The sequence below is a fragment of the Streptomyces sp. NPDC006610 genome (genome assembly GCF_040611575.1).
Classification (GTDB): domain Bacteria; phylum Actinomycetota; class Actinomycetes; order Streptomycetales; family Streptomycetaceae; genus Streptomyces.
In genome coordinates this window covers 1-110,693 of sequence record NZ_JBEXOP010000016.1, presented here as the reverse complement: position 1 = coordinate 110,693, position 110,693 = coordinate 1, and the positions used below count along the sequence as shown (strand labels likewise).

Below are 110,693 nucleotides of genomic sequence, written 5' to 3'. Positions count from 1 at the left end.
ACTATCCCCGCCCTACCCCCGACTTGCCAAACCGTTTGTTCCCGTCACTCGGTGGGTTCGCCGTGCAGCCGGACGGTGCTGAGGATCTTCATGACGGTCTCCTTGGGCACCTCGCCGGTCACGCCCTTGGCGCCGTAGAAGTTCCACGACACGAAGTCGCCCTTGGAGTTCTTGAAGCCGAACGTCAGGGCCTTGCCGTCGCTCGCGCACTTGCCCTTCTGCGGAGTGTTCTCCGACTGGGCCCAGGCGATGCTGCCCTTGATGCCCGAGGCGGTCGTGTACTCCTTGGCCTCCTTGTCGAAGGTCAGGCTCTTCTTGTCGGGCTGCGTGTAGCCGCCGTACACCCACCACGGGACCGTGTTCACGGCGACCTCGTCGGTGTCCTTGGCGCCGTCCGCGCCCTTGGTGCCCACGGCGGCCAGCGCGGTGTCCTCGGTGCGGCCGTCCTTGTTGGAGTCGGTCGTGCACCACTTGGACTTGTAGTACGCCGGGGCCGACATGATGATCAGCGGCTTGGCGTCGTCCGACTTGTCGTCTTCGAAGCCGATGCTCAGGCCGGGCGACTGGACCTCCCAGTCGGCAGGCACGTCGAAGGCGACGCCGCGCTTGGGGTTGACGACGACCTTCCAGCCGTCGACGGTCGGCTTCTCGGTCTCGGTCCCGCGCGGGTTGTCGTCCGAACCGGACGCCGACGCGGCGGGCGAGGACGGGGCGGCGGGCGCCGACGGGGAGGCGCTGGTCTTCTTCTTCGGGCTCGCCGTGTCCTCCTCCTCGCCGCCGAGGACCAGGAAACCGGTGACGGCGGCGGTCAGGACCACGGCCGAGGCCGCCACGATGGCGACGACCTTCGTCCGGTTGCCGTCACCGCCGCCGGGCGCCGGCTGGGGCGGGCCCGCCGGGGCCGGGGTGTTCCACTGGGACTGCCCTGCGTAGGGGCCCGGCTGCTGGTAGGCGGGCTGTTGATAGCCGGGCTGCTGGTACGGATTCGGCTGCTGGTAACCCGGCTGCTGGTACGGGTTGGGCTGCCCTTGCGGGTTGTTCTGCGCTTGCGGGTTCTGCTCGCCCCCGGGCGGCTGCTGTCCTGGCCACATGCGCAGTAACCCTAGTGCCGCCAGGGACACGATTCGGTCACTGCCCCTTGTCAGGGACGTAGCAATCCGGCCGGAGGTCCGAGCGGGCGGACCCGTGCGGCCCTGGCCACAGTGGCTACTCGTGGGTAACCTTCCGGCATGAGCGCAGACCAGATGTCGATCGGCGAGTTGCTCGCCGCCACGGTGCCGATGGTGAGGACCCTGAACCTCGAGTACCTGGAGACCACTCCGGAGAAGGCCGTGCTGGCCCTGCCGGACCAGAGCGAGTACCGCAACCACGTCGGCGGGCCGCACGCCGGCGCGATGTTCACCCTCGGCGAGTCCGCGAGCGGCGCGATAGTCCTGGCCGCGTTCGGCGACCAGCTCTCGCGCGCCGTGCCGCTGCCGGTGCACGCCGAGATCGCGTTCAAGAAGATCGCCCTGGGTCCCGTGACCGCCACCGCGACCCTCGGCCGGCCCGCCGCCGAGGTCGTCGCCGAACTGGACGAGGGCAAGCGCCCGGAGTTCCCGGTGTCCGTCGCCATCCGGCGCGAGGACGGCGCGGTCACGACCGAGATGACGGTGGTCTGGACGCTGCGTCCCAACAGCTGAGAGGCGGATCACCGCCGGGGACCGGCGGTGCTGCCGGGTGCTTCCGGGCGTGCGCCGGCCTACGGGCGCACGCCCGCGCGCCGATGGGTTAAGCGGCTGCCCTCATCGGTCGGGGCAGGGACGCCGGGGTTCCCGGTCCCCGTCCTTCGCGCGCAGGGCGGGGAGGACGTCCGGGCAGCCGTCACTTCCCGTGCACGTCCCGGTGCTGCCCGGCCAGCGCCGCGTACATCGTGCCGTTGAGGGTGAGCCCCTCGCGCTCCTCGGCGCTCAGCTCCCGCCGCACCTTCGCCGGCACCCCCGCGACGAGCGAACCCGGCGGCACGCGCATCCCCTGTGGTACGAGCGCCTGCGCGGCGACCAGCGAACCCGCGCCGACGACCGCCCCGTTGAGCACCGTGGCGCCCATGCCGATGAGGCAGTCGTCCTCGACGGTCGCGCCGTGCACCACGGCGTTGTGCCCGATGGACACCCGCTCGCCGACCGTCACCGGAAAACCCGGGTCGGCGTGGAGCGTGCAGTTGTCCTGGACGTTGCTCCGCGCCCCCACGGAGATCCGCTCCACGTCGCCGCGCAGGACAGCCCCGTACCAGACGCTCGCGCCCGCTCCCAGGGTCACGTCCCCGATCACCGCGGCCGTCGGCGCGACGAACGCGTCCCCGGCGATCTCCGGCTCCCGGCCGCCGATGCCCGTGATCAACGCCCCGTCCGTCATGTTCCTCCGCCTCCCATGGTCGACACCGGCACCGTACGCCACCCGGTGGGGCGAAGATCACAGGCCTCCCGGCCCGTGGGCGGCCCCGCGCCGATTACCGTGAGCGGGTGCCGAAGCGCAAGAACACGTTCTCATCCTGGCGACGCCGCCTCACCCAGCGCGCCGTCCACGCGGGCTGGGCCTGGGCGCAGCGCACCGGCTCCGTCACCGCCGACCGGCCGGGGCGGTTCCGCTTCGGCGCGATGGGAACCGGTACCAGACTCGCCTTCCCCCTCGGCACCGTCTTCGGCGAGCCCTGGATCCGCCTCGGCGCCCACTGCATCGTCGGCGAACAGGTCACCCTGACGGCCGGCCTGATGCCCGGCCTCGACCTCGGCCCCGAGCCGATCCTGCGCATCGGCGACGGCGTCGTGCTCGGCCGCGGCAGCCACGTCATCGCCGACACCACCGTCACCATCGGCAGCGACTGCTACTTCGGGCCCTACGTCTACGTCACCTCCACCAACCACTCCTACGACGATCCGCACGAGCCCATCGGCAAGCAGTGGCCCCGCATGGAGCCGGTGGAGATCGGGCCCGGCTGCTGGATCGGCACCGGCGCGGTGATCCTGCCGGGCGCCCGGATCGGACGGAACGTCGTCGTGGCCGCCGGCGCGGTGGTACGCGGCACGGTGCCCGACCACGCCGTGGTCGCCGGGGCGCCCGCCCGCGTCGTACGGCGCTGGACCCCGGCCGATGGCTGGCAGCCGCCGCTGCGCACCCCCGCCCCGGTGCCGATACCGGACGGCGTCACGCCCGAGCAGCTCACCGCGCTCGCCGGCCTCGACGAGGAGACGGCGGCGGCGCTCGCGCGGCTGGAGGCCGACGCCGAGTCCTGATCCGGCCTGCCGCCGGCCCGCCCGCGCAGCGCTGGAGGCCGCTGGGCGAGCAGCAGGCATGCCCGTGCTTCCACCGGCCCGCGTACGCAGGGCCGAAGGAGACCGCCCGGCAGGCCGACGCCGATGCACCTGCCACCGGCACGCGCACGGAGGGCTGTTACCGTGCGGCCATGCGCTCACCCATCGGACACTTCGACCAGGCCGTCCCCGCCCCGGACCGCCTCGACGAACTGACCCGCCCGGTGGCCGACGCCGTACGGCACTGGCGCGGCAGCGTCCCCGCCGACCAGATCGTCTACGTGGACACCGACCCCCAGTGGGCCGACACCGCCGTCTTCGTCGAGCACTACGGCCGGGAACTGCTGGAGCAGTCCGCCAACTGCGTGGTCGTCGCGGGCAGGCGCGGCGGCGACACCACGCTGGCCGCGTGCGTCGTGCCGTCCACCACCCGCGTCGACGTCAACGGCGTGGTGCGCCGGCAACTGGGCGCGCGCAAGGCGTCGTTCGCCTCGATGGACACGGCCACCGGCGAGACCGGCATGGAGTACGGCGGCATCACTCCGATCGGCCTGCCCGAGGGCTGGCCGGTGCTGGTGGACTCTGCCGTCGTGGACCTGCCGTACGTCCTGGTGGGCAGCGGCCGGCGGCGGGGCAAGCTGCTGGTGCCCGGCAAGGCGTTCGCGGAGCTGCCCGGCGCGGTGGTGCTGGACGGCCTGGGCGTCGCCTGACGGATCAGGCGGGCGCCCGGTGGTGGGCCAGCGCCAGATGGGGGTCCGGCTCGCCCGGGACCGGCGCGGGATCGGCGTGCACCAGGGCCGCGGTGAGGCGGGGCACGGCGTGCAGCAGGGCGTGCTCGGCCTCGACCGCGATCGCGTGCGCCCGGCGTACGGTCGCCTCCCCGTCCACGACGAGGGCCACCTCCGCGCGCAGCCGGTGCCCGATCCAGCGCAGCCTCAGCTCGCCCACCCCGCGCACCCCCGGCACCTCGCGCAGGGCCCGCTCCGCCCGGTCCACCAGCGCCGGGTCCACGGCGTCCAGCACCCGCCGCAGCACCTCGCGCGCCGCGTCGCGCAGCACCAGCACGATCGCCGCCGTGATCGCCAGGCCGACGACCGGGTCGGCGAGCCGCCAGCCCAGCGCGGAGCCGCCGGCGCCGAGCAGCACCGCGAGGGAGGTGAAGCCGTCCGTCCGCGCGTGCAGCCCGTCCGCTACCAGCGCCGCCGAGCCGATCGAACGGCCGACCCGGATGCGGTAGCGGGCCACCCACTCGTTGCCCGCGAATCCGACCAGGGCGGCCAGGAAGACGGCCGGGACGTGCTCCACCGGACGCGGGTCGAGCAGCCGCGCGAACGCCGTCCATCCGGCGAAGACGGCGGACGCCGCGATCGTCAGCACGATCACGAGACCCGCGAGGTCCTCGGCGCGCCCGTAGCCGTAGGTGAAGCGGCGGTCGGCCGCGCGGCGGCCGAGGACGAAGGCGATCGCCAGCGGTACGGCGGTGAGCGCGTCCGCCGTGTTGTGCACCGTGTCGCCGAGCAGCGCCACCGAACCCGACCACGCCACCACGACCGCCTGTGCCAGTGCCGTCGCCCCGAGCACGGCCAGGGACACCCACAGCGCCCGCATGCCGCGCGCGGAGGACTCCAGGGCGGAGTCGACCCGGTTGGCGGCGTCGTGGGAGTGGGGGGTGAGCAGGTGCGTGAGGCGGTGGCGGAGGCGGGGCTCGGGGTCGTGGCCTTGGCCGTGGTGGCCGTGGTCATGGGTGTGATGGCCGTGATGGTCCTGGTGCATGCGGGGGTCGCTCATGTCCGTCTCCTTCCGGCCGCGCGCACGCGGTGGACGTACCCGGGGAGCGGCATCATCATGTGCGTATGAGCGCACGCATGCACCTGTCACCTGCGCATGATGCGCAGCCGCACCCGTCCGGCGAGGAGCGGTTCGCGCTCGCCGCGGACCTGCTCGCTCTGCTCGGCGACCGGACCCGGCTGACGCTGCTGCACGCCCTCAGCGCCGGGGAGGCCGATGTCACGACGCTCACCGGCAGTTGCGGGGGCGCGGCCCGGCCGGCGGTCAGCCAGCATCTGGCGCGGCTGCGGCTCGCGGGACTCGTGGACACCCGCAAGGAGGGCCGCCGGGTGGTCTACTCCCTGCGCGACGGCCCCGTCCGCCGGCTCGTGGACGAGGCGCTGGGCATCGCCGACCACGGGCTCCGTGACGGCCCGCCGCACGACTGACCGCGCGGTCAGGCATGCGGGTGCCGAGGTACAGCTCGGCGAACGCCGCCGCGGCGGCGGGGGAGTCGAAGACGCGGCGCAGCTTCGCTCGTGCCGTGCCCGCCCGGAACGGGTCGCCCTAAGCGGCCCCGTGGAACACCTCGGACGGCCAGTGCGAGAACTCCTGGTAGTCCCGGACGCGTGCCAGGCAGGCCGCCGGGTAGCGACGGACGCCGCCCGCAGGACGTTGCCGAGCGCCAGCCCGGCGGGTCCGACGCCCACGACGACGGCCGGGACGATGCGGTCGGGGCGGAGGAGCCGGCGTGCGGCGGGGTGGGGGAGGTCACGCGGAGATCATGGGGGCGGGCGGTGTGGCGGGGCAGGGGCGCGGGCGCCCCTGCCTCCGCCGGACCTGCCGGATCGGTGCCGGAGCCGGGTCCCGACCCGTCGTCCGGGCGGGCCGCCTCTCGCGGTCAGCCCGCGACAGCCGGCGGATGGACGGCGCCTCGCTGGAGGCGGAGCTGGCCGATCTCCGCGACGTTCTTCATCAGTTCGGCGTTCACCCAGGCGATCATGTGCGCGAGGGTGTGCCGGGGGTCGTTCTGCCACGGGAACGGGGCGGTCGAGTCCAGGTCGGCATCGGTCAGCCGGTCCAGGGCCGCCAGCCAGTCCGCGCGCAGGCCCCGCAGCCACTCGACGGCCGGCTCGCCCGCACCCGGCCAGACCACCTCGCCCCGCTCGCGGGGCGCTCTGCCCCCGGCATGGTCGATGGCCACGCCCCACCACCAGCCGATGTGCCAACTCAGCCAGCCGATGGTCGGTACGGGAACGGGGTCGGGCTCGCTCTCGGCCCAGTCCGGAATCCACGTTCCGTCCTCGGCCCGGCGTACGGTCCAGCAGTTCGCGACGGGCTCCCACAGGAAGTCGTCGGGTTCGAGCCTGTCCAGGTGGTACTCGAACAGCGACCAGGTCAGGTCGAACTGCCAGCGGAGCAGGCCGAGCGCGGAGGGCGGCACAGGTTCGTTTCGGGGATCGGACACCGGCCGACCTTCGCACACGTCGACGCCGTGGGGAATCGAATTGTTCGCCGGCATACGGACCGGACGGCGCCGGCGGTCCTGAGCCGGGGCGCGGTGTCGGAACGCGCTCAGCCCAGGCGCGGGATCTCGATCGCGGGGCAGCGGTCCATGACCATGTCCAGGCCGGCCGTGCGGGTCCGGTCGTAGGCCGCCTCGTCGACGACGCCGAGCTGGAACCAGACCGCCCTGGCGCCCTTGGCCACCGCCTCGTCGGCGATGCCCCCGGCGAGGTCGCTGTTGACGAAGACGTCGACCACGTCCACGTCGAAGGGGATGTCCGCGAGGGAGGCGTAGCCCTGTTCGCCGTGCACCGCCTCCGCCTTGGGGTGGACGGGCACGATCCGCTTGCCGAAGCGCTGGAGCGTGCGGGCGACGCCGTACGCCGCGCGGTCCTGGTTGGCCGACAGACCCACCACGGCCCATGTGTCGCCCAGCTCCGTGAGGATCCTGCGGACCGCCGCGTCGTCGCCGTACACCATGAGCACTCCTCGCGCCTCGTCGCCCTGCGGCCGGTCGGCGCCGGCCGTCGACCGTACAACGGGCGGACGCCCGCACGGATTCCCGTCCGTGCCGGTTGTCCTGTGTGCAAGGGGAGGCAGGGCGTGGATTTCCGGTCCCCGTCGTCTGCCCTGCCTGCAACGGGGAGCCCGCATGGTTTCCGGGCCCGTGCCCGTCCGCCCTGCGCGCCGGCGCCGGTCCGCCTACGCTCGCCTTGTGCTGCGCATCATCGACGCCCGGACCGGCGAACCGGTCGCCCCCTACGCCGCCCGGCGGGCGCCCACCCGTGTGGAGGCCCATGTGCCGGGCGCCGATCTCACGGGCCTGCGGGTGCTGCTGGCCGCCGACGTCCTCGTCCGCGCCCTCGAACTCGGCGGCACTCCGGTGTGGTGCGTGCTCTCCGGTGCGGACCGTGCGCAGGAGCTGCGCGCCGCCGCCGCGTCCCTCGGCATCCGCCCCTTCGAGGACCGCCGCGGCGCGGACGCAGGGCCGGTGGAGCGGCAGGTCGTGCATGTGGCGGCGGAGGGGCACGGCACGCCGGACGGGGTGAGGCTGGCGGTGGCGGCCGTGGAGCCGCCCGGGATCGTGCCGGGGCCGGACCCGGCCGCCCTGCGGCTGGCCTTGCTGTCCGGGTCGAGAACCGTGCCGCTGCGGCTCGACGGGACCGCCGTCGCCGAGGCCGGCGACACCCTCGCCCGCTGGCGGAGTGCGGTCGCCGCGTGGGCGCGGCAGCCGTCGAGGCCGGTCCCCGAAGACGTCCGCGCGCGGCTCGCGGACGCCTGGGAGGACGACCTGGACGTCCCCGCGGTCCTGGACGTCCTGCGCGAAGTGGAGAGCCGCGCGGACCTGCCGGACGGCGCGCGGTTCGAGACGTACGCCTACGCCGACCGGCTGCTCGGTCTCGAACTCGTGCGCGACGTGGGAGCGTCGGGGTGACGCCGCGCGCGGGAGCGGGTCCGCTGCGCCGGCTGGTGGTGCTGCGGCACGCCAAGTCCGCCTGGCCGCCGGGCGTCCCCGACCACGAGCGCCCGCTCGCGCCCCGCGGCCTGCGCGACGCCCCGGCCGCCGGGCGCGCGCTCGCCGACGCCGACTGCCTGCCCGACCTCGCCCTGTGCTCCACCGCCGTACGCGCCCGGCGGACCTGGGAGCTGGCGTCCGCGCAGTGGGGCGCCCCGCCGCCCGTACGGCACGACCGGCGGCTGTACGGGGCCGACGCGGACGCCCTGCTCGAGGCCGTGCACGAGGCGCCCCCGGAGGCGGGGACGCTGCTCCTGGTCGGGCACAACCCGGGCCTTGAGGACCTGGTGCTCACGCTCGCCGGAGACGGTCTGGACGACGCGCTGGAACGGGTCCGGGTGAAGTTCCCGACCGCGGCCGTCGCCGTGCTCGCCTGGCACGGCACGACCTGGCGGGACCTCACGCCCGGCACGGCACTGCTGACGGCGATGACCGCGGCGCGCGGCGAGAAGCGGCGGTAGCGCGCCCCGGGGCGGCCGTGGCCGGTCGCGGCGCACGCGCGGGTGGCCGCATGGGCGGGAGGCGGAAGGGGCCGTGGCCGGTCGCGGCGCGCGCGTGCGGTACGGGCGGCCGACGGTGAGGCGGCGTGGTCGTCACGGCCGCAGGGCGCGCGCGCGTGCGAAGCGGCGGCCGGTCGTCGGGAGCAGGGCCCGGCCGCCGGGCGGGAGGGCACGCGCGCGTGCGGCATAGGCTGTCCCGATGCAGGACGAGTACCGCACCGTCGCCCGCGCGGGCGTGCACGAGACCGAGATCAATCGCTCGCGCTTCCTGTGCGCCCTCGCCCCCGCGGCCACCGAACGGGAGGCCCAGGAGTTCATCGCGGCCGTGCGCAAGGAGCACGCCGACGCCACCCACAACTGCTGGGCGTACGTCATCGGCGCCGACGCCGGCATCCAGAAGGCGAACGACGACGGGGAACCGGGCGGCACCGCGGGCCTCCCCATGCTCCAGATGCTGCTGCGCCGCGACATGCGGTACGTCGTCGCCGTCGTCACCCGGTACTACGGCGGGGTCAAGCTCGGCGCCGGCGGCCTGATCCGGGCGTACGGCGGAGCGGTCGGGGAGGCACTGGACAGCGTCGGCACCCTCACCCGCCGCCGGTTCCGGCTGGCCACGGTGACCGTCGACCACCAGCGCGCCGGCAAGATCCAGAACGACCTCCGGGCGACCGGCCGCGCGGTGCGGGACGTGCGCTACGGGGAGGCGGTCACGATCGAGATCGGGCTGCCGGACGCCGACGTGGACGCCTTCCGCGGCTGGCTCGCCGACGCCACCGCGGGCACGGCCGGCTTCGAGCTGGGCGGCGAGGCGTACGGGGACGTGTGACCTGCACCGCATCAAAACACGGCGACAAAAGGGTACTTGTCATAGCTGGCGCCATATGTCCGTAATATGCGGCCGGTTGGCGGGCGTCGCGGGGTGACGCGGGAGTAACCGCCCGGGTTGTCGGACCCGGCTGTTAGTTTCGGGAATCATGAGATTGCTGCACACGTCCGACTGGCACCTCGGCCGGGCCTTCCACCGGGTGAGCATGCTCGGCGCCCAGGCCGAGTTCATCGGCCGCCTCGTCGCCACCGTGCGGGAGCGCGACGTGGACGCCGTGGTCGTGTCCGGAGACGTGTACGACCGGGCGGTGCCGCCGCTGGCCGCGGTCGAGCTGTTCGACGACGCCCTGCACCGGCTCGCCGACCTCGGCGTGCCGACGGTGATGATCTCCGGGAACCACGACTCGGCCCGCCGCCTCGGCGTCGGCGCCGGGCTGATCCGCCGCGCGGGCATCCACCTGCGCACCGACCCCTCCCACTGCGGTACGCCCGTCGTCCTCTCCGACGAGCACGGCGACGTGGCCTTCTATGGGCTGCCGTATCTCGAACCCGCCCTGGTGAGGGACGAACTGGGGGTGGAGAAGGCGGGGCACGAGGCAGTGCTCGCCGCCGCCATGGACCGGGTCCGCGCCGACCTCGCCACCCGTCCCGGGGGCACGCGGTCCGTCGTCCTCGCCCACGCCTTCGTCACGGGCGGCCAGGCCAGCGACAGCGAGCGGGACATCACCGTCGGCGGAGTGGCCGCCGTCCCGGCCGCCGTGTTCGACGGGGTGGACTACGCCGCCCTCGGGCATCTGCACGGCTGCCAGACCATCACCGACCGCGTGCGCTACTCCGGCTCCCCGCTCGCCTACTCCTTCTCGGAGGCCGGCCACCGCAAGAGCATGTGGCTCGTCGACCTCGACGCCGACGGAACCGTCACCGCCGAGCGCGTCGACTGCCCGGTACCGCGCCCGCTGGCCCGCATCCGCGGCACCCTGGAACAGCTCCTCGCCGACCCGGGCCTCACCCGGCACGAGCAGTCGTGGGTCGAGGCCACCCTCACCGACCCGGTGCGCCCGGCCGAGCCCATGGCCCGCCTCACCGTGCGCTTCCCGCACGCCCTCAGCCTCGTCTTCGACCCCGACCGGGCCCCCGACGAGCCCGGCGTGTCCTACGCCCGCCGCCTCGCCGGCCGCAGCGACCAGCAGATCGCCGAGGACTTCGTCGCCCATGTGCGCGGCGCCGGCCCCGACGAGCACGAACGGACCGTGCTGCGCGACGCCTTCGACGCCGTGCGCGCCGAGCGGACCCTCACGGAGGTGGCGCGGTGAGGCTGCACCGGCTCGACATCACCGCCTTCGGACCCTTCGGCGGCACTCAGGGCGTCGACTTCGACGCCCTGTCCGCGGCCGGCCTCTTCCTGCTGCACGGACCGACCGGCGCCGGCAAGACGTCCGTCCTGGACGCCGTCTGCTACGCGCTGTACGGCGCCGTACCGGGCGCCCGCCAGAGCGGGCAGGGCATCACCCTGCGCAGCGACCACGCCCCACCCGGCACCCGCACCTCCGTCACCCTCGACCTCACCGTCGCCGGCCGCCGGCTGGAGATCACCCGCCGGCCCCCCTGGGAGCGCGCCAAGAAGCGCGGCAAGGGCACGACGCTCGACAAGGCCGAGACCTGGCTGCGCGAGCACGACCCCGTCACCGGCGCCTGGAAGGACCTCAGCCGCTCCCACCAGGAGATCGGCGAGGAGATCACCCAGCTGCTCGGCATGAGCCGCGAGCAGTTCTGCCAGGTCGTCCTGCTGCCCCAGGGCGACTTCGCCCGCTTCCTGCGCGCCGACGCCGAGGCCCGGGGCAGACTGCTCGGCCGGCTGTTCGACACCCAGCGCTTCGCCGACGTCGAGAAGCGCCTCGTCGAACGCCGCCGCGCCGCCGAAGCCGGGGTGCGCGACGCCGACGCGGCGCTGCTCGCCGAGGCGCACCGCATGCAGCAGGCCGCCGGCGACGCCATGGAGCTGCCCGAGCTGGCGCCCGGCGACCCGGGCCTGGCCGACGCCGTCCTCGGCGCCGCTGCCGTCGCCCGCAGCACCGCACGCGAGCAGCTCGACATCGCCCGCTGCCGCCTCGCCGCCGCAGAGGCCGCCCGCGCCGCCGCCGGCCACACCCTGGACGACGTCCGTGAAGTCGCCCGCCTCCAGCGCAGGTTCGCCGACGCCACCGAGCGGGCCCGGCTGCTGCAGGCACGGTCCGACGCCCACCACGCGGACCGGCAGCGCATGGAACACGCCCGCAAGGCCGAGGCCGTGGCGCCCGCGCTGGAGCTGCGCGAGGCCGCCGAAACCGAACACCGGCGGGCGGTCGCGGCCGACGCACGCGCGCGTGCCGCGCTGCCCGACGCCCTCGCCGAGGCCGAGGCGGCGGGGCTCACTGCCGCCGCGCGCCGCACCGCCGAGGAACTGGGCGGCCTCGCATCCGCCCGCCGCGCCGAGCGGCGCCTCGCCGAACTCCGCGCCGAACGCGCCGACCTGGACCGTCAGGAACGCGCCGACGCGGAGCTGCTGGAGGAGGCCGAGGTATGGCTCGACGGTTGGGAGGCCGTACGCGGCGCCCTCCAGGAGCGCGTCGACGCCGCCCAGGAGGCCGCCTCGCAGGCCGAGCAGCTCGCCGTGCGCCGCGAACCCGTCCAGCGGCGGCTCGACGCCGCGCGGCTGCGTGACCGGCTGGCCCGCGACACCGAGGCCGCCCAGCGCACCGCACTCGCCTCCGCCGAGACCGCCCTGCGCGCCCGCACCCACTGGCTGGACCTCAAGGAACAGCGCCTGAGCGGCATCGCCGCCGAACTCGCCGCGAACCTCCGGGACGGCGAGCCCTGCGCCGTCTGCGGGGCCACCGCACACCCCGCCCCCGCGCGGAAGGTCGCCGGACACGTCGACCGCGCCGCCGAGGAAGAGGCCCTGGCCGCCTACCAGCGCGCCGACGAGGCACGCGCCGAGGACGAACGGCGACTGGGCCTCGTACGCGAGGCGCTGGCCGCCGCTGCCGCCGAGTCGGGCGACACGCCCACCGACCGGCTCGCCCAGGAGACCGAGGAACTGGAGCGGCAGTACGCGCGCGCCCGCCGGGACGCCTCCGGGCTGCACGCCGCCCACGAGGAACTGCGCCGGGCCGAGCAGGAGTACGAGCGGCGGATCGCCGACCGGCAGCGGGCCGCCGTCGGCACCGCCTCCCGGCTGGCACGCCGGGAGGCCCTGGAGCGTGAACACACCTCCCTGGAGGCAGAGTTGACGCTTGCACGCGGCGCCGCGGCCAGTGTGGCCGAGCGCGCCGCCGAACTGGAGTCGCGGGCCGCACGGCTCACCGAGGCCGCCGAGGCCGCCCGCGCCGCCGAGGACACCGCGCAGCGGCTCAAGGACGCCGACGCCCGGCTCGCCGACGCCGCCTACCGCGCCGGCTTCGACACCCCCGCGAGCGCCGCCGCCGCGCTGCTGGACGACGCCGCCCACCGCGAGCTGCAACGACGGCTGGACGCCTGGCAGGCCGACGAGGCCGCCGTACGCGCCGTGCTCGCCGAAGAGGACGCCGCTGCCGCCGCCCGCCGGCCCGCCGCCGACCCGGACGCGGCGGAGCGCGCCGCCGCCGAGGCGGACCGGCGGGTGCGCGCCGCCGCCTCCGCGTGCGACGCCGCCGCCCGGCGCTGCGCCGAACTCGACCGGCTCTCCGCCCGCGCGGCCGCCGCCGTGCGCCGGCTCGGGCCACTGCGCGAGGAGTACGACCGGGTGTCCCGGATGGCCGGGCTCGCGGCCGGCACCTCCGCCGACAACGAGCGCCGGATGCGCCTGGAGGCGTACGTCCTCGCCGCCCGCCTGGAACAGGTCGCCGCCGCCGCGACCGCGCGGCTGCTGCGGATGTCGTCCGGCCGCTACACCCTCGTTCACTCCGACGACCGGTCCGGACGCGGGCGCAGCGGCCTCGGCCTGCACGTCGTCGACGCGTGGACCGGACGCGAGCGGGACACGGCGACCCTGTCGGGCGGCGAGACCTTCTTCGCCTCCCTCGCCCTCGCCCTCGGCCTCGCCGACGTCGTCACCGACGAGGCGGGCGGCGTCCGCCTCGACACCCTCTTCATCGACGAGGGCTTCGGCAGCCTGGACGACCAGACGCTGGACGAGGTCCTGGACGTGCTCGACTCCCTGCGCGAGCGTGACCGCAGCGTCGGCATCGTCAGCCACGTCGGCGATCTGCGCCGCCGCATCCACGCCCAACTCGAGGTCGTCAAGGGCAGATCGGGGTCGACACTGCGGCAGCGCGGCACCGGTCAGCGGCCGAGCGGACGCCCCGGCAGCGGCGAGGAGTAGACGACGCTGGTGGTCACCGAGCCCAGCGCGGCGATCTTCCCCGAGACCTCCTCCAGATGGCGCATCGAGCGCGTGGCGACCTTGATGACGAAACAGTCGTCGCCCGTGACGTGATGCGCCTCCAGGATCTCGGGCGTCACCGCGACGAGGTCGTGGAACGGCTTGTAGTTGCCGGTCGGATAGCGCAGCCGCACGAAGGCCAGGACCGGCAGGCCGAGGCGCTCCGGGTCGACCACCGCCGCGTAGCCCTTGATGATCCCCGCCTCCTCCAGGCGGCGCACCCGCTCGGTGACCGCGCTCGCGGACATCGAGACGGCCCGGGCCAGTTCGGCGAAACTGGCCCGTCCCTCCCGCTGCAGGACGTCGAGAATGCGCCAGTCGGTGGCGTCCGGGGAATACGCGGTCATCCCCGAGAGATAACAGGGAAATCCCCGGTCGAGCAAGCAGAACGCCGGGGATCGCGGCTTCAAGGGCCGGGACGGCCGCCGTACCTTTCTGGCATGACCTCCACCACCAGCGTGAACCCCGTCCTGCGCGTCGCCCCCGCCCTCCCCGCCGACGCCGCCGCCCACTTCCGGGCGAGCCTCGCCTTCCACGCCGACGTCTCCGATGTCGCCGCCGCCCTCTCGGCCGGCGGCGACCCCGGGTTCGTCCTCCTCGACTCCCGCTCCACCGAGGCCTGGGACCAGGGCCACGTCCCCGGCGCCGTCCATCTGCCGACCGCGCTCGTCCCGGAGCGGGCGGAGCGGCTCCTCGACCGGTCCGTGCCCGTCGTCACCTACTGCTGGGGCCCCGGCTGCAACGGCGCGACCCGCGCCGCCCTCGCGCTCGCCGAACTCGGCTACCGCGTCAAGGAGATGCTCGGCGGTTTCGAGTACTGGGTGCGCGAGGGCTTCGCGTACGAGACGTGGCAGGGCACGGAGCGCCGTCCCGCCGATCCGCTCACCGCGCCCGCCGGGGCCGACTGCGGCTGCTGAACGGGCCGTTGGGAGGGCCGTCGGGAGCGGCTCGACGGGTCGCCGGGGAGCGGCTCACAGCGCCGACAGCTCGTCCACCAGGTCGTCCAGGCCGAGGGAACCCTGCGACAGGGCCGCCATGTGCCAGGCCTTGAGGTCGAAGGCGTCGCCGTGCCGCCTGCGCGCGTTCTCCCGGCCCAGCAGCCACGCCCGCTCGCCCAGCTTGTAGCCGATCGCCTGACCGGGAATCGTCAGATAGCGGGTCATCTCGCTCTCGACGAAGTCCGCGGGCCGGCTGGTGTGCGCGCCGAAGAACTCCTGTGCCAGCTTCGGGGTCCAGCGCTCTCCCGGCCGGAACGGCGAGTCCGCGGGGATCTCCAGCTCCAGGTGCATGCCGATGTCCACGATGACCCGCAGCGCGCGCATCATCTGCGCGTCGAGATAGCCCAGCCGCTCCTCCGCGTCGGCGAGGAAGCCCAGCTCGTCCATCAGACGCTCCGCGTACAGCGCCCAGCCCTCGGCGTTGGCGCTGACCATGCCGACGGTGGCCTGGTACCGGGAGAGGCTCTCGGCGACGTGCACCCACTGGGCGAGCTGGAGGTGGTGGCCCGGCACGCCCTCGTGGTACCACGTCGACACCAGGTCGTAGACCGGGAACCGGGTCGCGCCCATCGTCGGCAGCCAGGTGCGGCCGGGACGCGAGAAGTCCTCCGAGGGACCGGTGTAGTACGGCGCCGCCGCGCTGCCGGCCGGGGCGATGCACGACTCCACCCGCCGCACCCGCTCGGCGAGTTCGAAGTGCGTGCCGTCCAGCGCCTCCACCGCCCGGTCCATCAGGTCCTGCAGCCACTGCCGGACCTCGTCGACGCCCTCGATGTGCCGGCCGTGCCCGTCGAGGTGGGCGAGCGCCTCCCACGGCGTCCCGGCGCCGGGCAGGATCTTCTCGGCCTCCTGCCGCATCTCGGCGTGCAGCCGGTGGAACTCCGACCAGCCGTACGCGTAGGCCTCGTCCATGTCGAGGTCGGTGCCGTTGTAATACCGCGCCCAGCGGGCGTACCGCTCGCGGCCCACCGTGTCCGGGGCGCCCTCGATCGCCGGGGCGTACGTGCCGCGCAGCCAGTCGCGCAGCTCCGCCACGGCCGCGGTGGCCGCACGGGCGGCGTCGTCCAGCTCCGGCCGCAGCGCCCCGGGGCCGGCGGACGCGAACTCCTCGAACCAGCCGCGACCCGCGCCGTCGGACTCCGTCCACTCGCCGAGCTGCCCGATGAGCGCGGCCGTCGGCCGGGGCGCCCCGTACAGCTCGCGCTCCAGCCCCAGCGCCAGGGACGCGCGGTAGCCGGCCAGCGCCGCCGGCACCGCCCGCAGCCGGGTCGCCACGGCGGCCCAGTCCTCGTCCGTCGCCGTCGGCGTCACGGTGAACACCTCACGCACATGGTGCACGGGCATACCGAGGTTGCCGACCGCGCGCAGCCCCTCGCCGGCGTCGTGCACGGCGAGTTCGGCGGTGAGCCGCTCGCGCAGCAGGCGCGCGCACCGGCGCTCGGCGTCACTGTCCGCGCCGGGCCGCCGCTCGGCCTCGGCCAGCCGAGCGAGGGTGCGGCGCGCCAGCTCCGCCACCGCCTCCTGCCCCTCGGGCGAGAGGTCGGGCAGGCGGCTCGAACTCTCCTTCACACCCAGGTACGTTCCGGTGATCGGGTCGAGGGCGACGAGGTCGTCGACGTAGGCGTCGGCGATCTCACGGGGCAGCGGGTTCTCGGTCTCTGACATGCGGACCATCCTCGTACGAGGGCCCGCCGGGCGTCATCCGGATTGAGCCGGGACCGACGGTCCGCTCCCCGGCGGCAGCAGCGGGCCGCAGTCCCACTGCTGGAAGATCAGCCGGGTCTCCACCCGGGCCACCTCCCGCCGTGCCGTGAACTCGTCCAGGACCAGTCGCTGCAAGTCCGTCATGTCGGCGACCGCGACATGGACGAGATAGTCGTCCGGCCCGGTCAGATGGAAGACGGTCCGCGACTCCGGCAGCGCCCGGATCCGCTCCACGAACGGCCCCACCAGCTCCCGCCGGTGCGGCCTGACCTGCACCGACAGCAACGCCTCCAGCCCGCGGCCGAGTTTGGCCGGATCCAGGCGCAGCTGATGCCCCAGGATCACGCCCGCCCGCCGCAACCGCGTCACCCGGTCCAGACACGTCGACGGCGCGACGCCGACGTGCGCCGCGAGCTCCCGGTAGGTCGTCCGGGAGTCGTTCTGCAACAGGCGCAGCAGATGCAGGTCCACCGGATCCAGTACGACAGATTCCGCCATCGGCCGAACGTAGCACGGGATGGGACCCCCATAACCCGCGCGGTGTTCACGCTTCGCCGCATGGACTCACGCAGGCACGCCGACGACGACACACCCCTCGTACCGAGAGCGCTGGCCACCGAGGCCGTGCACGCGGGCCGCGACGACCTCGCCGCCCTCGGACTGCACGCCCCGCCCATCGACCTGTCCACCACCTATCCCAGCCGCGACAGCCGCGACGAGGCCGCCCGGATCGACGCCTTCGCCGCCACCGGCGCCGAACCGGACGGACCGCCCATCTACAGTCGGCTCGGCAACCCCACCGTCGCCCGCTTCGAGACGGCCCTCGCCCGGCTGGAGGGCACCGAGGCGGCCGTCGCCTTCGCCAGCGGCATGGCCGCCCTGAGCGCGGTCCTCCTCGTCCGCTCCTCGCTCGGGCTGCGCCACGTCGTGGCGGTACGGCCGCTGTACGGCTGCAGCGACCATCTGCTCACCGCCGGCCTCCTCGGCTCGGAGGTGACCTGGACCGACCCGGCGGGCGTCGCGGACGCCCTGCGCCCCGACACCGGGCTGGTCATGGTCGAGACCCCGGCCAACCCGACGCTCGCCGAGATCGATCTGCCCGCCGTCGCCCACTCCTGCGGCTCCGTCCCGCTGCTGGTGGACAACACCTTCGCCACACCCGTCCTGCAGCGGCCGGCGGGGATGGGGGCGCGGCTGGTGCTGCACAGCGCCACCAAGTACCTCGGCGGGCACGGGGACGTGATGGGCGGAGTCGTCGCCTGCGACGAGGAGTTCGCGGGCCGGCTGCGGCAGGTGCGGTTCGCCACCGGCGGGGTGCTGCATCCGCTTGCCGGGTATCTGCTGCTGCGGGGCCTGGCGACCCTGCCGGTGCGGGTGCGGGCCGCGTCGGCGACCGCCGTCGAACTGGCCCGCCGCCTCGCCGCCGACCCGCGCGTCGCCCGTGTCCACTATCCGCGCATCGGCGGTGCGATGATCGCCTTCGAGGTGCACGGCGACCCGCACGCCGTCATCGGCGGCGTCCGCCTCGTCACGCCCGCCGTCAGCCTCGGCAGCGTCGACACCCTCATCCAGCACCCGGCGTCCATCAGCCACCGCATCGTCGACGCCGACGACCGGCGGGGCGCGGGCGTGAGCGACCGGCTGCTGCGGCTGTCGGTGGGCCTGGAGGACGTCGAGGACCTGTGGGCCGACCTGGACGGGGCGCTCGGCGGACGGCCGACCGGGTCGACGGGCCGGTACGACGGGGAGACGGCAGCCGTGTGAGCGACGGCTCGGCGCAGGAACGGGCGCGACAGCCGTGGTCCGGACGTCGTCGGTCGCGGTCCGCTCCCGGTCTCGGCAGCGCGGCCGGGAACGGACCGCGGCTCCGTTCCCGGCCGCTCGGTGGCCCTGCTCCGCATCGGCGGGAGCAGGACGCGCGCCTCTTCGATCGGCCGGGGCGGCGACCGGAGCGCCACGACGGGCCGACGGCGGTGAGGGCGGGGGCCGCGTCGGCACCTGCGCGGCGGCAGCCGTGGGAGGCGTGCGGGGCCGGCGCCATGGCCGGCCGGGCCGGTTCCCGAAGGCGGAGGCCCTGTGTCCGGGCGGAACGGCCTCACGCCGGCCGCCCGGACGCGGTCGCGTCGCCTCAGTCCCGGCTGACCGGCAGGCCGAACCGCTGCTGGTCGTACGGCAGACCCGAGCCGACCGCCGTCGTGTCCAGCCGGGCCGTGATCACCAGGGTGCCCTCCTCGATCTGGTAGTCGAGGGGCAGCCCCAGCCCCCGCATGGCCGCGACCATGCCGGTGTTGGACGCCTGCGTCACCGCGTACACACCGGCGCAGTTCGCCTCGACGGCCATCGCGACCAGCCGGCGCAGCAGTTCGCTGCCGATGCCGCGCCGCTGCCACTCGTCCTCGACGAGCAGCGCGACCTCCGTCTCGTCGCCGTCCCACAGCAGATGACCGAGCCCGACGATGCGACCCGAGGCGGTCTGCACCGCGAGCGTCCGGCCGTGGCGCGGGCTGAGCAGGTGGTCGAGGTAGCGGTCCGCGTCGCCGACGGGTCCGTGGTAGCGCATCGACAGGGTCCGCTCCGAGCAGCGCTCGTGCATCTCCTTCGCCGCCTCCAGGTCGCCGGTGTCGGCCCGCCGCACGGTGATGGCGTTGCCCTGCGGCAGCGTCAGCACGTCCTGGCTGCGCGGAATGCGCGGCCCGAGGCGGGCGTCCAGCTCGACCAGGGCCCGGGCCCGCGCGAACTCGGTCGGCGTGAACGGGAGATAGGGGCGCTCGACCGTGATGACGCCGCCCTCCGGCGCCCGCAGCCGGATCACGGTGTCCTCCAGGACGCCCTCCACCGGTACGCCCTCCGTGGGCTCGCCGCTGCGGCCCGGTGCGGCGGGCAGCGAGCGGATGGTGCACCGGCCCAGCAACTGGCGCAACGCCAGCGGCAGTTCCGCGGCGTCCAGCGCGGTGCGGGTGGCGAGGCCCAGGATGCGGGTGGGGGCGTCGACCAGATCGTGGGCGTCGGCCCGCTCGATCCAGGTCCCCGTGCCGCCCGCCTGCGCGACCGCCCGGGTGATGTCGGAGGCGGCGAGGTCACCGGGCGCCCGCAGCAGGAACTCGTCCACCGTGCCCCGGCCCAGCGGGTGCGTCTGCAGGCTGAGAATGTCGACCCGGCGCCCGGCCAGGGCCGTGCACAGCGCCGCCAGCGAGCCCGGTTCGTCCTTCACCGTCGTCCGCATCCGCCACAGCGCGCCGTCCCCGGACCGCTCGGGCTGCGCGGACCGCCCGGCCTGCTCCTCGGCGGAGGGCGGCCGGGCGTCGGTATCACTCGTCGGCGGTGCGTGGCCGTGGCGGCGTGCCCACCACACGTGGAAGGCGGCCGTGGCCAGCAGGACGGCCGCGGAGACGATCAGCAGCGCCGGACCGTCGGGCCCGTGCCCGATCATGTTGGCCACGGCGTCGGCCACCGCCACGGCGGTGAACAGCGCGGCGAGTTCCACCACGTCCCGTCGCCAGTGGTGCACTGGGCGCCCGTTCCTGGCGCGCCTCACATCAGACAGTTCTCGACTCATGCAGCCACTGTGAAGGAAGGGTGTTGCGCGATCACGAACGCTCTGTGACCGATGGGTAAAGCATACTTTCCGCACCATTTATTGCTCTTTCTACAACTGTGGTGCGGACCGCCCGGGTACACGGCGTCGTTGATCAGCGCGTCAGGCCGCGACCTCCTCGACCAGCGCGACATGCAGCCGACGGGCCTGCGTCACCAGGCGTGACGAGCCGCGCCGGGCCGCCGCCCGGGCGAGATGCGGCAGTTCACCGCGGGCCCCGGACCGCTCGGCGCACTCCGCCGCCACCGCCAGCAGATCGCCCAGCCCGCGGGCCGGCGCGGCCGGCTCTCCGGTGGCGAGGTCCGCGAGGAGCACGGGCAGCGCCTGCCGGAGAACCGTCCATACCGTGGCATTCGCTCCGGTGGCCGCGGCCGTGCGCACCGACTCCGCGAGCCGCAGCGGCTTCACCGCCCCGCGGCGGACCAGTTGACCGAGGTCCGCGCCCAGCAGGTTGGCGTCCAACTGCCCGCGCGCGGCGAGCACCAGCAGCGCGTCCACGGCGGCGAGCCGGTCCTCCGGATGCCGGGCTCCGAGCCCGTACGCCACCCCGAGGTGGACGGCGTCGCCCGCCCCGCCGCCGGACTCGGCGAGCAGGGGCAGTACGGCGGCCGCGCCCCGGCCGTCGTCCACGGCGACGGACGACAGGTCGCGCAGCAGCCGGGCCGCCACCCACTCGCGCCGCTCCGGGAGCAGTGCCAGCCAGTGACCATGCACCAGGTTGTTCCAGTGGGGGCAGTACCGCCCGTCCCCGAAGGAGCCGAGAGGCCCGCCCAGCGACCGGAACTCCTCCGGGAACCCCTCCCGCAGCTCCGGCACTTCACCCAGCTCGACCAGCACACGCGAGCCGAACGTCCGCCGGCCGGACGCGGGCGCGGCGGGCGGCCCGGAAGCGAGCCACGCGGCGAGACGCGCCCCCTCCGCAGTGCCGAGGCTGGCCGCGCGCCGGGCCGCCGCACCGGCCGCGTCCCGGTCCTCCCGTCGCACCCGCAGCAGCGCCTGCGCGAAGTCCGCGGCCGACACCCGGGCGCCCAGGCGCCGGTAGGCGTCGAGCCGGTCCACCAGCTCGTCCGGCTCCAGCAGCCCCGTGCTCCAGGTCGGGGTGGAGAGCAGGAAGGGCAGCGGATCGGTGTGTATCCGGTACGCCACCTCCCACAGACGGTGCTCGAAGGCCCGGGCGAGGGCGCCGTGCACGCGGTCGCGGCCGGACGTGCCGGTCCGGACGCGTGCGTGCAGGGCGGCGGTGGGGACCTGGCCGCACAGGGTGGCCAGCAGCATGTCCAGGGCGTCGTCCGCGCCGAGCACGGCATGCCGGTCGGAGCCGAACCGGGCCTGGGCGTACACCGGGTCGGTGCTGTGCCACCAGCGGCGGGCGAGGACCGGCTCCAGGGCCTCGAGCAGCGCCTCCCGGTCCCGGTGGGCGTGCCGCACCAGACCGTCCAGCGCCCGCTCGAAACCCGCGACGCCCGGCTCGGACGCCAGGGCCGCGCCCACCTCCTCGGCGACCTCGACGGCCGTCTCCGGCGCGGGCGCCAAACGCATCGGCTCCGGCACCGGCGGCAGGATCTCCTCGTACGCCGCCACGTCGGCGCCCGGAGCCGCGATGCCCAGCGCGCCGGCCGCACGCGAGCGCAGGGCGGGAATCAACTGCCCGGCCGACACCGCCAGTTCCTCGCGCGCGTCCGGCGAGCGGAGCGTGCCCGCGTGCCGCTCCACCAGCTTGAGCGCCCGCTCCTGCACGTCGGAGTCCTCGTGCCCGAAGGCCTGCGCCACCGCGGGCAGCAGTTCGTCGGCCGAGGACGCGTCGCGCGCCAGCACCTTGCCGAGCAGCACCAGCTGCGCCCGGACGAGCTTCTTCTCCGTGCGGAACAGCACCGCGCCGGACAACTCCGCGAGCCGGGCGGCGGGCAGCTCGCCGTCCAGGGCCAAGGCCGCGAGGACGGACTGGGCGTGCGCGGCCACCGGGGACGCCGCCGCGGCGGCCAGCGCCAGCCAGTCGGCCGTCCGCTCCCGCTCCTCGGCCCGGGTCGGTGCCAGAGACTTCAGCAGCCGCAGGAACACCCGCTGGTCCGCCGTCGTCCCGCCGCGCAGCAGCTTCGCCACGCACGCGTCGACCGTGGCGGCGCGGTCCAGCGCCCCGTCCGCCGTGAGCAGCGCCAGAGCTCCGGTCCAGCTGTTCGGACCGGAGCCGTCCGCCCACTGCAACCGCCCGCCGATGTCGTCCGTCTCGAAGAGCGCCGCGACCATGGTGCGCAGGTGCGGGTCCCGCCGCAGCCGTTCGTGCAGCGAACCGCCGTGCTGCCAGGTGCCGATGTGGTGGTCCACCCAGCCCCGGACATAGGCGTCCGTCGTCGGCACCGGGCAGCCGGAGAGCCGGACCAGCCCCGCCATCAGCTCGTACGGCACACCCGAGGCAGCGGGACGCTGCGCCAGCCGGTGCGTCACCTCCCCGAGCCAGCCGGGCTCGCGGTCCCCGAGCACGTGCAGCAGCACGCCGGGGGAGACCCGCGACCAGCGCATGTCGGCGGCGGCGATCCAGGTCGCCACGCCCGCCGCGCCGGTCTGGCAGGCCGCCCCCGCCGCGTGCAGCGCGGGATGGGCGCGCCGGGACGCCGCGTCCCAGGGCGCCGCCCGCAGCTCCTTGCGCAGCGCCCGCAATTCCGGGAAACAGGCGCGCCGTTCGGCGTCCGTCATCCCCTCGAGCAGCCCCACCGCCTCGGCCGTACGGCCCGCCCGGACCGCCGCCATCAGCTCAGCACTCATCGCACACCCCCGTCGACCCGAACCCCGGCCTGCTCCACGGCGGATCCCCGCCGCACCATGCGCACCGCCAGCGCGTGCTTGCACGGCCCGCGCCCACCCCGGTATCTCGCCCACCACGGGCAACTGCACGACAGCGCCCCCGAGGCGTCGCGCACCCGGTGGACGTGCCCGTCCTCCGCCGTCACCGTCGCCACCGCGCCGTCCAGGGCCACCGCCCCGGCCGCCACCAGCGCACGCGCGGAACGCAGCCGCGGATTGTGCCGCTCCACCCGTTCGGCGTCGTAGGGCAGCTCCCGGTGGAAGTAGGCCGCCTCCGCCACGTCGTACCCGACACGCCCCGACGTGCCCAGCCGCACCAGCGCCGCCCGCACCCGCTCCGCGCTCAGGCCCGACGCCGCGGCCAGGTCGGCGGCGTCCACGCGCGGCTCCCACGCCAGCAGCACCGAGACCAGCTCCGCGTCCTCGGCGGCCTCGCCGGCGGTGAGCGGGTCCAGCACCCCGCCCTCGCCGGAGAACCCGCGGGAGGCGTCCGGGGACAGCGTCAGCGTGAGCCGCATCCCGGGCAGCACGGCCTCCCACGCGGCGGCCGTGGCCGGGGCGCCGCCCGTCACCGCCGGCCCGTAGACCCGCAGGGCGGTCGCATGGCGCAGCACCCGCTGGAGCGCGGCCAGCCGCTCCGGGCCGGGCAGGCACACCGCGCCCGGCACCGCCCGCGTCGTCGGCCGCAGCCCGCCGCGCACCGGTACGACCCACTGCGCGCCGCCCGACGCTCCGCGCGCCCCGCCGCGGGGCAGCGCCCGCAGGAACCGCACCGCCTCGGCGGCCGGCAGCTCGGCCCGCAGGTCGAAGCCGGCCGCGATCACCTGGGCCTCGGCGAAGCCGCGCAGCCAGCGGTCGGGCAGCGGCACCCTCTTCTCCACCACCGGCCCGTCCACCGTGGTCACCGCCAGCTCGTCCGGGCCCACCCGCATGTGCAGCGGATCGGCGGGGCCGGTCCGCGAAAGCGCCTCCCGCAGCGGGTTGTTGACGTCGACGTTGGTCGTGCCGTGCCCCACCTCGCCGCCGTCGAGACCCGCCTCGAGCACGTCCAGGCGCGCGTACACCCCGCCGCAGCCGGAGAAGGACTCGAAGCGCAGCCGATCGCCGTTGCCCGTGACGACCGGATCGAGCGAAGCGCGCAACTGGCGCTGGTAGTAGCGCGCTGCGGCGACGTCCGCCACCGCGAGCAGCGCCGCCGAAGCGACCTGCGGGGACGTCAGAAAGCCCGCGAAGAACTGCGGGTGGTCCCGCACGCCGGACGGGGTGGCGCCCCGGGAGGTCTCCAGTCCGAGGCGGCGTCCGTCGGCCGCGGACTCCAGCACGGAGGGTCGTCGATAGGCCACGGCCTGTACGGATCGCGTCATGGGAAAACCGTAGAGGCGACCACTGACAGTCGGTCTGACCTGCGAAAACCCGGCTTGCGCGGGCGAGTTGGCAGGCGCAGGGCCGCGCCGCGCACCGCGGGATGACGACGGTGCGCGGCACGGTCTTCGAGAGTACGGGACCTACTGCCCGACCAGACCCGGCTGCAGCACCTTCGTGAACAGCGCCGTGCCGTCCTGCTCGCGCAGACGCACCGTCAGCTCGGCGGTGTCGCCGTCGATGTCGACCTCGCCGAAGAACTGGTAACCCTCGGCCGGGGAGACGTTCGCCCGCGGCGGCGCCTTCACGAAGACGCGCTCCGGGCCGAAGGTGCCGTCCAGGGCGTTCGCCGGGAAGGAGCCGGCGTTCAGCGGGCCGGAGACGAACTCCCAGAACGGCTCGAAGTCCGTGAACGCGGCCCTCGACGGCTGGTAGTGCTGCGCCGACGTGTAATGGACGTCGGCCGTCAGCCAGACGGTGCCCGTGATCCGCCGGTGCTTGATGAACCGCAGCAGCTCGGCGATCTGCAGCTCACGGCCCAGCGGCGCGCCCGGGTCGCCCTGCGCCACCGCCTCGAAGTGCGGCCGGCCCTCGCCCGAGTCCGGCACCACGAGGCCGAGCGGCATGTCGGAGGCGAGCACCTTCCACACCGCCCGGGACCGGGACAGCTCCTTCTTCAGCCATTCGAGCTGCTCACGGCCGAGGATGCCCTGCGGGTCGGCCGTCTGGTCGTCGGTGGAGTTGGCGTTGCGGTAGGTGCGCATGTCCAGGACGAACACGTCGAGCAGCGGGCCCTGGCGCAGCACGCGGTGGACGCGGCCCTCCTCGGCGCCGGGCCGCAGCGTGGAGATCGGGTAGTACTCGGCGAACGCCCGCCGGGCGCGCTCCACCAGCGTGTCCACGCTCTTGACGGTGTAACGGGCGTCGGACTGGGAGATCGTCTGGCCCGGGTACCAGTTGTTGCGGACCTCGTGGTCGTCCCACTGGACGATGGAGGGCACCTGGGCGTTGAACCGGCGCAGGTTCTCGTCCAGCAGGTTGTAGCGGAAGTTGCCGCGGAACTCCGCCAGCGTCTCGGCGACCTTTGCCTTCTCCTGCGTGGTGACGTTGCGGTAGACGCCGCCGTCGGGCAGGGCGGCGGTGGCGGCCAGCGGACCGTCGGCGTAGACGGTGTCGCCGCTGAACAGGAAGAAGTCGGGGTCGAGGCCGGCCATGGCGTCGAAGATGCGGTAGCCGCCGATGTCCGGGTTGATGCCCCAGCCCTGGCCCGCGAGGTCGCCGGACCAGACGAAGCGCACGCCGTCGCGGCGGTTCACCGGCACGGTGCGGAAGGTGCCGGTCACGGGTTCGCCGGTGCGGCGCGGGTCGTCCGGATCGGCGAGCAGCACGCGGTAGTGGATCTGCTCGCCGGGCGGCAGTCCGCGCAGCCGGGTGGTGCCGGTGAAGTCGGTGTCCGCGCCGAGCAGCGGGCCGTGCAGGCGGCGGGGGTTGCGGAACGACTCCGTCGCGGACGTCTCCACGATCATCCGCGCGGGCCGGTCCGACCGCACCCACACCAGCCCGGAGTTCGCGGTGACGTCGCCCGTCTGCACCCCCCACCCGGCGTTGGGCCGCCCCGACAGGGCGAGGGCCGGGGCGCCCCCGAGACCGACGGGCAGGGTGAGCGCGGCGGACGCGGCGAGGGAGCCCCGCAGCACACTGCGGCGACCAGGGAAGGGACGGTGTGACATGGGCGCGCCTCCAGGACGGGGAAGGATCCGGCCAATTGCGATGCCATGACTACTGGGACGCCGCAGCGCCCGCGCAAACCGGAAGTGAACAACGGCCCCAGGGCGGTGGGCCCCGGTCGCGGTCCGGCCCCGTTCGCCCCGGCCCTGCTGCCGTCCCGGTGCGGCATCATCGCCTGCCCTGCTGCCCTGCTGCCCTGCTGCCCTGCTGCCCTGCCGCCGTGTCCGGCCCGGCTCGTCCGCGTCCCTGTCGCAGAGGCGGCACGGCCACCCGTCCGCGCGGGCGCGCGATCCCGGGCCGGACCACCGAGGGGCGTCCGCAACACGGATTCACGGCGGCCGGCGGTACCCCGGCGCGCACGCCGCCCCCGATCAGAGTGCGCGCCACGCGCAAGGGGCCGCCGCGCACCCGCCCACCTCCGTACCCGTCACCTGCTCCCGTCGAATGGAGCCCCTCGCCGGGGCTCGGCTGGCCGGACGCGGCACGGACCTTGTCGACACTCGCTACCGGCGGGTAGCTCCCCGCGGTGGGGATGCCCGGCCGCGTCCGGTGGCGTGAGTCCACGTGTGTCCGTGCGTGTCCGGCATAAGGGATTGGTCTTGACCAAGGGTGAGGGTCGCCCTATGGTCGCAGATAAGTGCAACAACCTTTAATAAACAAGGGCGCTGAAACGCCGGCGGAACACGGCGATTGCGGAGGACAGGGTGGGGACCACGCAGCTCGAATCGGTGCCGGAGCCCAAGTACTGGCATCTCAAGACCGTGCTCACGGAGGCACTGGACTCCGAGTTCTCCGTCGGCGAGATCCTGCCCAACGAACGCGACCTCGCGGCCCGCTTCGGCGTCGCCCGAGCGACGCTGCGCCAGGCCCTGGAGCAGCTGGAACTGGAGGGCAGGCTGCAGCGCCGCCGCGGCGTCGGCACGACCGTCGCCCCGCCGCGCGTGGGCGTTGCCGTCGGCTCCGAGCAGCACGCCTGGCCCGGCGCGCCCGGGGACGCCTGGCAGCCCGTCGACTGCACGGTCGCGGCGCCGCCCTCGCCCGTCGCCGCGGCCCTGGAGACCGGCCGGGACCGGCCGGTGCACACGGTGCGCCGCACCCGCACGACCCACGGCCAGCCCGTCGCCGCCGAGCTGCTCTACGTGCCCGAGTCCTCGGTGCCCGCCCTCTCCGCCATCGACGCCCCCTCCGGACCGGCACGCGCGCGTGCCGTCCTGCGCGAACTGCAGCGGCTGGAGCTGGAGGGCCGGGACAGCGCGGTGGAGCTGGGCTCGGCCCGCGCCGACGACGCCAAGGAACTCGACCGGCTCCCCGGCGCTCCCGTCCTCGTCGTCACCACCCGCTTCCTCGCCGAGGGCCGCACCGCGGCGCTCTCCGTCGCCACCTACCGCGCCGACACCTGCCGGCTCACCTTCGGCGACTTTGGCGGCGTGGAGATCCACCAGGATCCGCAGCCCCGCGCCTCCTGATCCCGGCGCCCCGGCACGCGCTCCCGGACGATCCGCCGGGGCACGCGCCGCCCGCTACCGGCGCGCGGTCGGGCCCTCCACCGCGAACAGCTGTTCCTCCACGTGGTCCAGCGCCAGCCGAAGCGCTCCCGTCGCGACGGCCGCCTCGCCGAGCAGGGACAGCGTCACCTTCGGCGGACGCAGACAGTAGCGCGCGAGCTCGCGACGCAGCGGGTCCAGTACGCCGTCCAGTCCCGCGGCCCAGCCTCCTATGACGACCAGCTCGGGGTCCAGCGCCAGCGCCAGCGCGGCCACGTCGTGCACCAGTCGCTGAATGAACCGGTCCACGGCCGCGCGGGCCCGCTGATCGCCCTGACGGGCCTGCGCGAACACGTCGGCGACCGCCTGCTCGTCCAGCGGATGCAGCGGCTCGTCCGTGGTCGACAGCAGCGTCTCCGGCGTGGCCTCGCGGCCCAGCAGGTGCAGCGCGCCGATCTCCCCGGCCGCTCCGCCGTAGCCCCGGTGCAGCCGTCCGCCGATCAGCGAACCGGCGCCCGGGCTCAGCCCCGCCAGCACGAACACCACGTCGTCCGACTCGGTAGCGGCCCCCTTCCAGTGCTCGGCGACCGCCGCCGCGTTGGCGTCGTTCTCCACCAGCACCGGGCACTTGAAGGAGCGGCTCAGCCGTTCGCCCAGCCGCAGCCCCGTCCACCCCGGCAACGCCGTGCTCAGCCGCACGGTGCCGTCCGCCTCGACGATCCCCGGCGTGCCGACGCCCACCGCCCGCAGGCTGCCGCGGGAGACACCGGCCCGGCGCAGCAGCTCGGCCACCGCGGTGCGCAGCCGCTCCAGCCGCTCGTCGGCGTGCACGGTCTCGTCCACGTCCTTGGCCTGCGCGCCCACGACCCGTCCGTCGAGGTCGGACAGGAGCGCTGCGACGCGGTGCACCCCGATCTCCAGCCCGAGCAGATGACCGGCCTCCGCCCGGAACCGGAACCGCCGGGCCGGGCGCCCCTGCCGCCGTGCGGCGCCCTCCTCGGCCGCCTTCTCCACAACGAGGCCCGCCTCTATCAGCCCTTCGACCACGCCCTCGACGGTCGGCCGGGACAGTCCCGTCACCCGGGTGATCTCGGTCAGCGTCGCGCAGTCCGTGGCACGCAGCGCGTGCAGCACCACCGCGGAGTTGATCCTTCGCAGCAGCGAGGGATCCCCGCCGGTCAGCCGCCCCAACGTCCGTCCTCCCAGCTCGTGCGCGTGTTGGGCGGATCGTACTCGCCACGGCGGAGCCCGGCGAACGCCCCACCGCGGCTGAGCCCGGCGCCACGGGCCCCGACTCGTACGCCACGACGACCGCCTGCGTCCGATCACGCGCACCCGGCTTCGCCGGCACCGCGCTGACGTGCGACTTCACCGTCTCGGCGCCGACGACCAGCTCCCCGGCGATCTCCGCGTTCGACCAACCCCGCGCCATCGGCCGCAGCGTCCGCGCCTCCCGCTCCGTCAGCGCGGCCTCCGCCGGCCTCACCCGTGCCCCCCCGCTTCCCGCCGCCGTCGCCGTACTCCGCGGCCGGGAACAGCAGCGACTCGACCCCCGGCCACCAGCCGCACCGCGTGCACGATCTCGGCGGGCCGGGCCCGCTTCGACGCGAACCCGCTCGCTCCCGCCCGCAGCGCCTCGTACGCGTACTCGTCGTTCTCGGACGTCGTCACCACGAGGATCCTCGGCGGCTCGGCCACCGTGCTCGTCGCCGAAGCCTCGCCGGCGCTGGCGAGCACGGGGCCGGGCGAGGCGCCGGCCGGGCCCAGGGCGGGGGAGCGGGCACACGGCGTGGTGGGCTGCGCCCTCTACTTCACGCCGGCACTCTTCGCGGCCGGGCTCACGGCGCCGCTGCGCAGCGGGATCGCGGCGCTCGGCGTCCTGGTGCCGTTCGTCCTGATCGTGTCGTTCGCCGTGGGCGACCTCGCGGCGGCCTGACCGACCATCTCCCGGACGGGGCCGGACAGATGGACCTGCACCGGTCCTGGGACGGCTCCCCGGGCCCGCGGACCGGTTCCCGGCGTGAGTGCCCTGTGGGCGGCGGTCGCGCCGGCAGCCGGTGCGTGGCGGCTGCACCGCGGTGACGCCTGACGCGACGCCAATTGTCAGTGGCGCCCGCTTTACTGGACGCATGAACATCGTGCGGTGCCTGGACACGATCGACCGGCTGTGCTCCCGTCCCTTTCCCGCGGAGCACGGCTGGTCGGACGTCGGCCGAGGAGGGCCGGGCTACTTCATCACGGAGTTAGGGCCGGACGCCGCGGACTTGACGGCGGACGACGTCGAGGCGTGCCGGGAGGCGATGGCCGAGCGGCTGAACGAGCGCTGGGGCGGGGCCCCTTCCTGGGCCACGCTGACCCTCCGGGTGCGCGGCGAACGCGGCGACGACATACCGGAGCCGTGGGCGACGCTCGGCGCGCAGGTGGACGAGGCGTACCTGTGGCAGGCGGCCGGCACCGGCCGCTGGGTGGCCGTCGGCGTCGTCGCCCGCGCCGGGACGGAGGCCGGCAGTCTGCTCGCGGTGGTCACGGAGACGGACCCGCCGTGATCTCTCAGTCCGTTCCGCCGCTGTCCCCCGCGCTCTGTGCCGCCTCCCGCAGCCGGGCGAACTCCTCCGCCATCGTCTGCGCGGTCCAGTGCGCGTTGAGTCCGCTCGGGTTCGGCAGGACCCACACCCGGGTGTCACCGATCCTGCGCGCCTGCGGTCCCACCCGGGCCTTGGGATCGTCGAAGGCCGCCCGGTAGGCGGTCACCCCGACCACCGCGAGCCAGCGGGGGCGCAGCCGTGCCACCTTCAGGGCCAGCAGCCGCCCGCCCTCGCGGTACTCCTCGGCCGTCAGCTCGTCGGCCCGGGCGGACGCCCGCGCCACCACGTTGGTGATGCCGAGCCCGTACGACAGCAGCTCTTGCTGCTCGGACGGTTTCAGCTGCCGCGGCGTGAAGCCCGACAGGTGCAGCACCGGCCAGAAGCGGTTGCCGGGCCGGGCGAAGTGGTGGCCCGTGGCCGCGGTCATCAGGCCGGGGTTGATGCCGCAGAAGAGGACCTTGAGGCCGTCCGCGGTCACGTCCGGGACGAGCCGGTCGCGGGCGGCCTCGAGTTCCTCGCGGGTGAAGCGGGTCAGAGGATCGCCCCCGGGGTGTAGCCGGCGGCCCGGGGGTGCTGCTTGACGATCTCCTCGATGCGGCCGACGACGACGCCGACCTGGCCGGCCGCGGCGCCGGTGAAGGAGAGCTTGTCGGCCATCAGCTCGTCGAGCTGCGCGCGGTCGAGCGGGATGCGCTCGTCGGCGGCCAGCCTGTCGAGGAGCTCGTTGCGCTCGGCGCCCTGCTCGCGCATGGCGAGGGCGCAGGCGACGGCGTTCTCCTTGATCGCCTCGTGGGCGACCTCGCGGCCGACGCCCGCCCGCACCGACGCCATCAGCACCTTGGTCGTCGCCAGGAACGGCAGATAGCGGTCCAGCTCGCGGGCCACGACCGCCGGGAAGGCGCCGAACTCGTCCAGCACCGTCAGGAAGGTCTCCAGCAGTCCGTCCAGCGCGAAGAACGCGTCCGGCAGCGCCACCCGGCGCACCACCGAGCAGGAGACGTCGCCCTCGTTCCACTGGTCGCCCGCCAGCTCGCCGGTCATCGAGGCGTAGCCGCGCAGGATGACCATCAGGCCGTTGACGCGCTCGCAGGAGCGGGTGTTCATCTTGTGCGGCATGGCCGAGGAGCCGACCTGACCGGGCTTGAAGCCCTCGGTGACCAGCTCGTGCCCGGCCATCAGCCGGATCGTCCTCGCCAGCGAGGAGGGCGCCGCCGCCAGCTGCACCAGCGCGGTGACGACCTCGTAGTCGAGGGAGCGCGGGTACACCTGGCCGACCGAGGTGAAGGCCTGGGAGAAGCCGAGGTGCCCGGCGATCCGGTCCTCCAGCTCCGCGAGCTTCGCGGCGTCGCCGCCGAGCAGGTCCAGCATGTCCTGGGCGGTGCCGACCGGGCCCTTGATGCCGCGCAGCGGGTAACGGCCGAGCAGTTCCTCGATCCGGCCGTGGGCGACGAGCAGCTCGTCGGCGGCGGTCGCGAACCGCTTGCCGAGGGTGGTGGCCTGCGCGGCCACGTTGTGCGAACGGCCGGCCACGACCAGCTCGCCGTACTCGCCGGCCAGCTTGCCCAGCCGGGCCAGCACGGCCACGGTGCGGTCCCGCATCAGCTCCAGCGAGAGCCGGATCTGGAGCTGCTCGACGTTCTCGGTGAGGTCGCGGGACGTCATGCCCTTGTGGACCTGCTCGTGCCCGGCGAGGTCGTTGAACTCCTCGATGCGGGCCTTGACGTCGTGCCGCGTGACCTTCTCGCGCTCCGCGATCGAGGCCAGGTCGACCTGGTCGAGGACGCGCTCGTAGTCGGCGATCGCCGCGTCCGGCACCTCGATGCCGAGGTCCTTCTGGGCCCGCAGCACGGCGAGCCAGAGCCGGCGCTCCAGCCTCACCTTCTCCTCGGGGGACCAGAGCACGGCGAGCTCGGCGGAGGCGTAGCGTCCGGCGAGGACGTTCGGGATGCGGGGCTTGGCGGGAGCGGAAGTCACGTGTACGGAGTGTACTGGCGGTTCGTGCAGGCCAGCGCCACCGGGGTCTTCGTGGGAAGCTACGAGAGCGCTGCCGGCGCTCCGGCGGGACCGTCGTCCCCGCGCACCCCGGCGCTCCGCCGGGATCGCCCTCCCGGCGTCCCCGCCGGACCGTCTTCCTACGCCCGCGGCCCCTCGTACGGCACGTACGGCAGCAGCTCGGGCCGCTTCGCCGGGCGCCCGTCGCCCGCGGAGCGGCCGGTCAGGCGGCGGCCGATCCACGGCAGCAGGTGCCGCCTGGCGAACCGCGCGTCGGCGATGCGCCGGGCGACCCACCTCGGCGGCACCGTCGCCGGCAGCGGCGTGCGCCAGTCGGTGTCCGCGGGGTCGTAGCCGAGCGCCTGCCACACGGCCTCCGCCACCCGGCGGTGGCCCTCGGACGTCAGGTGCAGCCGGTCCACGTCCCACATTCGCGGGTCGGCCAGCGACGGGGCGCCGTAGAGGTCCACGACCAGCGCGCCGTGGCGTGCCGCCAGGTCGTCGACGCAGGCGAACAGCTCCTCCATGCGCGGCCGGAACCGCTCCAGCACCGGCCCCTGCCGGCCGGGGCTGCGCATCAGGACGAGCCGCTCGCAATGGGGGGCGAGCTTCTCGACGGCCTCGGTCAGCAGGTCCCGCACCCGCACCATGTCGCACTTGGGCCGCAGGGTGTCGTTCAGGCCGCCGACCAGGGTGATCACGTCGGCGCCCATCGCGGCGGCCACGTCCACCTGTTCGTCGACGATCTGTCCGATCAGCTTTCCCCGTACGGCGAGGTTGGCGTACCGGAAGCCGGGACTGTGCGCGGCCATCCGGGCCGCGAGGAGGTCGGCCCACCCCCGGTAGGTGCCGTCCGGCAGCAGGTCCGACATGCCCTCGGTGAACGAGTCGCCGAGGGCGACCAGGCTGCCGTACGAGGGGGTGGTGGGAGAGGGGTTCGTCTGCATGGCGTCAGCGATGGTAACGCGCGCCCATACCCGGCGGTCGGTCGCCCTCTCCCGGCCACGGCCGCCGGCTCAGGCCCGCTGGCCGAACAGCTCCCGCAGCACGTCCTCCATCGTCACCAGCCCCGCCAGCCGCCCGTCGGCGCCGAGCACGGCCGCCAGATGGGTCCGGCTGCCGCGCATGGCGGTGAGCACGTCGTCCAGCGGCGTGGACTCCCGCACGCGCGCGATGGGCCGCATGTCGCGCAGCCGGAACGGCACGTCGCGCGGCGAGGCGTCCAGGGCGTCCTTCACGTGCAGATAGCCGACGATCCGGCGCCCCTCGTCCACGACCGGGAACCGGGAGAACCCGGACGCGGCCGACAGCCCCTCCAACTGCTCGGGAGTGACGCCCACGCGCGCGTAAACGACGCGTTCCAGCGGCAGCACCACGTCGCGCACGGGACGGCGCCCCAGCTCCAGGGCGTCGTGCAGCCGCTCCCGCGCCCGCTCGTCGATCAGCCCGGCCTCGCCCGCGTCCTTGACGATCTCGGCCAGCTCCGCGTCCGAGAAGGTCGCCGTGACCTCGTCCTTGGTCTCGATGCGCAGCAGCTTCAGCAGACCGTTGGCGAAGGCGTTGATGGTGAAGATCACCGGCCGCAGCGCCCGCGAAAGCGCCACCAGCGGCGGGCCGAGCAGCAGCGCGCTGCGCACCGGCTCGGCGAGCGCGATGTTCTTCGGCACCATCTCGCCGAGCAGCATGTGCAGATAGGTGGCCAGCGAGAGCGCGATCACGAACGACACCGCGTGCCCGGCGCCGCTCGGCACGCCCATGGCGTGGAACGCCGGCTCCAGCAGATGCGCGATCGCCGGCTCCGCGACCACGCCGAGCACCAGGGTGCACAGGGTGATGCCGAGCTGGGCCGCGGCCATCAGCGCGGACACGTGCTCCAGCCCCCACAGCACGCTCTTGGCGCGCCGGTCGCCCTGCTCGGCGTACGGCTCGATCTGTGAGCGCCTGACCGAGATCAGCGCGAACTCGGCGCCGACGAAGAAGGCGTTGACGACGAGCGTCGCCAGACCGATCAGCAGCTGTACGGCGGTCATGCCTGCGCCTCCTGCGCGTCGTCGAGGGGCGCGTGCAGCAGCACGCGCGCGGCCCGTCGCCCGGCGGCGTCCAGCACTTCCAGCCGCCAGCCGCCGACCTGGACGGTGTCGCCGACGGCCGGGATGCGGCCGAGTTCGGTGGCGACGAGGCCGGCGAGCGTCTCGTACGGTCCCTCGGGCGGACGCAGGCCGACGCGCGCGAGCTGGTCGATGCGGGCGGCGCCGTCGGCGGAGTACAGGGCGTGGCCGTTCTCGTCGGTGCCGGCCGGGGCGAGGTCGGGCGTCTCGTGCGGGTCGTGCTCGTCGCGGACCTCGCCGACGACCTCCTCGACGATGTCCTCCAGGGTCGCGACGCCGGCCGTGCCGCCGTACTCGTCGATGACCACGGCCATCGTCCGCTTGCCGGACAGCCGGTCCAGCAGCCGGTCGACGGTGAGCGACTCGGGCACCAGCAGGGGCTCGCGCATCAGCTCGGAGACGGGCACGCGCATCCGGCGCTCCGCGGGCACCGCCAGCACGTCCTTGACGTGCGCGGTGCCGACCACGGAGTCGAGGCTGCCGCGGTAGACCGGGAACCGGGACAGCCCGGTCGCGCGGGTGGCGTTCGCCACGTCCTCGCAGGTGGCCTGCGCGTCCAGGGCCACGACCTGCACCCGCGGCGTCATCACGTTCTCGGCGGTCAGGTCCGCGAGGTTCAGCGTCCGCACGAACAGCTCGGCCGTGTCGGGCTCCAGGGCGCCCTCGCGGGCGGAGTGCCGGGCCAGCGCGGCCAGTTCCTGCGGCCCGCGCGCGGACGCCAGTTCCTCGGCGGGCTCGATGCCGAAGCGGCGCACCAGGCGGTTGGCCGTGTTGTTCAGATGCGTGATGAACGGCCGGAACGCCGTGCTGAACCAGCGCTGGGCGTTGCCGACCCGCTTGGCCACCGCCAGCGGGGAGGAGATCGCCCAGTTCTTGGGCACCAGCTCGCCGACGACCATCAGGAACACCGTGGAAAGGGCCGTGCCCAGCACCAGGGCGACCGAGGAGGCCGTGGAGCTGCCGACGCCGACGGCCCGCAGCGGGCTCGCGATCAACCGCGCGATGGACGGCTCGGCGAGCATGCCGACGACCAGGTTGGTCACGGTGATGCCGAGCTGCGCGCCGGACAGCTGGAAGGTGAGGTTCCGGACGGCCTTCAGCGCGCCGGCGGCGCCGCGCTCGCCGCGCTCGGCGGCGCGCTCCAGCTCCCGGCGCTCGACCGTGGTCAGGGAGAACTCCGCGGCGACGAAGGCGCCGCAGGCGAGGGAGAGCAGGATCGCCACCAGCAGGAGGAGCACTTCGGTCATCGGTTCACCCCCGTCCCATCGTCCGGCAGGGTGGGGAGGATCGCACGATGTCTGCTACTGGGAGGCTCGCCCATGGGCGGACGCTCACACCTTTCATGGAGGACCGAGTGGTCCGACAAGAGTAAAGGACCGGCAAAGACGGATGAAACCGGGTTCACCCGCCGCCGGATCCGGTCAGCGGCTTCACCCAGCGCCGCCACTGCTCCTGTGCCGTATACCCCGCCGCGCGCCAGGCATGATGGGCGGTCTCGTTGCGGGTGAGCACCATCGCGTCCGAGCGGCGTCCGCCCAGCGCCGTGAACCTCTCCTCGGCCGCCCGCAGCAGCGCCGTACCGACGCCCTGCCGCCGGCGCCCGGGGGCCACCGCGAGCCGGTAAAGATGGCAGCGCCAGCCGTCGTAGCCCGCGATCACCGTGCCGACCAGCTCGCCCTGCGACTCCGCCAGCAGCAGCGCGCCCGGGTCGCGGGCGATCAGCCGCTCGACGCCGTCGCGGTCGTCGCTGATGCTCCTCCCCTCGGCGGAGGTCTTCCAGAAGGCCAGCACGGCATCGAGGTCGTCGGGCTCCGCGGCCCGTATCCGCAGGTCGTTCATGCGGCGATCCCACCACGGCGGGCCGACGGGGGCGGGACATTCCGTCATGCGGACGCCGGGCGGGCCGCCTCGTCCGAGGACGGCCGTTGCGGCGCGGGGCGCGGCAGCGGCACGCGGCGGGGCGCCGACGGCTGTCCGGAGCTCGCGGGCGCCCGGCAGGTCCCGGTGGCGAGCCCGCGGTGCGGAGCGCCGGCGCCGGGACGGGGCGCCGCCCCTCGCCCGTGGCGGCCTGACGCGCGCCGCGCCCGCCGTGTCGGCTCTGCGTGCCGCATGGACACTCACTCGTGGGCGATCGCCGCCAGCACGTTCATCCGCGACGCCCGCAGCGCGGGAAGCAGAGCCGCCACCACGCCGACCACCGCCGAGCCGATCACCACCGCGACGATCGTGCCCCACGGGACCGCGAAGGCCGTCATGCCCTGAAGGGCCAGCACCTGCTGGGTGCACACGCCCCACACCAGGCCCAGTGCCAGCCCCAGGACGGCGCCGAACACCGCGATGACGACCGACTCGAGACGGATCATCCGCCGCAGTTGGCGCCGGGCGAGTCCGATGGCCCGCAGCAGGCCGATCTCGCGGGTGCGCTCCACGACGGACAGGGCGAGGGTGTTGACCACGCCGAGGACCGCGATGACGATCGCCAGCCCGAGGAGCGCGTACACGAGGTACAGCAGCACCGCGATCTGGTCGTGCACGAGCTGCTTGTAGTCGGCCAGGTCGCGCACCTGGAGCTGCGGATAGGCGTCCAGTGTGGCCTCCAGGCCCGCGCGCAGGGCGTCGTCGGACGTGCCCGGGGCGGCGTTGACGTACAGCGCGGACTCCTGCCCGCCCGGCGCGTACCGGTCCAGCGTGCCCAGCCCGAAGTAGAGGCCGCCCTGTATGCCGAACCCCTCGGCGGTCTCCTGGTCGGTCAGCGCGGCCACCGTCAGCCGGGCCGTCCGGCCGCCCTGGAACTCGACCGGGACCACGCTGCCGACGCGCACCCCGTGGTCCTCGGCGAAGTCCCGGTCCATGGCCAGACGGCCGGTGGCCAGAGCGGCGGCGCTGTCGCCCCGCGCATAGGTGATGTTGGCGACCTCGTCCAGGCGCCGGTCGTACGCGGCGGCCGTCGTCTCGACCCGGTCGCCGTCCGGGAGCCGCACCGCGACGGGCGCGAACCGGCCGCGCACGACCAGACCCACGCCCTCGGTGTCCCGGACCCGGTCGGTGACCTCGCGCGGGAACGGCACGAAGTTGGTGTTCTGGATCACGAAGTCGGCGCCCAGCGTCCGGTCGATCTGCCGGTCGAACGACTCGGTCATCGAGGCGCTCGCCACGGACATCCCGCCGACCAGAGCCAAGCCCACCATCAGCGCCGCCGCGGTCGCGCCGGTACGGCGGGGATTGCGCAGGGCGTTGCGCTGGCTCATCCGCCCCACGGGGCCGTACAGCGTCGGGAACGCCCCGCCCAGCACCTGGATCACCGGGCGGACCAGCAGCGGCCCGGCGATCACCGTCGCGATCAGCGTCAGCACCACGCCGAGGCCCAGCAGCGACGCCGCCGACGCGGTCCGCGACGACACCGCGCAGCCCGCCAGCGCCGCCGCGCCGGCCGCCCCGACGACCGCGCCGACCACGGCGCGCACCCGCAGCGGCCGGCCGGTCCCGGCGACCTCCGCGTCCGACAGCGCCGCCATCGGCGAGACCCCGGCCGCGCGCCGGGCGGGCAGGTACGCGGCGACGAAGGTGACGCCGACTCCGACGACGTAGGCCGTGACGGGGGTGATCCAGCCGATGACCATCTCGTCGGTCCGGATGTTCATGCCGAGCAGGCCCATCAACTCGATCAGCCCGGCCGCGAGCCCGATGCCGGCGGCCAGCCCCAGCGTGGAGCCGACCAGGCCGAGCAGCAGCGCCTCGGTGAGCACCGAGCGGCGCACCTGACGCCGGTCCGCGCCGAGGGCCCGCAGCAGCCCGAGTTCGCGGGTGCGCTGCGCGATCAGCATGGAGAAGGTGTTGACGATCAGGAAGATCCCCACCAGCACGGCGACGCCGGCGAAACCGAGCATGACGTACTTGATGACGTCGAGGAATCCGCCGAGCTGCTCCACGTCCGACTGGGCCTGCTCGTCGGCCGTGCGCAGGTCGTAGCGGCCGGCGTCGCCGAGGGCCGCCGCGACGCGCCGCTTCAGGGTGGCGTCGTCCACGCCCTCGGCCGCGTCGACGGTGATGGCGGTGGCCGCGTCCGGATCGCCCAGCAGCCCGGTCCGGGCGGCCGGCGGGTCGAGGAAGAGCAGCGCGCTGCCGGGGTTGGTGGTGGTGAACGTGACGATGCCGACGACCTCGACCGGGAACGAGCCGGGCGCGGCGATCACCGTCAGGGTGTCGCCGATCCGCACGTCCGCGCGGTCGGCGGTCTGGGAGTCGAGCAGCGCCTCGCCCGTGCCGCGCGGGGCCCGGCCGGAGGTCAGCTCGACGGGGCTGCGGTCGGTCGGCTGCCAGGCGGTGCCGATGGTGGGTGCGCCGGTCGTCGGGCTGACGGCCTCGTTCTCGTCGTCCACGACGGTGAGGGTGTCGACCTCGGCCTCCGCGCGGGCGGCGGCCACCCCGTCCACGCGGGCGATCCGCTCGGCGAGCGCGGCGGGCAGGGTGGCCGTCGCCCCCGAGGGCACCTGCTCGCCGAGGGTCTGCTCGGGGCTGACGGTGACGTCGGCGGCCGTCGAGGCGAAGAGCCGGTCGAAGGTGCGGCCGACGGTGTCGGAGAAGATCAGGCTGCCCGCGACGAACGCCACCGAGAGGATCACGGCCAGCGCCGACAGCAGCAGCCGCCCCTTGTGGGCGAGGAAACTGCGCAGGGTCGCCCTGAGCACGGTTTCAGCCTTCCCGGCCGACGGCCTCGCCGGGCGTTTGACCGGCTGCCCCACCGCCCCCGCCGCGCGCCTCGCCGGCCGCCGCGCCGGGCGCCCCGGCGAGGCCGTCCGGCCGGAGGCGGATCACGTCGAACCGCTTCATCCGCTCCAGCACCGCCTCCGCCGTCGGCCGCTCCATCTCGTCCACGATCCGCCCGTCCCCGAGGAAGAGCACCACGTCGGAGTGGGCGGCGGCGCCCGGGTCGTGGGTGACCATGACGACGGTCTGTCCCAGGTCGTCCACGGCCTCCCGCAGAAAGCCGAGCACCTCCAGGCCGGCGCGCGAGTCCAGGTTGCCGGTCGGCTCGTCGGCGAAGATCAGCTCCGGCCGGGAGGCGAGCGCACGGGCGCAGGCGACGCGCTGCTGCTGACCGCCCGACAGCTGCGACGGCCGGTGCCGCAGCCGGTCGCGCAGGCCGAGGGTGTCGACGACCCGGTCCAGCCACTCCCGGTCCGGTGCGCGGCCGGCGATGTCCATCGGCAGTGTGATGTTCTCCAGCGCGTTCAGCGTCGGGATCAGATTGAACGACTGGAACATGAACCCGATCCGGTCCCGCCGCAGCCGCGTCAGCTCGCGCTCCTTCAGCCCCGTGATCTCCGTCCCGCCGAGCCACACCCGACCCGACGAGACGGTGTCGAGCCCGGCCAGGCAGTGCATCAGCGTGGACTTCCCGGAGCCCGACGGCCCCATGACGGCGGTGAAGCGCCCGCGCGCGATGTCCACGTCCACCGCGTCCAGGGCGAGCACGGCGGTCTCGCCCGAGCCGTACGCCTTCGTCAGCCCGCGCGCGGCGGCCGCCACCCCGTCGGACGGGGCGAGACCGGGGGCGTGCTCCGCAGCGGAAGTGGACAAGACTGCCTCCTTGGTCACCGGGACGGGAGCCGTACGGCTCGCGGACGTCCGAGTTCCTCGCCGTGGCCGAGCGTAATGTGATCCGCGGCACACACGGAATCCCATCGCCGCATGCGTGCACCCCCGCACGCGCCCATCCCTGCCGCGCGACCCCCGCACGCGCGGTTTCCCTCCCGGTTGCGCCACCGGACGCCTTGCCCCGCTAGCACCCCGGCGCTAGCTTCGAGGTATGGCGAGAACCCAGCTGAACGTCCGCGTCGACGAGGGCACCGCACGCGCGGCCCGCGAGCGCGCCCTGGCCCGCGGCATGAGCGTCAACCGCTACATCGAGGAACTGGTCCGGCAGGACGCCGGCGAGGCGGGCCACACCTTCGTGGAGGCGGCGGCGGACTTCATGCGGCAGTACGAGAAGGTGTTCGCCGAGGAGGCCGGCGAGAGCCGCCGCTGATCCGTGAGCGACCTGCGCATCGACCTCGCCTGGCTGCTCATGCTCGCCGAGCAGCGCACGCCGGGAGACCCCCGGGTCACCGACTGGGGCGCCCTCGTCGCAGCCGTGGCGCGCCACCGGGCCGAGATATTCGACGTCCCCGTCTACGACACCCCGCACGCCCGCGCGGCGGCGCTCCTCCAGCTCCTGGTCCACGTCCCCGCGCTGGAGTGCTCCAACGCCCTGTACGCCTCCGCCGTCGCGTACGCCTACCTGGTCGCCAGCGGCTTCAGCGTGACCACCTCGCCCGAACGGGTGCGCGACCTGGCGCGCCTGGTCAAGAGCGGGGAGGCCACGGTGCACGAGATCGCCGCGGAACTGCGCCGCTGGACCGGCGAACCGGACACCCCCTAGTCCTCCGGCCGCCAGGCGGTGCCCAGAACGCAGTACGAGGCGGGCAGTACCGGACCGTTCTCCGGCAGGAGCAGCCGGCGGTAGGGGCCCAGGACGAAGCCGGCGGCCCGGAGCGCGGCGACCGGGTCGCGGGACAGGTGGCAGCCGCCGTTCAGCAACGGCCACACCGTGCGGTCCAGCCCCCGCTGGGTGAAGACCGCCACCGGCCCGCCGCCCCGGCCGTGCTCGAAGAACCGCACCTGACCGCCCGGCCGCAGCACCCGCCGCGCCTCGGCCAGCGCGCACGGCACGTCCCGCACGCTGCACAGCACCAGCGACAGCACCACCGCGTCGAAGCCCTCGCTCTTGACCGGCAGCCGCTCCGCCGCGCCCGGCACCACGTCCACCGGCACCCCGGACCGCAGCGCCGACTCCCGCGCCGACTGCCGTAGCCGCCGCTCCGGCTCGATCGCGACGACCTCCGCCACCGCGCGCGGATAGTGCGCGAAGTTCAGCCCGTTGCCCGCGCCGACCTCCAGCACCCGCCCGGACAGCCCGGAGAGCAGCCGGCCGCGCACGCGGGCCAGGCCCAGCCGGGTCTCGGCCGCGACGCTGACCCGGGCGTAGTAGCGGGCGAACAGCGGGTGGTGCACGGGGTCCCGCGCGACCTTGCGGGCGCCGGTGGACCGTAGCGGCATGGAGACCTCCCCGACAGGACGGGCCGTACCGCGATTGTTCCCCGCGGACGCTTCGTGCACCCCCGCGCGCGGCTCACGCCGGGAAGTCGCGCACCTCCTCGCAGACGCCGCGGTGGTTGTTCACGTCGGTGTGCGAGACGCGGCCGTCGTCCCTTCGGGGGCGACACGCCGACCCGGCGTGCCCGTGGCATGAGCCGGGGCCGTGACGGGCCCGGCCCATGGCTCGCACGCGCCATGGACGCGCCCCGTCCAGGGCGTTGCGGCCGCCGCGAAGGGGCCGGTCCCCGGACGGTGCCCGCCCCGGCCGGCCTCTTCGCACGTCCTATCGCGGAGCGGCCCGCACCTGGAACGCCTCCGCGTCCCACGTCCCGTCCAGCCGGGGCGCGAGCCAGTTCGGCGCCGTCCTCCTGAAGGCGGCCGGGGGCAGGGCCGCGGCGTTCGCCGGGAGGGCGCCGAGCAGAGGGGCCGCGGCCACCTGGGGGAGGTCCGTCACGTTGCAGCGGGAGGCCAGGTCCGGGTCGGACGGCCAGCTGCCGATGACGACGCCGAGCAGGTCCAGGCGCCGGGCGCGCAGTTCGCGGGCCGTCAGCTCCGTGGTGTTCAGGGTGCCGAGGCCTGCGGACGCCACCAGCAGGACGGGCGCCGACAGCAGCTCGGCCGCGTCGGCCAGCGTGCCGCCCGCCGGGTCGAGGCGGACCAGCAGCCCGCCCGCGCCCTCGACCAGCACCAGGTCGTGCTCGGTGGCCAGCTTGGCCGCCGCCTCGGCCACGTCCTGCGGATGCACCGGCGCCCGGCCCGCCCGCCGCGCCGCGGTGCCCGGCGCCAACGGGTCGGGATAGCGCGCCAGCTCCCGCGCGGTGACGGCGCCGGCGAGCCGCGCGACCTCCTCGGCGTCCCCGCGCTCATCCTGCCGTACGCCCGTCTGCGCGGCCTTGAGCACGGCCACCGAGCGCCCCGCCGCCAGCGCCGCGGCGGCGACGGCGGCGGTGGCGACCGTCTTGCCGACCTCCGTGCCCGTCCCCGTGATCACCAGTACCGGCATGTCATCCCTCCCGCGCCGCGGCGCACACCGCGCGCCCGATCCGTGCCAGGTCGGCGTCGTCCGTGACATACGGCGGCATCGTGTACACGAGGTCGCGGAACGGTCGCAGCCACACGCCCTCCCGCACCGCCGCCCGTGTGGCCGCCGCCATGTCCACCGGGTGGTCGAGCTGGACGACGCCGATTCCGCCCAGCACCCGTACGTCCCGCACGCCCGCCAGTTTCGCGGCCGGGGCGAGCCCTTCCCGCAGGCCGGCCTCCAGGCGCTTGACCTCCGCCTGCCAGTCCTGGCCCAGCAGCAGGCCGATGGACGCGCACGCCACCGCGGCCGCCAGCGGATTGCCCATGAAGGTCGGCCCGTGCGCGAGTACCGGCACCTCGCCGCGCGAGATCCCGTCGGCCACCCGCGCGGTGCACAACGTCGCCGCCATCGTCAGGTAACCGCCGGTCAGCGCCTTGCCCACGCACATCACGTCCGGCGAGACCGCCGCGTGCTCCGCCGCGAACAGCGCGCCGGTGCGGCCGAAGCCGGTCGCGATCTCGTCGAACACCAGCAGCACGTCGTGCGCGTCGCACGCCTCGCGCAGCACCCGCAGATACGCGGGGGAGTGGAACCGCATCCCGCCCGCACCCTGCACCACCGGCTCCACGACCACCGCGGCCAGCTCGGCGGCGTGCCGCGCGATCGCCGTGCGCAGCTGCTCGGCGTACGCCTCGTCGTACTCGGCCGGCGGCGCGTCCGTGAACACCTGGCGCGGCAGCACCCCGGTCCACAGCCCGTGCATGCCGCCCTCGGGGTCGCACACCGACATCGGCTGCCAGGTGTCCCCGTGGTAGCCGCCGCGCCAGGTCAGCAGCCGGTGCTTCTCGCCCCGCCCGAGCGAACGCCAGTACTGGAGGCACATCTTGACCGCGACCTCGACCGACACCGATCCGGAGTCGGCGAGGAAGACGTGTTCCAGACCCTCGGGCGACAGGTCGACGAGCAGCTGTGCGAGCCGCACGGCGGGCTCGTGGGTGAGCCCGCCGAACATCACATGGCTCATCCGGTCCAGCTGCTCGCGCGCCGCGGCGTTGAGCACCGGGTGGTTGTAGCCGTGGATCGCCGACCACCAGGACGACATGCCGTCCACCAGCTCGCCGCCATCGTCGGCCAGCCGGAGCCGCACCCCGCTCGCCGACTCCACGACGAGCGGGTCGACCCGGCCGGGCATCGGACCGTACGGATGCCAGACGTGCCGCCGGTCCAGTTCCAGCAGCTCGGGCACGGACAGGTCAGGCATTGGGCGCGAGGTCCGTTCCCGCGCCCCGGCGGCGCACGGCGACGAGGTCGGTGCGCGGCTCGGCGGCCCGCGGCGCGGCAGCCGTACCGCAGACGCTCTCGTGCGAGCCGCAGCCGCCGCCCTCTGCGCCCGCGCCGGACCCACAGCCCGCCCCGGCGGCCCGCGCCCGGTGTTCCGGCAGCGTCACCTGGTCGGCGCCCTCCACCTCGAACCCGGCGTCCGCGATCATCTCCAGGTCGGCCTTGCCGGCCTGCCCCTCGCTGGTGAGGTAGTCGCCGAGGAAGATGGAGTTGGCCAGGTGCAGCGCGAGCGGCTGCATCGTGCGCAGATGAACCTCCCGGCCGCCCGCGATCCGCACCTCGATGTCCGGGCACACGAACCGCACCATCGCGAGGATCCGCAGACAGCGCTGCGGGGTGAGGTGCCACTCCTTGGCGAGCGGGGTGCCCTCGAAGGGGATCAGGAAGTTCACCGGCACCGAGTCCGGGTCCAGCTCCCGCAGCGCGAACACCACGTCGACCAGGTCCTCGTCGCTCTCGCCCATGCCGGCGATCAGGCCCGAGCAGGCGGACAGCCCGGCCTGGTGCGCCTTGCGCACGGTGTCCACCCGGTCGGCGTAGGTGTGGGTGGTCGTGATGTCCGCGTACGTGGCCTCGGAGGTGTTGAGGTTGTGGTTGTACGCGTCCGCGCCCGCCTCACGCAGCCGCTCGGCCTGACCCTCGGAGAGCAGGCCGAGGCAGGCGCACACCTCGACGCCCTCGTTCTGCTCCTTGATCGTCCTGATCGTCTCGGAGACCCGGTCCACGTCCCGGTCGGTCGGGCCGCGCCCGCTGGCGACCAGGCAGACCCGCTTGGCGCCCCCGGCGAGCCCCGCGGCGGCGGCCTCGGAGGCCTCGCCGGGCTTGAGCCAGGTGTACTTGAGGATGCCGGCCGTGGAACCGAGCCGCTGGGAGCAGTACGAGCAGTCCTCGGGACACAGGCCCGACTTCAGGTTCACCAGGTAGTTCAGCTTCACCCGGCGGCCGAACCAGTGGCGGCGCACCTTGCCGGCCGCGGCCACCACGTCGAGCACGTCGTCATCGGAAGTGGCGAGGACGGCGAGTGCTTCCTCGCGGGTCGGCAGCTCGCGCCGAAGCCCCTTGTCCACCAGCGTGTTCAGCAGGTCCATGAGAGGCGATCCTGTCCTAAGAGTGCCCCCCGGGCCAAGGAGAGTTCGCACAACGCGGGCCATTCGGTGTGTGTGCCTTGCCACACACTGACCTGTGGACAGTCCCGTTAGTGTCTGTTCATTGCCTACAAATTCCCGGAGGAGCCATGGCGTTCGGCTGGATCGACGACCAGGCGGCCGCGCGCCGCCGCGCCGGACTCGTCCGGACCCTGCGTCCCCGGCCCGCCGGCTCGCCGCTGCTGGACCTGGCGAGCAACGACTACCTGGGCCTCGCCCACCATCCCGAGGTGGTCGAGGGCGCCGCGCGGGCCGCCCGGACCTGGGGCGGCGGGTCGACCGGCTCCCGGCTGGTCACCGGCACCACCGAACTGCACACCGAACTCGAGCGCGAACTGGCCGCCTTCTGCGGTTTCGAGGCCGCCCTCGTCTTCTCCTCCGGCTACGCGGCCAACCTCGCCGCGGTCACCGCGCTCGCCCCGCACGGGTCGCTGATCGTCTCCGACGCGGGCAACCACGCCTCGCTGATCGACGGCTGCCGGCTGGCCCGCGGCGCCACGCAGGTCGTCGCGCACGCCGACCCGGAGGCGGTGCGCAAGGCGCTCGGCACGCACGACGGGCCCGCCGTCGCGGTGTCCGACACGGTGTTCTCGGTCGACGGCGACGCGGCCCCGCTCGCCGGCCTCGCCGAGGCGTGCCGGGCGCACGGGGCCGGGCTGGTCGTCGACGACGCCCACGGCCTCGGCGTGCTCGGCGACGGCGGTCGGGGCGCCCCGTACGCGGCGGGGCTCGCGGGCGCGGACGACGTCGTCGTGACGGTCACCCTGTCCAAGTCGCTCGGCAGCCAGGGCGGGGCGGTGCTCGGCCCGGGCCGGGTGATCGACCACCTGGTCAACACGGCCCGGACCTTCATCTTCGACACGGGTCTCGCCCCGGCGGCGGCGGGCGCGGCGCTGGCGGCGCTGCGTCTGCTGCGGGGCGAGCCGGAGCGGGCGGCACGTGCCCGCGCGGTGGCGGCGCACCTGCACGCCCGGCTGACGGAGCTGGGACTCGAGGCGGTGCGGCCGGACGCCGCCGTGGTGTCCGTGCGCGCACCGTCCCCGGAGAGCGCCGTGCGGTGGGCCGCCGACTGCCGGGAGGCGGGACTGGCCGTGGGCTGCTTCAGGCCTCCTTCCGTGCCCGACGGCATCTCCCGGATCCGGCTGACGGCCCGCGCGGACCTCTCCGGGGATCGGATCGAACGCGCTGTACGGGTCATCGGCGCGACGCGACCATGAGTCGGCGTACCACGGTCGCGCACCGCGCCGGGGGGAACGGGCGGGGGATCAGAGGGTGGCCGTGAAACCCGCCCAGCTCTCGGGGGAGAAGAGCAGCGCGGGTCCTTCCGGGTCCTTGGAGTCGCGCACGGCGAGCAGCCCGGACCAGGGGCCGCTCGACGGGCGCGCAGTCTCGACGCAGTTGTTCGCCCCGGTGCTGTAGCTGCTGCGCAGCCACAGCACGGGATGGAGTCGGGTGCTGGAAGGAAGGGTCCGAGGCAGTGCGGTCATGGTGCCTCCTTACGCGCCGGCAATATCCCGGCGATGTAATCCAACGAGTCCTCGGGCGAAAGGGCGTGGATCTGCAGCGTGCTGAAGGCCTCCGTGTAGGCCTCCAGGTCTTCTTTCCGTTCGAGATAGAGGCTACTCGTCAAGTGGTCAAGAACAACCACGTCCAGATCAGAAGTGCTCGCAAACGAGAAGATAACAAAAGGTCCGGTGATCCCGATGTGCGCACCGGCCGCAAACGGCAGTACTTGTAGACGGACTTGGGGAAGTCGGGCCGCCTGCAGGAGCCGTTCCAGCTGACGGGCCATGACCTGCGGACCGCCGACCTCGCGCCGCAGCACCGCCTCGTCCAGTACGGCGCTCAGCTCCAGCGGCGGCTCGCAGCGCAGCACGTCCTGCCGGGCCAGCCGTACCTCCACGAGGGCGTCGAGACGGTCCTCCGACAGCCCTTCGACGGCGGCCCGCGTCACCGCGCGGGCGTACTCCGGGGTCTGCAGGAGGCCCGGCACCACCGAGGTCTCCAGCGTGCGCATGGCCGTGGCCTGGGACTCCAGGCTGATGAAGTCGCGGTACGTGGGCGGCAGCACCCCGCGGTAGGCGTGCCACCAGTGATCCCTGCCGTGCGCCCGGCCGGAGCCCGCCAGCATCAGCAGCACCTCGCGCAACTGCGGATCCGTCACGCCGTAGGCGTCCAGCAGCAGTCTCAGATCGGCCGGTTTCACCCCGCTCTGGCCGGTCTCGATCCGGCTCACCTTCGACTGGTGCCAGCCCACCAGGTGGGCCGCCTCACCGCTCGTGAGCCCCGCGCGGGCGCGCAGTTCGCGTAATTCTGCGCCCAGTTTCCGGCGGCGTACCGCGGGACCGTGTTGCATGGGCAACTCCTTACTCCTTCCGAGTCGCCCAAAAACGCTCTGCCGTCGCAGAGTTCACCGCTTCGAGCGACAGATATATGCATTACTCGGTGGATCGCCACCGTGACCGGCGCGGTGATGGCAGTCTGGCGGACAAGCACCAGTCCGGGACCGTACTCGAACCATCCGCTCCGTGCCGGACTCCGGTCCCGCGGGAAAGGGGCGACGTCGCCATGGCAGACCGTCTGGAAGCATCCGTCACTCTGCCGAGCGAGCCCGCCTCGGTCTCGGCCGCCCGCGCCTACGTGGTCGGCACGCTGGCGGAATGGGGTCTGTCGCCGGACACGGACGCGGCCGACACCGTGCGGCTCATCGTCTCCGAACTCGCCACCAACGCCGTACAGCACACCTTCGGGCTGTCACCCACCTTCCGGGTGGACATCGAACTGGCCCGTGACGAACACCTGCGCATCGGGGTGACCGACAGCCACCCGAGATTCCCGAAACGGCTGCCGGCGGCGGTGCAGCAGGACAACGGACGCGGCCTGGCCATCATCCGCTGCCTGACCGCCGAGCACGGCGGCCGCCTGCGGGTGCGCCCGACGCGGGAGGGCGGCAAGACGGTGGCGATCGAGATCCCGTGGACGACGACACCGCCCCGTGCGTTGCCGACGGCGGGGCAGCAGGGGTCGTAGCGGGGCCTTGGGCCGCGAGCGCCCGGCGGGGCGTGGTGGGGAGGGTGCGTCCCTGGGGAACGGGCCTCGCCCGTCACCGGGGGCGGGTGCGTCCGGCGGAGGGGAACTCCGAGCCAGGGCCCGTGGGGGCGCGGCGACGGGTCTGCCTGCGAGCGGGGCGGGCGGACGCGTCCGGCGGCGGCCCGGGGCTGCCGGGCCGTGCCGACCGCACCCGCGCGGGGGAGCCGTGCCGTCTCGGGCGCCGAGCGGTCTTGGTGGGCATCGCCTCACGAGAGGTGCGGGCAGACGGGCGTCGCAGGAGCCGCGCGGCGGAGGCGGGCGCGTACTGCGCGCACCGGACGGACGAATCCGCGCGGGTCACCCGTGGTGGTCGGCTCTCTCCATGTGCCGCAGGCCCGCCCGCGTGGCCGCGGAGCGGGCGTCGTTCCGTCCGAGGCGAGCCCGTGGGCAGGCGAGCCCGTGGGCACGGCCCCGGCGCCCCGGGGCCCTTGCCCGGGCTCCGGGGCGGGGCCGGGCGGTGGCGGCCCGGTCGGGGCCCGCCACCGCCCGGCGGGTCAGGCCACTCGGCCGTACCACACGCTCTTCGTCCAGATCTTCTGCAGACGCACCACGTCCCCCGTCTTCGGGGCGTGCCAGATCTTGCCCTTACCGGCGTAGATGCCCACGTGGTAGACGTACGAGCCCGAGTGGAAGAACACCAGGTCGCCGGCCTTGCGGCTGCGGGCCGGGATGTGGCGGGTCTTGTTGTACTGCTGCGCCGCGGTGCGCGGCAGCTTCTTGCCCGCCTTCTTGTACGAGTACAGCGTCAGCCCCGAGCAGTCGAACCGGCGCGGCCCGGTGGCCCCGTACCGGTACGGGGCGCCCTTCTTCGAGGCCGCCACCTGGAGGGCCTTCGTCGCCGGCGTGGCGGCGGCGGCCTCCGAGGCGACCCCCGGGACCACCACGGAGCCGCCCATCGCGGCCAGTGTGAGCGCCGAGGCCGTTCCGGCGCGTGCCATGAGCGACGGGACACGATTGAGCGCGGTCATGCGCAACCCTTCGTCAGCCGCCTGTGAAGGATGACCTGTCGGATTCGGGCTGGCGAAGTTGCCCGGCCGCGCTGGCGCGGCTTCACCCCAAGGGCTGCTCGGAACCTGGGTCCCGGCGGCCCGTCTTGCTCGGGTCCTCCACTCCTGCCGATCCACTCCTGTCGACCGGTCATCCGGGCGGCGGCAGGACTCGGCGTCCGCCCGGATCGCCCCGCCGCGGTGGCGGGGGCTTGTCGTCAGTCACGGATCTTGACTCACGGATGTCCGAAAAACCCAGTGGAACCGGGACTTTGTGGTCTTACTCTCACTCACCCGTTCGGGTGGACAGTCTGGTGTGCGAACGTCTGTCAAGACCGCCACGCACCCCCGGACCAGCGGTGGAACACTCGATTCCGCCCCGAAAGCACGTCCGTTGCGCAACCGGAGACGTTCCGAAAAAGGGCCCGCGAATACTCCGGTCGGGGGTAACCCTTTCGGTCCGTTTCAACTCCCGCCCGCACGGGCGCTCATGACGGCCCGGACGACGCGGTCCGGTCCGGCGGTGCGTCACCTGTCGGAGCGTGAAGTCCGGTCAGCCCGGGCAGGCCGGGGCACCCCGGGCGAGCCGGGGCGGCGCCGGTCGCGCCCGCGCTCGGTTAACGCGCCGGAAACCCGTGCCGATTAGCCTGCCCCCTCACGCCACCAGGCAACTTGCCCGATGGCCGCGGCAACCGGGACCCGCACGGCGCCCGGAGCGAGGATGTGAGGTGGGACGTTGCAACTGACCCCGCACGAGCAGGAGAGGCTGCTGATCCACGTCGCGGCCGACGTGGCCGCCAAGCGCCGGGCGCGCGGACTTCGGCTCAACCACCCCGAGGCCGTCGCCCTCATCACCTCGCACATCCTCGAGGGCGCGCGCGACGGCCGCACCGTCGCCGAACTCATGGCGTCCGGACGCCGGCTGCTCACCCGTGACGACGTCATGGAGGGCGTGCCCGAGATGATCCACGACGTCCAGGTCGAGGCGACGTTCCCCGACGGCACCAAGCTCGTCACCGTCCACGACCCGATCGTCTGAGGGGGAGCGCCCGATGATTCCCGGAGAGATCCTGTTCGCCGACGGGCCGATTGCGTACAACGAGGGCCGCGAGGTCACCCGGACGACCGTCCTCAACGCCGCCGACCGGCCCGTCCAGGTCGGCTCCCATTACCACTTCGCCGAGGCCAACCCCGGTCTGGAGTTCGACCGCGCCGCCGCGCGCGGCAAGCGGCTGAACGTCGCCGCCGGCACCGCCGTCCGCTTCGAGCCCGGCATCCCCGTCGAGGTGGAACTCGTCCCGCTGGCCGGCGCCCGGATCGTGCCCGGACTGCGCGGGGAGACCGGAGGGGCCCTCGATGCCTGAGATCTCGCGTGCCGCGTACGCCGACCTGTTCGGCCCGACCACCGGCGACCGCCTCCGGCTCGCCGACACCGACCTGCTGATCGAGATCGAGGAGGACCGCTGCGGCGGTCCCGGCCGGGCCGGCGACGAGGCGGTGTTCGGCGGCGGCAAGGTCATCCGCGAGTCCATGGGCCAGTCGCGGGCCACACGCGCGGACGGCGCCCCGGACACCGTGATCACCGGGGCCGTGATCGTCGACCACTGGGGCGTCGTCAAGGCCGACGTCGGCATCCGCGACGGGCGGATCACCGGCATCGGCAAGGCGGGCAACCCCGACACCATGGACGGGGTCCACCCCGAACTGGTCATCGGCCCCGAGACGGAGGTCGTCGCGGGCAACGGACGCATCCTCACCGCGGGAGCCGTCGACGCGCACGTGCACTTCATCTGCCCGCAGATCGCCGACGAGGCCCTCGCCTCCGGCGTCACGACCCTCGTCGGCGGCGGCACCGGCCCCGCCGAGGGCTCGAAGGCGACCACCGTCACCCCCGGCCCCTGGCACCTCGCCCGGATGCTGGAGGCGATGGAGGCGTACCCGCTCAACATCGGCCTCCTCGGCAAGGGCAACACCGTCTCCCACGAGGCGATGCTCTCCCAGATCCGCGGCGGCGCGCTGGGCCTGAAGCTGCACGAGGACTGGGGCTCCACCCCGGCCGTCATCGACGCCGCCCTCACCGTCGCCGAGCGGACCGGCATCCAGGTCGCCATCCACACGGACACCCTGAACGAGGCCGGTTTCGTCGGCGACACGCTCGCCGCCATCGCCGGACGCGGCATCCACGCGTACCACACCGAGGGCGCGGGCGGCGGTCACGCGCCCGACATCATGACCGTCGTCTCCGAACCGCACGTCCTGCCGAGCTCCACGAACCCGACGCGGCCCTTCACCGTCAACACCGCCGAGGAACACCTCGACATGCTGATGGTCTGTCACCACCTCAACCCGGCCGTCCCCGAGGACCTCGCGTTCGCCGAGTCGCGCATCCGGCCCTCCACCATCGGCGCCGAGGACATCCTGCACGACCTGGGCGCGATCTCGATCATCTCCTCCGACTCCCAGGCCATGGGCCGGGTCGGCGAGGTGATTTTGCGGACCTGGCAGACCGCCCATGTGATGAAGCGCCGGCGCGGTGCGCTGCCCGGCGACGGCCGCGCCGACAACCACCGCGTACGTCGCTATGTCGCCAAGTACACGATCAACCCGGCGCTCGCGCAGGGCCTCGCCCACGAGATCGGCTCGGTGGAGAGCGGCAAGCTCGCCGACCTGGTGCTGTGGGAGCCGGCGTTCTTCGGCGTCAAGCCGCTCCTGGTCGTCAAGGGCGGGCAGATCGCGTACGCGCAGATGGGCGACGCCAACGCCTCCATCCCGACGCCCCAGCCGATCCTGCCCCGGCCGATGTACGGGGCGATCGGGCGGGCCCCGGCCGCGAACTCGTTCAACTTCGTCGCGCCGCCGGCCCTGGAGGACGGGCTGCCGGAGCGGCTCGCGCTCGGCAAGCGGTTCGTCGCCATCGAGTCGACCCGCGGCGTGACCAAGGCCGACATGCGCGAGAACGACGCCCGGCCCGAGGTGCGCGTCGACCCCGACAGCTTCGCCGTGCACATCGACGGCGAACTGGTCGAGGCCACCCCGGCGGCCGAACTGCCCATGGCCCAGCGCTACTTCCTCTTCTGAGAGGCCGGCCGATGTCACGCGCAGCACTGCTCGTCCTGGCCGACGGCCGTTTCCCCGCCGGAGGACACGCGCACTCCGGCGGGGCCGAGGCCGCGGTGCGGGCGGGGCGGATCACGGACGCCGCGAGCCTGGAGGAGTTCTGCCGGGGACGGCTCCACACCGCCGGATTGGTGGCAGCCGCCCTCGCCGCCTCCGCCGCGCTCGGCGCCGACCCCGTGCGCCTCGACGCGGTGGCGGACGCGCGGACGCCGTCACCGGCGCTGCGGACCGCCGCGCGCAGGCTGGGCCGGCAGCTGCTGCGGGCCGCCCGGGCCACCTGGCCGTCGCCCGAACTGAATCTCCTCGCACGGGAGTTCCCCAAGGGAGCCCACCAGCCGGTGGTGCTCGGCCTCACCGCGCGCGCGGCGGGGCTCGGCCCTCTGGACGCGGCCCACTGCGCGGCGTACGAGAGCGTCGGCGGCCCGGCGACCGCGACCGTGCGGCTGCTGAGCCTCGACCCGTTCGACGCGACGGCGGTGCTGGCCCGGCTGGCGCCCGAGCTGGACCGGATCGCCGACCGGGCCGTGGAGGCGGCCCGCCAGGTGCCCGCCCACGGGACCGACGCCCTGCCCGCCGCCTCCGCCCCGCTCCTGGAGATCGCCGCCGAAGCGCACGCCGCCTGGCCCGTACGCCTGTTCGCCTCCTGACCCGCACCCCACCCCCACGGCAAGGAGCCGCCGCCATGCACCTCGACCACACCCACCACGGCCCCGCCGCCGTCGGCGCCGACGCCCGCCGCCCCGACGGCAGCCGCCGCGCCCTGCGCATCGGCCTCGGCGGCCCCGTCGGCTCCGGCAAGACCGCCACCGTCGCCGCCCTGTGCCGAGCCCTGCGCGACGAACTGTCCCTCGCCGTCGTCACCAACGACATCTACACCCGCGAGGACGCCGAGTTCCTGCTGCGCGAGGCCGTGCTGCCGCCCGAGCGGATCACCGCCGTCGAGACCGGGGCCTGCCCGCACACCGCGATCCGCGACGACATCTCCGCCAACCTCGAAGCCGTCGAGGACCTGGAGGACGAGGTGGGCCCGCTCGACCTGATCCTGGTCGAGTCCGGCGGCGACAACCTCACCGCCACCTTCTCCAGGGGCCTGGTCGACGCGCAGGTCTTCGTGATCGACGTCGCGGGCGGCGACGACATCCCGCGCAAGGGCGGCCCCGGCGTCACCACCGCCGACCTGCTCGTCGTCAACAAGACCGACCTCGCCCCGTACGTCGGCTCCGACCTCGCCCGGATGGCGGCCGACGCCGAGGTGCAGCGGGCCGGACTGCCGGTCGTCTTCCAGTCCCTGCGCGGCGAGGCCGGGGTCGAAGAGGTCGCCGGCTGGGTGCGGGAGCGACTCGCCGTGTGGACGGCGTGAGCGCGGACGGCGTGGGGGTGGACGGCGTGACCCCGGTCGGCGGGGTCCGGGCCGCCGCGCGGATACACGCCCGCGGCGACGGACGCGGCGGCACCGCCCTGCCCGTGCTGGAGGGCGAGGGCCCGCTCGCGCCCCGCCGCACCCGGGGCGGGGCGGGCGAGGCCCGGGTGACGCTGGTCGGTGCGATGAGCGGGCCCCTCGGCGGCGACCGTTTCACCGTCGAGGCCGAAGTCGGAGAGGGCGCCCGGCTGCGGGTCGGCTCGGCCGCCGCCACCATCGCCCTGCCCGGCCAGACGAAGGGACCCGCCCGCTACGACGTCCGGCTCACCGTTGCCGACGGGGGTGAACTGCTGTGGCTGCCCGAACAGTTGATCTCCGCGCGGGGCAGCGAGCTGTACGTCCGCACCCACGCCGACCTCGCCCCGGGCGCCCGGCTGGTGCTGCGCGAGGAACAGGTGCTCGGGCGGGCCGGCGAGGAACCCGGCCGGCTCACCAGCCGCCTTCGCCTGCGCATCGGCGGACGGACCGTCCTCGACCAGGAACTGGCCTGCGGGCCGGGAGCGCCGGGCGGCTGGGACGGCCCCGCCGGACTGGCCGGCCACCGGGCGATGGGGCAACTTCTCGTCGCTCGCCCCGAGTTCACGGACCGGCCGGCGAAAGCACGGATGCTGGGCGACACGGCCGCCGTGGTCCCGCTCGCCGGCCCCGCCGCACTCGTCACCGGCGTCGCCCCGGACGCCCTGCGTCTGCGCCGCCTGCTGGACGAGGCGCTGGCCCGGATCGACGTGACGCGTCCGTGACGGGTCGGCGTTGCCGCGGGCGCGTGGCCCCCTGCGCCTGCGCCGCCTGCTGGACGAGGCGCCGGCCGGCCTCGGCCGACGCGACCGCGACGGGTCAGCGCCGCGGCAGCCGCGGGAACCTGCGCTCGCCCTCCGCCTTCGCCGCGGCCTGCTCGGCCTTGACGACGGCCGCGTACTGGTCGACGTACTCCTGCCCGGACAGCGACAGGATGGCGTACATGATCTCGTCGGTGACGGCGCGCAGGATCGCCTTCTCGTTCTCCATCCCGGCGTAGCGGGAGAAGTCCAGGGGCTCGCCGAAGCGGATGGCCACCGGGCGGATCCGGGGGAGCTTCCGGCCGGGCGGCTGGGCCTCGAAGGTGCCGATCATCGCGCACGGCACCACCGGCGCCCCCGCCTTCAGCGCCATCACGGCGACCCCGACCTTGCCCTTGTAGAGGCGGCCGTCGTGCGAGCGCGTCCCCTCGGGATAGATGCCGAGCAGTTCTCCCTTGCCCAGCACACCGAGCCCTTCGCGGACCGCCGCCTGTCCCGCCTCCTTGCCGGAGCGGTCCACCGGGATCTGCCCCGCGCTGCGGAAGAACGCGGCCGTCAGCCGGCCCTTGAGACCCGGGCCGGTGAAGTACTCGGCCTTCGCCAGGAACGTGATCCGCCGCTTGAGGATCGCGGGCATCAGGAAGTGGTCCGAGAACGACAGGTGGTTGCCGGCGACGATCGCCGCGCCCGTCGTCGGCACGTGCTCCAGGCCCTCGATGCGGGGCCGGAACACCAGCCGCAGCAGCGGTCCGAGAAGCACGTACTTGAGCAGGTGGTAGAACAAGGGCTGGCTCCTCAACTCCGGTGGTCGGAGTGTATGTGCGGGCGGGTCCGGAAGGAACCGGACGTGGCTGCGGGGGTCGCCCAACACCCCTGTCACGCGGCGTCCGTGAGCGACTGCTCCGCCCAGATGATCTTCCCCTCGGGGACGAAACGGGTCCCCCAGCGCTGGGTGAACTGCGAGACCAGCAGCAGCCCACGACCGCCCTCGTCGGTGGTGCGCGGATGGCGCAGGTGCGGGGCGGTGGCCCCGCCGTCGAAGACCTCGCAGATCAGGGCGTGCGCCCGGATCAGCCGCAGCCGGATCGGACCGGCCGCGTGCCGGATGGCGTTGGTGACCAGTTCGCTGACGACCAGCTCCGTGGTGAACGCCAGTTCCCCGAACCCCCACTCCTCCAGCTGCCGCACGGCCGTCTTGCGGGCCTCGGCGACCAGGGCCGGGTCGGCGGGCAGGTCCCAGTCCGCGACCTGGTCGTCGCCGAGGAGGCCGGTGCGCGCCAGCAGCAGGGCCACGTCGTCGTGCGGCCGCTCGGGGACCAGCGCGTCGACCACGGCACGGCAGCGCCGGTCCAGGGAGGGCTCGGGCCGCTCCAGCGCGCGGCGCAGGCGCTCCCGACCGGCCCGCGGGGACCAGGAGCCCTCGTCGCGGGCCATCAGGCCGTCGGTGTGCAGGGCGAGCGTGCTGCCCGGGGCGAGGGCGACCTCGACCGACTCGAACGGCGGCCCGCCCACGCCCAGCGGCGGACCCGGCGGGACATCCACGAACGTGACCGTTCCGTCCGGGAGGACGACGGCCGGGGCCGGATGCCCCGCCGAGGCCAGCGTGCACTGCCCGTCGACCGGGTCGTACACCGCGTACACGCAACCGGTGCCGACGGCGGGCGCCGTCACCGCCTCACCCACCTCGCAGGCCAGGCCGTCCACCCCGGACACCTCCTCGCGAGAGGACCGCGCGACCAGATCGTCCAGATGGGCCAGCACCTCCTCCGGCGGCAGATCCAACGCCGCCAGCGTCCGTACGGCCGTCCGCAGCTGCCCCATCGCGGCGGCGGCGGCGATGCCGTGGCCCGCCACCTCGCCCACCACCAGGGCGACCCGCGCGCCGGACAGCGGGATCAGGTCGTACCAGTCGCCGCCCAGGCCGGTCAGCTCGTCGGCCGGCCGGTAGTACGCCGTCACCTCCACCGCCTCCTGCTCGGGCAGCCGGTGCGGGAGCAGGCTGCGCTGGAGCACCAGGGCGGCGTTGCGCTCGCGCGTGTAGCGGCGGGCGTTGTCCACGCAGACCGCCGCCCGGGACACCAGGTCCTCCGCCAGGCTCAGGTCGTCCTCGCCGAACGGCTCCTGGCCGAGGCGCCGGAAGAACGAGGTGACGCCGAGGGTCACGCCCCGGGCCCGCACCGGCACGATCATCACGCTGTGCAGGCCCAGCTCCAGGAAGATCGGCGTCCGGCCGCCGCGCGCGTGCCCGGCCCACGCCTCGCCGAGCGGATCCAGCCGCTCCTCGCGCCAGGCACGGCCCGTGCGCAGGCAGCGCACCGGGGGCGAGCCCGCCGGGTACGCGACCACCTCGCCGATGCCGACGACGGCCACCGGCACCCTGTCGGCCGCGGAGCGGTGGCCGGCCCGGCGCAGCGGCACCGTGTCGGCGTCCCCGAGCGGCCCCTCGGAGGGCTCCGCCCCGCGCAGCACCGACTCCAGCAGGTCCACGGTCACGAGGTCGGCGAGCCCCGGCACGGCGACGTCGGCCAGTTCCTGGGCGGTCCGGGTGAGGTCGAGGGTGCGGCCGATGGACTCTCCGGCGCGGTCGAGGAGGGCGAGCCGCTGCCGGGCGCGGTGCCGCTCGGTGATGTCCACGACCGTGCAGTACACGCCCATGGGGTGGCCGTGTCCGTCGTCCAGGCGGGTGAACGACATCATGTGCGCCGACTGGCGCAGCGGCGCGGAGCGGACCCGGCCGACGTGCTCGTAGCCCACCACCGGCTCACCCGTCTCCAGCACGCGCCGCATCAGCGTCTCGATGGCCTCGGCGTCCATGCCGGGCTGGACGTCGGCGAGCCGCAGGCCCAGGCGGCGGTCCGGGGGGCCGCCGCCGAACTGGGCGAGGGCCGCGTTCGACCAGACGAAGCGCAGGTCCGTGTCGAGGATCGCGATGCCGATGGGGGAGTGGGCGATCATCTGCTCCAGGACGCCGCGGCTCATGTCCCAGCCGGGCGTGTCCGCCGACTCGGACGCCAGCACCAGCCACCGTGAGGGGCCCCGGGCCTCATCCGCCGCGGTGATCCGCACCATCACCCGGACCTGCGTGCCGTCGTGCCGTCGCGCGATGAGCAGCCCCGACCAGCCGCCCTCCCGCCGGCACCGTTCCAGCAGCGCGGGGGCGCGCGCGGCGTCCTCGCCGCCGAGCAGGTCGGCGAGGTCGCGGCCCACGGCGTCGGAGGCCGCGTGGCCGAGCAGCCGCTGCGCGTCCCGGGTCCAGCCGGTCACGACGCCCCGCGCGTCCAGCAGCAGGGGCGCGGCGTCCGCCACGTCGATCCGGCGGTGGTCGCCGTCACGGTCCTCGTCAGTGCCCACGGCAGACCTCTCTGTCGCTGAGTGGCCCACGACCATCTGCCCCCATCTTCACCCTTCTCCCACCGCCCCGCCGGACCGGGCGCGAAGGGCCGGGCCCCGACCGGGGCCGAGACGCCCGCGCGACCGCGGCGGGAGCGGCCGACGGGAGGGAGGGGCGCGACCCGGGGGCCGGGCTCGGCGCCTGCCGCGGTACGGGCCGCCACGGGGCCCGGGAGCGCGCGACGGTGTGCGGGCGCCACGGGGTGGCCCCGGCCCCCGGGGGCGCAGGGGCGGCGGTTCCGGCGGCCGGTCGCCGGATGCGCCCCGTGCGGCGCGGGCACGATTCTGGCCGCACCGACGTGGGCTTCGGCCGTGGAGCCCGCACCGGCCGGCCGCGTCCTGCCGAGGACCCGGCCGGCACGGCATCGGCACGGCACCGGGCCTGGCCGCCGGCCGGCGCTCTCACGCGCCGGCCGTCACCACCCGCTCCAGCACCCCGAGCGCCGACCGCAGCTCCTCCGCCGTGATCGTCAGGGGCGGCGCCAGCCGGATGGTGGAGCCGTGGGTGTCCTTGGCCAGGACGCCCTCGCGCATCAGACGCTCGCCGATCTCGCGGCCCGTGCCGAGGGCGGGGTCGATGTCCACGCCCGCCCACAGCCCCCGTGCGCGGAAGCCGACGACGCCCTTGCCGACCAGGGAGGACAGGCCGTCCCGCAGAATCTCCCCGAGGTCGCCCGCCCGGCGCTGGAACTCGCCCGTCTCCAGCAGCTCGACCACCGCCGTGCCGACCGCCGCCGCCAGCGGGTTGCCGCCGAAGGTGGAGCCGTGCTCCCCGGGCCGCAGCACGCCCAGCACCTCCCGGCGTCCGACCACCGCGGACACCGGCACGATGCCGCCACCGAGCGCCTTGCCGAGCAGCACCAGGTCCGGCACGACCGACTCGTGCTCGACGGCGAGCGTGCGGCCCGTGCGGCCGAGCCCGGACTGGATCTCGTCGGCGACGAACAGGCAGCCCGCACGGCGGGTCAGCTCCCGCACCCCCGCCAGATAGCCGTCGTCCGGGACGATCACCCCGGCCTCGCCCTGGATCGGCTCGATCAGCACCGCCGCCGTCGTCCCGTCTACCGCCGCCTCCAGCGCGGCCAGGTCGTTGTACGGCACGACCCGGAAGCCCGGCGTGAACGGGCCGAAGCCCGCGCGGGCGGTCTCGTCGGTGGAGAAGCCGACGATCGTCGTCGTGCGGCCGTGGAAGTTGTCCGCAGCGACCACGATCGTGGCCCGGTCCGCGGGAACGCCCTTCACGTCGTAGGCCCACTTGCGGGCCACCTTGATGCCGCTCTCCACCGCCTCCGCGCCGGTGTTCATCGGCAGCACCATGTCCTGCCCGGTCAGCCGCGCGAGCCGCTCGGCGAAGCCGGCGAGCCGGTCGTTGTGGAACGCGCGGGACGTCAGGGTCAGCCGGTCCAGCTGACGGTGCGCGGCCTCGACCAGCGCGGGGTGCCGGTGCCCGAAGTTGAGGGCCGAGTAGCCGGCCAGCATGTCGAGGTAGCGCCGGCCCTCGACGTCCTCGACCCACGCGCCCTCCGCGCGGGCGACGACCACGGGCAGCGGGTGGTAGTTGTGCGCCAGGACCGGTTCCTCGGCGCGGATCAGATCGGCGGACGAACGCGTACGGGCGGGAGCGGTCATGAGCGGATCTCCTGGGTGCAGCACTTGATGCCGCCGCCTGCCTTGCGGAACTCCGACAGGTCGACGGGGACGGGGACGTAACCGCGGCGCGCGAGCTTCTCGGCCAGCGAGCCGGCCTGAGCCGAGAGGAACACGTGGCGTCCGTCGGACACCGAGTTGAGCCCGAAGGCCAGCGCCTCCTCGCGGGTGGCGAGCACCGCGTCCGGGTACAGCCGCGCCAGCACCTCGCGGCTGCCGGGCGAGAAGGCGTCCGGGTAGTAGGCGATGTTCTCCCCGGGCCCGTCGTCCAGCACGAACAGCGCGGTGTCCAGGTGGTAGAAGTACGGGTCCACCAGGGTCAGCCCGATCACCGGCACGCCGAAGAACTCCTGCACCTCGCGATGGGCCGCGACCGTCGTCCGGAAGCCGGTGCCCGCCAGCACGAACGAGCCCGCGGGGATCAGATCGCCCTCGCCCTCGCACACCGACTCGGGACGGTGCACGGCGAAGCCCGCCGCCTTGAACCACTTGTCGTAGTGCACGGACTCCGGGCGCCGCTCCGGTGCGTGGAACAGGGAGCCGAAGACCCGGCCCCCCACCACGACCGCCGCGTTCGCGGCGAAGACCATGTCGGGCAGCCCGGCCACCGGCTCCACGGTCTCGACCGTGTGGCCGTGGGCCCGGTAGGCGCGGACCAGCGACCGCCACTGCTCCTGCGCGAGATCGACGTCCACCCGGACGTCGGGATGCATCCAGGGATTGATCGCGTACCGCACGGCGAAGTGTCCGGGTTCGCAGACGAGGAAGCGCCGTGGGCGCGGGACACGTGTTTCGGGCACAGAGGGGTTCCTCCGCTTCCAACGGTGTCGACTCGGGGTTGACACCACGGTAGGAAGCGCCGCACACGGCCGACAAGGAACGAGAGCTGCGCGTTCACGCAGCGATGCTGCGTTTCTTCGGCCTTCAGCGCACGGTCGGTGCGTCCCTGGGCCCCTCCTCGGGCGCCGGCTGGCTCGCGCCCGCCTCCGGGCTCTCCGGTATCAGATGGGACAGCACCATCACACTGATCGTCTTGCGGATGAACGGCTCCGTCCGGATCCGCTCCAGCACCTCCTCGAAGTGCTCCACGTCCCGCGCCCGCACATGCAGCAGCGCGTCCGCGCCCCCGGTCACCGTCATCGCCGCGGTGATCTCGGGATGGTTGCGCACCACCTCCGCCAGCCGCCGGGGCGGCGCCGCGCCCTCGCAGTACACCTCGACGTACGCCTCCGTGCGCCAGCCCAGCGCGGACGGCCGCACCGTCGCCGTGAACCCGGTGATCACACCCGTCTCGCGCAGCCGGTCCACCCGCCGCTTCACCGCCGTCGCGGACAGCCCGACCGCCGCGCCGATCTCCGCGAAACTGGTCCTGGCGTTCGCCATGAGCGCGGTGACGATCTTCCGGTCGAGCTCGTCGAAGGGCGCCGGCCTGCTGTTCATGCGGGCACTGTATCCATCCGGATACGTCCCCGTTCGCCCGTGTGCAGGCGCGAGGATGGCCCTTAGACTCCACGTTCATGTTGCGCGCCCTGGCTGTCGACGACGAACGCCCCTCGCTGGAGGAACTGGTGTACCTGCTGAACGCGGACCCGCGGATCGGCAGCGCCGAGGGGGCCGGAGACGCGACCGAGGCACTGCGCCGGATCAACCGCGCGCTGGAGAGCGGACCGGACGGGCCGGAGGCCATCGACGTCGTCTTCCTCGACATCCAGATGCCCGGCCTGGACGGACTGGACCTGGCCCGGCTGCTGACCGGGTTCGCCCGCCCGCCGCTGGTCGTCTTCGTCACCGCCCACGAGGACTTCGCCGTCCAGGCCTTCGACCTGAAGGCCGTCGACTACGTGCTCAAGCCCGTCCGCAAGGAACGCCTCGCCGAGGCCGTGCGCCGGGCCGCCGAACGGCGCGGCGCCGCCCCCGGGATCCCCGTGCACGAGCCCGACCCCGACCACATCCCCGTCGAACTCGGCGGCGTCACCCGCTTCGTCGCCGTCGACGACATCACCCACGTCGAGGCCCAGGGCGACTACGCCCGGCTGCACACCGGCAAGGGCAGCCACCTCGTGCGCATCCCGCTGTCCACGCTGGAGGACCGCTGGCGCGCCCGCGGCTTCGTCCGCATCCACCGCCGCCATCTGGTCGCCCTGCGCCACATCGGCGAGCTCCGTCTCGACGCCGGCACCGTCAGCGTCCTGATCGGTTCCGAGGAACTCCAGGTCAGCCGCCGTCACGCACGCGAACTGCGCGACCTGCTGATGCGCCGCACCACGAGCTAGGACACCCGCGCATGCCCCAGGAACCCACCGAACGCCGGGTCGTCGTCACCGGACCGCGCCGCCGCCCCCGCGGAGCCTTCGGCTACTACCGCCCGCGCACCGAAATCGACGAGCAGACCACCCTCGGCCACGCCTACGTCCGCTCCCTGATGCGCACCCAGCTGCGCGCCGCGTTCACCGTGGTCGGCGTGCTGGTGCTGCTGGTCGGCCCGCTGCCCCTGCTCTTCGCGGTCACCCCGGACGCCCGCCGCCTGGAGTGGACGGTGCTCGGCTTCGGCCTGTACGCGCCCCTCGTGCTGCTCGCCCGCTGGTACGTCGGCCGGGCCGAGCGCAACGAACGCGACTTCGTCCGCCTCGTGGAAGACCGCTGACCGCGCCGCCCGGGACCGAGGACCAGCCGTGAACTCCGCATACGCCGTCCCCGCCGTCGCCCTCGTCGTCGTCGCCACCGTCCTCGTCGGCGCCTTCGGCCTGCGCATCTCCCGCACGACCTCCGACTTCTACGTCGCCTCCCGCACCGTCGGCCCCCGGCTGAACGCCGCCGCGATCAGCGGCGAGTACCTCTCCGCCGCCTCCTTCCTCGGCATCGCCGGACTGGTCCTCGTCCAAGGCCCCGACATGCTCTGGTACCCGGTCGGCTACACGGCCGGCTACCTGGTCCTGCTGGTGTTCGTCGCCGCACCGCTGCGCCGCTCCGGCGCCTACACCCTGCCCGACTTCGCCGAGGCCCGGCTCGCCTCCCCGGCGGTGCGGCGGCTCGCGGGCGCCTTCGTGCTGGGCGTCGGCTGGCTGTACCTGCTGCCCCAGCTCCAGGGCGCGGGACTGACACTGGCGGTGCTGACCGGCGCGCCCGACCCGCTCGGCGGGATCATCGTCGCCGTCGTCGTCGCCGCGATCGTCGCCGCCGGCGGCATGCGCAGCATCACGTTCGTGCAGGCCTTCCAGTACTGGCTCAAACTCACCGCCCTCCTGGTCCCCGCCCTCTTCCTGATCGTCTCCTGGCAGGGCGACGGCGCTCCGCGCGACGCCTTCGACGAACCGGCCGCCTTCCGCGAGCAGCGCGTCGTGCGCATCGACGACACCGTCGACCTGAAACTCGACAGCCCCCTGACGGTGACGGTGCACGGCACGGTCGACGGCCGCCCCCACACCGACGAACGCCTCCGACTGCCCGCCGGCACCCACCGCATCGAGCGGAACACACGGCTGACCTTCGACCGGGGCACCCCCGTCCCGGCGGCCGAGTCGCGCACCGACGCCCTGTCGCCCTCACGGGCCGAGAGCACCACCGAACGCCCGCTGTACGCCACGTACGGGCTGATCCTCGCCACGTTCCTCGGCACCATGGGACTGCCCCACGTCGTCGTCCGCTTCTACACCAGCCCGCACGGCGTCGCCGCCCGCCGCACGACCGTCGCCGTGCTCGCCCTGATCGGCGGCTTCTACCTGCTGCCGCCGGTCTACGGCGCCCTCGGCCGGCTCTACGCCCCCGAACTCACCCTCACCGGGGACGCCGACGCCGCCGTGCTGCTGCTGCCGGGCCGCATGATCGGCGGCGTCGGCGGCGACCTGCTCGGGGCGCTGGTGGCGGGCGGCGCGTTCGCCGCGTTCCTGTCCACGGCGTCGGGGCTGACCATGGCGGTGGCGGGCGTGCTCACCCAGGACGTGCTGCCCTCCCGCGGCGTACGGCACTTCCGGCTCGGCACCGCGCTGGCCATGGCGGCCCCGCTCGCGGTGAGCACCCTGGTCGGCGGACTGCCCATCGCCGACGCGGTCGGGCTCGCCTTCTCCGTGTCCGCGTCGTCCTTCTGCCCGCTGCTGGTGCTCGGGATCTGGTGGCGCCGGCTGACCCCGCCGGGCGCCGCCGCGGGCATGGTGATCGGCGGCGGCTCGGCCTTCCTGGCGGTCGCCGCGACCATGGCGGGCTTCCCCGGCGAGGGCCCGTCGCACGCCCTGCTGGCCTGGCCCGCGCTGTGGTCGGTGCCGCTCGGCTTCCTCACCATGATCCTGGTCTCGCTCGCGACCCCGGGGCGGGTGCCGGCCGGCACGGCGGCGATCCTGGCCCGTTTCCACCTGCCCGAGGAACTGCGCACGGAGGTGAAGCCTTGAGCGGTTTCCTGGCCGGCCTGTGCGTCGCCGCACTGCCGCTGCTGGCCGCCGGCTTCTGGCTGGGACGGCGCACCGCCCGGCCCCCGGAGACCATCGGCGAGCTGGGCACTCCCGTCGAGCACGCCACCTTCCAGACCCTGCACACCGCCTCCCTCGCCGCGCCCCCGCTGCGCGCCGGCCTCACCGAGGAGACCGCCCGCAAGTCGGCCCGCAGACTGCGCACGCTGCTCGGCACCGACGCCCTGTGCCTGACCGACGACACCCATGTGCTGGCCTGGGACGGCGTCGGCGCCCACCACCGCGAGGAGATCATGCAACGGCTGGCCGGCCCGCTGGAGACCGGCCGCGGCGAGGCGTTCCGGCTCACCTGCGACGCCGCCGACTGCGCGCTGCGCTGGGCCGTCGTCGCTCCGCTCACCGTCGACGACCGGGTGCACGGGGCGCTCGTCGCCTGCGCGCCCCGCGAGTCGGCCGTCCTCGTCCGGGCCGCCGGCGAGGTCGCCCGCTGGGTCTCCGTCCAACTGGAGCTCGCCGACCTCGACCAGTCCCGCACCCGTCTCATCGAGGCCGAGATCAAGGCCCTGCGGGCCCAGATCTCCCCGCACTTCATCTTCAACTCGCTCGCGGTGATCGCCTCGTTCGTGCGCACCGACCCCGAGCGCGCCCGCGAGCTGCTGCTGGAGTTCGCCGACTTCACCCGCTACTCGTTCCGCCGGCACGGCGACTTCACCACCCTCGCCGACGAACTGCACGCCATCGACCACTACCTGGCGCTGGTGCGGGCACGCTTCGGGGAGCGGCTCTCGGTCACCCTGCAGATCGCCCCCGAGGTGCTGCCGGTCGCCCTCCCCTTCCTGTGCCTGCAGCCGCTCGTCGAGAACGCCGTGAAGCACGGCATAGAAGGGCGGACCGACACCTGCCGCATCAGCATCACCGCGCAGGACGCGGGCGCCGAGGCGCTCGTCGTGATCGAGGACGACGGCGTCGGCATGGACCCCGAGCTGCTGCGCCGCATCCTCGCCGGGGAGGTCGGCCCGTCCGGCGGCATCGGCCTGTCCAACGTCGACGACCGGCTCCGCCAGGTCTACGGCGACGACTACGGGCTGGTCATCGAGACGGCCGTCGGCGCGGGCATGAAGGTCACCGCCCGGCTGCCGAAGTACCAGCCCGGCGTCCACTCGGGGGCGCGCCTCACCCGGGAGTGAGGCGCGCGCGGCAGAGGGTCAGGGGGTGGTGTGCGTGGCGACCATGCCGAGCGTGATCAGCCCCAGCACGATCCAGCCGAACCACAGCCAGCCGTTGCTGCCGAGCGCCACCGTGTAGGCGGTCACCACGACGAGTCCGCCGACGGTGAGCACCCCCATCGTCTTCGTCGAGCCGTCCGTGGATCCGGGCATCGCGACACCCTCCTCGTGGTCCGTTCCCTCCATGGTGCCCCCGTTGCGCCTTCACACCACGCACACGGCGAAATCCGCACCGATTTCCGGAACGGCCGCGCCTACCGGCCGCGGGCGTCGAGGGAGGCCAGGTAGGCGTTGTAGGCCTGCAGCTCCTTGTCGCCGTCGCGGTCGGCGGCCCGGTCCTTGCGGCGGGCCTGCCGCTGCTCGGAGGCGTACCACTGGAACAGCAGGGCGATCAGCACCAGGACGGACGGGATCTCGCTGAACGCCCAGGCGATGCCGCCGGCGGCGTTCTGGTCGGAGAGCGCGTCGATGCCGAGGGAGGCGGGCGGGTCGGCGTACGTGTCGACCATGGGCGTCGAGCCCATCATCAGCGCGATCCCGAAGAACGCGTGGAACGGCATCCCCGCGAACAGCTCCAGCATCCGCATCAGATACCCCGGCCGGTGCGGGCCCGGGTCCACGCCCATGATCGGCCAGAAGAACACCACTCCCACCATGAGGAAGTGGACCATCATCGCGGCGTGCCCCGGCCGGGACCCCATCAGGAAGTCGAACAGCGGCGTGAAGTAGAGCCCGTAGAGGCTGGCGATGAACATGGGGATCGTGAACGCCGGATGGGTGACGACCCGCATGTAGCGGCTGTGCAGGAGGGCCAGCAGCAGCTCCCTGGGACCCTTGCGGCCCCGCGCCGCCGGGGGCAGCGCGCGCAGCGCCAGGGTGATGGGGGCGCCGAGCAGGATCAGGATCGGCGACAGCATGCTGATCACCATGTGCTGCACCATGTGCACGCTGAACATGACCATGCCGTAGTCGTTCAGCGCGGTGCACATCATCAGCCCGATGCTCACCACGCCGGCGCCGAACGCCACGGTCCGCCCCACCGGCCACTTGTCCCCGCGCCGCGCCAGCCGGACCACACCCCAGCCGTACAGGGCGAGCCCCGCCAGGCAGGCGACGAGGAAGAACAGGTCCGGCGACCATGCGAGCCCTCGCCCCAGCGTGAACGGCGGAAGATCCACCGACATGCCATGCCCGCTGTGCTCCATCGGCCGGCTCCTGTTTCGTGGGGGTTGGGCGTTAAGTCCGTACCAGACTAGAACCGCCCCCGGCGACGTACGTCACCGGGGGCGGCCACGGCCCGTGCACCCGCACGCGCCGGACGACTACAGCACGCACTCCGCTTCCGCGTAGCGCTCCGCCGGCACGGTCTTCAGCGTCTCGACCGCCTCCGCCAGCGGCACCATCACGATGTCCGTCCCCCGCAGCGCGGTCATCTGCCCGAACTCGCCCCGGTGCACCGCCTCCACCGCGTGCCATCCGAACCGCGTCGCCAGCACCCTGTCGTACGCCGTCGGCGTGCCGCCGCGCTGGACGTGCCCGAGGATGACCGGCCGGGCCTCCTTGCCGAGCCGCTGCTCCAGCTCGATCGACAGCTGCCGCGCGATGCCGGCGAACCGCTCGTGGCCGTAGACGTCCTTGCCGCCCTCGTCGAACGACATGGTGCCGGGCTTCGGCTTGGCGCCCTCGGCCGCGACGACGATCGCGAACCGCTTGCCGGCCTCGAACCGCTCGCCGACCCGGGCGGTCAGCTCCTCGATGTCGAAGGGCCGCTCGGGCACCACGATGGCGTGGGCGCCGGCGGCCATGCCGGACTGGAGGGCGATCCAGCCGGTGTGCCGGCCCATGACCTCCACGATCAGCACCCGCTGGTGCGACTCGGCGGTGGTCTTCAGCCGGTCCAGCGCCTCCGTGGCGACGGTCACCGCGGTGTCGAAGCCGAACGTCACGTCGGTGACGGCGATGTCGTTGTCGATGGTCTTCGGCACGCCCACGATCGGCAGACCGCCGTCCGACAGCAGCCGGGCCGCCTTCAGCGTGCCCTCGCCGCCGATCGGGATGATCGCGTCGAGCCCCAGTTCCCGCACATGCCCCTTGGCCCGTTCGACACCGTCGCGCAGATGCTCCGGGCGGACCCGGGAGGAGCCGAGGATCGTGCCGCCGCGGGCGAGGATGCCGCCCACCGCGTCCAGGTCGAGCTTGAGGTAGTCGCACTCCAGGAGGCCCTTCCAGCCGTCCCGGAAACCGATGACCTCGTCGCCCCGGTCGGCGACGGCGCGGTGCACGACGGACCGGATGACGGCGTTCAGGCCGGGGCAGTCGCCGCCGGACGTGAGGACACCAATGCGCATAGCCCGAAATACCTTCTCGAAAAGGGCCGGGGCCGGACCGCCCTGTCCGGCTCGATCCCCGCCACCCTAGCGGCAGCGGGGGTCGCCGCCGAACCATGCGTCCGCCTGCTGGACGACCCCGCTCACCTGTGCGGATGCCCCATCAGACGGGCCCTGCGCAAAGGGCTACGCGGGCTGCTGCGCCGCCGAGATGCGCTCGTCGCGCAGCGCCTCGTACCAGCGGTCGTCGGTGGGCGGCAGCGCGTTCACGTCGAGCGCCAGCTTCAGCAGCAGGTCGGCGATGAGCGGGTTGCGGGCGAGCACCGGGCCGTGCATGTAGGTGCCGAACACGGTGTCGTTGTACGCGCCCTCCGTGCCGTCCCCGGTGCCGTTGCCGTTGCCGAACCGCACCCGGGCGAGCGGGCGGGCGGTGGGGCCCAGATGCGTGACGCCCTGGTGGTTCTCGAAGCCGGTCAGCGGGGGCAGGCCGAGCCGCGGGTCGATGTCGCCCAGCACGTCGCCGACGCACCGGTCGCCCTCGCCGCGCACCGAGACCACGTCCAGCAGGCCGAGGCCGGGCTCGCGCTGGCCGAGGTCGTTGATGAACTCGTGGCCGAGGATCTGGTAGCCGGCGCAGACCGAGAAGACGATCGCGCCGTTCTCCACGGCCCGGTACAGGCCGCCGTCGCGGCGCAGCCGCTCGGCCGCGAGCCGCTGCGGACGGTCCTCGCCGCCGCCGATCAGGTAGATGTCGCCGGAGGTGGGGATCGGCTGGTCGCTGCGCACGTCGATGCGGGCCACGTCCAGGCCGCGCTGCCGGGCCCGCCGCTCCACGACGAGGACGTTGCCCTGGTCGCCGTAGGTGCTCAGCAGGTCGGGGTAGATCCAGACGACCCGCAGGCTGTTGTCGCTCATGAAGTGCTCGTCCTTCGTGGTCAGTTGCCGACGCGGCGGCGCAGGTCCTGGAACGCGGTGTAGTTCGCGATGACCTCGATCCGGCCCGGCGGGGCCAGCTGCACGGCCTGGTCGAGGTTCTCGCACACCTGGAAGTGCTGGTCGGCGACCTCCAGGCGCACCGCGAGGTCCAGCTTGCGGTCGCCGACGACGAAGATCGGGTGGCCGGTCAGACGGGTGTAGTCGACGTCCCACAGCCACGAGGTGTCCGTGCCGTCGGCGCTGCGCGCGTTGACGGAGAGGATCACCGGGGTCGGCGGCGGGTCGATGAGCGAGAACGTCTCCAGCCAGCCCGCGGGGTTCTTGGCGAGCAGCAGCCGCAGGTCGCGCTGCATGAACTGCACCACGTCGTAGCGTCCGGCGACCGCCTGCACCTGGTACATCCGCTCCAGGGCGACCTGCGGCGGCACGCCGAAGACGGCCGCGACGGCGGCGGAGGAGGCGGCGTTGGCCTTGTTGGCGCGGCCCGGCAGCTGGAGGTGGATCGGCCAGGCGGAGCCGTGCGGGTCCAGGACGTGGTCGCCGGACAGCGCCCAGCTCGGCGTCGGCCGGCGGAAGCCGCACTGGCCGCAGAACCAGTCGTCGCCGGGGCGCTGCATCACGCCGCCGCAGGACGGGCAGGACCAGGCGTCGTCCTTCCACATCTGCCCGGCGGCGACCCAGATGACGTTGGGGGAGGACGAGGCGGCCCACACCACCAGCGGGTCGTCCGCGTTGGCGACGATCACCGCCTTGGAGCCGGCCAGGCCCTCGCGCCAGTTCTCCGCGAGCATCCGCGTCTCGGCGGCCCGGTCGAGCTGGTCGCGGGAGAGGTTGAGCAGGGCGATGCACTTGGGATCGGTGTCCCGGGCGACCCCCGCGAGGTACTTCTCGTCGACCTCGATGACCCCGAACTTCGCGTCCGAGCCGCCCGCGAGCGCCGAGGTGATGCCGGCCGGCATGTTGGCGCCGAGCGCGTTGGAGACCACCGGCCCGGCGGCGCGCAGGGCCTCGGCGATGAGCCGGGTCGTAGTGGTCTTGCCGTTGGTCGCCGAGACCAGGACGACGTCCAGGTTCTGGGCGAGCCGGGCGAGAAGGTCGGGGTCGAGTTTGAGGGCCACCCGGCCACCGATCACCGAACCGCTGCCGCGTCCCGCGGCACGCGATGCCGCAGCGACCGCCTTGCCCGCGGTCACGGCCAGCTTGGCCCGCGGCGTGAGCGGGTCCGAGTTGCCTGCCATCAGTTCTCGATCCTCCTTGCGTACGCGCCGCGCCACAGCAATCGGCAGCGTGGTGTCGCCCCAGCCTATCGAGCTTCATTCACCTGCCCGAATCCCGGCACCGTCACGATTGCGCGCGGTGTGCGCGCCGGCGAGGCCCGTACCCTTGCCGCCATGCGACACGGCTCCATCCCGGGCGCCCGGGGGCGGGTGCGGCCCCTCACCCTGTTCGGCGACCCCGTCCTGCACGCCCCCTGCGCCGAGGTCACCGACTTCGGCCCCGAACTCTCCGGCCTCGTCGAGGACTTGTTCGCCACGATGTACGCGGCTCGGGGCGTCGGCCTGGCCGCCAACCAGATCGGCGAGTCGCTGCGCGTCTTCGTCTACGACTGCCCGGACGACGAGGAGGTCCGGCATCTGGGCCATGTGGTGAACCCGCGCCTGGTCGAGACCGACGGACTGGTGCTGCGCGGCCCGGAGGGATGTCTGTCCCTGCCGGGGCTGGAGGCGGGGACGAAACGGTACGACCACGCGGTGGTCGAGGGCTTCACCGTGACCGGTGAGCCCGTCACGGTCCACGGCACCGGTTTCTTTGCCAGGTGTTTGCAGCACGAGTGCGACCACCTGGAGGGCACGGTCTACGCCGACCGCGTGGAGGGATGGCGCCGGCGCCGGCTGATGCGGCGGGTGACGCGGGCCTCGTGGAGCGGGTGAGCCGGGCCGCGCGGTCAGAAGCCGGGGCCGCCCGCCCGGTCCCCGGCGGCGGCCAGCCGCCCCCACAGCAGGTCGGCCAGGCTGCGCACCAACTCGGCCCGGCTGCAGGGCCGTTCTCCCAGCCACCAGTCGCCGGCGGCGTGCATCATGCCGACGATGCCGTGCCCCCACACGCGCGCCAGCCGGTGGCTCTCCGGCCCGAGGTCCAGCCGCTCCTCGATGACCTGCGCCAGCTCCTCGCCCATCCTGCGCAGCAGCGGCGCGGAGTGCTTGCCGACGTCGAACTCCTGGTCGCTCTGGGAGGCCTCCGACGGATGCATCAGAAAGCGGTACACCTGCGGCCGGGCCTCGATCGCCGCCAGATACGTCTCCAGCGTCGCCTCGACGCGTTCGCGCCGGTCGGCCGGGGCGTCCAGCGCCGCCCGCAGGGAGTCGAGCAGGGCGTCGGTGTGCCGCTGGGCCAGGGCGGCGTAGAGTCCGCCCTTGTCGCCGAAGTGGCGGTACAGGATCGGCTTGGTGATGCCCGCCTCGGAGGCGATGGCGTTCATCGAGGCCTGCGGACCGTCGCGCAGCACCACTCGGTCGGCGGCCTCCAGCAGCTCGCGCCGTCGGCGGTCGGCGGACCGCTGCTGCTCGGTCCGCTGCGTGGTGTCCATGAGCTCTCCCCACCCGTGCTGATTCGGTGACGCCTGCGCAAACTAACACCCGGCACACGCCCGGCATCGAACGGGCTGCCGGGGCCCGCTGGTGAGTTGACTTTTCCTACCCACGGGTAACAGACTGATGTTACCGCAAGTAACACATGTGCGCCGCTGGAGGGGACATGGCCGGGTTCACCATGGAGCTCAACGACGAACAGAAGGAGGTCCGGGACTGGCTGCACGGCTTCGCCGCCGAGGTCATCCGCCCCGCGGCCGCCGAATGGGACGAGCGTGAGGAGACTCCCTGGCCGGTCATCCAGGAGGCCGCGAAGGTCGGCATCTACTCCCTCGACTTCTACGCCCAGCAGTACTTCGACGCCACCGGCATCGGCATCCCCATGGCCATGGAGGAGCTGTTCTGGGGCGACGCCGGCATCGCCCTGTCCATCGTCGGCACCGGACTGGCCGCCGTCGGCGTCCTCGCCAACGGCACCGAGGAGCAGATCGGCACCTGGATCCCCCAGATGTACGGCGACCCGAGCGACGTGAAGGTGGCCGCCTTCTGCTCCTCCGAGCCGGACGCCGGCTCCGACGTCGCCTCGATGCGCACCCGCGCCGTCTACGACGAGGCCAAGGACGAGTGGGTGATCAACGGCACCAAGACCTGGGCGACCAACGGCGGCATCGCCAACGTCCATGTCGTCGCGGCCGTGGTCGACCCCGACCTCGGCTCCAAGGGCCACGCCTCCTTCATCATCCCGCCGAACACGCCCGGCCTGTCCCAGGGCCAGAAGTTCAAGAAGCACGGCATCCGCGCCTCGCACACCGCCGAGGTCGTCCTCGACAACGTCCGGGTTCCCGGGTCCTGCCTGCTCGGCGGCAAGGAAAAGCTCGACGAGCGGCTCGCCCGTGCCCGGGAGAGGGCGAAGAAGGGCGGCGAGCGCGTCAAGAACGCCGCGATGGCCACGTTCGAGGCGTCCCGTCCGGCGGTCGGCGCGATGGCCGTGGGCACCGCGCGGGCGGCGTACGAGGTCGCCCTCGACTACGCCATGACGCGCGAGCAGTTCGGCCGGCCCATCATCGACAACCAGGGCGTCGCCTTCCAGCTCGCCGACATGCGCACGTCCATCGACGCCGCGCGGCTGCTGGTGTGGCGGGCGTCGTGGATGGCGGTCAACGGCAAGCCGTTCACCGGCGCCGAGGGATCGATGTCCAAGCTGTTCGCCAGCGAGACCGCGAAGAAGGTCACCGCCCAGGCGATCCAGATCCTGGGCGGCAACGGCTACACGCGGGAGTACCCGGTGGAGCGCATGCACCGGGACGCCGCCATTTACACCATCTTCGAGGGCACGAGCGAGATCCAGCGGCTGGTCATCGCCCGGACGGTGTCCGGGATGCCCATCCGCTAGGCGCGCCGCGCGCCCGGCGGCGTCACCGGTGCCTGAGCGGCGTCAGCTGCTGGATGTCGTAGCGGGAGCGCAGGGCGGCGATCGCCTCGTGGTCCGGGGGACCGCCGGCGTCCAGGATCTCCAGCAGCTCCTCGAAGTAGCGCTCGTGGTCCGGGGGCGGCGACGACTGGAAGAACATCTTCGCCGGTTCGTCCGTCGGGTTGGCGAAGGCGTGCGGGCACCCCGGCGGCACGACGATGACCGTGCCCGGGGTCGCCCGCACCACGCCCTCGCCCGAACGGGACCGCCACTGCTGCCAGTCGTCGGCGGTGCGGACGAGCGGCTCGAAGGCGAGCACGTCCAGCTCGCCCTCCAGCACGTAGAACAGTTCCTCGCTGCGGGCGTGCACATGGGCGCCGACGTCGAAGCCCGGCGGCACCACCACCTCGAAGGTGGACGCCGCCCGCGCGTGGGTGCCCGTCACCTTGAACGTCACCTGCTGGGCGGGCGTCTCGACGACCCGCCCGTGCCCCGGGGGAACCAGAAGGCCTTCCGTCGCGGTCATCGTCCCCCTCACCAGGTGACCGGCAGGGCCTCGGGCCCGCGGATCAGCGCGCCCTTCTTGAAGGGCACCTCCTGCGGCGGCACGGCCGGCTTCAGGCCCGGCACCCGGTCGAGCAGCGCGTCGACCAGCAGCTCCGACTCCAGCTTGGCCAGCATGCCGCCCACGCAGTAGTGCGGCCCGAAGCCGAAGGCGACGTGCGGGTTGGGACTGCGGTCCAGGTCGATGGCGTCGGGGTCGGGGAAGACGTCCGGGTCGCGGTTGGCCGCGAGGTACGACACGTAGACCGCGTCGCCCGCACGGATGGTGTGGCCCCTGATCTCCACGTCCTCCAGGGCGATCCGGGACAGGCCCACGGCGTTGCGGTGCGGGATCCAGCGCAGCAGCTCGTCGATCGCCCGCGACCGCAGGGAGGGCTCCGAGCGCAGCCGCTCCGCCAGCTCGGGCCGGCTGAGCAGGACGTGGAACATCTGCCCGCTGTTGTTGGTGACCGCCTCGCCGCCGATCTGGATCAGCACCGCCAGCCCGACGGCCTCCTCCAGCGTCACCTCGCCCCGGCCCACCGCCGCCCCGAGCAGCGAGGTCACGTCCTCGCCGGTGGCCCCCTCGCGCAGGCCGACGAGGTTCGCGAAATAGGCGCCCATCTCGTCCTTGGCCCGCTCGCTGACCTCCGCCCCCTGCGAGGAGGACAGGATCAGCTGGGTCCAGGTGTGCATGTCGTGCCGGTCGGTGGCCGGCACGCCCATCAGCTCGCAGATCACCGCGATGGGGAACGGCCCGAGCACGGCCTCGATCAGGTCGGCGGGCGGACCGGCCTCCAGCAGCTCGTCCACCAGCTCGTCCAGGATCAGCCGGGCCTTGTCCCGCACCCGCTCCACGCCCCGCGCGGTGAACGCCGAGGCCACCGAGCGGCGCAGCCGGGTGTGGTCCGGCGGGTCCAGGAAGCCGACCGCGCCGCGGGCGGGGATGAAGTGCGGGGCGAGCCGGGTGACCGGCCGGTCCATGACCGCCTCGCGGCTGAAGCGCGGGTCGTTGGTGACCATCCGCACGTCGTCGTAGCGGGTGACCAGCCATGCCCAGCCCTCGCCGTTGGGCAGCCGGATCCGGGTGACCGGACCCTCGGTCATCAGCTCCCGCAGCACCGGGTCGAAGTCGGTGCCGGGCAGGTCGAGCGCGGGCCACTCGCGCACGGGCGGCGCGGGGCGGGGCATCGTCTCTTCGGTCGTCATCTCAGGTCGCCTCGTCGATCCGCCAGCTGCCCACGGCCATCTCCGCGGTGATGCCGGGCCCGAACCCGGCCAGCAGTCCGCGCGCCCGGTCCTGCGCTCCGCCCTCGTCGAACAGCCGGCGCAGCGCGTCCAGGACGACGGCGCTGGCGATGTTGCCGTACTCGGTGAGCGTGGCCCGGCTGAAGCGGAAGGCGTGCGGTTCGACCCCCAGGAACTTGCTGAGGTCGTCCAGGATGCGCGGCCCGCCGGCGTGGATGATGTAGAAGTCCAGGTCGGAGGCGTCCCAGCCATGCCGACGGGCCAGTTCCTGGAGGGCGGGGGCGAGCGGTTCCATGGTGCCGGGCACCCGCTTGTCCAGCAGGAAGTGGAAGCCGGTGGCCCGGACGTCGTAGGAAATCCAGTCCTCCGTCTTGGGGATCAGGTAGGAGCCGTTGCGCTCCAGCCGGACGCCGGTGCCGCCCCGGCCGCGGACCACTGCGGCGGCGATGCCGTCCCCGAACAGGCCGTTGGACAGCAGCGACCCCACGCCCAGGTCGGTGGGCTGATAGCACAGCGAGCAGAACTCGCAGGCCACGATCAGCGCGTTGCCCTCGGGGTAGGCCGTGCAGAAGTCGTGGGCCCGGTTGATCGCCGCGCCGCCGGCCGCGCAGCCGAGCTGGGCTATGGGGATCTGCCGGGTGGTGGAGCCGAAGTCCATCGCGTTGATCAGCCAGGCCGTGAGCGACGGCATCATGAAGCCGGTGCACGACACGTAGATGATCACGTCGATGTCCGTGGTGAGCAGTTCCGCGTCGTCGAGCGCCCGTTGCACGACGGCCGGGACACGGGCCTTGGCCTCGGCCTCGTAGATCTTGTTGCGGTCCTCGAACCCGGGGTGCTGGAGGGTTTCCTCGATGGGTTGCACGATGTGCCGGGTGCGCACGCCGGTGTTCTCGATCAGGCGGAGGGCCAGCGGCAGTTGGGGATGATCGGCGTGACGGGAGCGCGCCAGCTCGAGCGTCTCCTCCATCGTGATCACGTGTTCCGGGACCGACACCGAGGGTCTGCACAGAGTCGCCATGAACCGTGCCTGCTTTCGTAGGTGGTTCACCTCAGAGGGTGCTGAATCCACGATCGCCCGGCGGCACGCCGATCTCGCGCGGGACTACTCCGTACAGGGGAGGAGACGTGCGGCGGCGGGGAAGGGCGTCAGCCGCGCGCGCCGCTGCTGTGCGCGATGCAGGCCACGTCGATGCGGTCGGCCAGCTTCGCCAGTTCGATGGTCAGCGCGGCCACGGTGTCCTCGTCGAGCCCGTCCTGCCCGGCCTCCACCAGGTGCAGCCACCGGCCGCCCACCGTGCGCAGCAGTTTGCTCACATCGGCCGCCGCCACCTGCAAGGTACCGCGGTCGTCGACGATCAGAGGCAGAGTCACTTCGCGGTTCACAAAGGGGATCGTAGCCGCGCAAGGCTCACGCTCCGTGCCATACGGTGGTGATGTTGCAGAACTCGCGGATTCCGTGCCCGGACAGCTCACGCCCGTACCCGGACCGCTTCACCCCGCCGAACGGGAACGCCGGATGGGACGCGGTCATCCCGTTGACGTACACGCCGCCCGCCTCCAGGTCGCGCACAAAGCGGTCGACGTCGGCCTCGTCGCGGGTCCACACGTTGGAACTGAGGCCGAAGGGCGAGTCGTTGGCGATGAGGACGGCCTCGTCCAGGTCGCCGGCGCGGTAGAGGGTGGCGACCGGGCCGAAGGCCTCCTCGCGGTGGATGCGCATCTCGCGGGTGATGCCCGCGAGGACGGTCGGCGGGTAGAACCAGCCGTCGCCGTCGGGGCGCTCGCCGCCGCACAGCACCGTGGCGCCGGACCGCCTGGCGTCGTCCACCAGTTCCTCGAGGTCCGCGCGTCCCCGCTCGCTGGAGAGCGGCCCGACCTCCGTCTCCTCGTCCATCGGGTCGCCGACGCGCAGCGCCCGCATGCCCTCGGTGAACCGCTCGGCGAAGGCGTCGTAGACGTCGGTGTGCACGATGAAGCGCTTGGCGGCGATGCAGGACTGCCCGGTGTTCTGCACCCGCGCGGTCACCGCGACCTCGGCCGCCCGGTCGATGTCGGCGGACGGCATGACGACGAACGGGTCGCTGCCGCCCAGCTCCAGCACCGTCTTCTTGATCATCTCCCCGGCGGTGGAGGCGACCGCACGCCCGGCGGGCTCGCTGCCGGTGAGGGTGGCCGCCCGCACACGCTCGTCGCGCAGGATGTCGTCGATCGCGGCGGAGCCGACGAGCAGGGTCTGGAAGCAGCCCTCGGGGAAGCCCGCCCGGTGGAAGAGGTCCTCCAGGTACAGGGCCGTCTGCGGGACGTTGGAGGCGTGCTTGAGCAGGCCCACGTTGCCCGCCATCAGCGCGGGCGCGGCGAACCGGATCACCTGCCAGAGCGGGAAGTTCCACGGCATCACCGCCAGCACCGGGCCCAGCGGCCGGTAGCGGACCAGGGCCCGGGAGGCGCCGGAGTCGCGCACGTCGGCGGCGGCGGGCTCCTCGTCGGCGAGCAGTTCCTCGGCGTGCTCGGCGTACCAGCGCAACGCCTTGGCGCACTTGGCGGCCTCCGCGCGGGCCTGCTTGACCGGCTTGCCCATCTCGGTGGTCACGACCCGGGCGATGTCCCGCCCATCCTCGTCGAGCAGGTCGGCGGCCCGGTTCAGCAGCCGGGCGCGCTCGGCGAAGGCGCTCGTCCGATAGGTGCGGAAGGTGGCCTCGGCCAGCTGGAGCCGGCGCTCGACCTCCTCGGCGCCCATGGCCTCGTACGTCTTGACCGTCTCGCCGGTTGCCGGGTTCACCGTCGCGATGGGCATGGCTGACCTCCTGGGGCGGCTGTGCTTCGACCTTCCCGCGCGCCGCGGCGGGCCGCAACGCGTGAGGGGGCTACCGGGCCGAGTGCTCCGCCAGCCGGTCGAGAAACGCGGCCTGCGCCCCGACGATCAGCTCGCGCGCCCGGTCGAGGGCGAGCCACGCGACGCGGTCCAGTTCGGGGAACTCCTGGATGCGGCCCGACCTCGGCGGCCACTCCATGGTGAACGTGCCGGGCACGACGGCCGCCGGGTCAAGGTCGGCCTCCACCGCCCAGGCCGTGACGGTCTTGCCGTTCGCCTGCCGCACCTCCCCGAGCGGGACGGCCTCCCCGTCGGGCGGCGCCAGGCCCAGTTCCTCCCGGAACTCGCGCCGGGCCGCCTCCCAGGCCGGTTCGTCCGGTTCGTACTCGCCCTTCGGCACGGTCCACGCCCCGGCGTCCCGGCGGGCGAAGAAGGGGCCGCCCATATGGCCCAGCAGCACCTCGACGCCCCGGCCGGTGCGGCGGAAGAGCAGCAGTCCGGCGCTGCGCCGCGGGGTCACGGGGCCACCTCCGGGTGCGCGGCCAGCAGCGTCTCGACGGTGTCCGCGTCCTCGGGGCGCTTGTCCTCGCGGTAGCGGACGACACGGGCGAAGCGGAGGGTGACGCCGGCCGGGTAGCGGGTGGAGCGCTGCAGGCCGTCGTAGGCGATCTCGACGACGAGTTCCGGGCGTACGGTCACCACCTGGCCGGTGTCCTCGACGGCCAGCTCCCGCAGCCGCTCGGTCTGCCAGGTCAGCATCGCGTCGGTCATGCCCTTGAAGGTCTTGCCGAGCATGGCGAAGCCGCCGTCCGCGGTGCGGGCGCCCAGGTGCAGGTTGGAGAGCCGGCCGGTGCGCCGGCCGTGGCCCCACTCGGCGGCCAGCACCACCAGGTCGAGGGTGTGGACCGGCTTGACCTTCAGCCAGGAGGCGCCGCGACGGCCCGCGCTGTAGGGCGCGTCCAGGGCCTTGACGACGACGCCCTCGTGGCCGCGCCGGAGCGTTTCGGCGAGGAATTCCTCGGCCGCGGGCACGTCGTCGGGGCCGGCGGCCACGGTGCGCCGTACCCGCATCGGCTCGGGGACCAGCCGGGCCAGTTCGGCGTGGCGTTCGGCGAACGGCAGGTCGAGCAGGTCGCGGCCGTTCACGGACAGCACGTCGAAGAAGACGGGGGAGACGGGCACCGCCGCCGCGGCCGTGGCCACGTCCACCCGGGAGCCCACGCGGCCCGCCGTCTCCTGGAACGAGCGCGGCCGGCCGCTCGCGTCCAGGGCGATGACCTCGCCGTCCAGGACGAAGCGCTCCCCGCGCAGCTCCAGCGCTGCCGACGTGACCTCCGGCAGCCGGTCGGTGATGTCGTCCAGGGTGCGGGTGTAGAGGCGGACGGCGTCGCCGTCGCGGTGCACCTGGACGCGGATGCCGTCGAGCTTCTCCTCCACCGCGCAGACGCCCAGCTTGCCGACCGCCTCGGCGACCGAGCCGGCGGTGTGCGCGAGCATGGGGTGCACCGGGCGGCCGACGGTGAGCCGGAACCGGTCCAGCGACCCGGGCCCGTCCGCGAGCAGGGCCCGCGCCACGTCCTGGAGGGACCCGGCGAGCATCACCGCGCGGCGCACGTCCGCGGGCGGCGCCCCGGTCGCCTCGGCGAGCCCTTCCACCGCCAGCGCGTCCAGGGCGCCCTGCCGGACCTCACCGGTGATCAGCCCGACCAGGAAGCGCTGCTCCGCCTCGGTGGCCGCGCCCATCAGCTCGCCGACCAGCCGGGAGCGCTCGGCCCGGGAGCCGGGCCCGCTCACCGCGCCGATCCCGGTCAGCCGGGCGTCCACCTCGCGCACCGTCAGGCTCGGCGCGTCCGCCGGGGGCACCCGGCGCCCGAGCGCCTGCCAGCCGATGCCGAGCCGCCCCTGCGGCAGCCGGCCGGCGAGGTAGGGGATGACCACGGGCACGTCGTCGGCCTCCGCCTCCCGGAACAGCTCCGCGAGCAGCGCGATCTTGCGGGACCGCGCCGAGGTGGCGGCGACCTCCCGGGACACGTCGGCGAGCCGGGCCAGCAGCATGCAGTCATGGTGCACCGCGACGGCGGGGTCTACACCCGCACCGCCGCGTCCAGGTCGGTCATCAGCAGGTCGCCGTTGATGGTGGCGCCCGCCCGGTAGCCGCCGCTCGCGGCGTTCACCACCTGCTCGCCGAAGCCCGTCGCGTTGCCCGCGGCCCACACGCCCGGCACGCTCGTCAGACCGGTCGCGTCGACCACCGGGTAGGCGCCGAACGGGGTCTCGTGGAACGCGGCGCCGAGCTGCCGCAGCAGGGAGGTCTGCGGGACCGGGCGCGGCGCGACGAACACCACCGAACGGGCGTGGGCGCTCCCGTCCGCGAGCCGCACGCCGGTGATCCGGTCGTCCTCGACCACCACCTCCGCCACCTCGCCGGAGACCACCTCGACCCCGGCGGCGGCCAACCTGCGCAGGTCGTCGTCGGACAGCTCGCTCTCGGCGACCCGGTGCAGGAAGAACGTCACGTCCTTGGACCACTGGGTCACCATCAGCGCCTGGTGCGCGCTCAGGGGGCTGGTGGCCAGTACTCCGAAGGCTTGGTCGCGGACCTCCCAGCCGTGGCAGTACGGGCAGTGCAGCACGTCCCGGCCGAACCGCTCGGCGACCCCGGGGACGTCGGGCAGCTCGTCCTTGAGGCCGGTGGTGATCACCAGCCGCCGGCCGCGCACCGTGCGCCCGCCCGCCAGGGTCACCGCGAATCCCCCGTCGACCCGGGCGGCGGCCACCGCCCGGTCCCGGACCGGCTCCACGCCGTACCGGGCGATCTCCTCGCGGCCGACGGCGAGCAGTTCGGCCGGCGGCATGCCGTCCCGTGACAGGAAGCCCTGCATGTGCGCGGCCGGCGCGTTGCGCGGCTCGCCCGCGTCGACCACCAGGGTGCGGCGCCGGGCGCGGCCCAGGACGAGCGCCGCGGACAGACCGGCCGCCCCGCCGCCGACGACGATCACTTCGTAATCGGTCTCTTCGGTCATCGTGACCACCTCCACCCACAACGTCGTCCACGAGCCACGGGATTGACAAACCGCTTTGCCGAAACTGCAATGGCGGGCATGACGACGGACGAGGTTCTCTCGGAAGTGGGGCCGCGGCTGCGGCGGATCCGCAAGGAGCGCGAGGTGACCCTGGCCGCGCTCTCGGAGGCGACCGGCATCTCGGTGAGCACGCTCTCGCGGCTGGAGTCGGGCCTGCGCAAGCCCAGCCTGGAGCTGCTGCTGCCGATCGCGCGGGCCCACCAGGTGCCGCTGGACGAGCTAGTGGGCGCACCGCCGGTCGGCGACCCGCGGGTGCGCAGCAAGCCGATCGTGCGGCACGGTCGCACGTACTGGCCGCTCACCCGGCAGCCCGGCGGGCTCCAGGCCTTCAAGGTGCTCGTGCCCCGGCGCACGGAGGAGCCGGAGCCGCGCACCCACGAGGGCTACGAGTGGCTGTACGTCCTCTCGGGCCGGCTGCGGTTCGTGCTGGGCGAGCACGACATCGTGATGGGGGCCGGGGAGGCGGCCGAGTTCGACACCCGGGTGCCGCACTGGTTCGGGTCGACGGGGGAGGGGCCGGCGGAGTTCCTCAGCCTCTTCGGGCCGCAGGGGGAGCGGATGCACGTGCGCGCCAAGCCGGCCCGGCCGTGAGGGAGGCCACCGCCGCGGAGCGTCGCGGACGCACTCGTCCCCTGCGTCCCGGAGGAAGCCGTTCCGGGGTGCGCGCCCACCCCGTCCAGCCGTGACGGACGCGACTGTTCCCCGATCGTCAAGCGACCGCTTAGTATGCGATCGACCCGGTCGGACGACGAAGTCGCGTGGAGGCCCTTCATGCAGGCATGGCAGGTGCACGAGAACGGCGAGCCGAGCGAGGTGATGCGCCTTGCGGACGTGGCGCCGCCGACGCCCGGCGACGGCCAGGTCGTGCTGCGGGTACGCGCGGCGAACATCAACTTCCCGGACGCGCTGATGTGCCGGGGCCACTACCAGGTGAAGCCCCCGCTGCCCTTCACGCCGGGCGTCGAGGTGTGCGGCGAGACCGAGGACGGGCGCCGGGTCATCGCCACCCCGCTGCTGCCGTACGGCGGCTTCGCCGAGTACGCCGTCGCGGACGCCGCCGCCCTGCTGCCGGCGCCCGAGGCGCTGGACGACGCGGAGGCCGCCGCCCTCCACATCGGCTACCAGACGGGCTGGTTCGGCCTGCACCGCCGGGCCCGCCTGGAGGCCGGCGAGACGTTGCTCGTGCACGCCGCCGCCGGCGGGGTCGGCAGCGCGGCCGTGCAGCTTGGCAAGGCCGCCGGCGCCACCGTCATCGGTGTCGTCGGCGGCCCCGGCAAGGCGGCCGTCGCCCGCGAACTCGGCTGCGACGTGGTGATCGACCGGCGCGCCGAGGACGTCGTGGCGGCGGTGAAGGAAGCCACCGGCGGACGCGGCGCCGACGTCGTCTACGAGCCGGTCGGCGGCGCGGCCTACGCCCAGTCCGCCAAGACGGTCGCCTTCGAGGGGCGGATCGTGATCGTCGGCTTCGCCAGCGGCACCATCCCGAGCCCGGCCCTCAACCACGCCCTCGTGAAGAACTACTCCATCCTCGGCCTGCACTGGGGCCTGTACAACACCAAGAACCCCAAGCTGGTCGCGCACTGCCACGAGCAGCTCACCGAACTCGCCGCCCGCGGCGCGATCAGGCCCCTGGTGAGCGAGCGGGCCCCCCTGGGCGACGCCGCAGCGGCCGTCCAGCGGGTCGCCGACGGGGTGACGACCGGCCGGGTCGTCGTCGTCCCCGAGCACGCGTCCGGGGGCGGACCCGCGGGCGCCGCACCCGAGAACGGAGCCGTCGCATGACCGACGCCGAAGACCTGCGCCGCCGCACCCGGGACCTGCTGGCCGCGCACCCGCCCGCGACCACCGGGCGCGCGGAGTTCCTGCGGGCCCGCTTCGACGCCGGACTGGCCTGGGTGCACTTCCCCGAGGGCCTCGGCGGACTCGGCGCGCCGCGCTCGCTCCAGGCGGTCGTGGACGCGGAACTGGAGGCCGCCGGCGCACCCGACAACGACCCGCGCCGCATCGGCATCGGCCTCGGGATGGCCGCGCCGACCATCCTGGAGTACGGCACCGAGGAGCAGAAGCGCCGGTTCCTGCGGCCCCTGTGGCTGGGGGAGGAGGTCTGGTGCCAGCTGTTCAGCGAGCCGGGCGCCGGTTCCGACCTGGCCGCCCTCGGCACCAGGGCCGTGCGGGAGGGCGACGAGTGGGTCGTCGACGGGCAGAAGGTGTGGACGTCCAGCGCGCATCTCGCCCGCTGGGCCATCCTCATCGCCCGCACCGACCCTGCCGTGCCCAAGCACCGGGGCATCACGTACTTCGTCTGCGACATGACCGACCCCGGCGTCGAGGTCCGCCCGCTGCGCCAGATCACCGGCGAGGCCGAGTTCAACGAGGTGTTCCTCACCGGCGTGCGCATCCCCGACGCCCACCGCCTCGGCGACGTCGGCGACGGCTGGCGCGTCGCGCAGACCACCCTCAACAACGAGCGCGTCGCCATCGGCGGCATGCGCCTGCCCCGCGAGGGCGGCATGATCGGCCCGGTCGCGAGGACCTGGCGCGAACGCCCCGAACTGCGCACCCACGAACTGCACCAGCGCCTGCTGACGCTGTGGGTCGAGACCGAGGCGGCCCGCCTCACCGGCGAACGCCTGCGCCAGCAGCTCGTCGCCGGCCAGCCCGGCCCCGAGGGCGCCGGCATGAAACTCTCCTTCGCCCGCCTCAACCAGGAGATCAGCGGCCTGGAGGTGGAACTCCGGGGCGAAGAGGGCCTGTTGTACGACGACTGGACCATGCGCCGCCCCGAGCACGTCGACTTCACCGGCCGCGACGCCGGTTACCGCTATCTGCGCGCCAAGGGCAACAGCATCGAGGGTGGGACCAGCGAGGTCCTGCTGAACATCGTCGCCGAGCGCGTCCTCGGGCTGCCCGCCGAGCCGCGCACCGACAAAGACGTCACATGGAAGGACCTGGCCCGATGAGCGCACAGCCGGACCTGCTGTACTCGCCGGAGGAAGAGGCACTGCGCGCCGCCGTCCGGGACCTGCTCGCGGACCACTGCGACGCGGCGCGCGTCCTCGCCCGCGCGGAGTCGGACGCGCCCCACGACCTGTCGCTGTGGAAGGCGCTCACCGAGGGCATGGGCCTCGCGGGCCTCCTGGTGCCGGAGGCGCTGGACGGCCAGGGCGCCACGCACCGCGAAGTCGCCGTCGTGCTGGAGGAACTGGGCCGGGCGGTCGCGCCGGTGCCGTTTCTGACCAGCGCCGTCGTCGCCACCGAGGCGCTGCTGGCCTGCGGCGCCGACGACCTGCTCACCGAACTGGCGTCCGGCGCGTCGGTCGGCGCGCTGGCCGTCGGGCTGCACACCGCCCCGGACGCCGCGTTCCCGACCGTCCACGCCGAGAACGGCACCCTCCGCGGCGAGCTGACCGGCATCGCCGACGCCGCCGTCGCCGACATCCTGCTGGTCCCGGCCGACGACGGCGCGCTCCACGCGGTCGCCGCCTCCGACGCCGCCGTCACCCCGCGCACGTCCCTCGACCTGACCCGCCCGGTGGCCACCGTGCGGCTCGACGGCGCACCGGCCCGCCGCCTGGGCGACTCCGGACCCGCGGTGCGCCGTGCCCTGCGCGCCGCCGCCGGACTGCTCGCCTCCGAACAACTCGGGCTCGCCGACTGGTCGCTGACCGAGACGGTGCGCTACCTGAAGGAGCGCAAGCAGTTCAACCGGCCCGTCGGCGGCTTCCAGGCGCTCAAGCACCGGCTCGCCCAACTGTGGCTGGAGACCGTCACCCTCCGCGCCACCGCCCGCGCCGCCGCCGACGCCCTCGCGCGCGGCGACGACGACTCCGAGACGGCGATCGCGGTGGCCGTCGCCCAGGCCTACGCCGCGTCCGTGGCCGTACGGGCCGCCGAGGAGGCGCTCCAACTCCACGGCGGAATCGGGATGACCTGGGAACACCCGGTGCACCTCTACCTCAAGCGGGCCAAGGCCGACTCCCTCGCCTACGGCACGGCCGGCGCCCATCGCGCCGCCCTGGCCGACCTGGTGGACCTCCGGGCCCCCTGAACCGACGGCCGCGCCGACCACGGGGAAAGCCCGTCCCACCAGGGGCGGGCTTTTCGGTGCGCTCACGGCCGGCGAAGTGAACTCATGGCGGCGGTCAGGCCAACACCGGTCCCGCACCTGCCTGTTGAGCCGAACGGAATCGCATACTCCCTGGAGATCCGTCCGGCCCGTCAGGGAGGCAGAGCATGGCCCTCACCACCACCCGCCGCAGAGCCCTCACCACCCTCGGCGCCGCCCTCGCGGGCGCCGTCGCCCTGCCCGGCGCGACCGCGCTGGCCAGTGACCGGGGGCGCCACCCCCGTCCGCTGTGGCGCGCTCACGCCCACAACGACTACGAGCACCCGCGCCCCCTCCTGGACGCCCTCGACCACCGCTTCGGCAGCGTCGAGGCCGACATCCACCTCGTGGGCGACCAGCTCCTCGTCGCCCACGACCCCGAGGATCTCGATCCCGCCCGCACCCTGGAGTCGCTCTACCTCGACCCGCTCGCCGCCCGCGTCAGGGCCCACCACGGCCGGGTCCACCGCGGCCACCGCGGCTCCCTCCAGCTGCTCATCGACCTCAAGACCGAGGGCGCCTCCACGTACCTCGAACTCGACCGTCGTCTGCGCCGCTACAAGCACCTGTTCACCACGTACGCGCACGGCCGGGTCTTCCCCGGTCCCGTCACCGCCGTCGTCTCCGGCCACCGCGCCGCCCGCGCGCCCATGGAGGCGCAGACCGTGCGTCACGCGTTCTACGACGGCCGCCTCGCCGACCTCGGCACCTCGGCGCCCGCCTCCTTCGTCCCTCTGATCAGCGACAACTGGACGCTGAACTTCACCTGGCGGGGCGAGGGCGCCTTCCCCGAGACCGAGCGGCAGAAGCTGCGCACCATCGTGCAGGCGGCCCACTCCCGAGGGCAGAAGGTGCGCTTCTGGGCCACCCCCGACATGCCCGGCCCCGCCCGCGACGCGCTGTGGGGCGAACTGGTCGCCGCCGACGTCGACTTCCTCAACACCGACGACCTGAGCGGACTGGAGGCGTTCCTGGACGCCCACGCCTTGGGGTGACACCACACGTTCGGTGGACAGGTCAGCCGCCCGGACGAACCCTCCGCTACGCCACACTTGCGGCCGAACGCCGTGAATCAGACGTGGCGGCGTGGCGGAGGAGGTTGACGATGGCCGTTTCCATCTCTGTGGTGCTGCTGCTCCTGATCCTCGCGGTGATCTTCGTGCGCAGCGGCGGGCTGAAGTTCTCCCACGCGTTGGTCTGCCTGCTGCTGGGCTTCTACCTCGCCGGTTCGAGCGTGGCCCCCACCATTCACAGCGGCATCACGGCCACGGCCGAACTGGTGGGGAGCCTCAGCCCCTGATCGGCGGCGGGAGGGGGCGAGGCCGAGGGCGACGGTCGCCTCCGGCGTCGCACCGGTTCCGGGAGTTCGGCGGGCTCGGGACGGTGCGGTGCCGCGGTGCCGCGGTGCCGCGGTGTCGGGGTGCCGGGGTGCTGCGGTGGTGCCGTGATGCGCTCCGGCGCACTGAGCAGCACGCGTCACGTGCCGTCGGCCACGCCGGCCGTCGAGCCCGGGCGGCGGCCGCCCGCAGGCCGCCCGGGTGCGGGTGCGGCGTGGCGTGCGGCACCGACGCCGTGCGGGCTGCACGGCGGCAGCCGTAGGGCGCCGCCGCCTCCTGGCCAGGGCGAGCGCGCCGACGGAGTCGGCCGGTAGGCGTACTGGTGCAGTCCGCGAGCGGCAGGCACGCCTCGGGCGTGGTTCCCCGCCGGCCGGCGGCCCGCGCCGCAACGCCCCGGGACAGCACAGACCGGGGACACGGCGGCCTGTGTGGCGAGCGCCGAGGCAGCCGCCGGTAACCCCCTGCGGTGCCGAGCCGTCCCGCCGTCTGACGAGGCTTCAGCCATCTTCCCGAGGCTTCGTCACGGGCGCAGGCGTCCCGGACGGCATGGTCCGGCAGGGCGACGGACGGGCAGGCCGGGAGCGGACGGGCAGGCCGGGAGCGGACGGGCGAGGCGCCGGGAGCGGGACCGTCTGACGGCGGGTTCGGCCTGTTCGTGGGACGCCCCGAGCCGCGGCGGGTGATGGGCGGCGGTGACGCGCGACACGGGTGGCGGGCGGCGGACGCCGGGCCGTGGCCGCCCCCCACCAGGTGGCACACGCGCACCGGACGGCGGAGTATGAAAACGGGCCGCGCAGGGCACTCGGCCGGCGCTGACCGGCGGAAGGAAGGTCGTGGTCATGTCGCCGATGACGTTCTCCGCGCTGCCTCTGCCCCGGCCCCGCTGGGAACGGGTCCTGGTGACCGGCGGCGCCGGATTCCTGGGCTCGCACCTGTGCGAGCGGCTCCTCGACGGCGGGATCGACGTCGACTGCGTGGACGACCTGTCGACGGGGTCCCGCGACAACGTCCGCCACCTGACCGGACGCCCCGGCTTCCGGGTCCTCGAACTCGACGTCACGGGCCCCGGCCTCGACGCCCTCGCGGGCCCGTACGACCTGGTGCTGCACTTCGCCGGACCGGCCGCGCCGTCGGACCCCGGGTACCGGCCCCTCATCGCGCTCGACACCGCCCGCCTCGGCACCCGCAACGCGCTGACCCTCGCAGAGCGGTCCGGAGCACGGTTCCTCCTCGGCTCCGCCTGCCAGGTCTACGGCGACCCCGAGGAGCATCCGCAGAGCGAGGAGTACTGCGGCCACCTCGACCCCGTCGGCCCGCGCAGCGCCCACGACGAGGCCACCCGCTATGCCGAGGCCCTCACCACCGCGTACGCCACCGCCCACTGCGCCGACGCCGGAATCGTGCGCGTGTTCAACACCTACGGTCCCCGGATGCGGGCGGACGGCGGCCGGGCCGTGCCCACCTTCGTCCGGCAGGCACTCGCCGGGCAACCGCTCACCATCGAGGGCGACGGCCGCCAGACCCGGTCGTTCTGCTACGTCGACGATGTCGTCGACGGCGTGCTCAGGGTCGCCGCCGGCCGGTCCGTACGGCCCGTGAACATAGGCGGCGACGAGGAGACGACCGTGCTGGACCTGGCCCGCAGGGTCCTCGCGCTGACCGGCGCCCGTTCGACCGTGCGGTTCGGCCCCGCCCGCCCGCACGACCCCGCGCGTCGGCGGCCCGTCACCCACTACGTCCGGGAGATCTTCGGCTGGAGTCCCGGAGTCGGCCTCGACGACGGGCTCAAGCGGACCATCGCCCACTTCGCGGAACAGCCCCCGCCGCCCGGCCGGACGGAGCCGCTGCGGTGAAGGCGCTCGTCGTGCGCCCCGACGGCTTCGCGGGCGTGCTGCTGGCCGGGCCCGCCGTGCGCGCCGTGGCCACCCTGGCCTCCCGGGTGACGGTGATGTGCGGCCCCGACGGCGCGCCCGCCGCCCGGCTGCTGCCGCACGTCGACGACGTCCTCGTCTGGGACGCGCCCTGGGAACCGCCCGGGCCCGACGGCGAGGGCCGTCTGCGGCGCCTGCGCGAGGCGGGGTACGACGTGGCGCTCGTCCTCCCGCCGGAGGCGCACGACCCGCTGCCCACGGCACGCCTGCTGCGACGGGCGCGGGTCGCGAGGATCGGCGCGCGGCTCACGGGCGGGCAGCGAGCGGAAGGGGCGGGCGGATCCGGTCACGTCGGCCCCGGCCCGGCGCGCGCCGACGGACAGGCCGGCCCCATCGACGTCGGTCACCGTCTCCCGCCGGACCGGCCGGACGCCGAGGCCGCCCTCGACACGGCGGCGGCCATGGGCTTCGCGCCCCGCCCCGGCGACGACGGACGGCTGCGCGTGGTCCCCGCCCCGGACACCACCGGCCTCACCGGAAACGGCCCGTACGTAGTGGTCCACCCCGGTTCCTCCTGCGACCCGGACCGCTGCCGCGAGACGGTCGCGCTGCTCGCCGACGCCGGACACCGCGTCGTCGTCACCGGCGGTCCCGGGGACCGCGCCACGACCCGGTTCGTCGCCGACGGGACGGCGGTCGACCTCGGCGGCCGTACCGACCCCCGGCGCTTCGCCGGCGTGCTGCGCGCCGCCGACGCCGCCGTCACCGACAGCGCCGGAGCCGCCCTGCTGACGGCGGCCACCGGGACACCGGTCGTCGCGCTCACCGACCGGCCGCTGCCGCCCAAGGCCCCCGGCGTCCGGCTCGACCCCGGCGGCACCACCGCCCGGGACGTGCGGGACGCCGTACGGAACATCCTCGCGCAGGGAGCGTGACGGCCGGCGCCGCCGCTCCGCGAACCACTACCGCGCGCCTCCAGGAGGTGGCCCATGCCCGACCCCCTCGCCGCCCCGAACTCCGCCCGCTCCGCAGGCCGCCCGGCCCGCGTCACGGTCGCCGTGATCACCCGCGACCGCCGGGACGGCCTGCTGCGCACCCTGGACCGGCTCGCCGCGCTGCCCGAACGGCCCCCGGTCGTCATCGTGGACAACGGCTCCACGGACGGGACGGTGACCGCGGCCCGGGCCCACCCGGTGCGGGCGCGCGTGGTCGCCGCCGGGCGCAACACCGGCGCGCTCGGCCGCAACCTCGCCGTCCGGCACGCGGCCACCCCGTACGTGGCCTTCAGCGACGACGACTCCTGGTGGGCGCCGGGCGCGCTGGACCACGCGGCCGACCTCTTCGACGCGCATCCGCGCCTCGGCCTGCTGGCCGCCCGCACCCTGGTCGGGCCCCTCGCCACCGAGGACCCGCTGAACTCCGTGCTGGCGACCTCGCCCCTGCCGCCCGCCGACGACCTCCCGGGCCGCCCGGTCCTCGGCTTCCTCGCCTGCGCGGCCGTCGTCCGGCGGCAGGCCTTCCTCGACGCGGGCGGCTTCCACCGGGTGCTGTTCTTCGGCGGCGAGGAGAGCCTGCTCGCCTACGACCTCGCCGCCCGCGGCTGGGGCGTCGTCCACGTGCCCACGGTCACCGCCGTGCACCACCCCGACCCCGGCGAACGGCCCGGCCGCTCCGCGGTGCAGCGCCGCAACGCCCTGCTCACCGACTGGCTGCGCCGCCCCCCATCGATCGCCCTGCGGCACACCGGCCGCCTCGTCGCCGACGCCGCCCGCGGCGAGGGGGAAGCCCGGCGCGCGCTGGGCGGCACACTCGCCCGCCTCCCCCGGGCCCTCCGGTATCGCAGGCCCCTGCCCGGCCCGGTCGAACAGGCGGCCCGGCTGCTGGACGACAAGGACAGGACATGACGCACGACACCCCCCGGTCCCGGCCGGCGCGCCCCGGCCTCGCCCCGGCCGCCGACGCCCACGGCCCCGATCCCCGGACGACCGTCGTCATCATCACCCGCAACCGCCGCGCCGAACTGCTGCGCACCCTGCGCACCCTGCGGGCCCTCCCGGAGCGGCCCCGGGTGATCGTCACCGACAACGGGTCCGAGGACGGCACCGCGCAGGCCGTCGCCCGGGAGTTCCCGGAGACGACCCTGCTGCGACCCGGACGCAACCTCGGGGCCGTCGGCCGCAACCTCGCCGTACGGCACACACGCACCCCGTACGTCGCCTTCTGCGACGACGACACCTGGTGGGACCCGGGCTGCCTCCGGCACGCGGCGGACCTCCTCGACGCGCACCCGCGGCTCGCCGCCGTCACGGCGCGCATCGTCGTCGAGCCGTCGGGGGAGGAGGACCCGGTCGTCGCCGAACTGCGCGACTCGCCCCTCACCGGCCCCGACTGGCTGCCCGGCCCCGCCCTCGGCTCGTTCCTCGCCGCGGCCACGGTGATGCGCACCGAGGCCTTCCGGTCCGTCGGAGGCTTCCACCCGGGCCTGTGGATCGGCGGTGAGGAGGAACTCCTGGCCACCGACCTGCTGCGCCGCGGGCACTGGCTGAGCTATGTGCCCGAGCTGACCATCCACCACGCCGCCTCACCGGTGCGGGACAGCACCGAGCGGCGTGTGCTGGGCATCCGCAACACCCTCTGGTTCACCTGGCTGCGGCGCCCCTGGCCGTCGGCGCTGCGGCGGACCTGGTACCTGATGCGCACGGTGCCGCGCGACCGGGCGTCCGTGCGGGCCTTCGGGCGGGCGGTCGCCGGGCTGCCCTGGGTGCTCCGACAGCGCGATCCCGTGCCGGCCGACCTGGAGGCCCGGCTGGTGGCGCTGGAGGAGGCGCGGCGGTCTTCTCCGGCGCGGCGGTACGTCGGCTGAACGACGGGAGGGGGCGAGGGCTTCGGCTGAACGCCGCGCACGGCTGCCCGCACGTGAAGGCGGCCGGGCTCCGTGCCCGGCCGCCTTCACGTGCGGTGCGGATCACTTCTCGTTGAAGACGGCCTTGCTCACCTCGGCGGGATTCTCGAACCTCTTCTGCCCGAGGTGCTCGATCCGCTCGGTGACCTCCTTGGGCGCCTTGTTGCTCCGGGCGACCTCCGCGAGCTGATCGCGGTCGGCCGGGTACTCCGCTCCGGACAGGGCTTTCTGCAGGTCAGGGGGGCTGATACCGGCCATGGTTCCTCCATGGTGAAGGATCGGTTTCCTGGGGGGCAGTCCTTCAGGGCACCGGGTGCCCGTCCCGCCCGTCCGGGTAACACGCCCCTGCCGGGCATTGTCCGCCGCCCTTGTGAGCAAGTGCACAAGCTTCTCCAAGTTGCTTGTCCCTGGCGTGACTTGGGGGTTCGCCGCCCTCGGGGGCGAAGGCGCGGGCGACCAGGGTGAAGTCCCGTCTGCCACGATGGGCGCCGCCGTACTCCGGGGTCCGGGTACGGAAGCCTCCACGACCGCCTCTTCGGGCGTCGCGGCAGGCCCGCCGGACCCGGGTGGAGCGACCGCGCAGCGCAGCCGGTCCCTCACAGCTCCCGCGGACGGCCGTCCACCCCGACCGTGTCCCCCGGGACCCCGCTCCATCCGAGTACACCTGTGCCTTCTCTTCCCGCCCCCGCCGTGTCCGCCTCCGCGCCGCGGGCCGCCGACCGGTCGCCCTGGCGGTCCCTGCGCTACCGCAGCATGCGCTGGTGGTCCCTGGCGAACTTCGTCTCGAACGCCGGTACGTGGATGCAGCTCACGGTGCAGAACCTGCTCGTGCTGCAGATCACCGGTTCGGCCGCCGCGACCGGTCTGTCCGTGTCCGTGCAGGCCGCCCCCGCGCTGCTGGTGAGCCTCGTGGGCGGCGCGGCCGTCGACCGCTGGCCCCGCAAGCCGACGGCCCTGGTCAGCCAGGCGCTGCTCGGCCTCGTCGCCCTGGTGACGGCCGCGCTGGTGGCGACAGGCCGGCTCGACCTGACCGTGCTGCTCGTGCTGGCGGCGGTCACCGGCACCATCGCCACCGTCGACGGGCCCGCCTGCGCCCTGCTCGGCAACGACCTGGTCCCCGCCGAGGACGTGCCCTCCGCCATCGGCGTGGGGTCCCTGGTGCACAGCGCCGGCCGGCTCGCGGGCACGGCCTTCGCCGGGGTGGCGGTCGGCTTCCTGGGCACGGCCGCCGCCTATGCCGCCAACGGGCTGTCGTTCCTCTTCGTCGCCTCGGTGGTGCCGTTCCTGCGACCGGCGGCGGGGGCGGTGACGGTGGCGGGGAGCAAGGGCCCGACGAGCGGGCAGAAGGCGAGGACCGGGAAGAGGGTCAGGATCGGGAAGAAGGCGAAGGGCCTTCCGGACACCGTCCCCTTCATCCCCGCGCAGCGCGGCTCCGAGCCGGCCCGCGACAATCTGCAGCGCGGCTCCGAGCCGGCCCGCGAGGACCTGCAGCGCGGCTCCGAGCCGGCCCGTGAGGACCTCACCGTGCGGCAGGGCCTGGTCTTCTTCCTGCGTCGTCCCCGGCTGGTCGCGCTCGCCGGCATCACCGGCGTCAGCGCCGTCTTCGGGCGGAACTACGGGCTCACCCTCGCCGTGCTCGTCACCGGCCCGCTCGCGGGCGGCGCCGGGGAGTTCGGCACGGTGTCCACGGTCCTCGCCGTCGGCGGCATCGTCGGCGCGGTGCTCGGCGCCAGGCTGCGCCGGCCATCGGTGCGGCTGGTGGGCGCCCTCGCCGCCACCGGCGGTCTGCTCCAGGCCGTGGCGGGGCTGTCGCCCTCGCTCGCCGTGCTGCTGGTGCTGGTCCTGCCCATGGCCGTCGTGGAGTCCGTGTCCGACACCGCCGGCACGACCGTGCTGCAGACCGATCCGCCGGCGCAGCTGCGCGGCCGGGTGCTCGGGGTGTGGGGCAGCATCAGCACCGGGTGGGGGCTGGCCGGGCCGCCCGCGCTGGGCCTGCTCATGGAGTGGGCGGGAGCGCGCGGCGCCCTGACCGCCGGCGGCCTGGTCATCGCCGGTTCGATCGCGGCGGGGTACCTGCTGCGGGAGCGCAGGACGCCCGTGCCGGTCACCGTGCGCACCGAGGAGCGCGGCGGAGCGGCGCAGCCCGAGCTCAGCACGGCGGCCTGACGCCTCAGCCGCTCGTGGCCGTCGGTACCGGGTGAGGGCGGGGGTGCGGCTGCGGCTCGGGTCGCGGCAGTGTGCGCACCGCCGTCAGCACCTCGTCGACCGTGATCCTCAGCAGGCGCTCGTCCGGACGCCGGCCGTGCGCGTCGCCGGGGCGCGGCGAGTCGTCGTCGGGGTGCCACAGCACGCGGTGGCGCCCGTCCGGCGGCGGCCCCCACAGCCGGGGCGCGACCGGTCCGAACAGGACCACCGAACAGGTGCCGAGCGCCGTCGCCAGATGGGCCAGCCCGGTGTCGCCGACCACCACGCAACGGGCCCGCGCGACCAGCGCGGCCAGCTCCGCGAACGGCACGTCGCCGCTGCCGCCGAGAACGGCGGACCGGGGCAGGCCCGCCCCCGTGGCGACGGCCTCGGCGAGCGCGGCCTCGCCCGCCCCCGCGGTCACCACCACCTCGTGCCCCTCCCGACACAGCTCCCGCGCCACCGCAGCGAACCGCTCCGCCGGCCAGCAGCGCGCGGGCGCGTCGGCGCCGGGGTGGACGACCACGGCGCCCGGCGCCGGGGAGGGCGCGTCGGGAGCCGGGACGGCCAGGTCCGCCGGGTCGGCCGGGACGCCGTACCAGCGCAGCAGACGGCACCACCGCTCCCGCTCGTGCTCGTCCTCGCGCCATTCGGGGCCAGGGATGCCGGGGGTGTCCGGGTGGGCGAAGGCGTGGAGACGCGCCGGGCGCAGACGGGCCAGCAGGAGGTGACTGGGCGGTCCGTTGCCGTGCAGGTCGACGGCGAGGTCGGGCGGCGGGCCGTCCCACGGCAGGTCGTCGGGGACGGACCGGCCGGGGGCGTGCGTGGGCAGCAGCCGGTCCACCAGGCCGGTGGCGGCCACCGCGCCGGCCAGCCGCTCGGGCGCGGCGAGCACCAGTTCGTGGTCCGGCAGCCGCCGGCGCAGCGCCCGCAGCGCGGGCACCGCGGTCAGCAGGTCCCCGAGCCCGAGCGCCCGCAGCACCAGCGCCCGCGGCCGTACGCCGGTCACGACGGCCCCGGCCGCACGGCCGCCTCCGCCGCCCGGCGGGCCAGCAACGTGGTGGAACGCCCGTCCAGGTAGGGCAGGACGACCGCCTGCCCGCCCCAGGCGCGCAGCACCCGAGCCTCGGGCAGCTCCTGCACCGAGTAGTCGCCGCCCTTCACCCACACGTCGGGCCGCAGCCGGCCGAGCAGTTCCTCGGGCGTGTCCTCGTCGAACACGGCGACCGCGTCGACGCTGCCCAGCGCCTCCAGCACCCGCACCCGGTCCGCCACATGGTTCAGCGGGCGCCCAGGGCCCTTCAACCGGGCCACGGAGGCGTCGGAGTTGAGACAGACGATGAGGCAGTCGCCGACGCCCCGGGCGCTCTCCAGCAGACCCACGTGCCCGGCGTGCAGCAGGTCGAAGCAGCCGCCGGTCGCCACCACCGTGCCGCCCCGGGAGCGGACCTGTTCGGCGAGGGCGAAGGCGTCCCGGACCGGCGTCTCGGCAGTGGCCGGGGCGGTCGCGGTTCGCCACAGCGCCGGATTTCCGGCGCCGCCCTCCGACACGAACGCGGCGGCCTCGGCGACGCCCCGCTGCACGGCCTCCTCCGGCAGCGCGCCGTCGGCCAGGGCCGTCGCGGTCGCGGCGGCGAAGCAGTCGCCCGCGCCGCACGGATCGCCGACGGCCCGGAAGGGCGGCGGGATGAGCATCGGCGTTCCGGCCCCGGGACGGGCCAGCAGCACCCCGCGCTCCCCGAGCGTCACCGCCACGCCCGCCGCCTGCCAGCGCTCGGCCAACTCGGTCCCGCGCTCGGCGTGCGCGCGCAGCGAGTCGCCCTCACCGGGGCACAGCCCGCGCGCCTCCGACGCGTTCGGCGTCACCAGCCGGGCGCCCCGAACCGGCGTGTCCCCCTTCGGATGGGGGTCCCACACCAGGGGTGTGCGCGGAGTGACGGCGGCCAGATGCTCACGCACGGCGCTCACCGTGTGCCGCCCGTAGTCCGCGACCAGCACCGCATGGGCCTGCCGCAGCGCCTCGCGCACCGCGTCGTCGGGCTCGCCGGGCGTGCCGCCGCCCCGGTCTATCCGCACCAGGGGACGGCCACTGGCCATCACCCGGGTCTTGACCGGCAGACTGCCCGTCAGCGGGATCTCCACCAGCCGGACCCGGCCGCGCAGCTCCCGGCGCACCGCCTCGCTGGCGGCGTCGTCGCCGAGCGCGGTCACCAGGGTCACCTCACGGCCGCCACGGGCAGCCAGCGCCGCCGCGAGGCCCGCCCCGCCCGGGTGCCGCCGGTCGCGCGTCACATCGACGACCGGCGCGGGGGCGTCCGGCGCCAGCCGGGAGGCGACGCCCTCGATGTCCTCGTCGAGCAGCACGTCCCCGACCACGACGAGCGGTCGCGGGCCCCTCACGACGCCTCCCGGCGGGCGGCGACCGGCCGGGCCGCGAGGGCGCCCGCCGCGGAACCGCCGCGCGGGGCGACGGCCGCGTCGAAGGCCTCGCAGAGCAGATGCACGGCGACCAGATGGGCCTCCTGCACGGTGGCCGTGGTGTCGCCGACGATGCTCAGCGTCTCGTCCGCCGCCTCGGCCAGGGGGTTGGGGCCGGGCCCGGTCATCGCCCACACGCGCAGACCGGCCGACCGGCCGGCCACGGCCGCGCTGATCAGGTTGGCGCTGCGGCCGGACGTGGACAGCAGCACCAGGACGTCGCCGGGCCGGCCATGGGCGGCCACCTGGCGGGCGTACACCTGGTCGAATCCGTAGTCGTTGCCGAGGGCGGTCAGACTGGAGGTTTCCGCGTGCAGGGAGATCGCCGAGTACGCCGGGCGCTCCTTGCGATAGCGGCCCACCAGCTCGGCGGTCAGATGCTGGGCCTGGGCGGCGCTGCCGCCGTTGCCGGCCGCGAGCAGCCGGCCGCCGGCGGGCAGGACGGCGGCGAGCCGCCCGCCCCAGTCGGCGATGCGGGCCAGGCCGCCGTCCCGGCGCAGCCGGAGGAGCGCCTGCTCCAGCGACCGGCAGTGCAGTTGCGCGGCTTCGAGGGCGGGGACCGCCGGGGAAGGTGAGGATTCGGTCATGCTGGTCGGGCGTGCCGCGTCGCTCGGGACGGCGGCCGGGCCCACACCTCCTTCGGACGTCGGTGCTCCGGGGGTCGTCGGAACGCTTGTCGGGGGTCGGGGCCGGGGCCGTGGCCCGGTGGGTGGAGGGATCAGTCGTCAGGGGGGTCGGGAATGGGACCGGGTGGCTTTCGGGAGCGGACGGGGCGGCCGAAGGGGTGCCCGCGCGGCTCGGGGCCGGCGTCACACCACCTCCGTCACGGCCGACCGGGCGTCCAGGACGGCGCAGTACACGGCCTCCGTCTCGGCCGCGACGCGCCCCCAGCCGTACCTGCGCAGCACCCGTCGCCGCCCGGCCGCGCCGCACGCCTCCCGTGCCTCGGGGCGCGAGAGGAGATCGGCGACCGCGCGGGCGAGGGACTGCGGGTCGCGGGGCGGGACCAGGCGGCCGGTCGCCGGGTCCGCGACGGTGTCGAGGTGGCCGCCGACCGCGCTCGCGACGACCGGCCTGCCGCAGGCCATCGCCTCCAGCGGCACGATGCCGAACGGCTCGTAGTCCGCCGGGCACAGCACCACGTCCGAGCCCCGCAGCAGCGCGGGAACCTGTCGGCTGGACACCCCGCCGGTGAAGTGGACCCGGTCGGCGACGCCGATCCGCCGCGCGATGCCGCGCAGTCGGCGCACTTCCGGATCGTCGCCCAGCCGACCCCGTGGCGGGCCGCCCACCACGAGGAGTTCGGTGTCGGGCAGCAGGGCCAGCGCGGCGACGGAGACCGCCGTCCCCTTGCGCGGGACCAGCCGGCCCAGCTGGATCAGCCGGTGGCGCTGCGTGCGGTGCCGGGCGGCCGGACCGCGCGGGGTGAACAACTCGGTGTCGACCCCGCACGGCACGATCGCGACCTTGTCCTCCGGGATGCCCATCCGGCCCAGCTCGGCCACCTCGTCGCGGCAGGTGGCGACGACCCGGTCGCAGTCCAGGCCCACCTCGGTCTCGTGCGCGATCCGCTGCGGGGGACTGGTGTCCGCGAGCTGCTGGTGGCGCCGCTTGACGGTGCCGAGCGCGTGATAGGTGTGCAGCAGGGGCAGGCCCAGCGGGCGCGCGGCCCACAGCGAGGCCAGTCCCGACATCCAGAAGTGCGAGTGCACCACGTCGGGCGGACGGGCCCGCCACACCCGGGTCAGGTGACGGGCGAAGTCCTCCATGTACGGCAGGAGTTCGTCCTTGGGTATCGGCTCTGCCGGCCCCGCCTGCACATGGTGCACCTCGACGCCCTCGCGCAGCCGGACCCGCTCGGGCAGGTCCGGGTCGTCGCGGCGGGTGTGCACCGTCACCCGGTGGCCGCGGTCGGCGAGGGCGCCCGCGAGCGCGGCGACGTGGACGTTCTGCCCGCCCGCGTCCACGCCGCCGAGCGCGGCGAGTGGACTCGCGTGCTCGGAGACGAGCGCGATGGACAGGGAACCCGGTCCATCGCCGTCGAGGGTGTGCAGCAGGGAACCGACAGATGAGGTCATGAGCACGCCTCCGTCATCACACGCTCCCAGTCGTTCAGGAAGCGCTTGAGCCCGTACCGTCCGAGCGCGGCCTGGCGCGCCCGCTCGCCGTCCTCGGCCGCGGCCTCCGGCTCGTTGAGGTAGTGCCGGGCGGCGCGGGCGAGGACTTCGGGGCGGGTGGACAGGACGCCCGCGCCGGGCGGCACCGCCTCGACCGCCTCCGTGGCGGCCAGCACCACCACCGGCATGCCCAGGTGCATGGCCTCCAGCAGCGAGAGGCCGAGGGAGGTCCAGCGCACCGGGTGCAGATAGAACCGGCGTTCGGCCATGGCCGCGTGCAGCTCGCTCTGCGGGAGGTCGGCGCTGCGGCAGCGCTCCTCGGGCAGGCCGAGATGCTCCGCCAGGCCCTCGGTGCGCATGCCGAAGACGTCCAGCGGCGCCGCCTCGGCGAGCGCGGGCAGCAGATCGGTGCCGGTGTGACGGCCGCGCCGAACCGGTTCGTTGACGACGACGGCCGCGCGGGCCAGCCGCCCCGTGTACTGGTGGCCGGGGTCGACGATGCCGTGCTCGATCACCTCGGTGCGGGTGGTGCCGCAGTCCCAGAACAGACGGTTGAAGTGCGTGACGTGAACCAGCGTCAGATCGTCGCGGTCGGCGAAGGGATGCCGCGTCGCGGGCACGTCGCCGTCCGGCGCGTTGTGCTCCAGATATACGGCGGGCACGTCGCGTCCGGGCCGGCGGCCCCCCAGCCAGCGCTCGGCCAGCTCCAGTTCGTGCGGACGCTGGAGGACGACGAGGTCGACGTCGGTGTCCGGCAGATCCTCGGGCGTCGCCTCCCGCACCGAGGCAGGCCAGGAGAACGTCACGGCCCGGCCGAGTCCGTCGGCGTCGCGGGCGGGGGTGACCGGAACGAGGTAGGTGTGCGGGCCCTGCACGAAAGCGGTGGTCCAGGAGCCGTGCACATGCCACAGCAGAATGTTCATCGGGTCGCTCCTCGCTCCGTGCCGTCGTGTTCGCTGTCCCGGCCCGAGTGCTTCGACTTCCTCGAGTGATGGAAGTTATTCGTCACCAATGGGTGATTTTGTGATCTTTTCTCCCAAAGCGTCGCCACCGCGGCGAGCACTTCCGCGTCGGCGACCCCGTCGAGACAGGGATGTCCGGGCACCGGGCAGCGACGGGCCCTGCTGCCGGCGCACACCGCGTCCTGGTCCCCGAGCAGCACATGCGGCACGCCGTACGGCCGCCACCGCTCGGCCGGCACCACCGGGGCGAACAGCGACACCACCGGCGTCCCCACCGCGGCGGCCAGATGCGCCGGACCGGTGTTGCCGGACACCGCCACCCGCGCCCCGGCGAGGACGCCCGCCAACTGCCGCAGATCCGTGAGGCCGCCGAGGTCCAGGGCGTGGGCGCCCGCGACGCGCGCGGTCAGCTCCCGCTCCCCGGGCCCGCCGGTGACGACGACCCGGTATCCCGCGGCGGACAGCGCCGCCCCGGCCCGTGCCGCCCGCTCGGCGCTCCAGGCCCGAGCGGGCACCGCCGCCCCGGGATGCAGCACCACATACGGTTCGGATCCCGTGAGGTGGGTGGTGTCCGGGGGCGGCGTCACGCGCAGCGCCCCGTCGTCGCCCGGCGGCAAGGCGAAACCGGCGTCCCGCGCCAGGTCCAGGGCCGCCTCCGCCTCGTGCCGGTGCGGCTGCCGGTGGTGCCGCAGGTCGAGCAGCGCGCCCGGGTAGTCCTCGCTGTCGGCCGCCGTCCAGCCGACCTCCGCCAGCTTCAGCAGCAGGGCCGTCGGCAAAGGGCTCTGGTGGTACGACACCAGGATCAGGGCGCGGTCGAAGCGCCGGGCGGCCAGGGTCTGGAGCAGCTCCCGGGTGTCCGCGCGGGACACCGGCGCCGGTTCCAGGCCCACCCAGGGGGCGTCGTGCACCAGCACCTCGTCCACGCCCGGCAGCAACTGCCCGGCGCGTGCGCCCTGTGGTCCGCAGAGCAGCGCGGTGTACGACGAACCCGCTGCCACGGCCCGTACGGCGGGGCCGGCGAGCAGCACGTCGCCCGCGCTGTCGAGACGGACGACCAGGGAACGGGGGAGCGTGGAGGAGGGGACCGTCATGACACCTCCGGGGTCCGGAGGACGGCGTCGGCGGGGACGCTGACGCCATCGGCGAGGGCGCCGCTCGCGCGGGCCGTGTCCGCGCGGACTTCGTCCGCCGGGGTCAAGAGGTCCGGGGCGGAGAGGTCCGGGGCGAGGGGGTGCGCGGCGGGGTCTGCGGCATTTCCGGTAGCCAGGGCGAGCCGCACCGCCGTCAGCAGGTCCGGCGCGGTGCACGCGGCGGCTGCCGTCTCCTCGGGGCGGGTCGTCGGCGTCGGCACCAGGACCCCGCGCGCACCGGCGGCCTCCGCGGCGCCCATGTCCGCACCGATGTCGCCGATGACGACCGTCCGTTCCACCGGCGCCCCGAGCCGTGCGCAGGCCGCCAGCACCAGACCCGGCGCGGGTTTGCGGCAGCCGCAGCCCTCGTCCGGACCGTGCGGGCACACCGCCCACACCTCGAACGGGCCCAGCACCTCCTCCACCCGCCGCTGCACCGCCTCCACCTGACGCCGCGTCAGCAGCCCGCGGGCCACGCCGGACTGATTGCTCACCACCCCGACGGGGACACCCCGCGCCCGGACCTCGTCGACGGCCGCGCGCGCCGTCGGCATCGGCTCGACCCGCGCGGGATCGCCGTTGTAGGGCACGTCGGCCACGAGGGTGCCGTCGCGGTCGAACAGGACCGCCGCCGGAAGCCGCCCGCCGACACCGTGGGGGCGGGAGGCGGCGGCGGGCGGCCCGGCGTAGAGCCAGGGCCCGGTCGTGGCGGTCGGGCGACGGGGCGTCATGAGCGCACCCGCTCCCGGTCCTCGTCCGGCCGCAGCGGCACGAGCGGCGGCTCGTCCGGGCCGTGCGCGGTGACCGGCGGGGTGCCGTGATGGACCACCTGCCCGCGCAGCCAGTGCCAGACGGCGACGGGTGGGATGGCCACGCTGGTCAACGCCATGGTGGCGACCTCGTCACGGGTGCGCGGCCCCGGGACGATCCGGGCCAGCGCGAACTCGGCCGTCCCCGCCAGCCACACCGCGGCGCAGACCGAGGCCGCCCGCGGCCGGCGCAGGGCTGCACAGGCCAGCGATGCCGCCGCCGCCCCGGTCACCGCGAGGTGGCGGGGCAGCCGCCCGCGTGGCGCGCCCGCCCGCCGCCACCACGTCGGGCCGTGCAGCCGGGTCATCAGCACGTCGTCGGCGTTGCCCGCCTGGGCGCGCACGGAGACCCACCGGTCGGCCGGACGCACCGGATGGGTCGTGCAGCGTTCCCCGGGGGCGATCTCCCATCCGGCGGCGAGCACCCGCAGCGCCAGATCCGCGTCCTCCCGGAACGCCCGGCGGAAGCGTTCGTCGAAACCGCCGACCGCCTCCAGCGCCGCCCGCCGGTACGCCATGTCCGCGGTGATCCAGCGTGCGGTGGCGAGCCCCGCGGTGTTGCGCTCCCAGTCGGTGGGCCGCCGGTCCGGCGGCAGTGGGACGTCGATCCGCGCGGTGACCGCGCCCGTGCGGGGGTTCGCTGCGGCCAGGTCGAGGGTCAGATCCTCGCCCCAGGACGGACCGGGCACGACGTCGTCGTCGAGGAACACGATCCAGGGCGCCCGCCCGGCCGCCCGCCAGCCGATGTTGCGCGCTGCGGCGGGTCCGCGGGCGCCACCCCGCACGACGGTGGTGAGGGACCGCAGGGACTCGGGCACGTCCAAGGGCGCCTGCGATGCCTCGGGGCGGTCGTCGACGAGGACGATCCGGTCGGGCCGGGGACCGCCCGCCCGGCCGAGCGCACGCAGGCACACGGTCAGGCTGGGGCGGCCCAGCGTCGGGATCACCACCGCGTAGTCGGCCGTGCCCGGCGCCGTTCGCTCCGTCATCAGGCCCTCCCGTCGTCGGCCGTGCGGAAGAGGTCGCCGCGCCGGATCGCGTAGGGACCGATCGCCAGCAGGTCCACCGGGGAGGAGCCGAAGCACTCGAGCGCGTCGCGCGGATCGTCCACCATGGGCCGGCCCGCCGTGTTCAGGCTGGTGTTGACCACCACCGGCAGCCCCGTGCGCCGCTCGAACGCGCTCAGCATGCGCGCCACCAGCGGCTCCCGTTCCGGATCCACGGTCTGGATCCGGGCGGTGCCGTCGACGTGCACGACCGCCGGGATGCGCTCCCGCCACTCGGCGGCCACATCGTGCACGAACAGCATGTACGGGCTGGGCAGCGGCCCGTCGAAGATCTCGCCCGCCCGGTCGGCCAGCACCATCGGCGCCACCGGCCGGAACTGCTCCCGCCCCTTGACGTCGTTGAGGCGTTCCAGATTGCCCGCGTGACCCGGATGGGCCAGCAGCGAGCGATGGCCGAGCGCCCGGGGTCCGTACTCCGAACGCCCCTGGAACCACGCCACGATCGCGTTGTCCGCCAGCGCCTCCGCCACCGTCTCGGCGATGTCCGCGGGCCGCTCGAACGGCACGGCGGCCGTCTTCAGCCACGCCCCCAGCTCGGCGTCGGACCAGTCCCGCCCGAGGTCGGCGCCCGGCATCGGCTCCGGCGCCTCCCCCCTCTCCGCGGTCAGCAGGAGCGCCCCGCCCAGCGCGGTGCCGGCGTCACCGGCCGCCGGCTGCACCCACACCCGGGAGAAGGGGCCCTCCCGTGCGATACGGGAGTTGGCGACGCAGTTCAGCGCGACTCCGCCGGCCAGCGTGAGCACGCTGTGGCGGGTCCGCCCGTGCAGCCAGCGCACCAGGTCGAGCAGCGTCTCCTCCAGCACGGCCTGCGCGCTCGCGGCCACGTCCGCGTGCTCCTGCGTCCACGGCTCCTCGGCGCCGCGCGGCGGGCACAGCTCGTGCCAGGGCACCCCGGTGGCGCGGAACCCGCCGTCCCCGGTCGGATGCACATACCGGCGCAGCTCCGCAAGCATCCGCGGGGTGCCGTGCGAGGCGAGCGCCATCACCTTGAACTCGTCGGACGAACGCAGAAATCCCAGATGCTCGGTGAGTTCCTCGTAGACCAGGCCCAGGGAGTGCGGCAGCTCCTGGGCGTGCAGCGCCTCCAGCCGGTCGCCGACGCGGCGGGCCGCCAGGTGGGAGGCCCGTTCCCCGCGCCCGTCCAGGACCAGGACGGAGGAGTCGCCGGCGTCGGGAGCGGCGAACGCGCTGGACGCGGCGTGCGCCATGTGGTGCGGCACGAAGCGCACCTTCGCGGCGTCCAGGCCGGGCAGCGCGGTCGCGAGGAAGTTCGGCGCCTCCCGGGCGTACGTCTGCCGCAGATGGTCCCAGGGGTCGTCCAGTCCCATGGCGTCGGCCGACCGGGCGAGACCGGGGTCGTAGGAGTAGGCGACGGCGTCGAGGTCCTGCGGGCGCAGGCCGGCCCGCCGCAGGCACCATGCGGCCGCCTTCTCCGGCAGTTCCCAGGCGGAGAACGGCACCGGCCGCTTGCCGTGCTTGCGGCGGGAGAACCGCTCCTCCTCGGCGGCCGCGACGGTTCGGCCGTCGATCACCAGGGCGGCGGCGGGGTCGTGGAAGAGGGCGTTGATTCCGAGGATGCGCATGGGGTTCCCAGGTCTCTCGCGTCGTGGTGAGCCGGGCGTGTGCCGGTGGTGGGCGGGGCCGGCTCAGTGGTCGTCTGCGGCCGGTGCGAGGTCCGCGGCACGCGGTTCGCACTCCGCGGTCGCCCGGAACCAGTCGATCGTGCGTCGCAGTCCGTCCTCCGCGCGCACGCGGGGTTCCCAGCCGAGCTTGTCGCGGGCCAGCGTGATGTCCGGGCAGCGGACCGCCGGGTCGTCGGTCGGCCGTTCGATGAACCGGATCTCCGAGGCGGACCCGGTCAGCTCGATCACCAGGCGGGCCAGGTCGAGCATGGTGATCTCGGTGGGGTTCCCGATGTTCACGGGTCCGCGCATGCCGTGCGCCGCCGCCGCGAGGATGCCGCGGACGGTGTCGTCGACATAGCACAGCGACCGGGTCTGGCGGCCGTCCCCCGTGACCGTGAGGGGCTCGCCGCTCAGCGCCTGGCGGACGAAGGTCGGCACGGCACGGCCGTCGTGGCCGCGCATCCGGGGGCCGTAGGTGTTGAACAGCCGCACGATGCAGGCGTCCGTGCCCTCCGCCTCGGCGTGCGCCGTGGTCAGGGCCTCGCCGAACCGCTTGGCCTCGTCGTACACGCTGCGCGGACCGACCGGGTTCACATGCCCCCAGTACCGCTCGTCCTGCGGGTGCTGCTGCGGATCTCCGTACACCTCGGACGTCGACGCCAGCACGAACCGCGCCCCCGACCGGTGCGCCAGCTCCAGCGCGTTGCGGGTGCCGGCGCTGCCGGTCTCCATGGTGTGCAGCGGCAGCCGCAGATAGTCCGCCGGCGAGGCCGGGGAGGCGAAGTGCAGAACAAGGTCGGGCGGCCGCTCCACCGGGAGCCGCTCGGAGACGTCGGCGTGCACGAGCATGAACCCGGGGCGGTCCAGCAGCGGCGAGACGTTCTCCGGGCGGCCGGTGCTGAAGTCGTCCACACAGGTGACCGCGGTGCCCGCGTCCAGCAGGGCCGCGCACAGGTGCGAACCCACGAAGCCGGCGCCGCCGGTGACGACGGCGTGCTCCCAGTCGCGTGAAGAAGTACTGGTCATTCAGGTCTCCTCTGCACGGGCGAGTACCCCTGCCAGCCTCCGCCGCCGAAACGGCCGCGGCTCGGTGGTGTACTGCATCGGAGTGATCCACGGAGCGTGACCGCGGGGGGAACGGGGGCCGGACCGCCCGATCCGTGGGCCCGGGACGCCGGTTTTCCTACCGGCCCCAGCCTGATCCCGGCGGTCCGCCCCGGCGGTCCCCGCCTGCCGTCGTGACCGCCGGGGCGTGGAGACGCACTGCGATGGTGCGCGTCCGAGACCCGTGGAACCATGGGCGTACCCGTCGTCCGCCGGGCCGGTCCCGGCCGGGCGGGACAACCTGGCCGCGACCCGGCACCGGCCCTCTTCCCGCCCGAAAAACCACGTCGGGTGTTTCCCCCGAGTCGCGGAGGCAACCCGTGCCCGAACGCGCGGCGGCGGCCCACCGGGCTCAGGCCCGTCGCCCCGCCCGTGCGCCCCGGACGAACACCCTGCTCAGCGCCACGGAACAGGAGTTCCGGATGACCATGACCACACAGCTTCCGCCGTCCGAACGTCTGGCCCCGCGCATCGGCCTCCTCGGCTCCTACGGCGGCTACAACCTCGGCGACGAGGCGATCCTGACCTGCGTCCTGAGCTGTCTGCGCACCCACCGCCCGCAGGCCCGGCTCGTCGTCTTCAGCCGCAACGCCGAACACACCCGCGCCCACCACCCGTCCGCCGACGAGGTCGTCGACTGGGAGGGCGTCCCGCAGAAGCAGATCCTCGACGTCCTGTCGGGCCTCGACCTGCTGGTCCTCGGCGGCGGCGGCATCCTCTACGACGGCGAGGCGCGCCGCTACCTGCGGCTCGTCGCAGCCGCCCAGGCCCACGGCGTGCGCACCTTCGCCTACGCGGTCGGAGCCGGTCCGCTGCGCGAGGCGGAGGACCGCGAGGCCGTGCGCACCGTGCTGACGGCCATGGACGAGGTCGTCGTCCGCGACGAGGAGTCCCGGCTGGTGCTCGAGGAGGCCGGACTCGAACGCGATCTGGTCGTCACCGCGGATCCGGCGCTGCTGCTGCCGCCGGAACCCTTCACCGAGCAGATGATGCGACAGGAAGGCATTCCCGAGCACAACCGGTTGGTGGGAATGTCGGTCCGCGAGCCGGGCCGGGCCGCGGAGAAGCTCGACGAGAGCGACTACCACGCCCTGCTGGCCGATGTCGCGGACTTCCTGGTGCGCCGTTTGGACGCCCATGTGGTCTTCGTGCCCATGGAACGCCAGGACGTCCACCACGCCCACGGTGTGCTCTCCCGGATGACCGCTCCCGACCGGGGGCGGATCCTGCACAGCGTCTACAGCCCGGGGCAGGTCCTCGGCTTCATGAGCCATCTGGACCTCGTCGTCGGCATGCGCCTGCACTTCGTGATCTTCGCCGCTCTCTCCGGCCTGCCCGTGCTGCCCCTGCCCTACTCGGGCAAGGTCTTCGACTTCGCCCGCCGGATGGGAGCGCCCGCGCTCGTCGGCGTGGCCCGCGAACAGGCCGGGCTGCTGCTGGCCGAGGTGGACCGGCTCTGGGACGAGTTCCCTCAGCGCCGCCCCGACCTCGAGGAACGCATCGCGAGGCTGCGAGCCCTGTCCGAGGAGACCTGCGTGCGCTGCCAGGCGGTGCTCGACACGCTGGACGAGGCCGTCGGCGCCCCCGAGGCGGAGCAGCCCGGGCTGCATCTGCTCAGGCCGGGTACCGGAACCGCGAACTGACCGCCCCCGGACGCGGAACTCCCGGCGGCCCCGCCCGCCGACGCCGGGCGGGCCGCAGCCGGACCCATCAGCCGACGGGAAGAAGCGATGCCGATCCTGGAACGACCGCAACAACCCCGGACGATCACCCTGCCCCCGCGCGACGCCCAGTACGGGGGCCGTACGCAGGTCCTGGTCGTCGGCGGCGGCCCGGCCGGCACCGCCGCGGCCTACGCGGCGGCCGATGCCGGCGCCGACGTGGTGCTGGTGGAGCGGTACGGCTTCCTCGGCGGCAATGCCACGGTCGCCCTCGTCATGCCGTTGATGTCCTTCCACAACGAGCGCAAACAGGCCGTGTTCACCGAACCCGGCCAACAGGGGGACCGGCTGCTGCCGACCGACCACGGCGAGGGCGAGGCGGTCGTCGCCGGCTTCCTGTGGCGGCTGCTGGACCGGCTGAACGAGCGCGGCGGCTGCATCCCGCCCTCGCTCGGCACCGGCTACACCGTGCCCTTCGACCCGGAGATCTTCAAACTCGTCCTCCTGGACCTGCTGGACGAGGTGGGCGTGCGGATGCTGTTCCACTCCTTCGCCTCCGCAGCGCTTCCCCTGGACGACGGCTGGCGGGTGGTGTTCGAGACCAAGTCCGGTCCGGTGGCGATCGACGCCGACGTCGTGGTCGACGGGACCGGTGACGGCGACGTCGCCGCGGCCTGCGGAGCCGCCTGTGAGGTCGGCCGGCCCCAGGACGGGCTGGTGCAGCCGATGACGCTGATGTTCCGCATGGTCGACTTCATGCGGCCGAAGTTCTCCGCGTACGTGCACGACCACCCCGACCAGTGGCGCGGCGTGCACGGCCTGTGGGACCTCGTGGAAGAGGCCACCAAGGCGGGTGAACTCACCCTGCCCCGCGAGGACATGCTGTTCTTCGGCACTCCGCACGCCGGCGAGGTGAGCGTCAACAGCACCCGGGTCACCGGTGCCCTGGGCATCGACGTGTGGGATCTCAGCCGCGCGGAGTACACCGCCCGCCGCCAACTGGAACAGATCGAGCGCTTCCTGCGCCTGCACGTACCCGGCTTCGAGGAGTCCTACCTGGTGCAGAGCGGCACCCAGATCGGGGTGCGCGAGACGCGCCGCATCCTCGGCGACTACCACCTCACCGGGCACGACGTCATGGAGGCCCGGTCCTTCCCCGACGTCGTCGCGCACGGCGCGTACCCCGTCGACATCCACAATCCGAAGGGCTCCGGCACCATCCTCATGCGCGTCCCGCCGGGACGTTTCTACGACATCCCCCTGCGCTGTCTGCTGCCGCGCGACACCGACCGTCTGCTCGTCGCGGGCCGTTGCATCTCGGGCTCCCATGTGGCCCATTCCTCCTATCGGGTCATGCCCATCGCCATGGCGACCGGTCAGGCGGCGGGCGTCTGTGCAGCGCTGGCGACCCAGCAGGGCCGGGCACCGCGCGAGGTGCCCCACGCACTCGTCCAGCGCGAACTCCTGCGCCAGGGAGCCCGCCTGCGCCTGGAGGCGGGCGCCACCGCGCCATAGAGCGTTCGGGTGCCGCCTGTGCGGCCGTTTCGCGTGTCGTTCCGCGCGTCGCGCCCTTGTCACCTGCCGCCTGCCGCCTGCCGCCTGCCGCCTGCCGCCTGCCGCCGCCGGGCGCTGTGCTGAATCGGTGGGTGGTGGTTGTCGCGTTGCGGGCGGACTCGTTGTGGGCAACGCGTTCCCCGGTCCACCGTCCCTCGGTCGTGACGCCTTGCCATGCGTCCGGGGCGACGACGCCGACGGCCCCCGGGCCCTGTCGCCGGGAGGACCCGGAGTGGCCGGCTGCGCCCCAGGCGGCCCCGCGTACCGGTGACCGGTCGGGCGGCTCAGAAGGAGTCGACGAGCCGCAGGTAGCGCCGCCAGTCCCAGTGCGGCCCGGGATCGGTGTGGTCCGTGCCCGGTATCTCGTAGTGCCCGATGATGTGCGCGCGGTCCTTCGGGATGCCGTGCCGCGTGCAGATAGCCGCGGTCAGCCGCGCCGACCGCTCGTAGAGCACGTCGGTGAAGTGACCGGGCCGGTCCACCCAGCCCTCGTGCTCGATGCCGATGCTGCGGACGTTGCGGTCCCAGTTCCCCGCGTGCCAGGCGATGTCGGACTCGCGGACGCACTGCGCCACATGACCGTCGGCCGATCGCACCAGGTAGTGGGAGGACACCGCCTTCTTCGGATTGTGGAAGACGGCCAGCGCGTTGGCGTACGAGGTCTGGGTGACATGGACGACCACGAGGTCGATCGGGCGGACGACGGAGCTGTCCGCCACCGTGTAGTTGGCGCTGTTCGCAGGTTGCCACTGGGCGGACGGGTGGTCGGGGGCCGGCGTGCGTGCGTCCGCCGTCGGCCTCGGCAGCAGCGCGTAGGGCACTGCGGCGAGCGCGACTCCCCGCAGAATCCGGCGGCGCCCGGGGAGCGCCACGGCCCGTCCCGCCTGCCGCTGCATCTGCAGCGGTGCGGGAATCGTCGTTCCGCTGCGCGTCTCCTTCGGCATGAGCCGTCCCCCGTTCGACAGTGATTTCCCTGGGACGTGAGCCTGGGGCGTCACGTGTGAAATCACGGTACGGGGCTCGCCGACCGGGCCGAGAGGCGTGGTGGACAGCCATCCGGTTGTGGAAAACTCGCTCCCCCACACGAGTGGGGACTACTTCACACGGCGGGCCGGTCCCGTCCCGCCACCCCCGCCGGATCGTCGAGCACCGCCCGCACCACCGAGTGCGCGGCCCCGAGCAGCGGCCCCTCGGGGCCCAGCCCGGACACGGTCACGGGGCAGGCCGGACCCGCGCTCCGCCGGGCCAGCTCGGTCCGCAGCGACGGCAGCAGCCAGGGCGCCAGCCCGGAAAGCGCGCCGCCCAGCACCACGCTCTCTGGGTCCAGCAGATTGACCGCGCCGGTCAGCGCGATGCCGAGCGCCTCGCCCGCCACGCGCAGGGCCCGTCGTACCTCCTCGTCGCCATCGGTGGCGCGGCCTGCCAGCAAGCCGACCCGGTCCTCGCCGGGTTCCAGACCGGCCGCCCGCAGCACCGCCTCCTCACCCGCGTACTGCTCCAGGCACCCGCGCCCGCCGCAGCCGCACTCCGGACCGTCCGGCCGGACCGGGACATGGCCCAGCTCGCCCGCGAAACCGCGGGTTCCGCGCAGCAGTCGCCCGTCCACGACGACACCCGCACCGATACCGATCTCCGCCGACACGTGCAGGAAGTCCCGCGGCGTGCCTTCACCGAGCCACAGTTCGGCAAGGGCGCCGAAGTTGGCCTCGTTGTCCACGGTGGGCGGCAGCTCCGGGGGCAGCAGGGCGCCGAGGTCCGTGTCGTGCCAGTCGAGGTTCGGGGCGCGGACGACGGTGCGGGCGTCGCCGGCCACCAGACCGGGCACGGCCACGGCGAGACCCGCGGGCCACAGCCCTTCGCGCTCCGCCTCGGCGACGACCTGGCGGATCAGCGCGGTGAGGTCGCCGACGACCGGCTCGGGGGCACGACCGCGGTTGGTGCCGGGCCGTACCACTCGCACCCGTACCTGTCCGCGCAGGTCGACCGCGCACGCCGCCAGGTGGTCGACGCCGATCTCCGCGCCGATCCCCGCAGGGCCGCTGCCGCTGACGGCGAGGGCCGATCCGGGACGGCCCCGGCCGACGCGGCCGGGCCGCTCGGGGCCCAGTTCCTCGATCAGGCCGGCCCGGATCAGCTCGTCGACCAGGGTCGAGACCGCGGCACGGGTCAGACCTATGCGCGAGGCGACCGCGGCCCGCGACAACGGACCCTCGGCGCTGACCGTGTGCATCACCCGGGCCAGGTTGCGGCGGCGCATGCCCTGCTGGGTGTCCGGCAGGGCACGCCCCGGGCCGGCCGGGTGGTCCTTGTGCAGCGGTGCGGTCATGCCCCCCGTCCTCAGTGGCTCTCCGTCCCGCGCTCCAGCAGCAGCGGGGCCGCGTCGGAGAGTACCCCGGAGATCCTCGCCAGCGTCTCGTCGTCCCGCTCCACGGCCTCCAGCACCGGTCCCCGGGCGGTGTCCCAGCGCCGGGCGACCGCCGCCGGGTCCTCACCGGTGAGCAGCCCGGCCGCCTGCGCCGCCGCGCCGAGGGCGACCAGTTCCTTGGCCTCGGGCACCTGCACGGGCCGTCCGGAGAGCCGTCGTACCGTCTGCTGCCAGGCCGTGCCCCGGGCGCCGCCGCCGATCAGCAGCAGCGGCGTCGAGCGGTCCGCGTCCTCGTCGAGGACCAGGTCCAGCGCGCCCAGCAGCGAGTGGACGGCGCCGTCGTAGGCGGCCTGCAGAAGCTGACCGGGCGTGGTGTCGTGGCGCAGGCCGTGCAGCAGTCCCGAGGCGTTGGGCAGGGCGGGGGTTCGCTCGCCGTCCAGGTACGGCAGCAGGGTGACGCTCGTGCCGGGCTCGACGGCCTCCCGCTCCAGGCCCAGCAGGGCGGCGACGCGGTCGACGGCGAGCGTGCAGTTCAGGGTGCACGCCAGCGGCAGCCAGTCGCCGCGTGCGTCGGCGAAGCCCGCCACGGTGCCGGTCGGGTCGGCCGGCCGCTGCCGCGTGACGGCGTACACCGTGCCCGAGGTGCCGAGGCTCAGCACCGGAGTACCGGGCCGCAGACCGAGGCCGAGCGCGGCGGCGGCGTTGTCGCCGGTTCCCGGCGCGACCAGGGTGCCCTTGGAGAACGGCAGGTCATGGCCGTCGCGCACGGTGCCCGCGACCTCGCCGGGACGCACCACACGCGGCAGCAGCGCCGGGTCGAGACCCACGTGCGCGAGGATCTCCGCGTCGTACGACTCGGTCCCGGACGCCCACCAGCCGGTGCCCGAGGCGTCGCCGCGGTCGGTCGTGCCCTGGCCGGTGAGACGTTCGGTGAGGTAGTCGTGCGGCAGGCGCACCGCCTTCGTCGCGCGTACCGCCTCCGGCTCGTGCTCGGCGAGCCAGGCCCACTTGGTGACGGTGAAGGACGCGGCCGGCACGCTGCCCGCGCGCTCCGCCCAGACCTTCGCGCCGCCCAGCTCCTCGATCAGCCGACGGGCCTGCGGGGCGGAGCGCACGTCGTTCCACAGCAGGGCGGGGCGCACCGGTTCTCCGTGCTCGTCCAGCGTGACGAGGCCGTGCTGCTGGCCGCCGATGGACACCGCGGCGGCCTCGCGGGCGGCGTCGCCGCACTGCTCCAGGGCCTGGCACAGGGCGTCCCACCACTGGCGCGGGTCGCTCTCGCGGCCGGCTCCGGAGGACACGGTGTGCCGTGCCTGGCCGCTCGCCACCACCCGCCCGGTGGCGGCGTCGACGACCAGCGCCTTCGTGGACTGGGTGGACGAGTCCACACCGACGACGAGCGGACCCTCGGCTGCTGACATCGGATTTTCTCCCTTTTCCGCTGCTCGGCGGGGATGTGATGGCGGTCGGAGACACGATGTCTCTTCCCAGAGCTGCGTTGGCATACTAATTTGTAAACCGCCATGACGAAATAGTCAGCGAGCAAGGAGCCGTGGCATGACGTACCAGCCCACCCCCGATGACAAGTTCACCTTCGGTCTGTGGACCGTCGGC

At 74.3% G+C, this 110,693-nt stretch carries 104 protein-coding genes, 2 pseudogenes and 1 riboswitch; of the genes and pseudogenes, 43 read left to right on the top strand and 63 right to left on the bottom strand.

What is annotated here, in order from left to right:
• Positions 1-44: 44 nt before the first annotated feature.
• A complete protein-coding gene (locus ABZY13_RS15840; protein ID WP_356630920.1) occupies positions 45-1,091 on the bottom strand; it encodes a hypothetical protein in 1,047 nt (348 codons plus the stop codon).
• A gap of 153 nt (positions 1,092-1,244) precedes the next feature.
• Between ABZY13_RS15840 and ABZY13_RS15835 the strand changes: the two genes are divergently transcribed.
• Positions 1,245-1,682: a DUF4442 domain-containing protein gene (locus tag ABZY13_RS15835; RefSeq protein ID WP_356631036.1), complete on the top strand. Its 438-nt coding sequence runs from the start codon at positions 1,245-1,247 to the stop codon at positions 1,680-1,682.
• 181 nt (positions 1,683-1,863) lie between these two features.
• Here the strand turns inward: ABZY13_RS15835 and ABZY13_RS15830 are convergent, their stop codons facing one another.
• Positions 1,864-2,394 (bottom strand): gamma carbonic anhydrase family protein, encoded by a 531-nt coding sequence (locus ABZY13_RS15830; protein ID WP_356630918.1) that lies wholly within the window; start codon positions 2,392-2,394, stop codon positions 1,864-1,866.
• Between the two features lie 107 nt (positions 2,395-2,501).
• Between ABZY13_RS15830 and ABZY13_RS15825 the strand changes: the two genes are divergently transcribed.
• Together ABZY13_RS15825 and ABZY13_RS15820 are read left to right on the top strand one after the other, a co-directional pair.
• Positions 2,502-3,272, top strand: coding sequence for an acyltransferase (locus ABZY13_RS15825; RefSeq protein WP_356630916.1), 771 nt, complete (start codon positions 2,502-2,504; stop codon positions 3,270-3,272).
• 170 nt (positions 3,273-3,442) lie between these two features.
• Positions 3,443-4,000, top strand: a complete 558-nt coding sequence (locus ABZY13_RS15820) for a YbaK/EbsC family protein (protein ID WP_356630914.1) — start codon at positions 3,443-3,445, stop codon at positions 3,998-4,000.
• A gap of 4 nt (positions 4,001-4,004) precedes the next feature.
• On the opposite strand, the gene ABZY13_RS15815 is transcribed toward ABZY13_RS15820, so the two are convergent.
• Positions 4,005-5,078 carry a cation diffusion facilitator family transporter gene (locus tag ABZY13_RS15815; protein ID WP_356630912.1) on the bottom strand — a complete coding sequence of 358 codons (1,074 nt, stop codon included), beginning with the start codon at positions 5,076-5,078 and terminating at the stop codon, positions 4,005-4,007.
• A gap of 65 nt (positions 5,079-5,143) precedes the next feature.
• On the opposite strand from ABZY13_RS15815, the gene ABZY13_RS15810 reads away from it, so the two are divergent.
• The gene (locus ABZY13_RS15810) at positions 5,144-5,506 is read left to right on the top strand and encodes a metalloregulator ArsR/SmtB family transcription factor (RefSeq protein WP_356630910.1); all 363 of its coding nucleotides are present in this window, start codon (positions 5,144-5,146) and stop codon (positions 5,504-5,506) included.
• 19 nt (positions 5,507-5,525) lie between these two features.
• Here the strand turns inward: ABZY13_RS15810 and ABZY13_RS15805 are convergent.
• The 3 genes and pseudogenes from ABZY13_RS15805 to ABZY13_RS15795 form a co-directional block, all read right to left on the bottom strand.
• Positions 5,526-5,699 (bottom strand): annotated as a pseudogene (locus ABZY13_RS15805) (4-hydroxybenzoate 3-monooxygenase); the annotation flags it as partial.
• Between the two features lie 259 nt (positions 5,700-5,958).
• Positions 5,959-6,525 carry a DinB family protein gene (locus tag ABZY13_RS15800; protein ID WP_356630908.1) on the bottom strand — a complete coding sequence of 189 codons (567 nt, stop codon included), beginning with the start codon at positions 6,523-6,525 and terminating at the stop codon, positions 5,959-5,961.
• A gap of 107 nt (positions 6,526-6,632) precedes the next feature.
• A complete protein-coding gene (locus ABZY13_RS15795) occupies positions 6,633-7,040 on the bottom strand; it encodes a CoA-binding protein (protein ID WP_356631034.1) in 408 nt (135 codons plus the stop codon).
• A gap of 238 nt (positions 7,041-7,278) precedes the next feature.
• Between ABZY13_RS15795 and ABZY13_RS15790 the strand changes: the two genes are divergently transcribed.
• From ABZY13_RS15790 to ABZY13_RS15770, 5 genes are all read left to right on the top strand, one after another.
• Positions 7,279-7,998 carry a hypothetical protein gene (locus ABZY13_RS15790; protein ID WP_356630906.1) on the top strand — a complete coding sequence of 240 codons (720 nt, stop codon included), beginning with the start codon at positions 7,279-7,281 and terminating at the stop codon, positions 7,996-7,998.
• The gene (locus tag ABZY13_RS15785; protein ID WP_356630904.1) at positions 7,995-8,540 is read left to right on the top strand and encodes a histidine phosphatase family protein; all 546 of its coding nucleotides are present in this window, start codon (positions 7,995-7,997) and stop codon (positions 8,538-8,540) included. Before ABZY13_RS15790 ends, ABZY13_RS15785 begins: the two co-directional genes overlap by 4 nt.
• A 238-nt stretch (positions 8,541-8,778) precedes the next feature.
• A complete protein-coding gene (locus tag ABZY13_RS15780; RefSeq protein WP_356630902.1) occupies positions 8,779-9,405 on the top strand; it encodes a YigZ family protein in 627 nt (208 codons plus the stop codon).
• A 148-nt stretch (positions 9,406-9,553) separates the two neighbouring features.
• A complete protein-coding gene (locus ABZY13_RS15775; protein WP_356630900.1) occupies positions 9,554-10,717 on the top strand; it encodes an exonuclease SbcCD subunit D in 1,164 nt (387 codons plus the stop codon).
• Entirely contained in the window at positions 10,714-13,743 is a 3,030-nt protein-coding gene (locus ABZY13_RS15770; protein WP_356630898.1) for an SMC family ATPase, read from the top strand. The genes ABZY13_RS15775 and ABZY13_RS15770 overlap by 4 nt, the downstream gene beginning before the upstream one ends.
• Here the strand turns inward: ABZY13_RS15770 and ABZY13_RS15765 are convergent.
• A complete protein-coding gene (locus ABZY13_RS15765) occupies positions 13,704-14,150 on the bottom strand; it encodes an Lrp/AsnC family transcriptional regulator (RefSeq protein WP_356630896.1) in 447 nt (148 codons plus the stop codon). The two genes, ABZY13_RS15770 and ABZY13_RS15765, sit on opposite strands and share 40 nt — an antisense overlap.
• Before the next feature lie 93 nt (positions 14,151-14,243).
• Here ABZY13_RS15765 and ABZY13_RS15760 point away from each other — a divergent pair, with 93 nt between their 5' ends.
• Positions 14,244-14,720 (top strand): rhodanese-like domain-containing protein, encoded by a 477-nt coding sequence (locus tag ABZY13_RS15760; RefSeq protein ID WP_356630894.1) that lies wholly within the window; start codon positions 14,244-14,246, stop codon positions 14,718-14,720.
• Between the two features lie 54 nt (positions 14,721-14,774).
• Here the strand turns inward: ABZY13_RS15760 and ABZY13_RS15755 are convergent, their stop codons facing one another.
• On the bottom strand, positions 14,775-16,466 hold the full coding sequence (locus ABZY13_RS15755; RefSeq protein ID WP_356630892.1) for a DUF885 domain-containing protein: 1,692 nt from the start codon (positions 16,464-16,466) through the stop codon (positions 14,775-14,777).
• A gap of 33 nt (positions 16,467-16,499) precedes the next feature.
• Positions 16,500-17,003, bottom strand: coding sequence for an Lrp/AsnC family transcriptional regulator (locus ABZY13_RS15750; protein WP_356630890.1), 504 nt, complete (start codon positions 17,001-17,003; stop codon positions 16,500-16,502).
• Between the two features lie 60 nt (positions 17,004-17,063).
• Here ABZY13_RS15750 and ABZY13_RS15745 point away from each other — a divergent pair, with 60 nt between their 5' ends.
• The gene (locus ABZY13_RS15745; protein ID WP_356630888.1) at positions 17,064-18,269 is read left to right on the top strand and encodes a PLP-dependent transferase; all 1,206 of its coding nucleotides are present in this window, start codon (positions 17,064-17,066) and stop codon (positions 18,267-18,269) included.
• A gap of 364 nt (positions 18,270-18,633) precedes the next feature.
• Here the strand turns inward: ABZY13_RS15745 and ABZY13_RS15740 are convergent, their stop codons facing one another.
• The 4 genes from ABZY13_RS15740 to ABZY13_RS15725 form a co-directional block, all read right to left on the bottom strand.
• Positions 18,634-20,013, bottom strand: coding sequence for a GNAT family N-acetyltransferase (locus tag ABZY13_RS15740; RefSeq protein ID WP_356630886.1), 1,380 nt, complete (start codon positions 20,011-20,013; stop codon positions 18,634-18,636).
• A gap of 189 nt (positions 20,014-20,202) precedes the next feature.
• Positions 20,203-22,860: a DUF6493 family protein gene (locus tag ABZY13_RS15735; protein ID WP_356630884.1), complete on the bottom strand. Its 2,658-nt coding sequence runs from the start codon at positions 22,858-22,860 to the stop codon at positions 20,203-20,205.
• Positions 22,857-24,263 carry an SWIM zinc finger family protein gene (locus tag ABZY13_RS15730; RefSeq protein ID WP_356630882.1) on the bottom strand — a complete coding sequence of 469 codons (1,407 nt, stop codon included), beginning with the start codon at positions 24,261-24,263 and terminating at the stop codon, positions 22,857-22,859. Before ABZY13_RS15730 ends, ABZY13_RS15735 begins: the two co-directional genes overlap by 4 nt.
• Before the next feature lie 141 nt (positions 24,264-24,404).
• Positions 24,405-25,991, bottom strand: a complete 1,587-nt coding sequence (locus ABZY13_RS15725) for an alkaline phosphatase D family protein (protein ID WP_356630880.1) — start codon at positions 25,989-25,991, stop codon at positions 24,405-24,407.
• A gap of 702 nt (positions 25,992-26,693) precedes the next feature.
• Here ABZY13_RS15725 and ABZY13_RS15720 point away from each other — a divergent pair.
• On the top strand, positions 26,694-27,455 hold the full coding sequence (locus ABZY13_RS15720; RefSeq protein WP_356630878.1) for a GntR family transcriptional regulator: 762 nt from the start codon (positions 26,694-26,696) through the stop codon (positions 27,453-27,455).
• Positions 27,456-27,509: 54 nt separating this feature from the next.
• Here the strand turns inward: ABZY13_RS15720 and ABZY13_RS15715 are convergent, their stop codons facing one another.
• On the bottom strand, positions 27,510-28,664 hold the full coding sequence (locus ABZY13_RS15715; RefSeq protein WP_356630876.1) for an ROK family transcriptional regulator: 1,155 nt from the start codon (positions 28,662-28,664) through the stop codon (positions 27,510-27,512).
• 82 nt (positions 28,665-28,746) lie between these two features.
• Positions 28,747-29,174 (bottom strand): annotated as a pseudogene (locus tag ABZY13_RS15710) (response regulator transcription factor); the annotation flags it as partial.
• Between ABZY13_RS15710 and ABZY13_RS15705 the strand changes: the two are divergent.
• Together ABZY13_RS15705 and ABZY13_RS15700 are read left to right on the top strand one after the other, a co-directional pair.
• A complete protein-coding gene (locus tag ABZY13_RS15705) occupies positions 29,173-29,409 on the top strand; it encodes a hypothetical protein (RefSeq protein ID WP_356630874.1) in 237 nt (78 codons plus the stop codon). The pseudogene ABZY13_RS15710 and the gene ABZY13_RS15705 sit on opposite strands and share 2 nt — an antisense overlap.
• Positions 29,410-29,602: 193 nt before the next feature.
• Positions 29,603-30,019: a hypothetical protein gene (locus tag ABZY13_RS15700; RefSeq protein ID WP_356630872.1), complete on the top strand. Its 417-nt coding sequence runs from the start codon at positions 29,603-29,605 to the stop codon at positions 30,017-30,019.
• A gap of 4 nt (positions 30,020-30,023) precedes the next feature.
• Here the strand turns inward: ABZY13_RS15700 and mug are convergent, their stop codons facing one another.
• The 8 genes from mug to ABZY13_RS15660 all read right to left on the bottom strand — a co-directional run bounded on the left by mug (position 30,024) and on the right by ABZY13_RS15660 (position 39,738).
• Positions 30,024-30,593: a G/U mismatch-specific DNA glycosylase gene (mug, locus tag ABZY13_RS15695; RefSeq protein ID WP_356631032.1), complete on the bottom strand. Its 570-nt coding sequence runs from the start codon at positions 30,591-30,593 to the stop codon at positions 30,024-30,026.
• Complete coding sequence (purB, locus tag ABZY13_RS15690) at positions 30,590-32,032, bottom strand: adenylosuccinate lyase (protein ID WP_356630870.1); 1,443 nt, start codon at positions 32,030-32,032, stop codon at positions 30,590-30,592. Before purB ends, mug begins: the two co-directional genes overlap by 4 nt.
• Before the next feature lie 158 nt (positions 32,033-32,190).
• A complete protein-coding gene (locus ABZY13_RS15685) occupies positions 32,191-32,997 on the bottom strand; it encodes an SGNH/GDSL hydrolase family protein (protein WP_356630868.1) in 807 nt (268 codons plus the stop codon).
• Between the two features lie 69 nt (positions 32,998-33,066).
• Positions 33,067-34,080 (bottom strand): hemolysin family protein, encoded by a 1,014-nt coding sequence (locus ABZY13_RS15680; RefSeq protein ID WP_356630866.1) that lies wholly within the window; start codon positions 34,078-34,080, stop codon positions 33,067-33,069.
• Positions 34,077-35,405 (bottom strand): hemolysin family protein, encoded by a 1,329-nt coding sequence (locus tag ABZY13_RS15675; protein ID WP_356630864.1) that lies wholly within the window; start codon positions 35,403-35,405, stop codon positions 34,077-34,079. Before ABZY13_RS15675 ends, ABZY13_RS15680 begins: the two co-directional genes overlap by 4 nt.
• A 154-nt stretch (positions 35,406-35,559) precedes the next feature.
• Positions 35,560-35,997: a GNAT family N-acetyltransferase gene (locus ABZY13_RS15670; protein ID WP_356630862.1), complete on the bottom strand. Its 438-nt coding sequence runs from the start codon at positions 35,995-35,997 to the stop codon at positions 35,560-35,562.
• A 278-nt stretch (positions 35,998-36,275) separates the two neighbouring features.
• Positions 36,276-38,846: an ABC transporter permease gene (locus ABZY13_RS15665; protein ID WP_356630860.1), complete on the bottom strand. Its 2,571-nt coding sequence runs from the start codon at positions 38,844-38,846 to the stop codon at positions 36,276-36,278.
• A 4-nt stretch (positions 38,847-38,850) separates the two neighbouring features.
• On the bottom strand, positions 38,851-39,738 hold the full coding sequence (locus ABZY13_RS15660) for an ABC transporter ATP-binding protein (protein WP_356630858.1): 888 nt from the start codon (positions 39,736-39,738) through the stop codon (positions 38,851-38,853).
• Between the two features lie 229 nt (positions 39,739-39,967).
• Here ABZY13_RS15660 and ABZY13_RS15655 point away from each other — a divergent pair, with 229 nt between their 5' ends.
• Together ABZY13_RS15655 and ABZY13_RS15650 are read left to right on the top strand one after the other, a co-directional pair.
• Positions 39,968-40,186: a toxin-antitoxin system HicB family antitoxin gene (locus tag ABZY13_RS15655; RefSeq protein ID WP_356630856.1), complete on the top strand. Its 219-nt coding sequence runs from the start codon at positions 39,968-39,970 to the stop codon at positions 40,184-40,186.
• Positions 40,187-40,189: 3 nt separating this feature from the next.
• Positions 40,190-40,579 carry a fic family toxin-antitoxin system, toxin component gene (locus ABZY13_RS15650; protein WP_356630854.1) on the top strand — a complete coding sequence of 130 codons (390 nt, stop codon included), beginning with the start codon at positions 40,190-40,192 and terminating at the stop codon, positions 40,577-40,579.
• Here ABZY13_RS15650 and ABZY13_RS15645 read toward each other — a convergent pair.
• The 4 genes from ABZY13_RS15645 to bioB all read right to left on the bottom strand — a co-directional run bounded on the left by ABZY13_RS15645 (position 40,576) and on the right by bioB (position 44,748).
• Complete coding sequence (locus ABZY13_RS15645) at positions 40,576-41,256, bottom strand: class I SAM-dependent methyltransferase (RefSeq protein ID WP_356630852.1); 681 nt, start codon at positions 41,254-41,256, stop codon at positions 40,576-40,578. The two genes, ABZY13_RS15650 and ABZY13_RS15645, sit on opposite strands and share 4 nt — an antisense overlap.
• 322 nt (positions 41,257-41,578) lie before the next feature.
• Positions 41,579-42,298, bottom strand: coding sequence for a dethiobiotin synthase (gene bioD / locus ABZY13_RS15640; RefSeq protein WP_356630850.1), 720 nt, complete (start codon positions 42,296-42,298; stop codon positions 41,579-41,581).
• Between the two features lies 1 nt (position 42,299).
• Positions 42,300-43,580: an adenosylmethionine--8-amino-7-oxononanoate transaminase gene (locus ABZY13_RS15635; RefSeq protein WP_356630848.1), complete on the bottom strand. Its 1,281-nt coding sequence runs from the start codon at positions 43,578-43,580 to the stop codon at positions 42,300-42,302.
• Positions 43,573-44,748 (bottom strand): biotin synthase BioB, encoded by a 1,176-nt coding sequence (gene bioB, locus ABZY13_RS15630; protein WP_356630846.1) that lies wholly within the window; start codon positions 44,746-44,748, stop codon positions 43,573-43,575. The genes ABZY13_RS15635 and bioB overlap by 8 nt, the downstream gene beginning before the upstream one ends.
• 146 nt (positions 44,749-44,894) lie before the next feature.
• Here bioB and ABZY13_RS15625 point away from each other — a divergent pair, with 146 nt between their 5' ends.
• Entirely contained in the window at positions 44,895-46,022 is a 1,128-nt protein-coding gene (locus ABZY13_RS15625; RefSeq protein WP_356630844.1) for an 8-amino-7-oxononanoate synthase, read from the top strand.
• 48 nt (positions 46,023-46,070) lie between these two features.
• On the opposite strand, the gene ABZY13_RS15620 is transcribed toward ABZY13_RS15625, so the two are convergent.
• Together ABZY13_RS15620 and ABZY13_RS15615 are read right to left on the bottom strand one after the other, a co-directional pair.
• Complete coding sequence (locus tag ABZY13_RS15620) at positions 46,071-46,292, bottom strand: DUF397 domain-containing protein (RefSeq protein WP_356630842.1); 222 nt, start codon at positions 46,290-46,292, stop codon at positions 46,071-46,073.
• Entirely contained in the window at positions 46,289-47,161 is an 873-nt protein-coding gene (locus ABZY13_RS15615) for a helix-turn-helix transcriptional regulator (RefSeq protein ID WP_356630840.1), read from the bottom strand. Before ABZY13_RS15615 ends, ABZY13_RS15620 begins: the two co-directional genes overlap by 4 nt.
• 212 nt (positions 47,162-47,373) lie before the next feature.
• On the opposite strand from ABZY13_RS15615, the gene ABZY13_RS15610 reads away from it, so the two are divergent.
• Positions 47,374-47,835 (top strand): ATP-binding protein, encoded by a 462-nt coding sequence (locus ABZY13_RS15610; protein ID WP_356630838.1) that lies wholly within the window; start codon positions 47,374-47,376, stop codon positions 47,833-47,835.
• A gap of 554 nt (positions 47,836-48,389) precedes the next feature.
• Here ABZY13_RS15610 and ABZY13_RS15605 read toward each other — a convergent pair.
• Complete coding sequence (locus ABZY13_RS15605; RefSeq protein ID WP_356630836.1) at positions 48,390-48,863, bottom strand: C40 family peptidase; 474 nt, start codon at positions 48,861-48,863, stop codon at positions 48,390-48,392.
• A 3-nt stretch (positions 48,864-48,866) separates the two neighbouring features.
• Positions 48,867-49,069, bottom strand: a riboswitch (cyclic di-AMP (ydaO/yuaA leader).
• A gap of 548 nt (positions 49,070-49,617) precedes the next feature.
• On the opposite strand from ABZY13_RS15605, the gene ABZY13_RS15600 reads away from it, so the two are divergent.
• Genes ABZY13_RS15600 through ABZY13_RS15575 form a run of 6 tightly spaced genes read left to right on the top strand, consistent with a single transcriptional unit; the run spans position 49,618 to position 54,158 of the window.
• Positions 49,618-49,920 carry an urease subunit gamma gene (locus ABZY13_RS15600; protein WP_356630834.1) on the top strand — a complete coding sequence of 101 codons (303 nt, stop codon included), beginning with the start codon at positions 49,618-49,620 and terminating at the stop codon, positions 49,918-49,920.
• A gap of 13 nt (positions 49,921-49,933) precedes the next feature.
• Complete coding sequence (locus ABZY13_RS15595) at positions 49,934-50,245, top strand: urease subunit beta (RefSeq protein WP_356630832.1); 312 nt, start codon at positions 49,934-49,936, stop codon at positions 50,243-50,245.
• Complete coding sequence (locus ABZY13_RS15590) at positions 50,238-51,959, top strand: urease subunit alpha (RefSeq protein WP_356630830.1); 1,722 nt, start codon at positions 50,238-50,240, stop codon at positions 51,957-51,959. The genes ABZY13_RS15595 and ABZY13_RS15590 overlap by 8 nt, the downstream gene beginning before the upstream one ends.
• 11 nt (positions 51,960-51,970) lie before the next feature.
• Positions 51,971-52,645, top strand: coding sequence for an urease accessory UreF family protein (locus ABZY13_RS15585; RefSeq protein WP_356630828.1), 675 nt, complete (start codon positions 51,971-51,973; stop codon positions 52,643-52,645).
• A gap of 35 nt (positions 52,646-52,680) precedes the next feature.
• Entirely contained in the window at positions 52,681-53,358 is a 678-nt protein-coding gene (gene ureG, locus ABZY13_RS15580; protein ID WP_356630826.1) for an urease accessory protein UreG, read from the top strand.
• A gap of 17 nt (positions 53,359-53,375) precedes the next feature.
• The gene (locus tag ABZY13_RS15575) at positions 53,376-54,158 is read left to right on the top strand and encodes an urease accessory protein UreD (RefSeq protein WP_356631030.1); all 783 of its coding nucleotides are present in this window, start codon (positions 53,376-53,378) and stop codon (positions 54,156-54,158) included.
• 94 nt (positions 54,159-54,252) lie between these two features.
• Here the strand turns inward: ABZY13_RS15575 and ABZY13_RS15570 are convergent, their stop codons facing one another.
• The 5 genes from ABZY13_RS15570 to ABZY13_RS15550 form a co-directional block, all read right to left on the bottom strand.
• The gene (locus tag ABZY13_RS15570) at positions 54,253-54,978 is read right to left on the bottom strand and encodes a lysophospholipid acyltransferase family protein (protein WP_356630824.1); all 726 of its coding nucleotides are present in this window, start codon (positions 54,976-54,978) and stop codon (positions 54,253-54,255) included.
• Positions 54,979-55,070: 92 nt separating this feature from the next.
• On the bottom strand, positions 55,071-57,545 hold the full coding sequence (locus ABZY13_RS15565) for a SpoIIE family protein phosphatase (protein ID WP_356630822.1): 2,475 nt from the start codon (positions 57,543-57,545) through the stop codon (positions 55,071-55,073).
• Positions 57,546-57,986: 441 nt separating this feature from the next.
• Positions 57,987-59,213, bottom strand: a complete 1,227-nt coding sequence (rocD, locus tag ABZY13_RS15560) for an ornithine--oxo-acid transaminase (protein WP_356630820.1) — start codon at positions 59,211-59,213, stop codon at positions 57,987-57,989.
• Positions 59,210-60,031 carry a dimethylargininase gene (gene ddaH / locus ABZY13_RS15555; RefSeq protein WP_356630818.1) on the bottom strand — a complete coding sequence of 274 codons (822 nt, stop codon included), beginning with the start codon at positions 60,029-60,031 and terminating at the stop codon, positions 59,210-59,212. Before ddaH ends, rocD begins: the two co-directional genes overlap by 4 nt.
• Before the next feature lie 124 nt (positions 60,032-60,155).
• Positions 60,156-60,671 (bottom strand): Lrp/AsnC family transcriptional regulator, encoded by a 516-nt coding sequence (locus ABZY13_RS15550; protein ID WP_356630816.1) that lies wholly within the window; start codon positions 60,669-60,671, stop codon positions 60,156-60,158.
• 77 nt (positions 60,672-60,748) lie between these two features.
• Here ABZY13_RS15550 and ABZY13_RS15545 point away from each other — a divergent pair, with 77 nt between their 5' ends.
• Genes ABZY13_RS15545 through ABZY13_RS15530 form a run of 4 tightly spaced genes read left to right on the top strand, consistent with a single transcriptional unit; the run spans position 60,749 to position 64,818 of the window.
• Positions 60,749-61,504, top strand: coding sequence for a LytTR family DNA-binding domain-containing protein (locus tag ABZY13_RS15545; protein ID WP_356630814.1), 756 nt, complete (start codon positions 60,749-60,751; stop codon positions 61,502-61,504).
• 11 nt (positions 61,505-61,515) lie between these two features.
• Entirely contained in the window at positions 61,516-61,875 is a 360-nt protein-coding gene (locus ABZY13_RS15540; RefSeq protein ID WP_356630812.1) for a hypothetical protein, read from the top strand.
• 28 nt (positions 61,876-61,903) lie between these two features.
• Positions 61,904-63,613 (top strand): cation acetate symporter, encoded by a 1,710-nt coding sequence (locus tag ABZY13_RS15535; protein ID WP_356630810.1) that lies wholly within the window; start codon positions 61,904-61,906, stop codon positions 63,611-63,613.
• The gene (locus ABZY13_RS15530; RefSeq protein WP_356630808.1) at positions 63,610-64,818 is read left to right on the top strand and encodes a histidine kinase; all 1,209 of its coding nucleotides are present in this window, start codon (positions 63,610-63,612) and stop codon (positions 64,816-64,818) included. The genes ABZY13_RS15535 and ABZY13_RS15530 overlap by 4 nt, the downstream gene beginning before the upstream one ends.
• 18 nt (positions 64,819-64,836) lie before the next feature.
• Here the strand turns inward: ABZY13_RS15530 and ABZY13_RS15525 are convergent, their stop codons facing one another.
• The 5 genes from ABZY13_RS15525 to ABZY13_RS15505 form a co-directional block, all read right to left on the bottom strand.
• Positions 64,837-65,010, bottom strand: a complete 174-nt coding sequence (locus tag ABZY13_RS15525; protein ID WP_356630806.1) for a hypothetical protein — start codon at positions 65,008-65,010, stop codon at positions 64,837-64,839.
• A gap of 101 nt (positions 65,011-65,111) precedes the next feature.
• On the bottom strand, positions 65,112-66,062 hold the full coding sequence (locus ABZY13_RS15520) for a cytochrome c oxidase assembly protein (RefSeq protein WP_356630804.1): 951 nt from the start codon (positions 66,060-66,062) through the stop codon (positions 65,112-65,114).
• 117 nt (positions 66,063-66,179) lie between these two features.
• On the bottom strand, positions 66,180-67,205 hold the full coding sequence (locus ABZY13_RS15515; RefSeq protein ID WP_356630802.1) for a 6-phosphofructokinase: 1,026 nt from the start codon (positions 67,203-67,205) through the stop codon (positions 66,180-66,182).
• 165 nt (positions 67,206-67,370) lie between these two features.
• Positions 67,371-68,099 (bottom strand): glutamine amidotransferase, encoded by a 729-nt coding sequence (locus ABZY13_RS15510; protein ID WP_356630800.1) that lies wholly within the window; start codon positions 68,097-68,099, stop codon positions 67,371-67,373.
• Positions 68,100-68,119: 20 nt separating this feature from the next.
• On the bottom strand, positions 68,120-69,358 hold the full coding sequence (locus tag ABZY13_RS15505; protein WP_356630798.1) for a MurT ligase domain-containing protein: 1,239 nt from the start codon (positions 69,356-69,358) through the stop codon (positions 68,120-68,122).
• Positions 69,359-69,511: 153 nt separating this feature from the next.
• Between ABZY13_RS15505 and def the strand changes: the two genes are divergently transcribed.
• Positions 69,512-70,051, top strand: coding sequence for a peptide deformylase (gene def / locus ABZY13_RS15500; protein ID WP_356630796.1), 540 nt, complete (start codon positions 69,512-69,514; stop codon positions 70,049-70,051).
• 14 nt (positions 70,052-70,065) lie between these two features.
• Here the strand turns inward: def and ABZY13_RS15495 are convergent, their stop codons facing one another.
• Positions 70,066-70,707 (bottom strand): TetR family transcriptional regulator, encoded by a 642-nt coding sequence (locus tag ABZY13_RS15495; protein ID WP_356630794.1) that lies wholly within the window; start codon positions 70,705-70,707, stop codon positions 70,066-70,068.
• A 167-nt stretch (positions 70,708-70,874) separates the two neighbouring features.
• Between ABZY13_RS15495 and ABZY13_RS15490 the strand changes: the two genes are divergently transcribed.
• Positions 70,875-72,101 (top strand): acyl-CoA dehydrogenase family protein, encoded by a 1,227-nt coding sequence (locus tag ABZY13_RS15490; protein WP_356630792.1) that lies wholly within the window; start codon positions 70,875-70,877, stop codon positions 72,099-72,101.
• Positions 72,102-72,123: 22 nt separating this feature from the next.
• Here ABZY13_RS15490 and ABZY13_RS15485 read toward each other — a convergent pair whose 3' ends face one another.
• The 8 genes from ABZY13_RS15485 to ABZY13_RS15450 all read right to left on the bottom strand — a co-directional run bounded on the left by ABZY13_RS15485 (position 72,124) and on the right by ABZY13_RS15450 (position 79,748).
• Positions 72,124-72,645 (bottom strand): cupin domain-containing protein, encoded by a 522-nt coding sequence (locus ABZY13_RS15485; protein WP_356630790.1) that lies wholly within the window; start codon positions 72,643-72,645, stop codon positions 72,124-72,126.
• A gap of 8 nt (positions 72,646-72,653) precedes the next feature.
• A complete protein-coding gene (locus ABZY13_RS15480; RefSeq protein WP_356630788.1) occupies positions 72,654-73,871 on the bottom strand; it encodes a cytochrome P450 in 1,218 nt (405 codons plus the stop codon).
• A gap of 1 nt (position 73,872) precedes the next feature.
• Positions 73,873-74,961 carry a type III polyketide synthase gene (locus tag ABZY13_RS15475; RefSeq protein ID WP_356630786.1) on the bottom strand — a complete coding sequence of 363 codons (1,089 nt, stop codon included), beginning with the start codon at positions 74,959-74,961 and terminating at the stop codon, positions 73,873-73,875.
• Positions 74,962-75,059: 98 nt separating this feature from the next.
• Positions 75,060-75,296, bottom strand: a complete 237-nt coding sequence (locus tag ABZY13_RS15470) for a DUF6213 family protein (protein WP_356630784.1) — start codon at positions 75,294-75,296, stop codon at positions 75,060-75,062.
• Positions 75,297-75,321: 25 nt separating this feature from the next.
• Positions 75,322-76,707 carry an NADP-dependent succinic semialdehyde dehydrogenase gene (locus ABZY13_RS15465; RefSeq protein ID WP_356630782.1) on the bottom strand — a complete coding sequence of 462 codons (1,386 nt, stop codon included), beginning with the start codon at positions 76,705-76,707 and terminating at the stop codon, positions 75,322-75,324.
• A gap of 70 nt (positions 76,708-76,777) precedes the next feature.
• Positions 76,778-77,245 (bottom strand): NUDIX domain-containing protein, encoded by a 468-nt coding sequence (locus ABZY13_RS15460; protein WP_356630780.1) that lies wholly within the window; start codon positions 77,243-77,245, stop codon positions 76,778-76,780.
• Positions 77,242-78,780 (bottom strand): ATP-dependent DNA ligase, encoded by a 1,539-nt coding sequence (locus tag ABZY13_RS15455; RefSeq protein WP_356630778.1) that lies wholly within the window; start codon positions 78,778-78,780, stop codon positions 77,242-77,244. The genes ABZY13_RS15460 and ABZY13_RS15455 overlap by 4 nt, the downstream gene beginning before the upstream one ends.
• Positions 78,781-78,809: 29 nt before the next feature.
• Complete coding sequence (locus ABZY13_RS15450; protein ID WP_356630777.1) at positions 78,810-79,748, bottom strand: NAD(P)/FAD-dependent oxidoreductase; 939 nt, start codon at positions 79,746-79,748, stop codon at positions 78,810-78,812.
• 78 nt (positions 79,749-79,826) lie between these two features.
• Between ABZY13_RS15450 and ABZY13_RS15445 the strand changes: the two genes are divergently transcribed.
• The 10 genes from ABZY13_RS15445 (at position 79,827) to ABZY13_RS15400 (ending at position 89,984) form a co-directional block, all read left to right on the top strand.
• Complete coding sequence (locus ABZY13_RS15445) at positions 79,827-80,399, top strand: XRE family transcriptional regulator (RefSeq protein WP_356630775.1); 573 nt, start codon at positions 79,827-79,829, stop codon at positions 80,397-80,399.
• 180 nt (positions 80,400-80,579) lie between these two features.
• The gene (locus tag ABZY13_RS15440; protein ID WP_356630773.1) at positions 80,580-81,590 is read left to right on the top strand and encodes an NADPH:quinone oxidoreductase family protein; all 1,011 of its coding nucleotides are present in this window, start codon (positions 80,580-80,582) and stop codon (positions 81,588-81,590) included.
• Positions 81,587-82,768, top strand: coding sequence for an acyl-CoA dehydrogenase family protein (locus ABZY13_RS15435; protein ID WP_356630771.1), 1,182 nt, complete (start codon positions 81,587-81,589; stop codon positions 82,766-82,768). The genes ABZY13_RS15440 and ABZY13_RS15435 overlap by 4 nt, the downstream gene beginning before the upstream one ends.
• A complete protein-coding gene (locus tag ABZY13_RS15430; protein WP_356630769.1) occupies positions 82,765-83,856 on the top strand; it encodes an acyl-CoA dehydrogenase family protein in 1,092 nt (363 codons plus the stop codon). Before ABZY13_RS15435 ends, ABZY13_RS15430 begins: the two co-directional genes overlap by 4 nt.
• A gap of 185 nt (positions 83,857-84,041) precedes the next feature.
• Positions 84,042-84,908: a phosphatidylinositol-specific phospholipase C/glycerophosphodiester phosphodiesterase family protein gene (locus ABZY13_RS15425; RefSeq protein ID WP_356630767.1), complete on the top strand. Its 867-nt coding sequence runs from the start codon at positions 84,042-84,044 to the stop codon at positions 84,906-84,908.
• 110 nt (positions 84,909-85,018) lie between these two features.
• On the top strand, positions 85,019-85,213 hold the full coding sequence (locus tag ABZY13_RS15420; RefSeq protein WP_356630765.1) for a hypothetical protein: 195 nt from the start codon (positions 85,019-85,021) through the stop codon (positions 85,211-85,213).
• A gap of 876 nt (positions 85,214-86,089) precedes the next feature.
• A complete protein-coding gene (locus tag ABZY13_RS15415; protein WP_356630763.1) occupies positions 86,090-87,103 on the top strand; it encodes an NAD-dependent epimerase/dehydratase family protein in 1,014 nt (337 codons plus the stop codon).
• The gene (locus ABZY13_RS15410) at positions 87,100-88,056 is read left to right on the top strand and encodes a glycosyltransferase family 9 protein (RefSeq protein ID WP_356630761.1); all 957 of its coding nucleotides are present in this window, start codon (positions 87,100-87,102) and stop codon (positions 88,054-88,056) included. Before ABZY13_RS15415 ends, ABZY13_RS15410 begins: the two co-directional genes overlap by 4 nt.
• Before the next feature lie 54 nt (positions 88,057-88,110).
• Positions 88,111-89,025 (top strand): glycosyltransferase, encoded by a 915-nt coding sequence (locus ABZY13_RS15405; RefSeq protein WP_356630759.1) that lies wholly within the window; start codon positions 88,111-88,113, stop codon positions 89,023-89,025.
• Positions 89,022-89,984, top strand: coding sequence for a glycosyltransferase (locus tag ABZY13_RS15400; RefSeq protein ID WP_356630757.1), 963 nt, complete (start codon positions 89,022-89,024; stop codon positions 89,982-89,984). The genes ABZY13_RS15405 and ABZY13_RS15400 overlap by 4 nt, the downstream gene beginning before the upstream one ends.
• 102 nt (positions 89,985-90,086) lie before the next feature.
• On the opposite strand, the gene ABZY13_RS15395 is transcribed toward ABZY13_RS15400, so the two are convergent.
• On the bottom strand, positions 90,087-90,281 hold the full coding sequence (locus ABZY13_RS15395; protein WP_356630755.1) for a DUF2795 domain-containing protein: 195 nt from the start codon (positions 90,279-90,281) through the stop codon (positions 90,087-90,089).
• A gap of 495 nt (positions 90,282-90,776) precedes the next feature.
• On the opposite strand from ABZY13_RS15395, the gene ABZY13_RS15390 reads away from it, so the two are divergent.
• Positions 90,777-92,189 (top strand): MFS transporter, encoded by a 1,413-nt coding sequence (locus tag ABZY13_RS15390; RefSeq protein ID WP_356631028.1) that lies wholly within the window; start codon positions 90,777-90,779, stop codon positions 92,187-92,189.
• Between the two features lie 4 nt (positions 92,190-92,193).
• Here ABZY13_RS15390 and ABZY13_RS15385 read toward each other — a convergent pair whose 3' ends face one another.
• From ABZY13_RS15385 to ABZY13_RS15340, 10 genes are all read right to left on the bottom strand, one after another.
• Positions 92,194-93,216, bottom strand: a complete 1,023-nt coding sequence (locus ABZY13_RS15385) for a glycosyltransferase family 9 protein (protein WP_356630753.1) — start codon at positions 93,214-93,216, stop codon at positions 92,194-92,196.
• Positions 93,213-94,607, bottom strand: coding sequence for a D-glycero-beta-D-manno-heptose 1-phosphate adenylyltransferase (gene rfaE2 / locus ABZY13_RS15380; protein WP_356630751.1), 1,395 nt, complete (start codon positions 94,605-94,607; stop codon positions 93,213-93,215). Before rfaE2 ends, ABZY13_RS15385 begins: the two co-directional genes overlap by 4 nt.
• Positions 94,604-95,272 (bottom strand): SIS domain-containing protein, encoded by a 669-nt coding sequence (locus ABZY13_RS15375; RefSeq protein WP_356630749.1) that lies wholly within the window; start codon positions 95,270-95,272, stop codon positions 94,604-94,606. The genes rfaE2 and ABZY13_RS15375 overlap by 4 nt, the downstream gene beginning before the upstream one ends.
• 222 nt (positions 95,273-95,494) lie before the next feature.
• Entirely contained in the window at positions 95,495-96,763 is a 1,269-nt protein-coding gene (locus ABZY13_RS15370; protein ID WP_356630747.1) for a glycosyltransferase, read from the bottom strand.
• On the bottom strand, positions 96,760-97,725 hold the full coding sequence (locus tag ABZY13_RS15365; protein WP_356630745.1) for a glycosyltransferase: 966 nt from the start codon (positions 97,723-97,725) through the stop codon (positions 96,760-96,762). The genes ABZY13_RS15370 and ABZY13_RS15365 overlap by 4 nt, the downstream gene beginning before the upstream one ends.
• Positions 97,722-98,855 (bottom strand): glycosyltransferase family 9 protein, encoded by a 1,134-nt coding sequence (locus ABZY13_RS15360; RefSeq protein ID WP_356630743.1) that lies wholly within the window; start codon positions 98,853-98,855, stop codon positions 97,722-97,724. The genes ABZY13_RS15365 and ABZY13_RS15360 overlap by 4 nt, the downstream gene beginning before the upstream one ends.
• Positions 98,852-99,625: an HAD-IIIA family hydrolase gene (locus ABZY13_RS15355; RefSeq protein WP_356630741.1), complete on the bottom strand. Its 774-nt coding sequence runs from the start codon at positions 99,623-99,625 to the stop codon at positions 98,852-98,854. The genes ABZY13_RS15360 and ABZY13_RS15355 overlap by 4 nt, the downstream gene beginning before the upstream one ends.
• A complete protein-coding gene (locus tag ABZY13_RS15350) occupies positions 99,622-100,692 on the bottom strand; it encodes a glycosyltransferase (protein WP_356630739.1) in 1,071 nt (356 codons plus the stop codon). Before ABZY13_RS15350 ends, ABZY13_RS15355 begins: the two co-directional genes overlap by 4 nt.
• The gene (locus ABZY13_RS15345) at positions 100,692-102,353 is read right to left on the bottom strand and encodes a carbamoyltransferase C-terminal domain-containing protein (RefSeq protein ID WP_356630737.1); all 1,662 of its coding nucleotides are present in this window, start codon (positions 102,351-102,353) and stop codon (positions 100,692-100,694) included. The genes ABZY13_RS15350 and ABZY13_RS15345 overlap by 1 nt, the downstream gene beginning before the upstream one ends.
• Positions 102,354-102,416: 63 nt before the next feature.
• A complete protein-coding gene (locus tag ABZY13_RS15340) occupies positions 102,417-103,421 on the bottom strand; it encodes a UDP-glucuronic acid decarboxylase family protein (protein ID WP_356630735.1) in 1,005 nt (334 codons plus the stop codon).
• A 500-nt stretch (positions 103,422-103,921) separates the two neighbouring features.
• Here ABZY13_RS15340 and ABZY13_RS15335 point away from each other — a divergent pair, with 500 nt between their 5' ends.
• Positions 103,922-105,142: a polysaccharide pyruvyl transferase family protein gene (locus ABZY13_RS15335; protein WP_356630733.1), complete on the top strand. Its 1,221-nt coding sequence runs from the start codon at positions 103,922-103,924 to the stop codon at positions 105,140-105,142.
• An 87-nt stretch (positions 105,143-105,229) separates the two neighbouring features.
• Positions 105,230-106,675 (top strand): FAD-dependent oxidoreductase, encoded by a 1,446-nt coding sequence (locus ABZY13_RS15330; RefSeq protein WP_356630731.1) that lies wholly within the window; start codon positions 105,230-105,232, stop codon positions 106,673-106,675.
• Positions 106,676-106,998: 323 nt separating this feature from the next.
• Here ABZY13_RS15330 and ABZY13_RS15325 read toward each other — a convergent pair whose 3' ends face one another.
• The 3 genes from ABZY13_RS15325 to xylB all read right to left on the bottom strand — a co-directional run bounded on the left by ABZY13_RS15325 (position 106,999) and on the right by xylB (position 110,500).
• A complete protein-coding gene (locus ABZY13_RS15325; protein ID WP_356631026.1) occupies positions 106,999-107,610 on the bottom strand; it encodes an N-acetylmuramoyl-L-alanine amidase in 612 nt (203 codons plus the stop codon).
• Positions 107,611-107,813: 203 nt separating this feature from the next.
• Positions 107,814-109,040: an ROK family transcriptional regulator gene (locus ABZY13_RS15320; protein WP_356630729.1), complete on the bottom strand. Its 1,227-nt coding sequence runs from the start codon at positions 109,038-109,040 to the stop codon at positions 107,814-107,816.
• 11 nt (positions 109,041-109,051) lie between these two features.
• Complete coding sequence (xylB, locus tag ABZY13_RS15315; RefSeq protein WP_356630727.1) at positions 109,052-110,500, bottom strand: xylulokinase; 1,449 nt, start codon at positions 110,498-110,500, stop codon at positions 109,052-109,054.
• Between the last annotated feature and the right edge of the window lie 193 nt (positions 110,501-110,693).

What these genes read in the sequence shown, in the direction of transcription:
- bioB (WP_356630846.1), bottom strand. Translation starts at nt 44,748, where the DNA reads ATGGACCTGCTGAACACGCTGGTGGACAAGGGGCTTCGGCGCGAGCTG.
- ABZY13_RS15335 (WP_356630733.1), top strand. Translation starts at nt 103,922, where the DNA reads ATGACCATGACCACACAGCTTCCGCCGTCCGAACGTCTGGCCCCGCGC.
- ABZY13_RS15675 (WP_356630864.1), bottom strand. Translation starts at nt 35,405, where the DNA reads ATGACCGAAGTGCTCCTCCTGCTGGTGGCGATCCTGCTCTCCCTCGCC.
- ABZY13_RS15760 (WP_356630894.1), top strand. Translation starts at nt 14,244, where the DNA reads ATGACCTCCACCACCAGCGTGAACCCCGTCCTGCGCGTCGCCCCCGCC.
- ABZY13_RS15465 (WP_356630782.1), bottom strand. Translation starts at nt 76,707, where the DNA reads ATGCCCATCGCGACGGTGAACCCGGCAACCGGCGAGACGGTCAAGACG.
- ABZY13_RS15525 (WP_356630806.1), bottom strand. Translation starts at nt 65,010, where the DNA reads ATGCCCGGATCCACGGACGGCTCGACGAAGACGATGGGGGTGCTCACC.
- ABZY13_RS15780 (WP_356630902.1), top strand. Translation starts at nt 8,779, where the DNA reads ATGCAGGACGAGTACCGCACCGTCGCCCGCGCGGGCGTGCACGAGACC.
- ABZY13_RS15840 (WP_356630920.1), bottom strand. Translation starts at nt 1,091, where the DNA reads ATGTGGCCAGGACAGCAGCCGCCCGGGGGCGAGCAGAACCCGCAAGCG.
- ABZY13_RS15725 (WP_356630880.1), bottom strand. Translation starts at nt 25,991, where the DNA reads ATGTCACACCGTCCCTTCCCTGGTCGCCGCAGTGTGCTGCGGGGCTCC.
- ABZY13_RS15320 (WP_356630729.1), bottom strand. Translation starts at nt 109,040, where the DNA reads ATGACCGCACCGCTGCACAAGGACCACCCGGCCGGCCCGGGGCGTGCC.
- ABZY13_RS15435 (WP_356630771.1), top strand. Translation starts at nt 81,587, where the DNA reads ATGACCGACGCCGAAGACCTGCGCCGCCGCACCCGGGACCTGCTGGCC.
- ABZY13_RS15375 (WP_356630749.1), bottom strand. Translation starts at nt 95,272, where the DNA reads ATGACCGAATCCTCACCTTCCCCGGCGGTCCCCGCCCTCGAAGCCGCG.
- ureG (WP_356630826.1), top strand. Translation starts at nt 52,681, where the DNA reads ATGCACCTCGACCACACCCACCACGGCCCCGCCGCCGTCGGCGCCGAC.
- ABZY13_RS15405 (WP_356630759.1), top strand. Translation starts at nt 88,111, where the DNA reads ATGCCCGACCCCCTCGCCGCCCCGAACTCCGCCCGCTCCGCAGGCCGC.
- ABZY13_RS15635 (WP_356630848.1), bottom strand. Translation starts at nt 43,580, where the DNA reads ATGCCTGACCTGTCCGTGCCCGAGCTGCTGGAACTGGACCGGCGGCAC.
- ABZY13_RS15545 (WP_356630814.1), top strand. Translation starts at nt 60,749, where the DNA reads ATGTTGCGCGCCCTGGCTGTCGACGACGAACGCCCCTCGCTGGAGGAA.
- xylB (WP_356630727.1), bottom strand. Translation starts at nt 110,500, where the DNA reads ATGTCAGCAGCCGAGGGTCCGCTCGTCGTCGGTGTGGACTCGTCCACC.
- ABZY13_RS15605 (WP_356630836.1), bottom strand. Translation starts at nt 48,863, where the DNA reads ATGACCGCGCTCAATCGTGTCCCGTCGCTCATGGCACGCGCCGGAACG.
- ABZY13_RS15495 (WP_356630794.1), bottom strand. Translation starts at nt 70,707, where the DNA reads ATGGACACCACGCAGCGGACCGAGCAGCAGCGGTCCGCCGACCGCCGA.
- ABZY13_RS15540 (WP_356630812.1), top strand. Translation starts at nt 61,516, where the DNA reads ATGCCCCAGGAACCCACCGAACGCCGGGTCGTCGTCACCGGACCGCGC.
- ABZY13_RS15765 (WP_356630896.1), bottom strand. Translation starts at nt 14,150, where the DNA reads ATGACCGCGTATTCCCCGGACGCCACCGACTGGCGCATTCTCGACGTC.
- bioD (WP_356630850.1), bottom strand. Translation starts at nt 42,298, where the DNA reads ATGCCGGTACTGGTGATCACGGGGACGGGCACGGAGGTCGGCAAGACG.
- ABZY13_RS15515 (WP_356630802.1), bottom strand. Translation starts at nt 67,205, where the DNA reads ATGCGCATTGGTGTCCTCACGTCCGGCGGCGACTGCCCCGGCCTGAAC.
- ABZY13_RS15730 (WP_356630882.1), bottom strand. Translation starts at nt 24,263, where the DNA reads ATGACGCGATCCGTACAGGCCGTGGCCTATCGACGACCCTCCGTGCTG.
- ABZY13_RS15440 (WP_356630773.1), top strand. Translation starts at nt 80,580, where the DNA reads ATGCAGGCATGGCAGGTGCACGAGAACGGCGAGCCGAGCGAGGTGATG.
- ABZY13_RS15325 (WP_356631026.1), bottom strand. Translation starts at nt 107,610, where the DNA reads ATGCAGCGGCAGGCGGGACGGGCCGTGGCGCTCCCCGGGCGCCGCCGG.
- ABZY13_RS15750 (WP_356630890.1), bottom strand. Translation starts at nt 17,003, where the DNA reads ATGGCGGAATCTGTCGTACTGGATCCGGTGGACCTGCATCTGCTGCGC.
- ABZY13_RS15395 (WP_356630755.1), bottom strand. Translation starts at nt 90,281, where the DNA reads ATGGCCGGTATCAGCCCCCCTGACCTGCAGAAAGCCCTGTCCGGAGCG.
- ABZY13_RS15655 (WP_356630856.1), top strand. Translation starts at nt 39,968, where the DNA reads ATGGCGAGAACCCAGCTGAACGTCCGCGTCGACGAGGGCACCGCACGC.
- ABZY13_RS15735 (WP_356630884.1), bottom strand. Translation starts at nt 22,860, where the DNA reads ATGAGTGCTGAGCTGATGGCGGCGGTCCGGGCGGGCCGTACGGCCGAG.
- ABZY13_RS15685 (WP_356630868.1), bottom strand. Translation starts at nt 32,997, where the DNA reads ATGCAGACGAACCCCTCTCCCACCACCCCCTCGTACGGCAGCCTGGTC.
- ABZY13_RS15550 (WP_356630816.1), bottom strand. Translation starts at nt 60,671, where the DNA reads ATGAACAGCAGGCCGGCGCCCTTCGACGAGCTCGACCGGAAGATCGTC.
- ABZY13_RS15830 (WP_356630918.1), bottom strand. Translation starts at nt 2,394, where the DNA reads ATGACGGACGGGGCGTTGATCACGGGCATCGGCGGCCGGGAGCCGGAG.
- ABZY13_RS15625 (WP_356630844.1), top strand. Translation starts at nt 44,895, where the DNA reads ATGGCGTTCGGCTGGATCGACGACCAGGCGGCCGCGCGCCGCCGCGCC.
- ABZY13_RS15775 (WP_356630900.1), top strand. Translation starts at nt 9,554, where the DNA reads ATGAGATTGCTGCACACGTCCGACTGGCACCTCGGCCGGGCCTTCCAC.
- ABZY13_RS15755 (WP_356630892.1), bottom strand. Translation starts at nt 16,466, where the DNA reads ATGTCAGAGACCGAGAACCCGCTGCCCCGTGAGATCGCCGACGCCTAC.
- ABZY13_RS15390 (WP_356631028.1), top strand. Translation starts at nt 90,777, where the DNA reads ATGCGCTGGTGGTCCCTGGCGAACTTCGTCTCGAACGCCGGTACGTGG.
- ABZY13_RS15480 (WP_356630788.1), bottom strand. Translation starts at nt 73,871, where the DNA reads ATGACGACCGAAGAGACGATGCCCCGCCCCGCGCCGCCCGTGCGCGAG.
- ABZY13_RS15610 (WP_356630838.1), top strand. Translation starts at nt 47,374, where the DNA reads ATGGCAGACCGTCTGGAAGCATCCGTCACTCTGCCGAGCGAGCCCGCC.
- ABZY13_RS15595 (WP_356630832.1), top strand. Translation starts at nt 49,934, where the DNA reads ATGATTCCCGGAGAGATCCTGTTCGCCGACGGGCCGATTGCGTACAAC.
- ABZY13_RS15455 (WP_356630778.1), bottom strand. Translation starts at nt 78,780, where the DNA reads ATGCTGCTGGCCCGGCTCGCCGACGTGTCCCGGGAGGTCGCCGCCACC.
- ABZY13_RS15450 (WP_356630777.1), bottom strand. Translation starts at nt 79,748, where the DNA reads ATGACCGAAGAGACCGATTACGAAGTGATCGTCGTCGGCGGCGGGGCG.
- def (WP_356630796.1), top strand. Translation starts at nt 69,512, where the DNA reads ATGCGACACGGCTCCATCCCGGGCGCCCGGGGGCGGGTGCGGCCCCTC.
- ABZY13_RS15645 (WP_356630852.1), bottom strand. Translation starts at nt 41,256, where the DNA reads ATGCCGCTACGGTCCACCGGCGCCCGCAAGGTCGCGCGGGACCCCGTG.
- ABZY13_RS15590 (WP_356630830.1), top strand. Translation starts at nt 50,238, where the DNA reads ATGCCTGAGATCTCGCGTGCCGCGTACGCCGACCTGTTCGGCCCGACC.
- ABZY13_RS15680 (WP_356630866.1), bottom strand. Translation starts at nt 34,080, where the DNA reads ATGACCGCCGTACAGCTGCTGATCGGTCTGGCGACGCTCGTCGTCAAC.
- ABZY13_RS15620 (WP_356630842.1), bottom strand. Translation starts at nt 46,292, where the DNA reads ATGACCGCACTGCCTCGGACCCTTCCTTCCAGCACCCGACTCCATCCC.
- ABZY13_RS15585 (WP_356630828.1), top strand. Translation starts at nt 51,971, where the DNA reads ATGTCACGCGCAGCACTGCTCGTCCTGGCCGACGGCCGTTTCCCCGCC.
- ABZY13_RS15400 (WP_356630757.1), top strand. Translation starts at nt 89,022, where the DNA reads ATGACGCACGACACCCCCCGGTCCCGGCCGGCGCGCCCCGGCCTCGCC.
- ABZY13_RS15345 (WP_356630737.1), bottom strand. Translation starts at nt 102,353, where the DNA reads ATGCGCATCCTCGGAATCAACGCCCTCTTCCACGACCCCGCCGCCGCC.
- ABZY13_RS15615 (WP_356630840.1), bottom strand. Translation starts at nt 47,161, where the DNA reads ATGCAACACGGTCCCGCGGTACGCCGCCGGAAACTGGGCGCAGAATTA.
- ABZY13_RS15350 (WP_356630739.1), bottom strand. Translation starts at nt 100,692, where the DNA reads ATGACGGAGCGAACGGCGCCGGGCACGGCCGACTACGCGGTGGTGATC.
- ABZY13_RS15415 (WP_356630763.1), top strand. Translation starts at nt 86,090, where the DNA reads ATGTCGCCGATGACGTTCTCCGCGCTGCCTCTGCCCCGGCCCCGCTGG.
- ABZY13_RS15520 (WP_356630804.1), bottom strand. Translation starts at nt 66,062, where the DNA reads ATGGAGCACAGCGGGCATGGCATGTCGGTGGATCTTCCGCCGTTCACG.
- ABZY13_RS15510 (WP_356630800.1), bottom strand. Translation starts at nt 68,099, where the DNA reads ATGAGCGACAACAGCCTGCGGGTCGTCTGGATCTACCCCGACCTGCTG.
- ABZY13_RS15420 (WP_356630765.1), top strand. Translation starts at nt 85,019, where the DNA reads ATGGCCGTTTCCATCTCTGTGGTGCTGCTGCTCCTGATCCTCGCGGTG.
- ABZY13_RS15330 (WP_356630731.1), top strand. Translation starts at nt 105,230, where the DNA reads ATGCCGATCCTGGAACGACCGCAACAACCCCGGACGATCACCCTGCCC.
- ABZY13_RS15445 (WP_356630775.1), top strand. Translation starts at nt 79,827, where the DNA reads ATGACGACGGACGAGGTTCTCTCGGAAGTGGGGCCGCGGCTGCGGCGG.
- ABZY13_RS15485 (WP_356630790.1), bottom strand. Translation starts at nt 72,645, where the DNA reads ATGACCGCGACGGAAGGCCTTCTGGTTCCCCCGGGGCACGGGCGGGTC.
- ABZY13_RS15815 (WP_356630912.1), bottom strand. Translation starts at nt 5,078, where the DNA reads ATGAGCGACCCCCGCATGCACCAGGACCATCACGGCCATCACACCCAT.
- ABZY13_RS15820 (WP_356630914.1), top strand. Translation starts at nt 3,443, where the DNA reads ATGCGCTCACCCATCGGACACTTCGACCAGGCCGTCCCCGCCCCGGAC.
- ABZY13_RS15700 (WP_356630872.1), top strand. Translation starts at nt 29,603, where the DNA reads ATGAACATCGTGCGGTGCCTGGACACGATCGACCGGCTGTGCTCCCGT.
- ABZY13_RS15340 (WP_356630735.1), bottom strand. Translation starts at nt 103,421, where the DNA reads ATGACCAGTACTTCTTCACGCGACTGGGAGCACGCCGTCGTCACCGGC.
- ABZY13_RS15360 (WP_356630743.1), bottom strand. Translation starts at nt 98,855, where the DNA reads ATGACGGTCCCCTCCTCCACGCTCCCCCGTTCCCTGGTCGTCCGTCTC.
- ABZY13_RS15430 (WP_356630769.1), top strand. Translation starts at nt 82,765, where the DNA reads ATGAGCGCACAGCCGGACCTGCTGTACTCGCCGGAGGAAGAGGCACTG.
- ABZY13_RS15835 (WP_356631036.1), top strand. Translation starts at nt 1,245, where the DNA reads ATGTCGATCGGCGAGTTGCTCGCCGCCACGGTGCCGATGGTGAGGACC.
- ABZY13_RS15505 (WP_356630798.1), bottom strand. Translation starts at nt 69,358, where the DNA reads ATGGCAGGCAACTCGGACCCGCTCACGCCGCGGGCCAAGCTGGCCGTG.
- rocD (WP_356630820.1), bottom strand. Translation starts at nt 59,213, where the DNA reads ATGACCGCTCCCGCCCGTACGCGTTCGTCCGCCGATCTGATCCGCGCC.
- ABZY13_RS15425 (WP_356630767.1), top strand. Translation starts at nt 84,042, where the DNA reads ATGGCCCTCACCACCACCCGCCGCAGAGCCCTCACCACCCTCGGCGCC.
- ABZY13_RS15355 (WP_356630741.1), bottom strand. Translation starts at nt 99,625, where the DNA reads ATGACGCCCCGTCGCCCGACCGCCACGACCGGGCCCTGGCTCTACGCC.
- ABZY13_RS15370 (WP_356630747.1), bottom strand. Translation starts at nt 96,763, where the DNA reads ATGACCTCATCTGTCGGTTCCCTGCTGCACACCCTCGACGGCGATGGA.
- ABZY13_RS15365 (WP_356630745.1), bottom strand. Translation starts at nt 97,725, where the DNA reads ATGAACATTCTGCTGTGGCATGTGCACGGCTCCTGGACCACCGCTTTC.
- ABZY13_RS15810 (WP_356630910.1), top strand. Translation starts at nt 5,144, where the DNA reads ATGAGCGCACGCATGCACCTGTCACCTGCGCATGATGCGCAGCCGCAC.
- ABZY13_RS15670 (WP_356630862.1), bottom strand. Translation starts at nt 35,997, where the DNA reads ATGAACGACCTGCGGATACGGGCCGCGGAGCCCGACGACCTCGATGCC.
- ABZY13_RS15490 (WP_356630792.1), top strand. Translation starts at nt 70,875, where the DNA reads ATGGCCGGGTTCACCATGGAGCTCAACGACGAACAGAAGGAGGTCCGG.
- ABZY13_RS15745 (WP_356630888.1), top strand. Translation starts at nt 17,064, where the DNA reads ATGGACTCACGCAGGCACGCCGACGACGACACACCCCTCGTACCGAGA.